Raw genomic sequence first — 81,705 nt, forward strand, 5'->3', positions numbered from 1 at the left:
ATAATGGTGCCTCGAGGCGGAATCGAACCACCGACACGCGGATTTTCAATCCGCTGCTCTACCGACTGAGCTATCGAGGCAAAAGAATGGTGCCGACTACCGGAGTCGAACTGGTGACCTACTGATTACAAGTCAGTTGCTCTACCTACTGAGCTAAGTCGGCACACTAAATTCTTTATGCTTTTGTCCGTGCTGTTACTCCCTGTTAAAGAGTGTTGACACCAACAAATCAAATTGTGGTGCCCGGAGGCGGAATCGAACCACCGACACGAGGATTTTCAATCCTCTGCTCTACCGACTGAGCTATCCGGGCAACGGAGCGCTATTAAACGGATTTTCTGCATAACCGTCAACACCTTTTTTGAAAATAATTAAAAAAAACGTTCGTTAGTTGTTTTTTTATTCAAAAGTGAGGCTTACGTTTTACCTTGGTTAAAATCTTTCTTGAACTTTGTTACTTTTTCTAGGTATCGGCGCGACTCTTTGTTCGGGTGTTTTTTAGTAAGTGCCCAGTAAGCTTGACTCGGTTGCAGTGAGTTTAAGTCACGCATTGCTCGCTTTCTGTCCTTGCTAAAGGTATTGAGTACACCACCAGTGCCACCGTTGTACGCAGAAATCATGCTGTATTCCAATGTTGTGGGGTGTCGCACATCTTTCAAATAGCGATTTTTAAGGATGTAAAAGTACGCGGTGCCGGCATCAATGTTGTTTTCTGGGTTGAATAAGTACTCAGGAGTAGGCTCCCCAGGTTTGTTTTTTACCAGTTTAAATACATCTCGACCTGCTGTTTTCGGCACAACTTGCATCAAGCCGTATGCATTCGCCCAGCTAACCGCATATGGGTTAAAGCTACTTTCTGTCTTGATGATTGCGTAGATTAAGTCTTCTGGGATGTCATAGCGCTTAGATGCACGTCGAACGATATCGGCATATTGGTAACTACGTTGGCTTGCGTGATCGGCCACCATAGGGATTTCAACGTAATAGGCTTTTTTAAAGTCGACTTCTTTGGTTTTGAGGTTGTTGGCAATCAGGTAGTCAGCAAATTTGTTGGCGCGCCATGTCCATTGGATAGGCTTTTTCTCTTGGTCTACAACTTGGTTATAGAGAAAAGGTTTACCTTCTAATTTGATACTTTTTGAAGAGAATAGGTCGACATGTGCTGGATCATCCGGTGTCAACAGCGTTGTCATAATTGCATTTTTGAGGTGTTTTTTAGGCTCTGTTGAGGAAACTGTTTCTACCGTTATCAGGCCCTCGCTAAAGTTTACTTCTGATCGGCTCAAGTAATTATCTATGTATTTCACATAGTTACTCTTACCTGCCATCTTGATTTCGTTGCTACCCCAGCGCTTTTGGATATTGCCAGAAAAGCTATTGATCAAAGCGTCTAATGCGCCTGTATCTTTTTCAAATTGACCGGGTAACTCCGCTAAGTTATTTACGAATCGGTTGGTTGGCTCGTAATTCACATCATAAATGCTCTCAACGAACTCACGACTGCAACCAGTAAGTAGCATGGCGGTTAGGAAGTAACTGAGCTTTTTCATAGTTCCTCATACAAAAATGACATCGCAGCGCTAACCATGATGTCATTAAAATTTGCTTAAATAAATGTCTTATTCGCTTGGTGGAGTGTAGCCATCAATTACGACATCTTTACCTTCGAAAAGGAAGTTAACCATCTCAGTTTCAAGAAGTTTACGATGTTCAGGATCCATCATATTTAGCTTCTTTTCATTGATAAGCATGGTTTGTTTGCTTTGCCATTGTCCCCAAGCTTCTTTAGAGATGTTGTCAAAGATACGCTTACCTAAGTCACCTGGGTAAAGTTGAAATTCTAAGCCTTCAGCGTCTTTCTGGAGGCGAGCACAAAATACAGTGCGGCTCATAGTGGTTCCTCTTATCGCGTTCGTTGATTCAAACGTCGTCATTCAGTTCAAAGGGTAGGCTTTCAATAAGCTGCTTTACAGGAGCGGCTAGGCCAATTTCTTCTGGTTTTGATAAGTTATACCAGAGACCTTTAGTCCCTTCCATTATCAAATCTGGTTGTTTATCTAATTTTACTAATACTGGTGTGATATCTAAGTGGTAGTGGCTGAAAGTATGCCTAAACGCAATCATGGTCTTGATTGAATCTGTGTTTGTGATTGAACGAAGATCCAATTGGTGTTCGATTTCTGCGTTCTCATTTTGAGGGAAACAGAATAAGCCTCCCCAGATACCTGATTGAGGGCGCTGCTCAAGCCATACTTGGTTATCGTGATACAGGATTACAAACCATGTCTCTTTTACTGGTTTCTCTTTCTTTGGCTTTTTGCCAGGGAAGTCGAGTTGTCTATCGAGTTTTTTAGCTTCACACATGCTTTCAATTGGGCACAGAGTACATTTAGGCTTGCTACGAGTACAAACCATTGCTCCCATATCCATCATAGCTTGATTGTACTTATCGACATCTTGCTTTGGTGTGTGTGCCTCTGCGTGTTCCCAGAGTTGGTTTTCAACCTTCTTTTGTCCAGGCCAACCCTCGACAGCAAAGCTTCTTGCAAGCGTTCGCTTCACGTTACCATCAAGGATCGCATGAGGGAGCTTGTAAACAGAGGACAGAACAGCTGCCGCTGTTGAGCGACCAATGCCTGGAAGCGCATTCATTTCTTCGAGAGAAAGTGGAAACTCCCCACCATATTGCTCTGCGACGATCTTGGCAGCTTTGTGTAGGTTACGAGCTCGTGCGTAGTAACCAAGCCCTGTCCATAGATGGAGCACTTCATCTTGCTCGGCGTTTGCTAGATCGATAACTGTTGGAAAACGTTCCAGGAAGCGTTGGTAGTATGGAATCACCGTGGTGACCTGAGTCTGCTGAAGCATTATTTCAGATAGCCAAACGGTGTAGGCGGTTTTGTTTTGTTGCCAAGGTAATTCTTTACGCCCGTAGGCGTCATACCACTTTAATATGGCGGTTGCGAAAGGAGTCACGACATGCTCTATGCTTTGCTATTATTAGAAGCGAAATTGCACCACACTTAACGTTGGATGTAAAACAGACAAATTGTGTGGGAATTTATCCACGGAAAGACTTGCACCGAAGGCAATTCTTTGGATAATCCCCGCTTTGATTAATCAATGTGCAGGCAAAAATCAATGAGTGAAGTGACCACTAACGAATATACTGAAGACGGCAAACTGGTTCGTAAGATCCGTAGTTTTGTTCGCCGCGAAGGCCGCTTAACAAAAGGCCAAGAGAACGCGATGAATGAATGTTGGCCAACAATGGGTATCGACTACAACCCAGAGCTTCTTAACTGGAAAGAAGTATTTGGCAACGATAACCCAGTTGTACTAGAGATTGGCTTCGGTATGGGTGCATCACTGGTTGAAATGGCAAAGAACGCACCTGAGAAGAACTTCTTAGGTATTGAAGTTCACAGCCCAGGTGTTGGTGCTTGTTTGGGTACTGCGCGCGATGCTGGCGTAACTAACCTACGTGTAATGTGTCACGATGCTGTTGAAGTATTTGAACACATGATTCCAGATAGCAGCCTGCATACACTGCAACTGTTTTTCCCTGACCCATGGCACAAAGCTCGTCACCACAAGCGTCGTATCGTTAAAGCTGAATTCGCTGAAATGGTTCGTGCTAAGCTACACCTTGAAACTGGTATTTTCCACATGGCAACTGACTGGGAAAACTACGCAGAGCACATGATTGAAGTAATGAACGTTGCTCCAGGTTTTGAGAATATCGCTGAAGATGGTGATTACATTCCTCGCCCGGATGAGCGTCCACTGACTAAATTTGAAGCTCGTGGCCACCGTTTAGGTCACGGCGTTTGGGATATTAAGTACAAGCGTACTCAGTAATTCTGAACATCAACAAATATAAGGTGAGATTTGATTAGGATCTTAACCTTACACTTTGTGGGATTGATAAAAGCCAACATTATTGTAGTGTTGGCTTTTTTGTCCTTAGGCTTTTATTTCAGTAAAGGCTTAACGACAGAAAGTAGTATCAATCACAGTAAGTAAGTGAGCAGAAATAGCGTAGGAAAAAGGCTTGAGAACAAGGCCGCATTTTTCGATAAGTAGTTACTCTACAATCAAAAATTCTCACGCAGTTATCGAGCGCTTTAACAAGCTAGAGTGAGCCGTTATTTACTACGATTGGTATATGTTACATCCCTACAAAAATAACAATATAGAAGTAAGCACACATGAAACCAACTCAAGCTATTTTGGCCGAGATCTTAGAAGAAGTTCGCCCTTTAATTGGTCAGGGAAAGGTCGCTGATTATATTCCTGCATTAGCGCGTGTATCGAACCAGAAACTGGCGATTGCGGTGTACACCAATGAAGGAGAAGTGATTCAAGCTGGTGATGCAGAGGAAGCCTTCTCTGTACAATCTATCTCTAAGGCTTTGAGTTTGACGTTAGCAATGGTGCTCTATAAGCCGGAAGAGATTTGGCAGCGTGTAGGTAAAGAGCCTTCAGGGCAAGCCTTTAACTCGATGATTCAGCTTGAGATGGAACATGGGATTCCTCGTAACCCGTTCATCAATGCTGGTGCAATTGTTGTTGCAGACCTACTACAAAGCCGCTTGTCAGCGCCAAGACAGCGTTTATTAGAGTTTGTGCGTCAGTTATCGGGCGATACGCATATCGTGTACGACAAGGTTGTAGCTGCTTCAGAAATGATGCACAGCGACCGCAACGCGGCTATCGCGTACTTGATGCGCTCGTTTGGTAATTTCGAGAACGATGTTATCCCTGTACTCAATAATTACTTCCATGCTTGTGCACTTAAGATGACTTGTGTGGATTTGGCGAAAACCTTTAGCTATTTAGCGAACAAAGGTGTATCAGTTCAGACTAAGAAAGAGATCATCACGCCGGTACAGACTAAGCAGTTGAATGCTTTGCTTGCGACTTGTGGTTTGTACGATGGAGCCGGTGAGTTTGCTTATCGCGTTGGTATGCCGGGTAAATCGGGAGTAGGTGGCGGTATTATCGCTATCGTACCGGGTGAGATGACGATTGCAGTGTGGTCTCCAGAGCTGGATCCTTCTGGTAACTCACTGGCTGGCACTAAGGCTCTCGAGCTGCTTTCAGAACGTATTGGTCGTTCTATTTTCTAAGAGAAAGATACGAGATTCGAGCACGGACGTTGTCCTATAGAACGCTTCGCTCCGAGACAGGGCTATAAAACAAAAAGGGTTGACCCTAAAGCCAACCCTTACGCAATGCTTCTCGAATCTCGAACTATTCGTCTTCTTCAGCCATGAAGGCTTCTAGCAAATCGTTGAGGAACAGCTTTCCTTTTTCTGTGATCTGCCAATGAGTGTCGGTTTCGCTCAAGTAACCTAGCTCTTTTGCCCACTCAATTGTTGGCTGAACAGCGTCAAAACCAAGCCCTGTCGTATCAATGAAATCTTGCTTAGGGCATGCTTCCATCAGCCTGAAACGGTTCATGAAAAACTCGAAAGGGCGATCTTCGTTTGCTACTTCAAATTCATCCGAAATATAAGGCTTCACCATATTCTGGTAAGCCGCCAAATAGCCTCTAGGGTGTTTAACCTTAGTCGTTCGAATGATTCGTCCATCAGCAAAACTCAGCTTGCCATGAGAGCCGCAGCCAATACCCAAGTAGTCACCGAAACGCCAGTAGTTGAGGTTGTGTTGACACTGGTAGCCCGGCTTGCTGTAGCCTGATATTTCGTACTGCACATACCCTGCATCAGCGAGCTTTTTGTGGCCCAATTCGAAGATGTCCCAGAGATCATCGTCATCAGGTAGGGTGGGCGTTTTGTAATAGAACATGGTGTTAGGTTCTATTGTTAGCTGGTACCAAGATAAATGCGGGGGATCTAACTCGATCGCTTTATCTAGATCCGCCAACGCTTGCTCGATGCTTTGATCCGGTAAGCCATGCATAAGATCGAGGTTAAAGCTGTTTAGACCGATTTTATGTGCAAGGTGAGCTGCGTTGACTGCTTCATCTTGACCATGGATACGCCCAAGCCTTTCTAGCTTCTCTTGCTCAAAGCTTTGTACACCAACCGAGATACGGGTAATCCCCGCTTTTTGGTAACCAGCAAAACGCTCCGCTTCAATGGTGCCGGGGTTGGCTTCCATGGTAATTTCAATTTCAGGTTTGAATGGGATGCGTTGCTCAATGCCTTGAAGCAGTCGACCGATACCTTCTGGAGAGAACAGGCTTGGAGTACCACCACCAATAAAGATCGAATGCAGCGGACGAGGCATGCCATTTAGCTGATATTTTTCGATATCAGTATCAAGATCTTCTAGCAGTGCATCGATGTACTCTTTTTCTGGGATCTCGGTTTTCAACGCGTGTGAGTTGAAATCACAATACGGACACTTTTGTACACACCACGGGATGTGTACATAAAGGCTAAGAGCTGGTGGAACGAGTGCTGCATTGTGCATTACTGATCTTGCTCTTTGAGTGCTTTGAATAGTGACGCAAGGGCTTTACCACGGTGTGATAGTTGCTTTTTGCGTGAAGGGTCAAGCTCGGCAGATGCACAGTTCTCTTCTGGAACAAAGAATACAGGATCGTAGCCAAAGCCATTTTCGCCGTGTTCTTCAGTCAGAATTTGTCCTTCCCACTTACCATGACATACCAATGGTGTTGGATCATTTTCGTGACGCATTAGCACCAATACACAGTGGAAACGAGCAGTACGCTTTGCTACCTCAACACCTTGCATGGCATCAAGCAGCTTTTCGATGTTCTGCTTATCGGTAGCACCTTCACCTGAGTAACGTGCAGAGTAGATACCTGGCGCGCCCTTAAGGAAGTCAACCTCTAAACCGGAGTCGTCAGCAATGGCTGGCAGCCCTGTCTCTTTGGCAGCATGGCGAGCTTTGATGATGGCATTTTCAATGAAAGTTGTTCCTGTCTCAGCGACTTCTGAAACGTTAAACTCACTTTGTGCGACAACGTCAAAACCAAACTCAGACAGAATACCTGCCATCTCGCGAACTTTACCTTGGTTGCCTGTGGCTAAAACAATCTTACTCATGGGGATGTTGCTCTAATAAGTTGGTGAACAGAAAAGTGAAGGCTGAACCTACTCTTCTATATAGAATTTTTGTGTGAATCGCAGTGGGCCTGTGCCTTTCAAACCTGCGTTAACATCAATATCAAAAGTGATGTTTTCTTCGTGTGTTACAGGGAACTCAGCTAGGTAATAAATCGCATCACCTTCCTTTATCTCGCGGAAGTTAAGTGTGCGAGTATTGCCCACAAGGTTCTTGGCTGTTCCCGTGACTTTAGCGGTTGTTGCTGGTTTGCCAAGGGAAGCTTTGTCTAGCACGCTGATGTTCAGAATCGCTGAGTAGCCATTTCGCTTAAGTTTATATTGCTTAGCGACTTGAGCCGTTAAAAATGTTGAGTTAAAAGCTGAGTAGTGAACCTCGACATCCTTAATGTTTTTAAATTGTCCTGCTGAGCTTGGTAGGGCAACAAGAGCTGTAAGTAGTGCTGTAATCCATAGACGCATAATGACTCCAATAAATAGCAAAAAGCCATCATAGGATGGCTTTGACTTCAGTGGGGATTTGGCTTGGCGAGCATATTCGAACTTGCTTATGCCGACCGAGCTCTCCCTTTTCTATCTTAATTTGCCCTTTAGCGACCTTAAACTGTTTCGCTAGGTATTTCGCTAAGTGGACATTGGCTTTGCCATCTACCGGGGGAGCGGTGATGGCAATTTTGAGTTCCTCACCATGCAAGCCAACAATTTTGTCTCGGCTTGCTTTGGGTTGGATATAGAGTCTAAGAAGAATATCGTCTCCCTCGACCCAAACCGCTTTTGGCATCGTCAAAGTACCTGATGTTCGTACTTGAATTATAGCTGATACCAAATAGGACCAATCATGTCACCCATTAGGAAGTTCGCAAACTGAAGAACAATGAACAGAACCAGAACGCTTAAGTCGAAGCCACCCATATCCGGTAGGATACGGCGGATAGGCATTAGCATTGGCTCAGTCAGTTGATGGAACACATACTCGATTGGGCTGCGACCTTGACTAACCCAGCTTAGGATTGCACGGATTAGTAGTACCCAGAAAATCAAACCACCCGCCGCTTTAATCAGAGATAGTCCGCCAAAGATTAGGAAGCTGATGTCGAACACAGCCGCGCCGCCAGAGATAATTAAGTTGAGAGCGACGAACTTGAGTACACATAGCACATAAGCGAAAACAACCGTTGCCAGATCTAGGCTGCCGATTGATGGAATAACTCGGCGTAGTGGAGCTACCACTGGTTGTGTCGCTTTTACGATGAATTGTGAGAACGGATTGTAGAAATCTGCACGTGATGCTTGTAGCCAGATACGCAAGATCACAACCATGATGTAAAGATCAAAAACGGTCGAGATCAGAAAGCTCATCGAGTTCATATTGTTTCCTTTTTCGGATTTACTTGCCGCTTAGATATCACATGAGCGACGCAAGGCTTTTGTACCTTGATTGGTACTAAAACAGTTTTTCCATCTCTTCAGCTCGAGCAACTGCCGCTTGCATGGCTTTGGCTACGATGTCTGATAGTTGATGTTCATTAAACGTGCGCAGTGCTTCGGCGGTAGTACCACCTTTTGAAGTCACTTGCTCACGTAGTGTAGATAATTCTGTATCTGGATTCGCGACCACCATCTCTGCCGCGCCTAATGCCGATTGCTGCACTAGCTTGCGGGCCGTCTCTTGGTCGAAACCTTGATTGACTGCTTCCGCTTGCATCGCTTCCATAAACAGGAAGAAGTAAGCCGGAGCGCTGCCTGCCGCTGCAATAATGTTGTTGATACCAGATTCTTGTTCTACCCAGCTCACTTCACCTACAGCTTGCATTAGCTGTGATGCGAAATCTTTATCTGCTTGGCTAACGGTTGAATCAGCATAAAGCCCACTCATGCCTTTACCAAGCAATGATGGCGTGTTTGGCATTACACGAACCAGGTTCAGTTGGCAGTCTAACATCTCATTGAGTCGATTCGCATTAATACCTGCGGCAATTGAGATTACCAGTTTGTTGCTAAAGTCGATGCTTTGTAAGGGTTTACATACATCGGCCATCATTTGTGGTTTCACCGATAATACAACAACGTCTGCTTGCTTAGCTGCGGCAATATTATCGCTGGTGGTATTGATGCCGTATTCTTGCTCTAACGGCACTCTTCTCGTGTCAGAAGGCGCTGTCGCTGTAATCTTATGCGCTGGGTAACCACTCGCTACTAAGCCCGCTACAATTGAGCGCACCATGTTTCCCGCCCCGATAAAGGCGATGTTCTTATGTTCCATATATCAAATCCTGAGCGTATCGCTGCGCGGCAAAAGCGGAGCGGTATCAATACTTATACTTTTTTAGGTTGTTAGGTGTCGCTATTTCGCGTAATCACGAGCACCAAAAATCGCGGTTCCAATGCGAACCATGGTGCTGCCAGCCTCGACTGCTGCGTCCATATCACCACTCATGCCCATCGAAAGGGTATCAATATCAGGATATTTTGCAGCTAGCTTATCTTTTAGCTCTGCCAGTTGAGAGAAAGCGTTAAGCTGTGATTGATAGTCAGAGACGTTTGCAGGAATCGACATCAACCCTCTTAAAGTGAGGTTGGGCAGTGAGGAAATCAACTCTGCCAGTGCAAAAACTGACTCTTCAGATGTGCCAGACTTGGACGCTTCACCACTGGTGTTTACTTGAATTAACACTTGCAAAGGTGGAAGCTCGCTTGGACGTTGGTCATTCAGTCTCTGAGCGATCTTATCGCGATCGATGGAGTGTACCCATGCGAAGCTTTCTGCAATAGGGCGAGTTTTATTTGACTGGATTGGACCAATAAAGTGCCATTCCAAATTTAGGTTAGAATGTTGTTCTGAAAAGTGTTTTACTTTATCGACACCTTCTTGAACATAGTTTTCACCAAAGGCAATTTGGCCTCCGAGTGCGGCTTCTAGAATCGCATCAATAGGTTTAGTTTTGCTGACGGCTAAAAGTTGCACGGACTCTGGAGCTCGTCCGCACTTTTGCTCAGCACTACGAATCTGTGAGGTGATTTGTTCGATATTTTGTTGAATACTACTCATAGCTGACTTTACTTAAGGGAAAATAAATGGATATCACTGAGTTACTAGATTTTAGTGTAAAGCATAACGCGTCAGATCTACATCTTTCTGCGGGTGTATCTCCAATGGTACGTATAGATGGTGAAGTAAGGAAGCTTGGAATACCAGCTTTGAGTCATGCTGATGTGCACCGTTTGGTTTTTGAGATCATGAGCGACTCGCAGCGCGGTGAATTTGAGGAAAAACTGGAAGTCGACTTCTCTTTTGAATTACCCAATGTCGGTCGTTTCCGTGTTAACGCTTTTAACCAAGCCCGTGGCTGCTCAGCTGTCTTTCGAACTATCCCTGTCGAGATTCCGACGTTAGAACAGTTAGGCGCTCCTGATATCTTTGAAAAGATTGCTAATTTCGAAAAGGGTCTAGTGTTAGTTACAGGCCCAACTGGTTCTGGTAAATCGACTACTCTTGCGGCGATGGTGGATTACGTTAACCGTAACCATAATAAGCATATTCTCACCATAGAAGACCCGATTGAATTTGTTCACACCAACAATAAGTGCCTAGTGAACCAGCGTGAGGTTCATCGTGATACTCATAGCTTTAAAGCGGCGCTGCGCAGTGCGTTACGTGAAGACCCTGACGTTATCCTTGTTGGTGAGCTTCGTGACCAAGAGACGATCAGCTTAGCACTAACGGCTGCAGAAACTGGTCACTTGGTTTTTGGTACGTTGCATACCAGTTCAGCGGCAAAAACGATTGACCGTATCATTGATGTTTTCCCTGGTAGCGATAAAGACATGGTTCGCTCAATGTTGTCTGAATCATTACGCTCGGTGATTGCCCAGAAGTTGCTAAAACGTGTTGGTGGTGGTCGTGTGGCTTGTCATGAAATCATGATGGCGACACCAGCGATCAGAAACTTGATTCGTGAAGATAAAGTCGCTCAGATGTATTCGATCATTCAAACAGGCGCAGCACATGGAATGCAAACCATGGAGCAAAATGCGAAGCAGCTGATGGCTCAAGGCTTAGTTGACTCGGAAGAGGTCGAGAAAAAGATCGAAATTGAAACCTCAATGTTTTAATCAAGGTGTACATAATGGAATTGAATCAAATCCTTGAGGGAATGCTTTCTCAAAAAGCGTCCGATCTTTATATCACCGTTGATGCGCCTGTTTTGTTCCGTGTCGATGGTGAGCTGCGACCGCAAGGCGAGAAGCTGAATTCGGCGCAGGTCGCTCAGCTACTTGATGCGATGATGGATCAAGAACGACGTGATGAATATCAGCAAACGCGTGAGGCTAACTTTGCCATTGTACGTGATTTTGGTCGCTTTCGTGTTAGTGCGTTCTTTCAGCGAGAGCTGCCTGGAGCAGTGATTCGACGCATCGAGACGAACATCCCAACCTTTGAGCAATTAAAGCTTCCTGATGTATTACAAGACCTCTCAATTGCCAAGCGTGGGCTTGTGCTGGTGGTTGGGGCTACGGGTTCTGGTAAATCGACCTCGATGGCGGCGATGACAGGCTACCGCAATACCAATCGTTCTGGGCATATATTGACGGTTGAAGACCCGATTGAATTCGTCCACGAACATAAGAAATGCATAGTCACTCAGCGTGAAGTAGGGCTCGACACCGAGAGCTATGAAGTCGCCCTTAAAAACTCGTTGCGCCAAGCGCCAGATATGATTTTGATTGGCGAAATCCGTAGCCGCGAAACCATGGAATATGCGATGACCTTTGCTGAGACGGGTCACTTGTGTATGGCAACTTTGCACGCGAATAATGCCAACCAAGCGTTAGAGCGTATTCTTCATTTGGTGCCTAAAGAGCAGAAAGAACAGTTCCTGTTTGATCTGTCGATGAATCTGCGTGGTGTGATTGCTCAGCAGTTAATTCGAGATAAGAATGGCAGCGGGCGTCATGGTGTATTTGAGATTCTACTCAACAGCCCACGAGTGTCTGACTTGATTCGTCGTGGTGAATTGCACGAGCTAAAAGCAACAATGGCAAAATCAAAAGAAGTTGGCATGCAGACTTTTGACCAAGCTTTGTTTGATTTAGTTGTAGCGGGAAAGATTAGCGAAGAAGATGCGTTTCATAGTGCCGATTCGGCTAATGACTTACGTTTGATGCTAAAAACCAGACGAGGTGATGATGACTATGGAACTGGAGCATTATCTGGCGTGAAAATTGATATGGGTTAGATTGAAAAATAAAAAGCCAGAGCTCTTTTGACGGAGAGATCTGGCTTACCATTGTTGTTCTAGTTGCTGTTCAACGAGCCATGACTTCTTCGACTGTCGTCGTAGTACATATTGCCACTATTGAATCCTGAATTGGTTTTGCCATCATTCATGTAACTAGCGCTACTAGACCCTGTTGAGCTGCACGCAGAAATGGTTAGAGCGGCGAAGATTGCTAGAAAAATTTTCATGTGAACTCCCACTTACCTATTGATGAATTGCATCGTCTTTACGGCGAGAAATTCGTGCGGGATCACAAATCGGGTTGCTTTTTGCTCACTTAATTTTCGTTAAGAATATTGTGCTTCAAACCAGCTTTCGAGAATGACAACTGCGGACTGGTTATCAACATTTCCTTTACTTAATGCTTTGTAGCCACCCATGTCAAAGAGGTCGGCTCTTGCTTCTGCGGTCGATAATCTTTCGTCATGCAGCTCAACATCAACACCAAAACGACCTTTTAAGCGGTTAGCAAATTTCTTTGCTCTTGGTGTGATGGTCTCTAGATCACGACCGTGAAGATCGGTAGGTAGCCCGACGACGATAAGATTTGGTTGCCACTCTTTAATCTGTTTTTCGATATCGTCCCAGTTCGGGATACCGTCTTTAGCTTTAAACGCTTTTAAAGGGCTCGCTGTGCCAGTGATTTCTTGTCCAATCGCGCTGCCGATACTTTTTGTACCGTAATCAAATGCCATAATTGTTCGTGACATGGGGTTTCCAAATTTATCTGTGTTTGAGAGTGTCTGTTTATTTTATTTAGCTGATTTGAGCTAGGCGTGACCAGCGTCTGCTGAAAGCTGAGCGGCATTAATACCTAACATTTGTACCGCAACTTTCCAGCGATCTGAAATTGGCGTATCGAAGATGACTTTAGGGTCGGCCTCAACGGTTAACCATGAGTTCTCGGTCAGTTCGGTTTCCAGTTGTCCCGGTTCCCATCCTGCATACCCAAGTGCGACTAAATAATTCATCGGCTCATCTTCTGTGCCCAACACCATCAAGATATCTTTTGAGGTTGTTACTGAGATTTGGTCAGTCATGTTGATGCTGGATTGATAGCTGCCTTTAGGTTTGTGCAAAATAAACCCGCGGTCTTCTGCTACAGGTCCACCATTTAATACCGGCTTATCAAGGCTGGCTTGATTCGCTTTTGGTTGTTCAGACTCAACCTCAACTTGTTTGAGCATACTACCGACAGTGACATCGATGGGAGCGTTAATCATTAACCCCATCGCACCTTCCTCGTTGTGTTCACAGAGGTAGATTACCGAGTTTTGAAAATACGGATCTTTCATCCCGGGCATAGCGACCAAAAAGTGGTTCGTTAGGTTCATAGAGCCTCCTGCCAGTGTGTTCCCAATAAAGGAAAAGAGCGGCGTAAAGCCGCTCATTCTATCCCTAAGACGTATGTGTGAAGCGCTAGGGCTTTCTTTTAGCTTAGGTTATTTTGCGTTAACGCGACGCTCAATTGCATCCATTAACTTGCCCGTTACCGAGATATCGAAAGCGGCTTCGATTTCGCGGATACATGTAGGGCTCGTTACGTTGATTTCAGTTAGCTTATCACCGATGACGTCTAGGCCAACGAAGATTAGACCTTTTTCTTTTAGTGCAGGAGCAACCGCTCTTGCGATCGCCCAATCTGTGTCACTTAGAGGACGTGCTTCACCAGTACCGCCAGCTGCAAGGTTACCTCGAGTTTCGCCTTTAGCAGGGATTCGAGCTAGGCAGTAAGGCATTGGCTCACCGTCAACTACAAGAATACGCTTATCACCGTTGCTGATGTCAGGAACGAAAGTCTGTGCCATCGCGTAGTTTTGACCGTGGTTAGTCAGTGTTTCTATGATCACTGATACGTTTGGATCGCCTTCTTTCACACGGAAGATCGATGCACCACCCATACCATCAAGTGGTTTAAGGATTACGTCGCCATGCTTCTCGCGGAATTCTTTGATTTTCTCCGCTTTGCGAGTCACGATGGTGGTTGGTGTTAGTGCAGGGAACCATGCTGTGAACAGCTTCTCGTTACAGTCACGTAGGCTTTGTGGTTTGTTTACGATCAGTGCGCCATTCTCTTCAGCACGCTCAAGAATGTAGGTTGCGTAGATGTACTCAGTATCAAACGGAGGATCTTTACGCATCAGTACAGCATCTAAATCAGATAGCGCGATAGTCTGTTCTGACTTGAATTCATACCAACCATTTGGATCTTCTTTGAGCTCAACGACCTTAGTGTCTGCAATCGCTACGCCTTGATCTAAGTGTAGATCATTCATTTCCATGTAATGGATTTCGTAACCACGACGCTGAGCTTCAAGCATCATGGCAAAGCTAGAGTCTTTTTTGATGTTAATGGATGAAATTGGATCCATTACGATGCCAAGTTTGATCATTTTTTTCTCCTAGCCTAGATCGCCAAAACGGACTTGTAAGGCAGTAATTGCGGTTAGAGCTGCTGTTTCGGTACGAAGTACACGTGGGCCGAGTAGCGTCTCTTCAAATTTGTATTGTTCTGTCATGCCGATTTCTTCAGCCGACAAGCCACCTTCAGGGCCGATCAATAGGCGTACCTTACTGATAGGTTCTGGAAGGGTATTAATTGAGTATTTTGCACGAGGATGTAAGTTCAGCTTTAATGCTTCACTCGGTTCGCTACACCATTCTTCAAGTTGCATGATAGGGCGAATCACTGGAACTGTATTTCGACCGCACTGCTCACACGCTGCGATCGCAATTTTCTGCCACTGAGCGAGTTTTTTCTCGAAGCGTTTAGCATCTAGTTTAACGCCGCAGCGTTCTGAAATCAGAGGAGTAATGGTATTCACACCAAGCTCTACTGATTTTTGGATTGTGAACTCCATTTTGTCACCACGTGAGATCACTTGCCCCAAATGTAAGTCTAATGGAGATTCACTGCTGCGCTCGATTCGCTCAGTAACATTAACCGTCACATTCTTCTTTGATACTTCAGCAATTGTCGCTGGAAATTCAGCACCACTGCCATCAAAAAGAAGCACTTCTTGACCTTCTTTCATACGAAGGACACGACCAACATGACCCGCGGCATCTTCGCCTAAAGCGAGTGAACCTAACTGATGAATGCGTTCTGGGTGATGGATACGAGGGATTCTCATGCTGGTAAACCTATAAATATGATCATTTGGGTATTTTGTCTCTGCCTAACATGGATGCTTTTAGTTGAAAAAACAAGGGTAGAGCAAGAGTTTCAGGGGCAATTCTGAAACTCTTGTTTGAGACGGCTAGGAATGTGGGTTACGCGAGTGGCGTTATTTACAAGCTGGATAAACAAATGGGTTGTGATTCCCTTGGATGGCATAGATACGCTCATCACGAGTACATTCCCACTCATCGACAGGGAACTGCTTGTTCCACGCCATCATCAGATTGGTTTGCTGTTTAGATAGCTTGAAACCATACTCTTGGCTCATGTAAAGATAAGTTCGAGCGATAGATCCTTTTGCTCTGTCTGGCGGCATCACCTTACGTTGCTTGAAGTTGACCTGCATTTCACACTGACCATAGCTTACTCCATCCATCCCATTCCACTGACTGAAATTGTAGTTGGAGCGATCCCCGTTAACCTCACCAATCGCCGGCGTTAAGTTGTGAAGGTCGGCTTCCATGGATTTGAATATTTTGTCATTGCGGGTGCAGTTCTTGCGTCCACCGTCTTGCCAGCATTGTCGCTGGTGGCCAAATTGCCAAGCGGGAACCACGTGTTCCCACTCAATTCGACTGGCCCGCTTTTGTTGCTTTCGCACTTGATAACCACAGCCTGCAAGATCTGGAATGCCTTTCTTTTTGTCTTTCCAAGTAATGTCACAGCCACAATAGAATGAAGTCGGGTGATCAAGGTAAATCTTCACGGCTTCTTTTTTTGCTTTGGAGAATGAGCTTGGTGGAGCGGCGAAAACGCTTTGGGTTACCAGTAGGCCAAATACTATCGATAAGTAAAAAGACACCGATAGGCCAAATGCTTTTGGAGTGGTTTTATACATAGAAAAAGACTGATAAAAGTATGATAAACATCAGTCTAGCACCCAAAGGATGGATTTCTCCATTACATTTCTATCATGAATTCCATTGAGTGCAGTTTTCTAAATTGGCGAGGGGCGCGATAAAATAAAGCTGGCGCCGAGTCGGGGAGTTAGCTGAGTTGCGTGCCTGTAAAGGCTAAGGTTTGATTACACTGCTGGCAGCGGTAGCTTGACTGGTTACGTAACACCTTGTTGTGACGTCTGATAGAAAGTGGATAAACCGTGCAGGCACAGCGATACTCAAAGGTCTTCCCTTGCACTGAGGATATCTCAAAGCTATGGGTCGTTTTAGCTGGCACGTTGAATACCTTTTCCATCACGTATTTCCATTCATTCCCGTGAGGTCTCACTCGTCCAAAGACTTGATGTGTGATCAGATGTGCCAGTTCATGAGGCACCACCTCGTTAATGAAGGCATCCTCATTCTCGGCGAAGAGTACATGGTTAAGCTTAATTTCATTGAGCTGAAGGTAGGCCTTTCCTGCCGCTTTACCTCTTAACTTGTAAGTCATGGTCGGGCATGGGAATTCACGAGAAAAATGTTGATTAGCGATAGCTAGGCACTCGGCCAATTTCTTATTTGCTCGATGTTGTTGCGGGGTGTAAGACAAACGTTGTTAACTCCAAAAAAGGCCTCAGCGTTTAAGCTAAGGCCTCATCATAACATTGCTCGTTATTCTGGCGATAATTTATAGGTGGTGATTCTTCTTGATGATTTCGTGGTAGGCATGCCATGTACCATAACCAAGTAGCGGCATGGTGACGATCATACCAATGCCGTAGGTTGCAAAGCCCACCAGAATACCGGCACAAATAATACTTGCCCACACCACCATTGCAGGGATGTTGGATTTCACGGCATTGAAGCTGGTGAAGATTGCGCTCATCACATCCACGCGTCTCTCCATCATCAATGGAATAGAAAATGCCGAGATGCTGAAGATTAGGCTGGCGATAACAAATCCAATCACAGAACCCGTGATCAAGAAGGGCGCAAACTCTGCTAATGGTGCGCCTTGTACTGATGGATACAAAGCGTGCAATAGAGCGGCGATACGCATCCAGAATATCATCGCGACCATTAATACAATCGCAAAGGCCCACTGGTGAGTCGAGTTGCGAGTAATGGCTTTCATTGAATGGAATAGGCTGGCGTTGTGCCCTTTTTCTCTTTCCCAGGCTGCGTCATACAAGCCCAGAGCAAGAAAAGGTCCTATCAGCATGTACACAATCAAGCTTGGCATCACCACCAAGTGTGTTCCTTGCCATTGGACAAGTTGAACAATGGCGATTGCCGCTCCCATAAAGCATAAACCGTAAAATGCGCTGATTAATGGCATTCTTACTAAGTCATGCAGAGCAAGCGACAACCAATGAAAGGGTGCGGAAATACTGATTTGGTTGCAAGGAATGGTGCGAGCGTAATCCTTATCGCTGACCTTGTGTTTTTTATCGTTCAGTTCGGATGGGTGCGCGGTACGAGGCATAGATCCCCCTAGTTAAATAACGTCCTAGTTATAATTCCATAAGACTCATCGGTGTGGCTTGTGTGAGAGTTATGGTGTTGAGCTAAATTGCTCTTTGTCATCCCAGTTTTTGTTCTAGCGTGCATTTAACGAGCGTTATCAGACTGAATTAATTTAAGTTAAATGTGAGCTTGATCGCCTAGGAGTTACCTTAACTATTGTCAGTAGTGTTAGAAAACACAAATTATCAGCGGCTTTTTATACTTAGTGGTTATCGGTAAAGAAGGGCGTTAGAGAAAGAAGTAGCCAGTGAAGGTTCGGTAAGTACATAAAAATAAAGCCCTTACTAAGCAGTAAGGGCTTTAAAGAAACAAATCGCAGTGGCTAAATTATTTTAGGCCAGCGAAGTCAGCAAGGATTGCTGCTTTGTCAGTCGCTTCCCAAGGGAACTCTTCACGACCGAAGTGACCATATGCTGCAGTCTGCTTGTAGATAGGCTGAAGAAGGTTCAGCATCTCTTGAAGACCGTATGGACGTAGGTCGAAGTTTTGACGAACTGCTTCAATGATGATTTCGTGCGCTACTTTCTCAGTACCGAACGTTTCAACCATGATTGATGTTGGATCAGCAACACCGATAGCGTAAGACAGTTGAATCTCACAACGGTCAGCCATACCAGCTGCAACGATGTTTTTCGCAACGTAACGTGCTGCGTAAGCTGCAGAACGGTCAACCTTTGATGGATCTTTACCAGAGAATGCACCGCCACCGTGACGAGCTGCGCCGCCGTAGGTATCAACGATGATCTTACGACCAGTTAGACCACAGTCACCCATTGGGCCACCGATTACGAAACGGCCTGTTGGGTTGATGAAGAAGTTAGTGTCTTTGTTGATCCACTCTGAAGGAAGTACTGGCTTGATGATCTCTTCCATTACCGCTTCACGTAGGTCAGGTGTTGTTACCGAATCACAGTGTTGAGTAGAAAGAACAACAGCATCGATACCAACGATCTTACCTTGGTCGTACTGGAAAGTAACTTGAGATTTCGCATCTGGGCGAAGGAAGTCTAGCTTGCCGCTCTTACGTACTTCAGCTTGCTTTTTAACAAGAAGGTGAGAGTAAGTGATTGGAGCTGGCATTAGGATTTCAGTTTCGTTAGTCGCGTAACCAAACATGATGCCTTGGTCGCCTGCGCCTTGCTCTTTCGGGTCTGCTTTATCAACACCTTGGTTGATGTCTGGAGACTGCTTACCAATTGTGTTTAGAACGGCACAAGAGTCAGCGTCAAAGCCCATATCAGAGTGAACGTAACCAATTTCACGAACTGTTTCACGAGTGATCTCTTCGATATCAACCCATGCAGAAGTTGTTACTTCACCGCCAACCATAACCATGCCGGTTTTTACGTAAGTCTCACAAGCAACACGTGCTTTTGGATCTTGTTCTAAGATGGCATCAAGAACAGCATCAGAGATTTGGTCTGCAATTTTATCTGGATGACCTTCTGAAACAGATTCAGAAGTGAATAGGTGCTTAGCCATGAGAGCTCCACTTTTAGTTTTTGGTGTAAATAGTTCATGGCGTCGCAAGCTAGGAAGCGCCGCCATTAAATACAGTATATTTTGTAGGTGTTTCTACATCTAGACGTCTATTCTAAATTCCAGCGGTCGAATTACAAGCTCTTTTTTATGATATGCCATAACTAAACGTTTGCGTGTTGGTTGAGATAAGCGGCTGACAAGTGATGTAAATGTTCGAAAATTGCGAAAAATGACCGTTAAAATGCCAGTAAAACGTTTGCAGTCGCAATAGTCGTTTGAGAGAATACCCGCGCTAATTAAAATGAAAACATTAGCACTATCTCTTTTTTAAATCGCTTATGTATCCAGGAGCAGACATGCCTTCTCGTAAAGATCTAGCCAATGCAATCCGCGCACTTAGCATGGACGGTGTTCAACAAGCAAATTCAGGCCACCCAGGCGCACCTATGGGTATGGCTGACATCGCTGAAGTTCTTTGGCGTGGCCACTTGAACCACAACCCAGCAAACCCAGAGTGGGCTGACCGCGACCGTTTTATCCTGTCTAACGGCCATGGTTCAATGTTGATTTACTCTCTGCTTCACCTTGCAGGCTACGAGCTTTCAATTGAAGATCTGAAAAACTTCCGTCAACTACACTCTAAGACTCCTGGTCACCCAGAGTACGGTTACGCTCCTGGTATCGAGACAACGACGGGTCCACTAGGTCAAGGCATCACTAACGCTGTTGGTATGGCAATGGCAGAGAAAGCACTGGCTGCACAGTTCAACAAAGAAGGTCACGACATCGTAGACCACTACACTTATGCATTCATGGGTGATGGCTGTCTGATGGAAGGTATCTCTCACGAAGCATGTTCACTAGCTGGTACGCTAGGTCTTGGTAAGCTGGTTGCTTTCTGGGATGACAACGGTATCTCTATCGATGGTGAAGTGGAAGGTTGGTTCTCTGACGATACTCCTAAGCGTTTTGAAGCATACGGCTGGCACGTAATTCCAGCAGTAGACGGTCACGATCCTGAAGCAATCAATGCAGCTATCGAAGCAGCTAAAGCAGACCCTCGTCCAACGCTTATCTGTACTAAAACTATCATCGGTTTTGGTTCTCCAAACAAAGCAGGTACGCACGACTGCCACGGCGCTCCACTAGGTGCTGATGAAATCACAGCAACTAAAGCAGCGCTTGGCTGGGAACACGGTCCTTTCGAAATCCCAGCAGATATCGCAGCTGAGTGGAATGCGAAAGAAGCGGGCGCAGCAAAAGAAGCGGCGTGGAACGCGAAGTTTGACGCTTACGCAGCGGCTTACCCAGAGCTAGCAGCAGAATTCAAACGTCGTACTAACGGTGAACTTCCAGCACAGTGGGAAGAGAAAGCAAACGCAATCATTGCTGATCTTCAAGCTAACCCTGCAAACATTGCTTCACGTAAAGCATCTCAAAATGCTCTAGAAGCGTTTGGTCAAATGCTTCCAGAATTCATGGGCGGCTCTGCTGACCTAGCGCCTTCGAACCTAACTATGTGGTCCGGCTCTAAGTCTCTAGAAGCAAATGACTTCTCTGGTAACTACATCCACTACGGTGTACGTGAATTCGGTATGACTGCGATCATGAACGGTATCGCTCTGCACGGTGGTTTCGTACCATACGGCGCGACATTCCTAATGTTCATGGAATACGCTCGTAACGCAATGCGTATGGCTGCTCTGATGAAAGTTCAGAACATCCAAGTTTACACGCATGACTCTATCGGTCTTGGCGAAGATGGCCCAACTCACCAACCAGTTGAGCAAATGGCTTCTCTACGTCTGACTCCAAACATGAGCACATGGCGTCCATGTGACCAAGTTGAGTCTGCAGTCGCTTGGAAACTGGCTATCGAACGTAAAGACGGTCCAACGTCTCTAATCTTCTCTCGTCAAAACCTTGCGCAGCAAGAGCGTAGCGAAGAGCAAGTAGCTAACATCGCGAAGGGTGGTTACATCCTGAAAGATTGTGAAGGTAAGCCAGAGCTGATCCTTATCGCTACAGGTTCTGAAGTTGAGCTAGCGGTTAACGCTGCGGCTGAACTAACAGCTGAAGGTAAGAAGGTACGCGTAGTATCTATGCCTGCAACTGACGCATTCGACAAGCAAGACGCTGAGTACCGTGAATCTGTACTTCCATCTGACGTAACAGCTCGTATCGCTATCGAAGCTGGCATCGCTGACTTCTGGTACAAGTATGTTGGTTTTGGTGGCAAGATCATCGGTATGACAACGTTTGGCGAATCTGCACCTGCAGGTGAGCTATTCAAGATGTTCGGTTTCACTACTGAAAACGTAGTAAACACAGCAAAAGAGCTTCTTGCTTAATCATTGCTTGTTAGCCTCGTGCTAACAAGCAATGAAAGAAAAACCGAGCTATCAGGCTCGGTTTTTTAGTAATATACAAATTTTAGGCTATTCGAATTCATTACCCCAATTGTCCAGCTCTTTAGTGCAACATACTTTACATGTCACGTACCTATCCATGCTGTAGTAGTGGCCGCCATTGATAATTGAGTTAGCAAAAAGCTTAATTCTACCGAGTAAACTTTTGTCGGTATCATAACTGCTTGTCTGGCGAACAAGAATTTCACTATGTGGTGTGTCTTTATTGCATGTCTTGCAAAAATGAGTCGCTGGGTATCCAGACATAACCTTTTCCTTTGGTTGAGAAAACTGGGTTAGAAACAGCCGTAGAACTAGGTAAGACTCATCACTTGAATAACTACATTAATCAAGACTGATAATCAATGCTAATAGATTGCTTTTGTCTAGTTAGACAACTCAACTAATGCCTTTTGGGTAGGATTCAGTTATTATCTGTTGCACGAAATTTTGGTTAGATGTACGGAACTATGCTAAAAGTCGCGATAAACGGATTTGGACGAATAGGGCGTAACGTATTACGCGCTGTTTATGAAAGTGGCAAAAGCCAACAAATCAAAGTAGTAGCTGTCAATGAGCTTGCTCAGCCTGACGCTATGGCTCACCTATTACAGTACGATACCAGTCACGGTCGCTTCGGTAAGAAGATCTCCAACGACCAAGAACACATCTATGTCCATCATGGCATCGGCGTGGAAGATAAAGGTGAGTTCGATACGATTCGTATTCTACACCTTGCTGATATCGAGTTGCTGCCATGGCGTGACCTAGAAGTGGACATCGTTCTTGATTGCACTGGTGTTTACGGTTGCCGTGCAGACGGCCTAGCGCACATTGCTGCTGGCGCGAAGAAGGTATTGTTCTCACACCCGGGCGCTAATGACCTAGACAACACCATTATCTACGGTGTGAATCACGATACTATCGAAGCCGACCACAGAATCGTTTCTAACGGTTCATGCACCACCAACTGTATCGTTCCTATTATTAAGGTTCTTGATGAAGCCTTTGGCATCGAGTCAGGCACCATCACGACCATTCACTCTTCGATGAATGATCAGCAAGTAATTGATGCGTACCACAGCGACCTTCGTCGTACTCGAGCTGCAAGCCAATCCATTATTCCCGTCGATACTAAGCTGCATAAAGGTATTGAAAGAATCTTCCCGAAATTTTCTAACAAGTTTGAAGCTATTTCTGTGCGAGTGCCGACGGTTAATGTTACGGCTATGGATTTAAGTGTCACAATTAATACGAATGTGAAAGTTAATGACGTAAATCAAACCATTGTTAACGCATCTCAGTGTACATTACACAACATCGTTGACTATACTGAAGCGCCGCTCGTATCCATTGACTTTAATCATGATCCCCATAGCGCGATTGTTGATGGTTCACAAACTCGAGTGAGCAATGGCCACTTAGTGAAAATGCTAGTGTGGTGTGATAATGAATGGGGCTTTGCGAACCGAATGCTGGATACGGTTCTTGCAATGCAAGCTTCAGAAGGCAAGAAGTAAGACCTAGAAGCAAATGTGCGGATTATTTATTTTTTAGCTTGAAATAAATGCGAAGTGTCCACATATTATGAGTAGCTAAAGTATTACCAGTTGAATAATTTATAGGCTTAGCAGGGTTGCTGAGTTTCCAAAACTTTATTTTTATTTAAATTTGAGAGGACAAATCATGTCTGTGATCAAGATGACTGACCTGGAACTTGCAGGTAAACGCGTATTTATCCGTGCTGACCTAAACGTACCAGTAAAAGACGGTAAAGTAACTTCAGATGCACGTATCCTAGCATCTCTACCAACTATCAAGCTTTGCCTAGAAGCTGGTGCAAAAGTAATGGTTACTTCTCACCTTGGTCGTCCTACTGAAGGCGAATACAACGAAGAGTTCTCTCTAGCTCCTGTAGTTAACTACCTAAACGACGCACTAGATTGCGAAGTTAAACTAGCTAAAGATTACCTAAACGGCCTAGAGCTAAACGCTGGTGAGCTTGTTGTTCTAGAAAACGTTCGCTTCAACAAAGGCGAGAAGAAAAACGAAGAAGAGCTATCTAAAGCATACGCATCTCTATGTGACATCTTCGTAATGGATGCATTCGGTACGGCTCACCGTGCACAAGCATCTACTCACGGTGTTGGTACTCACGCTCCTGTAGCATGTGCTGGTCCTCTTCTTGCTGCTGAGCTAGAAGCACTAGGTAAAGCAATGGATAACCCAGAGCGTCCACTAGTTGCTATCGTTGGTGGTTCTAAAGTTTCTACTAAACTGACTGTTCTTGAGTCTCTATCTAAAGTTGCAGACCAACTTGTTGTTGGTGGTGGTATCGCAAACACCTTCATCGCTGCTGAAGGCCACAACGTAGGTAAGTCTCTATACGAAGCAGACCTAGTTGACACTGCTAAGAAGCTAATGAAAGAGTGTGCTATTCCAGTAGCGACTGACGTTGCATGTGCTAAAGCATTCGACGAGAACGCAGAAGCTGAAATCAAGCACGTTTCTGAAGTTGCAGACGACGACATGATCTTCGACCTAGGTCCAGATTCAACTGCTGCTCTAGCTGAAATCATCGGCAACGCGAAAACTATCCTTTGGAACGGCCCTGTAGGCGTATTCGAATTCAAGAACTTCGAAGCGGGTACAGCAGGTATCTCTAAAGCAATCGCTGAGTCTGCAGGTTTCTCTGTAGCAGGTGGTGGTGACACGCTAGCAGCTATCGATAAATTCGGTATCAAAGCTGACGTTTCTTACATCTCTACTGGCGGCGGCGCTTTCCTTGAGTTCGTTGAAGGTAAAGTACTTCCTGCAGTAGCAATGCTTGAAGAGCGTGCTAAAGCATAATTGATTTAGAAAGGCGAGATGCGAATCTCGCCTTTTAACGTTTGCTGCATATCACACTTTTTTGCTAGAATGGCATAAGTTGTGAGCAAACGATTGCAAGTTTTTAAACTTAAGTTTTTTAATCTTAAAACGATAGAATAAATAGGACTATTTCCATGTCTAAGATCTTCGATTTTGTAAAACCTGGTGTGATTTCTGGCGATGACGTACAGAAAGTATTTGAAGTAGCAAAAGAAAACAAATTTGCTCTTCCTGCTGTAAACGTTGTTGGTACTGACTCTGTAAACGCAGTACTAGAAGCAGCTGCTAAAGTTAAATCTCCAGTAGTTGTTCAGTTCTCTAACGGTGGCGCTGCATTCTTCGCAGGTAAAGGCGTTAAACTTGAAGGTCAAGGTGCACAAATCCTTGGTGCTGTAGCTGGTGCTAAATACGTACACGCTGTAGCTGAAGCTTACGGCGTTCCAGTTATTCTACACACTGACCACGCTGCTAAGAAACTACTTCCATGGATCGACGGTCTACTAGACGCTGGTGAAGAGTTCTTCGCACAAACTGGTAAGCCTCTATTCTCTTCTCACATGCTAGACCTTTCTGAAGAGTCTCTAGAAGAGAACATCGAAACATGTGCTAAGTACCTAGAGCGCATGGCTAAAATGAACATGACAATCGAAATTGAACTTGGTTGTACTGGTGGTGAAGAAGACGGCGTTGATAACTCTGACATGGACGCATCTGAGCTTTACACTTCTCCAGAAGACGTAGCATACGCATACGAGAAACTAATGGCTGTTAGCCCACGTTTCACTATCGCTGCTTCTTTCGGTAACGTACACGGTGTTTACCAAGCTGGTAACGTTGTACTTACTCCAACTATCCTACGTGATTCTCAAGCATACTGTGCAGAGAAGTTCGGTATCGCACCTAACGCTCTAAACTTCGTATTCCACGGTGGTTCTGGTTCTTCTGAAGAAGAAATCCAAGAGTCTATCGGCTACGGTGTTATCAAAATGAACATCGATACTGATACACAGTGGGCAACTTGGGATGGTATCCGTCAGTACTCTGCTGATAACTTCGATTTCCTACAAGGTCAAATCGGTAACCCAACTGGCGAAGCTGCGCCAAACAAGAAGTACTACGATCCACGCGTATGGCTACGTGCTGGTCAAGCTTCTATGGTTACTCGTCTTGAGAAAGCATTCGCTGACCTTAACGCTGTAGACGTACTATAATTCTTTGAATTAAGTACTCTTTAAGTTTTAAAAACCCGCTCATCGAGCGGGTTTTTTTGTGTCTGATAAAAAATTGTATTATTTATGTGAAAAACCTAGCGTACGGTGAATAAATTTCGTAGTCTTTTAATTATCGGTATTTGTGTTTATGCGTAAGCTTCCTTTATTCAAAGGCTTACATAAATATGACTTTGCAATCTGTCAAAGATAGGATATCGTGCCGAAAAACAGGGGATAGACACTCTGTTTCGTAAAAAGGACTTAGCAAGTTTTTACGTTAACGTTATGATTTAATTATACAAATTAAAGGTGGCGGTTAAATAGTAAGGCTTGGTTTAAGGCAGTTTAGCTCATAGCATATTACATAGAGGATGCACATTATGGCTGAGAGTTCTACAACGATTGAGACCCCGCTTGTGGATGGTCTTTCAAACGCAGAACAGTGGTTAACGAATAACTCAGATTTGTTTATTCAGTACGGTGTAAACATTATATCTGCACTGGTTATTCTGTTTATTGGTAACCTAATCGTAAAGGCTGTAGCGAACAGCGTAGCTAAGGTTCTTCAGAAGAAGAAGATGGACCGAGCGGTTGTTGAGTTCATCCATGGTTTAGTTCGTTACTTGTTGTTTGTTATCGTTCTGATTGCAGCTCTTGGTCGCCTTGGTGTTCAAACTGCATCTGTTGTTGCGGTAATTGGTGCGGCTGGTCTAGCGGTTGGTCTTGCTCTGCAAGGCTCACTATCGAACTTCGCTGCAGGTGTACTGATTGTTGCATTCCGTCCATTTAAATCTGGTGATTACGTAGAAATTGGCGGTGTTGCAGGTTCAGTTGATTCGATTCAAATCTTCCAAACGGTTCTAACAACGCCTGATAACAAAATGGTTGTAGTACCAAACGGCAGCGTTATCGGTAGCCCAATCACTAACTACTCTCGTCATGCGACACGTCGTATCGACCTAATGATCGGTGTTTCTTACGGTGCAGATCTACAAAAGACCAAAGAGCTTTTGACTCAGATATGTGAATCTGACGAGCGTGTATTGAAAGAACCAGGTGTTCAAGTTGGTGTCCACACGCTAGCTGACTCTTCAGTTAACTTCGTGGTTCGCCCATGGGTTAGCACTGCTGAGTACTGGAATGTTTACTTCGACCTAATGCAAGCAATCAAAGAAGGCTTGGATAAAGAAGGTATCGAAATCCCATTCCCACAAATGGATGTTCACATGAACAAAGTTGAGGGCTAATAAAGCTTCGACACGTTGAACAAAAAAAGGCGGATAACTTAGGTTATCCGCCTTTTTTCTTGGAGCTATATTTTCAAACGACTTCTACCAATACTGCTCAATAAGTCCATTGGCGAGTACCGCTGCGATAGCAAACATCATGGTCGCAACAGCGATATCAATGCCTTTCTTAACACTTGGTTTAGACAGCGTTGGGCCAAGCTTTGCTGCTCCCAGTGAGAGCGAGTAAAACCAAACGAACGAAGCCAATATGGTTCCCATAGCAAAAGCAATTCTGTCGTTACCTTCAAACTGTCCGCCAATCGAACCAAGAATCACAACTGTATCCAAATAGAGGTGTGGGTTTAATACTGTAACTGCCAACGCTCCTAGGATGACGGTACGTTTACCACGAGCCAATATTTCACCTTTTGATTCCTTGTCTGAAGGCGCTTTAAAAGCACTACGCAGCGACAACAAACCATAGACAGTTAGGAAAGCGATCCCCCCCAGCGTCACTGAAGTGAGCAGTACTTCATTTTGCGACAAGATAGCGCCACCACCAAAGATGCCTAACGAGATAAATAGGGTGTCGAGCAAGCTACAAATCGTTGCTGTGGTTAAATGGTGATTGCGCTTTATCCCTTGATTCAGGACGTACGCATTTTGTGCGCCAATAGGGATAATCATGCTTGCCCCTAGACCAAAACCTTGTAATAAAACCCAAAAACTCATTTTAACCTCCCATTAAATTAACGACATACGCTGGTGATAAAGGGAAGATACTCCGCTCCTCATGATAAGTATAATTAATGATTTTAATATATTATTAGAGTTGCTAATGTGGTGTAAGTTCTGATTAAAAAGGAAGCAAAGCAATGCGTGGTTTGGATTATAAATGGATAGAAGCGCTGGATGCCGTGGTTAAACAACGCAGTTTTGAAAGGGCGGCAGAGCAGTTATATATCTCTCAATCTGCGGTGTCACAGCGCATTAAACAGCTAGAAAAGTGGCTCGCTCAACCTGCATTGGTAAGGGAAAACCCACCCAGACCAACCCCGGCCGGTAAAAAGTTACTAGGGTTATATCGTCGAGTCCGTTTGCTGGAGCATGAACTGGTTCCCGAACTCATGAATGAAGATGGTAATCAGCCCTTATCAATATCCATTGCGACCAACGCGGATAGCTTAGCCACTTGGTTACTGCCTGCTTTGTCGGGTGTGATGAAGTCGCGCCAAGTGGAATTGAATCTTGCTATTCATGGCGAATCGAGAACCATAGAGAAAATCAAAAGTGGTGAAGTGGCAGGTGCTATTAGTTTGGAGTCTCAAGCGATTCCTGGCTGTAGTGCCGACTACCTTGGTCGCATGGATTATGTGTGTGTGGCGAGCCCTGACTTTCATCAACGTTATTTTTCTGAAGGGGTTAATTACACCACATTGAGAAAAGCCCCTGCAGTGTCTTATGATCAATATGACGACCTACATAAGAAGTTTTTGCATGATCATTTTAATGTGCCTAGAGACAGTGTGATCAATCACACGGTCGGTAGCTCAGAAGCATTTGTACGTTTAGCATTGTCGGGCGTTGCCTACTGTTTGATTCCGAGGTTACAGATCATCGAGGAGCTAGAATCGGGTTCGTTGATTGATATTACCCCCGGTTTTTTATTGTCTTATCGGATTTATTGGCACCATTGGCAGCTTGAAAGTGGGGTACTTAAAGAGATCTCGCAAGCGATCTTGAGTTTTGCTCACGAACATCTACCACAGTAAGTTGGTGGTTTTTTCAGCGTCAAAGTTCTGTTAGAAGTGTTGCATCTGGATTGGATAAGCGACAAATTACTCTATGATGAAAAGACATTTGTTTAGCATAGGTCTCCCCCCATGAAGTTTGTACCAAAGATGTTAGCAACCTCTCTTGCCCTTACTGCTGCCTTGAGCGCTGTGAGCTTTTCTGCATTGGCTAACTCGCCATCTTTTCCGCATATTTCTACCACCGGTTATGGCGAAGTAATCGCGACGCCCGATATGGCGACGTTTTCGGTCAGAGTTGTAGAGTCAACGATGACGGCAGAACAAGCAAAAATCACCGTTGATAAAGTGGTAACCGGTTTTCTTAACAAGCTGCACCAAGCCGGTGTTGATGAGGCGAGTGTACACAGCTCTAACCTGTACCTAGCACCTCAATATCACTATCCAAAAGACGGCAAGCCAGAGTTGGTCGGTTACCGAGCTTCACGTAATGTGACGGTCGAAGTGAAGGAGTTATCGAATCTCAATGAGTATATGGATATTGCTATTGCTCAAGGGATTAACCAGATCGATAACATCCAATTGCAAGTGCGTGATCAGGCGAAATACCAAGAACAAGCGCGTTTAGAAGCCATCAAAGACGCAAGAGCGAAAGCGAAATCGTTAGCGACGGGTTTTGAGCGTGAGCTTGGTGATGTTTGGCGTGTGGATTACAACGCACAGTCTTCTCAGCCGGTATTAATGCGTTCTATGGCAATGGATGCGAGAACAGAATCTAACTCTTATGAAGACTCAACGATCACTATTCGTGATCGTGTCAATGTGATCTATCAGCTTGAAGAGTAATTAGATCATCATGATCTAATTGCCTACCATAGGCCAAATACTAAAAAGGCCCTCGTAATGAGAGCCTTTTTGTTTTTCTAGTATCGAGTTCGATGATTAGTGAAGTAGACGAGCACGGATGGTGCCTTCGATCTCTTTCAGTTTAAGCAACGCTTCTTCTGAACGGTCCGCTTCTACATCGATAACTACATAACCCATATCAGCCGCAGTCTGTAGGTACTGACCCGCGATGTTGATGCCTTCTTCAGCGAAGATGGTGTTGATCTGAGTTAGGATACCAGGGCGGTTTTCGTGAATGTGCAGTAAACGAGACGTGCCTGTATGTAGTGGCAATGATACTTCTGGGAAGTTAACACTTGATAGAGTAGAGCCGTTATCAGAGTATTTCGCTAGCTTGCCAGCCACTTCAACACCGATGTTCTCTTGCGCTTCTTGAGTAGAACCACCTACGTGAGGTGTAAGAATCACGTTATCGAACTGCATCAATGGAGACTCAAATGGGTCAGCATTGGTTTTTGGTTCGGTTGGGAATACATCGATAGCTGCACCAGCAAGGTGACCAGAATCTAGAGCACCACACAGAGCAGGAATATCGACTACAGTGCCACGCGCTGCATTGATAAAGATAGAGCCTGGCTTCATACGCTCGAACTCTTCTTTACCCATCATGTTCTTGGTTTCGTTAGTTTCTGGAACGTGCAAAGAGATCACATCACACTTGTTCAACAGTTCTGTCATGGTGTGAACTTGCGTTGCGTTACCCAAAGACAGCTTGTTTTCAATATCGTAGAAGTAAACACGCATACCAAGGTTTTCCGCAATAATACCTAGCTGAGTACCTATATGGCCGTAACCGATAATACCTAAACGCTTACCACGAGCTTCGTAAGAGTTGTCTGCACTCTTTTTCCAGATGCCACGGTGCGCAAGAGCGTTCTTTTCTGGGATGCCACGCAGTAGTAGTAGAACCTGACCAAGAACCAGTTCCGCAACGCTTCGCGTATTTGAGAATGGTGCGTTGAAGACAGGTACGCCACGTTTTGCAGCCGCTTCAAGGTTTACTTGGTTAGTACCGATACAGAAACAACCGATAGCAACCAATTTTTCAGCAGCATCAATCACTTCTTGGGAAAGGTTTGTGCGAGAACGAATACCGATGAAGTGAGCATCTTTAACTGCTTCAAGTAGTTCATCTTCAGGTAGTGAGCCTTTGTGGTACTCAATATTTGTGTAACCAGCGGCTTGAAGTACTTCTACTGAAGAAGGGTGAAGACCTTCTAGAAGTAGAATTTTTATTTTTTCTTTTTCCAGTGAAACTTTGGCCATTGTTCTCGTCCTTAAAATGGAAAGGTTGGGCAAATGCGGCGCACGTGCTACAAAATGGCTGAAAGGGGAACAAACTCACCACTTTGTTAGGAGACAAACGTTTTCCCTGTGCGTCTTCTGAACAATAAAGTAACAAAAAAAAAATGTTTTGGGTAAGAAAATTACGGAATAAGACATAATTTTACAGGTACAAAGCAAAAAAAACGGCGCCCTTGGGCACCGTATGTAATGAAGTAACAGAAAAACTCAATCTTCTATTATTTATTCTTCGATTTTTGCACCTTCAGGGGTACCTGTGATAACCACATCTGCACCACGGTGTGCGAATAGGCCAACCGTTACCACACCAGCAATACCATTGATGATGTCTTCTAGCTGTTTCGGGTTTTCAATAGCCATGCCGTAAACATCTAGGATCACGTTGCCGTTATCCGTTGTACAGCCTTCACGGTAAACCGGGTCACCACCAAGCTTAACTAGCTCACGCGCAACGTATGAACGCGCCATTGGGATAACTTCTACCGGTAGAGGGAATTTACCCAGTACATCAACAGCTTTCGTGCCATCAACAATACATACAAATTTATCAGAGATAGCCGCTACGATTTTTTCACGAGTTAGAGCTGCACCGCCGCCCTTGATCATGTCGCGAGTTGGGTTGATCTCGTCTGCGCCATCAACATAGATGTCTAGCTTAGCAACATCATTACACTCATACACTTTGATCTCTAGCTCTTCTAGGCGTTGCGTTGAAGCAACAGAGCTTGAAACTGCACCTTTGATTTTGTCTTTCATTGTGCCCAGTGCGTCGATGAAGTGATTTACTGTAGAGCCAGTACCAACACCTACAATGCTGCCTTCTTCAACATATTTAAGTGCTGCCCAGCCCGCTGCTTTTTTCATTTCATCTTGAGTCATGCCATTCTCCTGAATAAGATCTTGCGCTTTGAATTAGTCGTTCGCGTATTGAAGTTAACGTTTGTATATCAAGGTTAACGTTTGCGGCGGGATTATAGCGCTTTAATGGTTACTTTCCCATTGCCAAGTTTTACTCGGAGTCACGATTTTAGGTAACGGAATGTCCCATTCCTCAATCGGTAGAGTATCGACATGTTGGCAATCGTGAGCCAAACCAATTGGAGTTGCACCTTCGCCGGTCGCAAACCACTTCGCTAGGGTGCGATCGTAATATCCGCCGCCCATACCTAAGCGGTGACCATGAGAGTCAAAGCCGACAAGGGGCGTCAGGATGAGGTCGAGTTGCTGACAAGGTTTCACCAACGTTTGATTAAGCTGGGGTTCTACAATGCCGTACTTATTTAAAACAGTGGGTGTGGTTGGAGAGTAGTGCAGAAACAACAGGTGTCCGTCAGAGAACGGGTGTAATACAGGTAAATAAGTTTGCTTACCTTGCGACCATAACCACTCGATTAAAGGTTGGGTATCAAGTTCACCATCGATCGAGATATAAAGTGCGATATGTTGAGCAGACCGAATGTCATCGAGTTGAGCGCACTGCTTAACTAAGTCTAAACCGGATTGAGCTTGTTGTTCGTTAGATAGGGAGTTGCGTTTAATGCGGATCTGTTTGCGAAATTCGCTGCGTGTGAGCGTCTTCATAAGAAGGGATACCCCAAAGTGCCGTTGAGAATAGATGGCCCTTGAACCAGCGAGTTCAAGGCGGATCAGCAATGATTACCGTAGGCTTCTCGGTCGGGCCGAGCATGCTCAATAGCACTCAAGTACTAACCCTTAGGGATTGCTTATCGGCTCGGGGACGTGAATCCTCTGACAAACACTCCAGGGTAAATTTTGTGTACGCTATTGCTGTCCGTGCTTAACCTTACTGAGAACATCTGAAAGTGATGTTGTGAGCTGTTCCATTCGCTCGGTCAGTGCGTTTTGTTCGTCATTTGCTTCAAATTTCTTAGTTTGTAATTCATAGCAAATGTTCAGAGCTGCGATAGTCAGCAGCTTCACTTCATTGGTTACCTTAGTACGTTCAGCCATCTCTTTCAATCGATTATCAAGATCGGCCGCCGCTGCAATCAATGACTCTTCTTGCCCTGGTGGACAATTCACTCGAGTCAGTTTTCCTAATATTTCAACGTCTACCGCTTGATTACTCATGATGGATGAACTCTTTAACGCGCTATTTTAAGGCTGTTGCTCTTCGTTATTTTCTTGAAACAAAAAGTGCAAGTACCGATGAGGAAGCAATCTCCTCTGAGGGAGAAACTATAGGTAAACCGCTATTAAGATTCAAGCTTTTCAGAGTGACTGTTTGTAAATGAGAGCTTGAGCACACAGTAATTCAGCAAATTGAACAATTGGTAGTCAGTCATTCTTTAATTGCTAGGGATCGATGCTTACCAGAATTGGGGTGAAGTGGTACGATTATACTATCGATATAAAGAATAACTGAGCGAGCTATCTGATGAGCGAAACTACTTTACCTGATTACCTAACGGTTGCGACTGAACTTCAATCGGCAAGTCTAGCCGTAACCCCTGCTGAGATGCATGGTTTATTGACGGGTATGTTAAGCGGAGGCTTAAGCCTAGCAGATAAGAGCTGGCAGCCACTGATCTTTGATTACACCAACGAAGGTATGGGTTGGCCGGATCGCGCATTAACGTTAGCGGAAGCGACATTGAAAGTAACCACTAGTGAGATTACGGGTTCAGGCATGGAATTGTCTATGCTACTGCCTGATGAAGACGCAAGTGCGAGCCTGTTTGATTTAGCTGACGGTGTGTCTGATTGGATCAACCACTTCATCTCTGGTTTAGGACTAGTTGGCGCTCAGTTAAATAAGGCGTCGGAAGGCACTAAAGAAGCTCTGGCTGATCTTGAAGAGATGGCAAAGCTAGGTATTGATGAAGATGATGACCTAGAAGAGCAAGCGCAACTTCTAGAGCACGTTATTGAGCACGTAAAAGCCTGTGCATTAACCATTCATGCTGAGTTTGGTGCACGCCCATCTGAAGATGTAGCTCCAACCATTCACTAATCGTTTGCCAGTTTGAGGTTATGATGGCTCAGTATGATGTTGTAATTGCTGGTGGTGCGATGGCAGGGGCGACTTTAGCTCTGGCTTTGAATCACCTAAGCCAAGGTTCGCTGTCGATTGCGGTAGTGGAACCTTATCAGGTTGATCATCAAGCTCATCCTGGGTTTGATTCTCGTTCTATTGCTTTGTCTTACGGCACAGTACAGATCCTCGATTCATTGCAGTTGTGGCAATCGATCGCTCCTGTCGCTACCCCGATTAAAGATATTCATGTCTCGGATCGTGGGCATGCAGGGATGACCGATATTTACAGCGAAGATCTTGCGGTTGATGCGCTTGGTTATGTGGTCGAGTTGGCGGATGTCGGTCGAATCTATCAGCAAAAGCTGGAGTCAGAAGAGGCAATTACGATGCTGTGCCCTGACTCAGTAGCGAAAATTGAGCGCAGTGATTTACTGACGACCATTGACCTTAACAGCGGGCAAACTATTACTACTAGGTTGTTGGTTGCAGCTGACGGAGCGATCTCTACCTGCTGCCAACAACTGAATATTTCGTTGAGCGAGCATGACTTTGAGCAAGTGGCTGTCATTGCCAATATTGTGGCGAGCGAGCCGCATCAAGGTCGCGCTTTTGAGCGTTTTACTCATCATGGGCCAGTTGCTTTATTACCGATGACGGACAACCGCCTATCGCTAGTTTGGTGCTTACCGCCAGAACAAGCTGATAAAGTCATGACTTTAAACGACAGCCAGTTCCTTGAACAGTTGCAGATCGACTTTGGTTGGCGACTAGGCCGTTTAGAGAAGGTGGGCAAGCGTGCGAGCTATCCTCTGATTCTTCGTCACCGACAACAAAATATCTCTCATCGATTTGCGATTGTCGGCAATGCCGCTCAAACTCTTCACCCGATCGCGGGTCAGGGTTTTAACCTTGGTATTCGTGATGTGGCTTCTTTAGCCGAAGAGTTGTGTACTCAGTTGGATGATGTTGGCCGATACACTGGTCTTGTTAACTTTAGAAAACGTAGAGAACAGGACAGAGGGGCGACGATTACACTGACATCGAGCCTTGTACACCTATTCTCAAATGATTTTTTAACCGCTCGTCTCGGGCGCAACCTTGGGTTAGCTGTTATGGATAACCTTCCACCACTTAAAGGTCCACTTTTGCGTCATACGCTTGGCCTAGTAGAAAGATAAGGTAGATAAATAATGATGCAAAGTGTTGATATCGCGATTGTTGGTGGAGGCATGGTTGGGCTTGCACTTGCGGCTGCTTTAAAAGACAGCGACCTGAGAATCGCTGTGATTGAAGGCAGAGCGCCTAGTGAAGGGCTGAATGAACTGCCAGACGTACGAGTTTCTGCATTGAGCCGTTCTAGTGAAGTGATTTTGCGTAATCTAGGTGCGTGGCAGGGAATTGAGCAAAGACGTGCAGCCCCTTATCAAGCGATGGAAGTATGGGAACAAGATAGCTTCGCACGTATTGAATTTGATTCAACGCGTTTAGCGCAACCGAACCTCGGTCATATTGTTGAGAACCGTGTGATTCAATTAGCCTTGCTTGAGCAAGTGAAGAAGCAAGACAATGTGAGCCTGTACATGCCTGCAACGTGCAAAACAATGGCAATTGGTGAAAGTGAAGCATGGCTGACTTTAGATAACGGTCAAGCACTAACGGCTAAACTCGTTGTGGGTGCGGATGGAGCTAACTCTTGGGTTCGCAAGCAGCAAGATATTCCGCTCACGCATTGGGATTATGGACACAGTGCAATTGTTGCTAATGTTAAAACCGCAGAACCGCATCATAGTGTGGCTCGTCAAATATTTACGCCACAGGGTCCGTTGGCATTCTTACCAATGCAACCGAGCAACATGAGCTCGATTGTTTGGTCTACTGAGCCTAATCGTGCCGAGAACCTCGTATCAATGTCGGATGCTGAATTCAATAAGCAGTTAACAGCTGAGTTCGATGCAAAGCTTGGCTTATGTGAAGTGGTTGGTGAGCGTTTTGCTTTCCCATTACGCATGCGATATGCGCGTGACTTCGCAGTAGAACGCGTAGCTTTGGTGGGTGATGCAGCCCATACCATTCACCCGCTTGCAGGGCAGGGCGTTAACCTTGGTTTGTTAGATGCAGCCAGCCTAGCACAAGAGCTATTAAAGCTTTGGGCAGCAGGTGAAGACATTGGTACCAAGCGTAACTTACGTGGTTATGAGCGCTGGAGAAAAGCAGAAGCGGCGAAGATGATTGCTTCGATGCAGGGCTTTAAAGATCTGTTTGAAGGCGATAACCCAGCTAAGAAGCTGATTCGTGGCATAGGTATGAAGCTTGCGGGTCAGTTGCCTGGTGCAAAAGATGAAATTATGAAGCGAGCTCTGGGTCTTGCGGGTAATCTTCCTGATCTGGCAAAGCGCCCTGTGATTCATCGATAACGTCTGAATGTACCTATTATTCGTAGAGTCATTAATACGAAAAAAGGGTTGGCAATAAGCCAACCCTTTTTGTTTGGAATCTTCTAGATAATCAGATTATGCGTAAGCACAGCGCAGCTTCATAATTTCACTATTTATTTCTTTCACTGTTTGAAAGTGGCGTTGCTCTGCTCGATCTGGCAGGACTAACTTGCCGTTATCAAACTCAAATTTCCCTACGCCGTAAATGTAGATTCGTCCTTTGAAAAGTCGACTTACATGTTTAGCAATCATACTCGGTGTATAGCGCTTAAACAGTCTCATTCTTAATTATCCTTATATTTACCTAGCCTGCACATTATAGAAAAACTCCGGAAAAATAATTGTGATAAGCATGGAGTAATATGCAGTAGCGTTGACGTTAATTAGATATTTGTGCTGTTCTAAGCACTTTCTACAGTAAATATCTATTTTTACGTGAGCTCCTCCCCAAAATAATACTGAGTAGTGAACTGCCGTGAACTTTCCTGTTCGGTATTAAGCAGTGTTAATGTGACAAGTATAAGAATAGGCGGGATTTTTTTGTTTGTGTAATCAAATTGTAAAATTAAGACAAAAAAAAGCCCGTCTAAAACGGGCGAATAGTCACAGATGCATTACACAAAAGTGGATACTGATGTTACTCAGTGGATTCACTTGTACTGATTTGCCTAGGGGCTAGTCAGTAAATCCACAATAACGCAGTTTTTCACTTGTGACTACTTATGCTTTAATTTTGATTAAATATTTAACCTTAATCTATTTATCTTATGACGAACTTCACAATAAATATGTATCTAGTGAAAACTGGAATGTGACTTTGCGATCAGTTACTGCTTTGATCTGATCATCGGCTGATCTCTGTAATGATAGGCGCGCATAGGGCTATGAGATCATCGGGATCCAGAGCAATACCTGCCATTCGATCCCCAGAGCTGATGGTCACCGTCGAATTGTTTTGAATCGAAGGATCAAAGATGATCGGCATGTGCCTCTTTAATGCAAGAGGGCCAACACAACCTATCTTAAAACCAGTGATGGACTCTACATCGCTTAGCGGAACACAAGTCATTCGGCGGCAATTTAAAATTGAGCGCACTTTCTTTGGGTCGACCGAGCGATCACCAGCCGTACAGGCTAAGGCGTATTGATTGCCCATGTCTTTGAGTAGAATGCATTTCACCATTTGAGAGGGGGCGATGCCTCGCTCTTGTGCGGTTTCTTCGATGCTGGTGGTTGGCTTGCTTTGCAGCAGCAGGCGATAGTTTACCTGCTGCTGATCGAGCCATTGTGTAATCACTGTTTTCACGTAATTACTCGTCGTCAACACTGTAAGGCAGTGGCAGGATATTCCAGATTTGATCAGGTTGTGCTGTCAAACGCAGTTGAACATCGTCATCCAGGTTGTTCGGCAGAACCATTAGACCAATCGCTTGGTTGTCAGCAAATTGATATACGTTGATCAGTCGACCTGCACCACGCCAGTTTTCACCCACGCTACGCTCTAGCTCAATAGGGCTCTCTAGTGTTAGCACTTCCGCAGTCGAACCAGAAACAATGCGCATTTCACGTTTGTTCATGCCACGATATTTAGCGCGAGCTACTGTTTCTTGCCCCGTGTAACAGCCCTTGGTGAAGCTAATGCCACCAATCGCTTGCAGGTTAAGTGCCTGAGGGATGTGTTCATTTTGCTCTGCTTTGGTTAGGTGAGGCTGAGCATCGATAATTTCATGATACTGCCATAGCGCCTCTGAGACTTTCTCCGCAGAACTGCTAGTGACCAAAGCTTCTGCAGCTTGTTCTGTTACAAGCAGAGCCCAGCGGTTTTCTGCGACTTGAACAGCTGTACCGCCTGAAATCGCACGAACTTTACCTTGGCTCTCTGAAATTGAGTCGATGTATTGATCCGCAGCTGCGCCCATCACACCGATAATCACATCGTTGGTTTGCTCAATATCGACTTTAGAGAAGACCGCGTATTTTTTGATTTCTACGAGCTCAACTTCAATCGCAGACTTAGGCTGCATAAGCGCATAACCACCGTTGTGGTGGAATAGGCGGAAGATACTCCATACCTTTCCTTTTGCATCACAGTGGGCGCCTAATGTGGATTCATCATTAGGAAGAGTCACGACGTCGCACGTTACTTGACCTTGTAGGTACGATTTTTTGTCATCGCCTACCATGGTAATTGCACTCCAGTCTGACACATGTGTCATCATCAGTTCTGGAAGCGAATCATTTTGCGTATGAGCGTGCGGCTGAAAGGTGTTTTTCCAATCCATTTTATCTTTCCTAAGAATTTTATTTGGCTCTATGTTAATCCTGTTCTGTTTCTTTGTCAGCCTAGGTTTTTTTGTGAGCTGAGATAGGGACTGTGACCCACATAGTAGTTGCAGAGCGTATGACTTGTTACACTCCAAGAAAGAAAAATTATAGGTGAGGATAGCCAATGTACACTGCAGAGCAGAAAGCACGAATTAAATGGGGTTGCCGTCGAGGCATGTTAGAACTTGATGTAGTCATCATGCCATTTTTCGAAGAGTGTTTTGATTCATTGCAAGAGCAGGAACAGCGCGAGTTTGTTTCTTTACTAGAGTGTGATGATCCAGACCTGTTTACCTGGGTGATGGGCCACGGCCGTAGTGAAAACCTGGGTCATGCATCAATGGTTGATAAAATTGTCGCACACAACCTCAGCAAGGTTCGTTAAGCTCCAGCTTAACCCTTCGTATTTCGCATTATTAACAAAAGGCACTGTTTTCGGGTGCCTTTTGTTTTTTATCGTTGTCTCTTCTATTCCGCTGGCAGTCAGCCTTTATTGTCTCTATTTAACCTTCAATCTGTTTCGTGCCAATCACATGCTTATCACCAGCGCTCAAGGGGGTCTTGATTATAAGGATGATGGTGAAGTGCGTTTGAATGGCTGTACATACAGTTTAAAGTCGGTCGATCAGATTTGGGCTCAATTCTTCGTAAAATTACAATTTGAATGTGGTCACTCGGTACTACTATGGCGAGACAGTTGCCAAGAGCAAGAATATCGGCACTTTTTGGCGAACTTACAACGAATACGTTCGCTAACTTAAAGTAATCAATAAGCCTTGAGACAAAAGAAAAGGGAGTACTAGGCTCCCTTTCGTTTGATTACTTTTCGTGACTGACGAATGCGCCAAGTTACGATTGACGTTTCTCTGGTGTCAGAATCGTTGGGCCACTGTCTTCAGCTAGCTCTGGGTAATCCAATGTGTAGTGCAGGCCGCGGCTCTCTTTGCGTTGCATTGCACAGCGAACCATTAGCTCAGCGACTTGAAGCAGGTTACGCAGCTCTAAAAGGTTGTTCGACACCTTAAAGTTACTGTAATACTCGTGAGTCTCTTGCTGCAACATCTGAATACGACGCATTGCGCGCTCAAGACGTTTGTCTGTACGTACGATACCCATGTAATCCCACATGAATAGACGAAGTTCATGCCAGTTGTGCTGGATAATAACTTCTTCATCACTGTTAGTGACTTGGCTTTCATCCCATGCTGGAAGTTCAGCACACAATTGAGACTGTTCAATGTTCTCAACGATATGTTTTGCTGCCGACCACGCGTAAACCACACATTCTAGTAGTGAGTTTGATGCCATACGGTTCGCACCGTGCAGTCCAGTGTAGCTAACCTCACCAATCGCGTAGAGGTTTTGCAGATCCGTTTGACCATCTTTATTGACCATTACACCACCACAGGTGTAGTGCGCAGCCGGTACAATTGGGATTGGCTCTTTGGTCATATCGATACCCAAGTCCATCAAACGAGTATGGATCATTGGGAAGTGCGCGGTGATGAACTCTTCAGGTTTGTGGCTGATGTCGACGTACATGCAGTCTGCACCTAATCGCTTCATTTCGAAGTCGATTGCGCGAGCAACCACATCACGAGGCGCCAATTCACCACGCTCATCGAAGTCCTTCATGAAGCGTGTACCATCCGGGCGACGCAGGTATGCGCCTTCGCCACGTAGTGCTTCCGTTAGTAGGAAGTTGCGCGCTTCTGGGTGGAACAAGCAGGTTGGGTGGAATTGGTTGAACTCTAGGTTTGCTACACGACAACCTGCACGCCAAGCAATCGCAATACCATCACCAGAAGATACATCTGGGTTAGACGTGTATTGGTACACTTTGGATGCGCCGCCAGTAGCAAGCACAACAAATTTAGCGCGTACCGTTTCTACGTGTTCTTGGTTGCGGTTCCAGATGTAGGCACCGATCACCTTGTCTTTCGATCCACCAATCTTATCTTCAGTGATCAGGTCCAGCGCGTTGTGGCGCTCGAAGATCTCGATGTTCGGGTGATTCTTGACGTTGTCTTGCAGTGAGGTTTGCATCGCCATGCCAGTTGCATCGGCAGCGTGCAGGATTCTGCGGTGGCTGTGTCCACCTTCACGAGTTAGGTGATACTTAGGTTGACCATCGGTGCTGTTCTCATCTTTATCAAATGGAACACCGCCATCAATCAGCCATTGCACACACTCTTTAGCATTCTCAGCAATGAATTGAACTGTATCTTCTTCACATAACCCAGCCCCGGCAATTTGAGTATCTTCAACGTGAGACTCAATACTGTCAGACTCATCGAACACCGCAGCGATACCGCCTTGTGCGTAATACGTCGATCCTTCGCTGCGTGGTCCTTTGCTTAATACAATTACTTTTGCATGTTCTGCTACGCGTAAGGCTAATGACAAGCCTGCCGCACCACTTCCTACCACTAATACATCACACTGATGTTCACGGTTTGCGTTCATAAAACTTATTAAATCCCGGGCTATAGTCGAGTTGTCCACTCTCAATTGACTTTGTCTTGTTTTAGGAGTTGCGGTAAGACTGTTATAATCTCCCCAGAGTCGTCCTAAAACGCTATGCAAAATCAAGATATAGACAGCTATCTAGAAATATTTAATTGCTCAATACCATTGCTTTTGCTCAAGTTTCCCCAAATTGATAGGGATAGCTATTTTTATTACATCACATTGTGAAACAATAATGGCAAATAATTTTAAGAAAGTTGGAACTTTCGGTATTTGGCTTAGTCACAATAGTGCTCTTGTAGACGGTGGTGTCAATACTACATTTCGCATAATTAGTACCCATATCTGTGAAGGTGAGGGTTATAACAATAGGAGTACCCGCTCGAATGAACGAGCAGCTAACCGATCAAGTGTTGATTGAGCGAGTTCAGAGTGGAGATAAGCAAGCATTTAACTTACTAGTGGTTAAGTATCAAAACAAAGTTTGTAATCTTATCTCTCGATACGTGAATAATTCCGGTGATGTACCTGATGTAGCACAAGAAGCTTTTATTAAAGCTTACCGCGCGATACCTAATTTTCGTGGCGAGAGTGCCTTCTATACATGGTTGTACCGAATTGCCGTGAACACCGCTAAGAATCATATCGTTGCCCAGAGCCGTAGGCCTCCCGCAACGGATGTAGATGCAGAAGATGCTGAATATTACGAAACAGGCAGCGCGTTAAAAGAAATATCGAACCCTGAGAACTTAACGCTGTCAAAAGAATTGAAACAAGTTGTTTTTGGTGCGATTGAAGCGCTACCAGAAGACTTAAAAACTGCAATGACGCTGCGTGAGCTTGAAGGTTTGAGCTACGAAGAGATTGCAGAAGTAATGGATTGCCCTGTAGGAACCGTACGTTCGCGTATTTTCCGAGCTCGTGAAGCGGTGGAAAAGAAAATTAAACCTCTTTTACAACGCTAGAACTTGTAATAATTATGGTGAAAATAATGGCTGATAAAGAAAAGCTTTCGGCACTCATGGATGGTGAAACGATCGATAAAGCTCTCATTGTAGACCTAGAATCTGATCAAGAAAGCATGAATACCTGGCAGAGTTACCACTTAATTGGTGACGTTATGCGTGGGGATGCGCCAGAAACTAAAAATTGGAACATTGCTGATAGTGTGGCAGCAGCGCTTGAAGATGAGCCTGCACACAGTGCAATGCCAAACCTGCACCAAGTGAATGTTGAACCTACTGTTGCTCCAATTGAAGAGCAACCAAAGCCTCAGCAAGCGAAGCGTCAGCTTCCTGCGTGGTTACAACAGTTTGGACAAGTTGCTGTGGCAGCGTGTGTTTCATTAGCAGTTGTATTAGGTGTTCAACAATATGGTGGCAGCGACCCAGCGGCACCAGAACAGTTACCTGTACTTCAGACGATTCCATTTGCAGGATCGGCTGAGCCAGTGAGCTTAACGCGTGACTCTGTAGAGAGACCGGCTTCTGAAGCAAACTTGCAAGAGCAGCGCAAACGCGTTCATGCAATGCTAGAAGATTATGAGCTACAACTAAGATTAAACAGTGATGCGTCGCCTATGGAAGATGCACATCTAGAATCGGACATTGAATGAAGAAAATCCTGGTCAGTGCACTGACACTGTTCAGCTTGATGTCTCCAACAGCCTTTGCAGAGGAAACAACTGCAAAGGCGTTGTTGCATCAAATGAACGAGGCCAGTCAGCATCTAAATTACGAACTCTCTTACATACTGATCAAGAAGAGCAGTATTGAACCTCTTGTTTATCGCCATGCGGTTAACGACGACCAACAACTCGCACACCTTGTTTACCTGAGTGGCCCTGTTCGTGAAGTGATTCGTCGCGGTAATGAAGTGAGCTACATCGAACCGGGAACAGAGCCGTTTACGATCCAGTCAGGCAGTATGGTTGCTCCTGTTATTCCGATGATCAATCGAGATATCGAATCCCTGAATCAGTACTACGACTTTGTAAAAGTTGGGCGTTCTCGTGAAGCGGGCAGCACTACTCAAGTGTTACGCGTAGTGCCAAAAGATGGCCTTCGTTACTCTTACGTGGTTTGGGTAGACGAGAAAACCAGTCTTCCTTTACGTGCCGACTTATTAGATCGTGATGGTGAAATACTGGAACAGTACCGAACTATCTCTTATGTCGTGAATGATAAAATCGCTGAAGCCATGGGCGGCTTAAACCAAGCGCAACTGCCGAAGGTTTTATCATTACCTGAAGGTTTGGTGAGTGAGACCGACTGGCAAGCTTCATGGGTGCCAGAAGGGTTTAAGTCAAAAGAATTGAGCCGTTACCAAATGGCTGCGACCGATAAAATGGTCGAGAGTCAGCTTTTCAGCGATGGGTTATTTAGTTTTTCGGTATACATCGCCGACAAAGACGAACACTCATTGAAAGGCCAGTTGGTACGTCAAGGACGCAGAACCTTGCACAGCTTAGTGATTGGCGACAGAGAGGTATCTGTCGTGGGTGATATCCCGCCAGCGACAGCTAAGCGTATCGCTCAATCTGTGACTTTCAATAATCAGGTATCAGCGCAATGATGACCGCGCTGGCTACCGTTAGCTCAGTTGAACAAAAAGGTAAGCAATACTTTGTTCAACTGAGCTGCGAACAACAAACCAGTTGCAGCAGCTGCTCTTCACAAAAAAGCTGCGGCACTGGTATTGTCACCAAAGCGGTTGGCAACAAATCCTTGTTTTGGCAATTAAAAACCAAAAGCCTTGTGAAAGCGGGTCAGATTGTAGAAATCGGCTTTCCTGAAAAAAGCCTACTTCAGTCTGCAGCTATTGTTTATCTCATCCCACTTTTCATGTTGATGATTGGTGCTGGCATTGGACAACTCTTGTTACAACCCTTACTTCAAGGGGGCGAGGGGATTGTTATACTGAGCGCAGCCCTATTTACAGCTGGTGGTATTGCTTTAGCGAAGCGACTCGCTAAACCGATGGAAGACAAATCCAAGCAAGAAGTCGTATTGATTCGAATCCTAGGTGAGCCACTCGTCTAATTTATGATGCGTCTTGCTGCTAAATTGGGTAGAATCTGCCAACTTGATTGAAATGCCGCCACCGTTAGCTATTTTTAAATAGTTTTGCGGCTTTCTTACCGTCCTAATTTAAAGAGTTTGTCACACCAAATTATGAAGCACATTCGTAACTTTTCGATTATCGCCCACATCGACCATGGTAAGTCGACCCTATCTGACCGTCTAATCCAAGTTTGTGGAGGATTAAGCGATCGTGAAATGGCTGCACAAGTCCTTGATTCGATGGATCTTGAGCGTGAACGTGGCATCACCATCAAATCTCAGAGTGTGACACTAAACTACACCGCAAAAGATGGTGAAACTTACCAACTTAACTTCATCGATACTCCGGGACACGTTGACTTCGCATACGAAGTATCACGTTCTCTTGCGGCTTGTGAAGGCGCACTATTGGTTGTCGATGCTGGTCAAGGTGTAGAAGCTCAGACTCTAGCAAACTGTTACACAGCGATCGAAATGGATCTGGAAGTAGTGCCAATCCTCAACAAGATTGACCTTCCAGCAGCTGATCCAGAGCGCGTATCTGAAGAGATCGAAGAGATCGTAGGTATCGACGCGATGGAAGCAACGCGCTGTTCTGCGAAAACAGGTATCGGTGTTGACGATGTTCTAGAAAACATTGTTTCAGCAATTCCTGCTCCAGAAGGCGATCCTGAAGCGCCGCTGCAAGCGCTGATCATCGATTCTTGGTTCGATAACTACCTTGGTGTTGTTTCTCTTGTTCGTATCAAGAACGGTTCTCTGAAGAAGAACGACAAGATCAAAGTAATGAGCACAGGCCAAGTTTGGGGTGTAGACCGTCTAGGTATCTTCACACCGAAACAGGTAGATACTACTGAACTAAATACTGGTGAAGTAGGTTGGGTTGTTTGTGGTATCAAAGACATCCTAGGTGCACCGGTTGGTGATACGCTAACACTGGCTAAAAACGGCTGTGAAAAAGCGCTACCAGGCTTTAAAAAAGTAAAACCACAGGTATACGCGGGTCTGTTCCCAGTATCATCTGATGATTACGAAAACTTCCGTGATGCGCTAGGTAAACTAAGCTTGAACGATGCTTCTCTATTCTACGAGCCAGAGAACTCAGCAGCACTTGGTTTTGGTTTCCGTTGTGGTTTCTTGGGTATGCTTCACATGGAGATCATCCAAGAACGTCTAGAGCGTGAATACGATCTAGACCTAATTACAACTGCGCCAACCGTAGTATACGAAGTTGAAAAAACAGACGGCACTCAACTGTATGTTGATAGCCCAGCTAAGCTGCCTGCTATCAATGATATCAACGAGATTCGCGAGCCGATTGCACGCTGTAATATCTTAGTACCTTCTGACTACCTAGGTAACGTAATCACACTGTGTGTTGAGAAGCGTGGTGTTCAGGTTGATATGATTTATCACGGCAACCAAGTAGCGGTTGTATACGATATTCCAATGGCTGAGGTAGTACTGGACTTCTTCGACCGTCTGAAATCAACGTCTCGTGGTTACGCATCACTGGATTACAACTTCCAACGCTTTGAAGCATCAAGCATGGTTCGTGTAGACGTACTTCTAAACGGTGACACGGTTGATGCACTTGCGATGATTACACACAAAGATCAATCGCAAACTCGTGGTCGTCAGCTTGTGGAGAAGATGAAAGAGTTCATCCCTCGTCAAATGTTTGATATCGCGATTCAAGCGGCTATCGGTAACCACATCATCGCTCGTTCTACAGTTAAACAACTGCGTAAGAACGTAATCGCGAAATGTTACGGTGGTGACGTGAGTCGTAAGAAGAAGCTTCTGAAGAAACAGAAAGAAGGTAAGAAGCGTATGAAGCAGATCGGTAACGTAGAGCTGCCTCAAGAAGCATTCTTAGCAATTCTTCACGTTGGCAAAGACTAATATCAATCGTACTAACTAACTGTTAAATATTACTGGTTAAAATCGCTTATTTCTTTGTTGCAAAGTTTTGTAATTAGGCCCACTAGTCACTGCACTTTACGCCTCGAACTAAGCGATTTTTCCTGCGTAATCTTTTAAGCATCTAGTCAGTGTGATTGATAAAAATTAGAAATATTAAGCAGAGTGAAAGAGTTATACTCTTTCACTTTCGTTATTTTTAAAGAAATGAAATTTAAGGGATATCAATGGCTAATACATTTTCGCTTATCTTAGTGATCGTAACTCTAGTGACCGGCATTGTATGGGCATTGGAAAAGTTTGTGTGGGCGAAGAAGCGCCAGCAGAAGCTTGCTGATGTGGAAGCACAAACGAATGGCCTAGACGCTGAAACCAGCGCAAAAGTTACGGCTCAGCCTTGGTGGGTTGAGAACAGTGTGTCCATTTTCCCGGTAATTGCATTTGTTTTGATCTTGCGTTCGTTCATCTACGAACCGTTTCAAATCCCATCTGGCTCGATGATGCCAACGCTTTTGGTTGGTGATTTCATCTTGGTAGAGAAGTACGCGTACGGTCTTAAAGACCCAGTATGGCGCACTCAATTGGTAGAAACAGGCAAGCCAGAACGTGGTGATTCAATCGTATTTAAGTACCCGCCTCAGCCAAACATTGACTACATCAAGCGTGTTGTCGGTTTGCCAGGTGATACTATTCGTTACAGCAGTCGTAAAGAGATCTGTATCCAGGCGAAAGGTACAAGTAGCTGTAAACCAGTGAAATTAAGTAATGTTGAAGAAAGCCAATTTATTCAAGATGGTGTGCCTCTGATTCAACTGAATGAACAGCTTGGAGATGTAGAGCACCAAATCTTAGTTAACCCATTGCGTCGTAATCGTGTGCAATCGTATCAGCCTCGTCCTGGTGTTAACGAATGGGTCGTTCCAGAAGGCCAATACTTTGTGATGGGTGATAACCGTGACAACAGTGCTGATAGCCGTTACTGGGGCTTTGTCCCTGAAGCAAACCTTGTTGGTAAGGCTGTTGCTATTTGGATCAGTTTCGAATTCGAACGTGGTTCAGACAGTGTACTTCCAACATGGATTCCTACTGGTGTGCGTTTTAATCGCATCGGTGGGATTCATTAATCGATCAATTAACACATCGAGAGAGCATGAATTCTCCAATTGATAAACTAGAGAGAAAGATTGGCTATCAGTTTAATGATGCCGATCTTATCCACTTGGCGCTGACTCACCGCAGCGCCGCAGGTAAACATAACGAACGTCTTGAGTTTCTGGGCGATTCAATTTTAAGTTTTGTTATCGCTGATGATCTATACCACCGTTTTCCTAAGGTAAACGAAGGTGATATGAGCCGCATGCGCGCAACATTAGTACGTGGTCATACATTGGCAGAACTAGGTCGTGAATTCGAACTAGGAGATTACTTAAAATTAGGTCCAGGTGAGTTGAAGAGTGGCGGTTTCCGTCGTGATTCTATTCTAGCGGATGCTGTTGAAGCGATCATCGGTGCTATCTATTTGGATAGTGATACCGAGACGGTTCGCGGCATTATTTTAAGCTGGTACCAATCTCGCCTAGAAGCTATTCAGCCAGGAGTATCTCAAAAAGACCCGAAGACTCGTCTTCAAGAGTTCTTACAAGGTCGAAGAAATCCTCTACCTGTCTACACAGTGACTAATATTAAAGGTGAAGCACACAACCAAGAGTTTACGGTTGAGTGTGAAGTGGCAGGTGTGGATAAACCTGTTATCGGTAAAGGCACTAGCCGCCGCAAGGCAGAACAAGCGGCTGCTGAAACAGCATTAGAGCAACTAAGCAATGTCTGATAACAACCAAGAATTCGATATCGATGCATTCTTTTCATCTGATAGCAAACAACCTAGCCTACCGGAAAACCAACACTGTGGCTTCATCGCTATTGTAGGTCGCCCAAACGTAGGTAAGTCGACGCTTCTGAACCATATTCTGGGACAGAAGATTTCTATTACATCACGTAAACCACAGACCACACGTCACCGTATTATGGGCGTGGAAACTGAGGGTGATTACCAAGCGATTTTTGTGGATACTCCTGGACTTCATATTGAAGAAAAGCGTGCCATCAACCGCTTGATGAACCGTGCAGCAAATAGCTCACTGAGTGATGTGAACCTAGTATTCTTCCTTGTCGATGGTACCCACTGGACCGAAGACGATGAGATGGTTCTGAACAAGCTGAAGAAGACTGACTTCCCAGTTGTACTTTGCATCAACAAAGTAGATAACGTTCAAGACCGTACTAACGTGATGCAGCACATGATGGAAGTCTCCAAGAAGATGGACTTCATTGATGTTGTGCCAATCTCGGCGAAGCAAGGTAAGAACATTGATGTACTGCGTAAGCACGTACGTGAACACTTACCTAAAGCGACACACCACTTCCCTGAAGAGTACGTGACTGATCGCTCGCAACGCTTTATGGCATCTGAAATTATCCGTGAAAAGCTGATGCGCTTTACGGGTGATGAGCTGCCTTACTCGGTAACGGTTGAGATCGAACGTTTCGACTACAACCCAGATAACGATGGCTTCCACATCAACGCACTGATTCTTGTTGAACGTACTGGTCAGAAGAAAATGGTGATTGGTAAAGCGGGCGAGAAGATCAAAACGATTGGTCGCGAAGCACGTATCGACATGGAAGAGCTATTCGGTCGTAAGGTTTACCTAGAGACTTGGGTTAAGGTTAAATCTGGTTGGGCTGATGATGAACGTGCACTTCGTTCACTAGGCTACATCGACGATCTATAATCTAGTTTGAACTTCACTTTCCTCTACTGGATGTGAAAGTCAAAATAGTGAGTTTAAGAGAGAGTGCGAACTCTCTCTTTTTGTATCTGTAAGAAGGATAAATCATTGAGCGAAGGGTTACAGCGATGCTTTGTATTGCACCGTAGGCCATATAGCGAGTCGAGCTTGATACTGGATATTTTCAGCGAAGAGTTTGGTCGTGTAACGTTGATGTCGAAAGGTGCTCGTAGCAAGCGTTCCAATTTAAAAGGAGCATTGCAGCCTTTTACGCCTCTACTACTCAAGTGGTCGGGGAACAGCTCAATGAAAACACTGCGCCAAGCTGAGCCTATCAGTTTAGGTTTGCCTCTCTCTGGCATTAACCTCTACTCCGCAATGTATGTGAATGAGTTGATTGGCCGAGTGCTGATGGCTGAAGTGCCAATGCCTGCTCTTTTTCACGACTATCTTCATGCTTTAACAGAGCTGGCACATAATGAAAATCCAGAGCCAGCACTGCGTCGCTTTGAGTTGGCACTGCTATCTGCCATGGGTTATGGCGTCGACTTTTTACACTGTGCGGGTACCGGCGAACCGATTGCTCCAACAATGACTTATCGCTATCGAGAGCAGAAAGGTTTCATTGCTTCAGTGCGACGAGACAACCTGACTTTTATGGGCGATGAACTTATTGCGATCAGTGAACGTAGGTTTATCACTAAAGAGCAGTTAAAAGCGGCAAAACGCTTTACACGCATAGCCTTAAAGCCGTATCTTGGCGGCAAACCATTAAAAAGTAGAGAACTGTTTTTGCCAAGAGCAGGTCTTTCTAGAGCACGGAGTATTGGAAAATGAGCTCAATCCTTTTAGGCGTTAATATCGACCATATTGCAACACTACGTAATGCACGTGGTACTAAATACCCAGATCCAGTACACGCAGCTGAAATCGCTGAGCGCGCTGGTGCTGACGGCATCACTATTCACCTGCGTGAAGACCGCCGCCACATCGTAGATCGCGATGTACGTATTCTGGCTGAAACTATCCAAACTCGCATGAACTTAGAAATGGCAGTGACGGATGAGATGGTTCAGATTGCACTTGATACTAAGCCTGAATTTGTTTGTCTTGTTCCTGAAAAGCGTGAAGAGCTAACCACTGAAGGTGGCTTGGATGTGGTTGGTCAACTAGATAAGATCAAAGCAGCAACGCAAAAGCTGTCAGAAGCAGGCATTAAGGTATCTCTATTTATCGATGCTGACCGCGAGCAGATCGACGCAGCAAAAGCGTGTGGTGCACCGTTCATTGAGCTTCATACTGGTCACTACGCTGACGCGAAAACAGAAGAAGACCAACAAGATGAGCTGAAAAAGATTGCGGCTGGCGCAAGCTACGCAGACGATCTTGGTATTACGGTGAATGCGGGTCACGGCCTGACTTACCATAACGTAGCACCAATTGCGGCGCTTCCAGAAATCTATGAGCTTAACATCGGTCACTCAATCATGGGACGTGCAGTCTTTGATGGCTTGAACAAAGCCGTAGCTGACATGAAAGCCGTAATGGAAACCGCTCGTAACAACATTTAGTTTGTTAAGTATTAGCTTATTAAATATCTAGTTTGATAAGTAGCATCATCAATAAGTAGTTAAAGGGTAATCATGGCTGTTGTCGGGCTTGGGACAGATATCGCGGAAATTGAACGCGTTGAAAAAGCATTATCACGAAGTGGTGAGGCATTTGCTCAGCGTATTCTTACGGAATCTGAGTTTGAAGTGTTTCAGCAGCTCAAGCAAAAAGGTCGCTATCTTGCTAAACGTTTTGCTGCCAAAGAAGCAGCATCAAAAGCGCTGGGCACGGGTATTGCTATGGGTGTCACCTTCCATGATTTTGAAATATCAAATGATGAGCATGGTAAGCCGGTGCTGAGCTTGCACAATAAAGCTTTAGAGATTGCACAAGCGAGTGGCACAACATCGATTCACCTGACTATTTCAGATGAGCGTCATTACGCCGTGGCGACGGTACTCTTTGAGTCGTAATCGCTACTCATCCTGATGTTCATTAACTACTGAGTAAATAGAACAAACAAAAAAGCAGAGCTTATTACGCTCTGCTTTTTATTTCCTTGAAATTGAGGCTAAGCCGCTCTAATCACTGGTTGGTTTTAAGTAGTGAACAGCGGTCGCTTGTACTTTATCGAGCTCGTCTTGAAGCTCAAATAATTCTGGCTCGATATCTTCAATCGAAGTACCTGAGCGTAGCTCTTTCTCTATCGTGGCACAGACTGATTTAAGCCTTGGTACCCCGCTGTATGAGCTGCTGCCATGCATTTTGTGGATGATGTGTATCAGCTGTTCAACAGGGTAGTCCGTGTCTTCTATCGCTTTTTCCGCCGCGTCATACACCTCAGGGATAAAGTCGACCAGCATTTGCAGCATATCGCGTGCGAGGTCTTCTTTATTGGCGGCTTGCTTCATCGCAGCTTGCCAATCAATGATGATGTTTTTGTGCTCGCTAGAGTTACTTTCAGATACTGGATTGTTATCGACCTCTGCAGACACTGCTGGATGGTCTGGATTTATCTTCTCGATGTGCTCAACCTCAGAGGTTGGGCTCCAATGAATCAATACTTGCTGTAATACATGCTCTTCAATTGGTTTGGTCAGGTAGTCATCCATACCTGCATCTAGCAGTCTATCGCGCTCGCCTGTCATGGCGTGTGCGGTAACAGCAATCACCGGCGTGTTGGCGTTGTTGGCGAGCTTCTTGATGTTCTGACAAGCCGTCACACCATCCATTTGCGGCATCTGAATGTCCATGAAGATGATATCAAACTGAGTCTCAGTAGCTTTGTCGATCGCCTGCTGACCACTGGTACAGCTGATAACGGTTTCCACGCGTTCTTTGAGTAGCGCGGTGATAAGTTTCAGGTTGGCTGGGTTATCATCAACAGCCATCACAGTCAGTGGTAGTTTCTCTTCTGAATGGGTTTCAATCGCTGGTGCAATCAAGGTTGGCGCTTGGTTCGACACCAGAGTTTGCAGTAGCTTCTTACGTGAAAGAGGTTTAGTGATGCATTGAACATCGACTTCTTTCATCAATTGTTCGCCAAGTGCGAGCTCGGTACTCGGTGTACCAATGATCACGTTCTGAGCAATCTTCTTCGCGCCAATCGCCCAGCCGCTTACCGTATCAAACTGGTAGTCTTGGTTGGCTGCGAGGTTCAGCAGTACGTAGTCGTACGAAGTTGACTCGTCAGGCATCACCGAACGATAGGTAACGACTAAGCCTTCTTGGGTCAGGATTTGTTGAGTAATCGAAGCGGCTTGCATGTTTGGTTCGATAAGCAGTAGTTGCTTGTCTTGCAGACATTGAGTCTCAATTAGCTCTGTCATCGGCATATCAGTGGTTGATAGCCTTAGCGTAAACCAGAAAGTGGAACCTTGGTGTAGGCGACTGGTTAGGCTGATCTCACCGCCCATTTGGCTCACAAGTTTCTGGGTGATAACCAGACCTAGGCCTGTACCACCATAGCGACGAGATATACTTGCATCAGCTTGGCTGAAGGCTTGGAATAGTTGGGCTTGCTGACGCTCAGAGATACCAATACCCGTATCACGAACCATGAACTGTAGTTCGATGTTGTCTTCGCTTTGTGAACGTAATTCAACGCTAATATCAATGTTACCACGCTCGGTAAACTTGATTGAGTTACCGACTAGGTTGGTCAGGATTTGTTGGATACGCAGTGGATCGCCAACAACGCCTGCTGGTACTTTAGGATCGATCTTAAGGGTAAGCTCTAGACCTTTCTCATGAGCGTTGGTCGCTTGAAGGTTCACTACTTCTTCTAAGCTTGCTTGGAACTCAAATGGGATGTTTTCTAGCGCCAGTTTACCGGCTTCAAGTTTCGAGAAGTCCAAGATATCGTTGATGATACTGAGGAGGTTGTTCGCAGAGCGTTCAATGGTCTGTAGATAATCTGTCTGACTGTTCGACAGGTGAGTTTTAAGCATCTGGCGAGTAAAGCCAATCACACCGTTAAGTGGTGTTCTTAGCTCGTGAGACATATTTGCCAAGAACTCTGACTTAACACGTGCCGCTTCTTGTGCACGTTTTTTCGCGATGTCTAACTCAACGTTTTGAATCTCTAGCTGCTCAAGAGTTTCACGCAGATCCGAAGTAGCTTGGTCGATACTGTGCTGCATCTCGACGTGATATTCCGACAGCGATACCGCCATCGCGTTGATACCGTTTTTCAGCGAGTCCAACTCACCGTGCATTTTGCCTTCGATACGGACATCCAAGTGACCACGGCGAATTCGGTCAACCATGTTCTTCATGTGCGTGATCGGTTGAGTTACATCGTGCATCAAGCGGAAAGCGAATACACCAGAAAGACCCAACCCAAGAATCAGCACTAAGAAGGCTGAGAAGACTTCTTGATATTGCTGCAAACGAAGTGAAGAAAGGTCTAACTCAATAGCAATATAACCAATCGCTTGGTTGGCTTGAGACTGACCATTAGCCGAGTTGATGTACTGGCCTTCTGCAATAATCGGGGTGCGAAGAATCAGTGTGTTATCGAGTAAGTCAGAAGAGCTTAAATGAGGAATCGGTTTGTCTTTTGGATAAGTCAGGCTTTCGAAATCAGGGTGAAAGTTTGAGGTTACAAACAATTCATGACGATCATCGAACACCGCGATACTACGTACCAGCTTAGAGTTCTTTCGATGTGCATAGCTGATTAGCTGACGAACAGACTCTCGACTTTCGAGTTGCATGCCAGATTCACTCGCAATTGCCAGTGGCTCAATGATGCTAGTACCTGTGTTCACCACCTGACCTTCAAGGTCTTGATAGCGGTTAAATGAGAAAAATGCACTCAATAGCAGCCCAATAATCAGGGTTGGAGCTAGAGTTAAGGTAATTACACGGGCTCTTAAGCCATATCTGGTCATGTTCTTTAATTACATCGAGGTCTGGATATGGGAAAATAACGCACACAATGGCGGTTAAGTGAACGGTAAGCTTAATCAAAGCCGTGACGTTCGACAATGATTCCAAGACAGAATAGTGAGTCCTGGATACCAATTACTTATTAAAAGATACATTAGGCACAAGCAATGGCACGTTTTTTCCAACCAAAAAAGAAAACTCAACTCGAGACCAAGCATCAATCGGTTTTGGTTGAACGAATGGATCACAATGGCGCTGGCATCGCTTATCAGAAAAACAAACCGGTTTTCATTGACGGCGCATTGCCTGGTGAGCTGGTGGTTATTCAGCTTACTGAAAGTAAAAGTAAGTTTGCACGCGCGAAACTCATCAAATTACTGAAGCCAAGCGAGCAACGTTTAAAGCCTTTTTGTAAACACTTTAATCAGTGTGGCGGTTGTCATCTTCAGCACCTTGGTTACCAATCTCAGGTAGAACACAAGGCACAATCTCTTACGCATTTGATGAACCAATATAAGACAGATGAGACAGATATGGCTCAACCGATTGTGGGTGATGAAACGGGTTATCGTCGTCGTGCACGTATCAGCCTGTTTGTTGATAAGAAAACGCATAAGCTTCAGTTCGGTTTTCGCAAGAAGCAGAGCAAGCAGATAGAAAACATTACAGATTGTGCCGTGCTTGATCCTCGCCTAAATGTATTGCTGCCAAAGGTGAAAAATTTACTCAACACTTTCAGCAACCTTACGTCTTTAGGACACGTTGAATTGGTATTGGGTGATACTGGCCCGGTAATGGTGTTACGCCACCTTAAGCCTTTGATTGAAAAAGATGAGCAAGCATTGATTGCGTTGGCGAAAGAAGAAGGCGCGATACTGTACTCAATGCCAGAGACCGACAAGTTGGTCCGCCTGGTTGGTGATGCGCCTAGCTACAGCGAAACAGGTGTTACCTTACCTTTTGAGCCAAACCACTTCATTCAGGTGAACCAGAAGGTCAACCAGCAGATGGTGGCTCAAGCGATTGAATGGTTAGAACCTAAAGCGGATGAGCGAGTGTTGGATCTGTTTTGTGGCTTAGGTAACTTCAGTCTACCTATCGCTCAACAATCGGCGTTTGTGGTTGGTGTTGAAGGTGTCGATGAGATGGTTCAGCAAGCCACATCGAATGCCCAATTGAACCAGTTGAGTAACACCGAGTTTTACCAAGCGAACCTTGAAGAAGACTTATCTGCACAAGCTTGGGCAAAAGAGAAATTTGATAAAATCTTACTGGACCCAGCTCGTGCTGGAGCGAGTGGTGTTGTTGATCAAATTTCAGCGTTAGGAGCGAAGCGTGTGGTTTATGTTTCGTGTAATCCTGCTACTCTAGCTAGAGATTCAGAGAGCTTAGAAAAGCAAGGCTACCAATTAGCCAAACTTGGTATGTTGGATATGTTCCCACACACCAGCCATTTAGAATCGATGGCTCTCTTTATCAAGGCTTAAAGCCCGTAAATAAGGCTTAAAAATGAATGACAAAGGCGCAGGGACATCTGCGCTGATATCAATATGGTCGAACTAACTTGGAACCAGTTAGTCATATTGAATTGGGTATAAAACAGAATAACTAGGAAGGCACGATGGTTGCGGTACGAAGCGCACATTTAAACCCAAGCGAACAGTTTGAGCTAGAAAGTTGGATTGCGTCATTAAAGCAAGACGCAAAAACCTCGAATAAACTGAACAAAGTTTATCGTCACTGTGAAGAGCTATTAAAAGATCACGAGCAAGCATCACTCTTGCTATGGCGTGGACGCGAGATGATTGAAATCTTGGTCACGCTGTCGATGGATCGTGCAACATTAGTCGCAGCACAACTCTTCCCTGTGGTATCAAGTGGCGTTTTTGAGCGCGAAGCCTTCGAAGAAAGCTACGGCAAAGAAATCGTTAAGCTGATTGACGGCGTTGAAGAAATGGCGGCCTTGGGCCAACTAAACGTAACCCTTGAAGGCAGTGCTGCCTCGGGTCAAGTTGATAACGTTCGACGCATGCTATTGGCCATGGTTGATGATTTCCGCTGCGTAGTTATCAAACTTGCGGAGCGAATCTGTAACCTTATCGAGGTGAAAAAAGCGCCTGATGCTGTGCGCCGAGCGGCAGCAAAAGAGTGTTCTAACATCTATGCCCCACTGGCAAACCGTTTAGGTATCGGCCAACTTAAGTGGGAAATCGAAGATTACGCATTCCGCTACCAACAACCAGATACCTACAAGCAAATTGCAAAACAGCTGTCTGAGCGTCGTATAGTTCGTGAACAATACATCACAGATTTCGTTGATGATTTAACGGCAGAAATGCAGCGTTCAAACATCAATGCTGAAGTGAGCGGCCGACCAAAACACATCTACAGCATCTGGCGCAAAATGCAGAAGAAAGGCTTAGCCTTCGATGAGCTTTTTGACGTACGAGCAGTACGTATTATCGCTGACCAGCTCCAAGACTGTTATGCAGGTCTAGGTGTCGTTCATACCAAATACAAACACCTACCAAGTGAATTTGACGACTACGTGGCGAACCCTAAGCCAAATGGTTACCAGTCGATTCATACCGTAGTACTTGGCCCTGAAGGCAAGACTATTGAGATTCAGATCCGTACTAAGCAAATGCACGAAGACTCTGAGCTTGGTGTGGCGGCGCACTGGAAGTACAAAGAAGGGGCTTCAAGCGGCCGTAGTGGCTACGATGAGAAAATCACGTGGTTGCGTAAACTTATCGACTGGCAAGAAGAGATGTCGGACTCTGGCGAGATGCTGGATGAAGTACGTAGCCAAGTCTTCGATGACCGTGTATACGCATTTACTCCACGTGGTGACGTGGTCGACTTACCAATGGGCGCAACCCCGTTGGACTTCGCTTACCACATCCACTCGATGGTCGGACACCGCTGTATCGGTGCCAAAGTAGCGGGACGTATCGTACCGTTCACTCATAAACTATCGATGGGCGACCAAGTTGAGATCATCACGCAGAAAGAGCCGAACCCATCTCGTGACTGGTTAAACCCAACCACAGGCTTCGTTCACTCTGGACGTGCTCGAGCGAAAATCAATGCATGGTTCCGCGCACAAAGCCGTGAGAAAAACCTAGAAGCGGGTCGTGACATCCTGGAAGTAGAGCTAGCGAAAGTGGGCGCAACCCTAAAAGATGCTGATCAATACGCACTAAGACGCTTTAACGTGAATACGCCAGACGAACTCTATGCCGGTATTGGTAGTGGCGACTTGCGTATTAACCAAGTGGTTAATCACATCAATGCGCTAGTGAATAAGCCAACGGCGGAAGAAGAAGACAAGAAAGCGCTAGAGAAACTGCTTGAGTCGGAAAACAAGCCGGCACAACAGAGTCGTCCTAAGAAAGATGCAGTTGTTGTTGAAGGCGTAGATAACCTAATGACGCACCTAGCGCGCTGTTGTCAGCCGATTCCAGGTGATGTGATTAAAGGTTACATCACCCAAGGTCGCGGTATCTCTGTTCACCGTGCTGATTGTGAGCAATTGAGTGAGCTAAGCCTACACGCACCAGAGCGTATTATTGATACCGTTTGGGGCAATGGCTTTGTCGGTTCTTACATCCTAACGCTGCGCGTTGAAGCATTAGAGCGTAATGGCTTGTTGAAAGACATCACCTCACTGTTCTCGAATGAGAAGATCAGTGTGACGACAATGAAGAGCCGCATTGACTACAAGCGTCAGCTATCGGTAATGGATTTCGATTTGGAAGTGACCAATATTGAGATTCTGAGTCGAGTGACAAGTCGAGTAGAACAGATCAAAGATGTCATGAGCGTCAAGAGATTAGGATAGTTTTTACGTCGTACTTAGCTTTCTAACGGCGTTAGTTTCACTTATTTCCGGAATGCCGGCCCAGGCTCATCACATAGGCAAGTTATGCTCAGGAGCCTCATAAGTTTAATGCCTTGTTAGAAGAACTAATTACTTAGTAAAAAAATATAGTTGTCATTCCCTACAGTGAGGGACGAACGTGATAGGGAATCTCGCTATGCGGTTAGAGATCCCCAACTCGCTCATTCTTCACTCTTGGAGATGACAAATAAAGACAAAGGTGAGTGGTTTTGGCTGCTCACCTTTTTTAGTTTTAGAAGACGTTATAAATTTAAAAATCAAAGACAGTAATAGGAAGAAAATGATGAATCATCCGATTGAACAACTTGAACAGATCATGACTAAGCTGCGCGATCCAGAAGGTGGCTGTCCTTGGGATTTAAAACAAAATTTTGAAACAATTGTCCCTCATACTATCGAAGAGACTTATGAGGTGGTGGATGCAATTCACAACAAAGACTGGTCGAATCTGCAAGAAGAGCTTGGCGATCTACTGTTTCAGGTGATTTTTTACAGTCAGTTGGCGAAAGAACAGGGGTTGTTTGAGTTTTCGGATGTGGTTGATGGCATCAATGAGAAGTTAACACGCCGTCACCCTCATGTGTTCTCGGATGCCGAGTTTGCTAGCGACGAAGAAATTAACGCGAACTGGGAAGCGGAAAAAGCCAAAGAAAAGGCACAAGCAGGCAAAACTCAAGAAAGTATTCTAGACTCAATACCAAACTCTCTACCTGCGCTTTCACGTGCTACAAAGATTCAAAAGCAGGTAGCGAAATATGGCTTCGATTGGGACTCAATTGGCCCAGTTGCCAACAAGGTAATAGAGGAAGTGGACGAGGTGCTGGAAGAGGCGCTTCAAGTGACGCCAAACGAAGATTTGGTTGAAGAAGAGTTGGGTGATTTGCTGTTTGCAACGGTGAATTTGGTGCGACATTTAGGCAAAAACCCTGAATCGGCGCTCAATAAGGCCAACTTGAAGTTTTCACGTCGCTTTAAAGGGGTGGAAGAAAAAGTGCGTCAACAAGATAAAAGTCTGACCGATTTTTCACTACAACAGCTTGATTCCATGTGGGATGAGGTAAAAGTAGCGGAGAAAAGATAACCAAAGCTTTTATCATGAATTGATTTGAAGCAAAAAATAAAAAATAGCAGTGTGATAGATTTCACGTTGTGGCGATAAGGGGCTTCTGGTATATTTTCATCCCGTCCAGAAGTAGTCCATTTCCCTCATTCAACCAATTTCAGGTTAAACATGACGACAAATTACATTTTTGTTACTGGCGGGGTTGTATCCTCTCTAGGTAAAGGTATTGCTGCAGCATCTCTTGCGGCTATTTTAGAAGCTCGTGGTCTTAAAGTGACTATGATGAAGCTTGACCCTTACATCAACGTTGATCCAGGCACTATGAGCCCGACTCAGCACGGTGAAGTGTTCGTTACGGAAGATGGCGCTGAAACAGACCTTGACCTTGGTCACTACGAGCGATTCATTCGCACCAAGATGACTAAGCGTAACAACTTCACTGCAGGTCGTGTTTACTCAGACGTACTAGCAAAAGAGCGTCGCGGTGATTACCTAGGTGCAACTATTCAGGTTATCCCACACATCACTAACTCTATCAAAGAGCGTGTTATTTCTGGCGCTGAAGGCCACGATATCGCGATCGTTGAAGTTGGTGGTACGGTTGGTGATATCGAATCTCTACCATTCATGGAAGCGATTCGTCAGCTAGCAGTAGAACTAGGCCGTGAACGCGCAATGTTCATGCACCTAACGCTAGTACCTTACCTAGCAGCTGCGGGCGAAGTGAAAACTAAGCCGACTCAGCACTCTGTAAAAGAGCTACTGTCTATTGGTATTCAGCCTGACATCCTAGTTTGTCGTTCTGACCGCAACATTCCTTCGAATGAGCGTAAGAAAATTGCTCTGTTCTGTAATGTGCAAGAAAATGCAGTTATTTCAATGCGCGATGTTGACTCTATCTACAAGATCCCTCAGCTTATTAAAGCTCAAGGCACTGATGAACTTGTATGTAAGCGTTTCGGCATTACAGCTCCAGAAGCAGATCTGTCTGAATGGGAACAAGTAATTTACGAAGAAGCTAACCCAACGGGTGAAGTGACGATTGGTATGGTTGGTAAGTACATTGAACTACCAGACGCATACAAATCAGTAAATGAAGCGCTAAAACACGCAGGCTTGAAAAACCGCCTAAGCGTTAATATTAAATACGTAGATTCACAAGACGTTGAGTCTCGTGGCGTAGAAATTCTAGAAGGCCTAGACGCAATTCTAGTACCAGGTGGCTTCGGTGACCGTGGTGTTGAAGGTAAGATTCTTGCTGCTCAATACGCACGTGAAAACAAAGTACCATACCTAGGTATCTGTCTAGGCATGCAAGTAGCACTTATCGAGTACGCTCGTAATGTTGCGAAAATGGAAGGTGCACACTCTTCTGAGTTCTGTTCTGAAACTAAATACCCTGTTGTTGGCCTAATCACTGAGTGGGTAGACGGCGAAGGTAAAGTTGAAGAGCGTACAGAGACATCTGATCTAGGCGGCACAATGCGTCTAGGTTCACAGCTTTGTCACCTAGCGAAAGGTACTAAAGCTTACGAACTATACGGTAGCGCGACGATCCATGAACGTCACCGTCACCGTTACGAAGTGAACAATAATCTTCGTCCACAAATTGAAAAAGCGGGCCTAAAAGTATCGGGTCTATCTGCGGACAAGAAACTGGTTGAAGTTATTGAGAACCCGAACCACCCATGGTTCGTTGCAGCTCAATTCCACCCAGAGTTCACTTCAACACCTCGCGATGGTCACCCATTGTTTGCAGGTTTCGTTAAAGCGGCTGGTGAGTTCCAGCGCGGCGAGTTAGAGAAGTAAAAGGAATACAGGTAGCAGCGTAAGTTGTGCTGCTACCTTTAAATTTGACATTTATATATTCAACGAGAAGGAAACATTCAATGTCTAAGATCGTTAAAGTTCTAGGTCGTGAAATCATCGATTCACGTGGTAACCCAACTGTAGAAGCTGAAGTACACCTAGAAGGCGGTTTCGTAGGTATGGCTGCTGCTCCATCTGGCGCATCTACTGGTTCTCGCGAAGCTCTTGAGCTACGTGACGGCGACAAATCACGTTTCCTAGGTAAAGGTGTTCTTAAAGCAATTGAAGCTGTAAACGGCCCAATCGCTGAAGCTCTAGTTGGTAAAGACGCTAAAGCTCAAGCTGACGTTGACCAAGTTATGATCGACCTTGACGGTACTGAGAACAAATCTCAGTTCGGCGCGAACGCTATCCTAGCTGTTTCTCTAGCGAACGCTAAAGCTGCTGCTGCAGCTAAAGGCATGCCTCTATACGAGCACATCGCTGAGCTAAACGGTACTGCTGGTCAGTTCTCTATGCCTCTACCAATGATGAACATCATCAACGGTGGTGAGCACGCTGATAACAACGTTGACATCCAAGAGTTCATGATCCAACCAGTTGGTGCTAAGACTCTTAAAGAAGGTCTACGTATCGGTGCTGAAGTATTCCACAACCTAGCTAAAGTTCTTAAGTCTAAAGGCTACAGCACTGCAGTTGGTGACGAAGGTGGTTTCGCTCCTAACCTTAAGTCTAACGCTGAAGCTCTAGAAGTTATCGCAGAAGCTGTTGCAGCTGCTGGTTACGAACTAGGTAAAGACGTTACTCTAGCTATGGACTGTGCTGCATCTGAGTTCTTCGACAAAGAAGCTGGCATCTACAACATGAAAGGCGAAGGTAAGACTTTCTCTTCTGAAGAGTTCAACCACTACCTAGCTGAGCTAGCTAACCAATTCCCAATCGTTTCTATCGAAGATGGTCTAGACGAGTCTGATTGGGCTGGCTTCAAGCACCAAACTGAACTACTAGGTGACAAGCTTCAACTAGTAGGTGACGATCTATTCGTTACTAACACTAAGATTCTTGCTGAAGGTATCGAGAAAGGCGTTGCTAACTCTATCCTTATCAAGTTCAACCAAATCGGTTCTCTAACTGAGACTCTAGCTGCAATCAAGATGGCTAAAGACGCAGGTTACACAGCTGTAATCTCTCACCGTTCTGGCGAAACTGAAGACGCAACTATCGCTGACCTAGCGGTAGGTACTGCTGCAGGTCAAATCAAGACTGGTTCTATGAGCCGTTCTGACCGTGTTGCTAAGTACAACCAACTTATCCGTATCGAAGAAGCTCTAGGTTCTAAAGCTCCTTTCAACGGTCTTAAAGAAGTTAAAGGTCAATAATTCCTAGCGAATTGTTAATCTAAGCTTTTTAAATGCCTCGCTTATGCGGGGCATTTTTTTGTCTGCAGAAAGGTAGAGTAAACAACCCCTAGGTTCTAAAGCTCCTCCTGTTACATATAAAGTTCGTCATTCCCTAGACTGACGAAGGAAGGAGCAGGGAATCTCATCACAGGTTCCTAACGACAATAATTCCCCGACTTATTGATTCCCTGACACCACATATCTCGCACCAATAAGCTCATTATGGTATATATGTGCCTTATTCTAGTTCCTTCTTTTTCAACCGGCGAAAGGTGTTATGCGAATTTTTGCTTTAGTACTGCTCATAGTGTTTGGCTGGCTACAACACACACTGTGGCTCGGTAAAAATGGTATCTCTGATTACTACGGTGTGAACAACGAAATCCAAGTTCAGCAGCAAGTAAATGAAAAATTAAAAATTCGAAATGATGAGATGTTTGCAGAAATCGACGATCTACGCCAAGGCTTAGACGCGATTGAAGAGCGCGCGCGTCATGAGCTTGGAATGGTTAAAGAAGGCGAAACGTTTTATCGCATCATTGGTGAGGAATCCCATTAATGTTGACTCAACCTCAAAGCGTGATTGCCGTTGTCCCTGCTGCGGGCGTGGGTAGCCGAATGAAGGCTGACCGTCCGAAGCAATACCTTAAGATCAATGGCAAAACGATTTTAGAGCATACTGTTGAGAAGCTATTGGCTCACCCTCAAGTCTCTCAAATTGTCGTCGCAATCAGTGATGATGACCCATACTACCCAGAGCTACCCCTTACTCAGAATCCACAAGTGATTCGAGTCGCTGGTGGAAGTGAAAGAGCGGATTCAGTTCTTTCTGCTTTAGATTATATCGAGAAGCAACAGCTCGGTGATTGGGTGATGGTGCATGACGCCGCAAGACCTTGTGTTCAGCTAAGTGACATCGACAAGTTGATTTCTACAGCGATGAACCATGATGTCGGGGCGATATTAGCCGCTCCAGTTCGAGACACGATGAAGCGAGGTGCTCAAGGGCAAATCGAGCATACTGTTGAACGAGCCGATTTATGGCATGCACTTACACCACAGATGTTCAGAGCGGAACCTCTGTGGAATGTATTGAGCGAAGCGCTTAAACAAGGCGTTTCGATTACCGACGAAGCCTCTGCTTTTGAATGGAAAGGCTTCTCGCCCGCTTTAGTCGCCGGGCGTTCAGATAATTTTAAGATTACTCAGCCAGAAGACTTAGCGCTTGCTGAGTTCTATTTAAGTCAGAATAAGGAATAATGATGATTCGTATTGGCCATGGCTTTGATGTACATAAGTTTGGTGGTGAAGGTCCGGTAATTATTGGTGGCGTGAGCATCCCTTACGAACAAGGTCTTATCGCACATTCAGATGGTGACGTTGCCCTTCACGCGTTGTGTGACGCTCTGTTAGGTGCGATCGCCGCGGGCGATATTGGTCGTCATTTCCCAGACACTGACGATGAATGGAAAGGCGCAGACAGCCGTGAGCTATTGAAAGATGTGTACCGTCGAGTAAAAGAACAGGGCTACGTGATTGGTAATGCCGATATTACTATCATGGCGCAAGCGCCAAAAATGGCACCTCATATAGACTCTATGTGCCAAGCTATTGCACAAGATTTAGAAACCAGCATCAGTAATGTGAACGTAAAAGCAACGACAACAGAGCGTTTAGGCTTTACGGGTCGCAAAGAGGGCATCGCATGTGAAGCGGTGGTCCTAATTACCAAAAGTGCGTAAGCACCAACACGAAAAGAACAGCATGTCAGATATTTTATCTTCATTGGCTTATCTAAACGGTAAACCAACTGCGAAAGCAAAACTAAAAGCGAAAGCTGAACACTTTGTCGTTAATGAAGACTTGGGGTTTGAATTTACCGGTGAAGGCGAACATCTCATGGTTCGTATCCGTAAAACGGGTGAGAACACCAGCTTCGTGGCAAATGAGTTGGCTAAAGCTTGTGGTGTTAAGTCGAAAGACGTGAGCTGGGCGGGTTTAAAAGACCGTCACGCAGTAACAGAGCAGTGGTTGAGCGTCCACCTACCGAAAGGCGAGCCTGACTTTTCAGCGTTCTTAGCACAGTACCCAAGCATCGAAATTCTAGCGACAGCACGACATAATAAAAAGTTACGCCCGGGTGATTTAGTTGGCAACCAATTTGAGTTGACCTTGTCTGAAGTAACGGATTGCGATGATGTCGTAAAGCGTTTAGAAAAAGTTGCTCAAGTGGGCGTGCCAAACTACTTTGGTGCTCAGCGTTTTGGTAACGAAGGTAACAACCTGTCGGAAGCTCGTCGTTGGGGCCGTGATAACGTTCGTACTCGTAATCAGAACAAACGTAGCTTGTACCTTTCTGCGGCTCGCTCGTGGATTTACAACCTAATCCTTTCTGACCGTATTGAGCAAGATGTATTTGCCTCGGCATTGGTTGGCGATATCGTAGTTAAAGACAGTGCTCAGCTAACGGTAACGGCTGAAAACCTTGAATCAGTAAAGCAAGATATCGCGAATGGTACTGCATTGGTGACTGTAGCGTTGGCCGGTGATAACGCTTTGCCAACAACAGATGAATCTCAAGTCTTAGAGCAGAAACACCTTGATGCTGAACCGGATTTGATGGCTCTGATTCGTGGTAACCGTATGCGTCACGACCGCCGTGAAGCGTCGCTGAAACCTACTGATCTAACGTGGGAAGTAAGTGAAGATAATGTCACTCTGAAGTTCTCTCTTGATGCAGGCTGCTTTGCGACGGCTATCGTTCGTGAATTGGTTGAAGAAGTACACGTAGAGAGAAGCTACGAGCAGTAATGATTCTGCTTGGCACTAAGTGACTTAATATTGGAATTTAAGTCACTTGGCATTGGAATATGAAGAAAGGATACAGAATGAAGATTTTACTCAGCAACGATGATGGTGTGCATGCTCAAGGTATTCATGAGCTAGCAGATGAATTACGTGATCTTGCTGAAGTTATCATTGTGGCACCTGACCGTAATCGTTCAGGCGCTTCAAATTCATTAACTTTAGAGCAGCCTTTACGTGTTCAAGAGATTGCTGAAAATACTTATTCGGTACAGGGAACACCGACCGATTGTGTGCATTTCGCATTAAATGAACTGTTAAAGGATGATATGCCTGACCTAGTGTTAACGGGCATTAACCATGGTGCAAACTTGGGTGATGACGTGTTGTACTCAGGTACAGTCGCAGCAGCAATGGAAGGACACTTTCTAGGTGTTCAATCGGTGGCATTTTCTCTGGTTGGTAAAAAACATTTTAAGACAGCGGCAGCGATTGCTCGTCGTATTGTCGAACAACATTTAGCAAAACCAATCCCAACCAACCGCTTGTTAAACGTCAATGTGCCGGATCTCGCTATAGAACAGCTATCAGGGACTCAGGTTACTCGCCTTGGCGCACGTCATCATGCTGAAGATATGATTAAGCAAAAAGACCCGCGTGGTCATGATATCTATTGGCTTGGTCCTCCGGGTAAAGAGCAAGATGCTGGAGAAGGGACTGACTTCTATGCGATTGAGCATGGTTATGTATCAGTAACACCATTGCAGGTTGATCTGACGGCGCACGAATCTTTGGGCGCTATGACAACATGGCTAGGGGAGAAGTAAGTGAGTAACCCACAAGCAGAACGCTTAATTACTTTTCTGATTGAAAATGGCATCCGAGACCAAAAAGTACTGGATGCGATTTACCAACTGCCAAGAGAGAGTTTTTTGTCTCAGGCTATGTATCATCAGGCTTATGACAATAATGCGCTGCCTATAGGGCAAGGGCAGACCATCTCACAGCCGTATATTGTTGCTAAAATGACAGAGTTGCTTGAGCTGCAACAAGATAGCCGAGTTTTGGAAATCGGAACCGGTTCTGGCTACCAAACTGCTGTTTTAGCTCAACTTGTTGATCATGTTTATTCGGTTGAAAGAATAAAGTCGCTACAATGGGACGCTAAGCGTCGGCTAAAACAGCTCGATTTTTATAATATTTCAACTAAGCACGGTGATGGTTGGCAAGGGTGGTCTTCTAAAGGGCCTTTTGATGCGATCATCGTAACCGCTGCTGCAGAGTCTATTCCTCAAGCACTTTTGCAACAGCTCAAAGATGGCGGTCGTCTATTGATTCCGGTTGGTGATGACGAACAACAGTTATTGAAGATCGTGCGTCATGGTGATGAGTTTTTGTCGAGTGTCATCGAGATGGTGCGATTTGTACCTCTGGTGCCTGGTGAGCTAGCTTAATAAAAGACTGATGGTGTAGGTGGATAGAGAGTCGATGCGTTCGAAGTTGTTAAAAGGAAGTTCCTTGCTGCTTAGCTGTGCCCTTGTCGGGTGTGCAGCGAATTCGCCTGCGCCAGTTTCAAGCCTAAGTAAAAACTACTCATCGGTGGATCGCGGTAGCTACCGTGGCAGTTACTACGAAGTGAAAAAAGGCGATACGCTTTATTTCATCGCGTATGTCACCAATAAAGATGTACAAGACCTGATTAGCTATAACAAACTTGCGGCCCCTTATACCATCCACCCGGGGCAGAAGCTTAAGTTGTGGCGTCCTAGCTATAACGCGCCAGCCTATGGTAAATCAACGGTTGTAGCCGCAGCAGTCGCTGCTCCTGTTGCCGCGTCCACAGCATCATCGACGGCAAGTAAACCTAAAGTCACCCCGCAACAGAGTAAAAACTCTAAACCTGCGCCAGCTCAAACTACCACCAAAGTGGCGAAAAAAGATCCACCAAAGAAGGTTGAACAATCCAAATCAAAGGAGTATGTTGGGTCTAAAGGTAAACAGAATGTTACACCGTCCACCAAACCAACAAGTGATAAAGTATCCAAATGGTTATGGCCAACAAAGGGGAGAGTAATTAAGAATTTCTCTGTAGGCGAACAAGGAAATAAAGGCATAGACATAGCAGGACAGCGAGGTCAGCCAATAGTATCTACTGCAGGGGGAACGGTTGTTTATTCGGGTAATGCATTACGAGGCTACGGCAATCTAGTGATTGTGAAGCATAATGATAATTACTTAAGTGCATACGCGCATAACGACCGACTATTAGTATCTGAAGGGCAAAGTGTGAAACCAGGGCAGAAGATTGCAACAATGGGAAGCTCTGGAGCCAGCAGTGTTAGGCTGCACTTTGAGATTCGTTACCAAGGTAAATCCGTCAATCCAAAACGATATTTACCTTAAATACAATACCAACTAATCACGTATTGTATTAAGTGACATAGTCATTTAGCGACATATGAAGTTGTAATGTCATGCTAATTTCGCCAGGGGGAGGCGTTATGAGTATAAGCAATGCAGTAACCAAAGAAGAGTTCGATCTTGACCAAGTAACCACGGAATCGGAAATACTTGAGCAAGGGAAGCGAACAGCTACTAAGAAAGCCGAAGTTAAAGAAGAAACTGAAGTTACTTCTAAGAGTTTAGATGCGACGCAACTGTATCTAGGCGAAATCGGTTTCTCACCACTACTAACCGCTGAAGAAGAGGTGCTTTACGCACGTCGAGCTCTACGCGGTGATGAAGCAGCACGCAAACGCATGATCGAAAGTAACCTGCGTTTGGTAGTGAAAATTTCCCGTCGTTATAGCAACCGTGGCTTGGCACTTCTCGATCTAATCGAAGAAGGCAACCTAGGTTTGATTCGCGCCGTAGAGAAATTTGACCCAGAGCGTGGCTTCCGTTTTTCTACTTACGCGACATGGTGGATTCGTCAGACCATAGAGCGTGCCCTGATGAATCAGACTCGCACTATCCGTTTGCCTATTCATGTTGTGAAAGAGCTGAACATCTACCTACGTACTGCAAGAGAACTATCACAAAAGCTTGACCACGAACCAACAGCTGAAGAGATCGCTTCTAAGCTAGATAAGCCGGTTGGTGATGTGAGTAAGATGCTTCGTCTAAACGAAAGAGTGAGCTCTGTAGATACGCCAATTGGTGGTGATGGTGAGAAAGCACTGTTGGATATTATTCCAGACATCAACAATTCTGACCCTGAGGTTTCAACTCAAGACAGTGATATCAAAAACTCACTGATCTTCTGGCTTGATGAACTGAATCCTAAGCAGAAAGAAGTGCTTGCACGTCGATTTGGACTACTAGGTTATGAACCGTCAACGCTAGAAGAAGTTGGCCGTGAAATCAGCCTGACTCGTGAGCGAGTTCGTCAAATCCAAGTTGAAGGTCTGCGTCGCCTACGTGAGATCCTAATCAAGCAAGGTCTGAACATGGAAAACCTGTTCAACGTTGAAAACGACTAAACGATATTTATTGATATCAAAAAAAACGCTGACTTAATGTCAGCGTTTTTAGTTTCTGGTGTCTTAAGTTTCTTAATTTACTAGCCTATGAGCTAGACCACTTTTGACTACAGTAGCTTCTTCAAGCGGTATAACTCTTCTAGTGCCTGGCGTGGTGTTAGATCATCAGGATCCACGTTCGCTAATGCTTGTTCTACTTCACTTGGCTCAGGGATAAGGCTCAGTTGGTTTGCTATATCAACGCCGCTTGGCTTCGATGTAGGAGATTCAATACTCAATGCTTCAAGTTGTGTCAGCTTCGCACGAGCGTTCTTGATCACGGCCTTTGGTACACCAGCTAATCCTGCAACTGCTAAGCCGTAAGATTTACTCGCTGCGCCTTCTTGAACTGCGTGCATAAAGGCGATGCTGTCACCGTGCTCTACTGCGTCTAAGTGAACGTTGGCTAGAGTTGGTATCTGGTTTGGTAGTTCGGTTAGCTCAAAGTAGTGTGTGGCAAACAGTGTCATCGCATTAATTTGATTCGCCAGCCACTCTGCACTTGCCCAAGCTAGAGATAGACCATCGTAAGTACTGGTACCACGGCCGATTTCATCCATCAGCACTAGGCTGTTTGGTGTTGCATTGTGCAGGATATTAGCCGTTTCCGTCATCTCAACCATGAAGGTTGAACGCCCAGACGCTAGATCATCCGATGCACCAATTCGAGTAAAGATACGGTCGATAGAGCCAATGGTTGCGCTTTCAGCTGGTACATAACAACCGATATGCGCCATTAGCGCGATAAGTGCTGTTTGACGCATGTAAGTCGATTTACCACCCATGTTTGGACCTGTGATGATCAGCATCTTACGCTTATCGTTAAGGTCAATTGGGTTAGCAATGAATGGTTCGTCCATCACTTGCTCAACCACTGGGTGACGGCCTGCTTGGATTTGGACGCCAGCGGATTCCGTCATAGTCGGGCGGCAATAATCGAGAGTGTCTGCACGTTCGGCTAAGTTCTGTAAGACATCAAGCTGAGACACAGAAGAGGCGATGTTTTGTAGTCGCTCTAAATGTGGCAGTAGCAAATCAAACAGCTCTTCCCATAACTGCTTCTCGATAGCCAGAGCTTTCGACTTAGAGTTTAGAACTTTGTCTTCGTGCTCTTTTAGCTCGGGAATGATGTAGCGCTCAGCGTTCTTTAGTGTTTGACGACGTACATAGTGTGGCGGCACAAGGTGGCTTTGCCCGCGGCTTACCTGAATAAAGAAACCGTGTACGTTGTTGTAACCCACTTTTAGTGTGTCGATACCATGACGTTCACGCTCTTCTTGTTCGAGTTGGTCAAGGAATTCGGTTGCACCAGCGGCTAGGTTACGCCACTCGTCTAGTTCAGCATTGTAGCCTTCTGCGATTACACCGCCATCGCGGATAACCACGGGCGGGTTCTCTTTGATGGCGCGCTCTAATAGCTCTGAGACCTCATCTAAAGGAGAAGCATACTGAGCTAACTGAGTGAGGTATGGGTGCTTAAGCTGGGTTAGCGTTTCTGCAAGTTCTGGTAGGTATTCCATCGCTTGACGAAGTCGCGCCATATCACGAGGGCGAGCCGAGCGAAGTGCTAATCGAGCCAAAATACGCTCAATGTCACCGATCTGTTTCAGGGTTGGCTGTAGTTCAGTAAATAGCGCTAAATCTTTCATTTCACCAATCGCGTCTAGGCGCTGATCGAGTGCCGAGATATTACGCATTGGTTGATGTAACCAACGCTTAAGCATACGACTACCCATTGCGGTTGCAGTGTGGTCCAGCACTTCAGCAAGGGTGTTGTCTGTTCCACCGCTAAGGTTTTGTGTGATCTCTAGGTTGCGGCGAGTTGCAGCATCAAGGATCACCGAGTGATCTTGCTTGTCCATGGTCAGTGAACGGATATGTGGCAGCGCTGTGCGTTGGGTATCTTTCACATACTGAATAAGACAGCCGGCTGCACACAAGCCAAGCTTCGCGCCTTCAACCCCAAAACCAACAAGGTCACGAGTACCAAACTGTTGGTTCAACTGCTGCTTAGCGGTATCTAGTTCAAATTCCCAGACTGGGCGGCGACGATTACCAGTACGGCTTGCCATTAATTCAACGGGTTCGAAATCTTCAGGGAACAACAACTCACGCGGAGAGGTTCTCTGCAGTTCTGCTGCCATTGCTTCTTCGGTTTCAGGCTCACACAGTTGGAATCGGCCTGAGGTAATGTCTAGCGTCGCGTAACCAAACTTGCCATTGTGGTGGTAGATAGCGGCAATCAAATTGTCGACGCGTTCAGAAAGCAGTGCTTCGTCAGTTACGGTACCTGGTGTCACGATACGCACAACCGCACGTTCTACAGGGCCTTTTGAAAGTGCTGGATTACCAATCTGTTCACAAATTGCTACGGATTCCCCGAGTTGCACTAACTTAGCTAGATACCCCTCAACGGCATGGTATGGGACGCCGGCCATTGGGATTGGCTCACCATTTGAAGAGCCGCGTTTGGTCAGTGAAATATCGAGGAGTTGAGACGCTTTTTTGGCGTCATCGTAGAAAAGCTCGTAGAAATCGCCCATGCGGTAGAACAGCAGAATTTCTGGGTTTTCTGCTTTCAGTTTTAGGTACTGCTGCATCATGGGGGTATGTTTTTGATCGGCTTTCACAGTTAACTTCTTTCGTTTATTTCTATTGCGGCTTAGGATACGTGAAAGCGTTTCGTGCGAAAAGCGGCTGAAGCGAAAAGATGCGTATCCAAATGTTCTAATGGTAAATAAAGGGAAGCTGATAATGCAGATGACTCAAGATCTTAGTGAAAAACTCGGACTGTTGCTTGCAGAGCACAATCAGGTGTTGGTCACCGCCGAGTCTTGTACTGGTGGCGGTGTAGCAAGTGCGGTAACGGATATCGCGGGCAGCTCTGCTTGGTTTGATCGCGCTTTTGTCACGTATAGCAATGAAGCAAAGCAAGAGATGATTGGCGTACAGCTAGAAACCTTAGTGGAATTTGGTGCGGTCAGTGAACCTGTCGTCATAGAAATGGCTAAAGGAGCGCTAGAGCATTCGAACGGAACCATCGCGGTGTCAATTAGTGGTATTGCAGGTCCTGGTGGCGGTACAAAAGAGAAGCCCGTTGGTACGGTATGCTTTGCTTGGAAGGCGCTAAGTGGTTGGAATAAAGTGGAAACGCATGTATTTGCCGGTGACAGATCACAAGTACGCCAACAAGCCACGCACCATGCCCTGCAAGTTATTTATGATTACCTATCAATGGAAGACAAGTAACATTTGTACAAATTATTTTCATACAGGTATAGACACTGTATGAATCAACAGTATAATAAAAGCCAATTAGTCACCCCTATGTGGGTTCGAAATAGATTCTAAATCGCTTGTTTCACGACAACCGATTATCTGGAGATAGTAATGGACGAGAATAAACAAAAAGCGTTAGCCGCAGCCCTTGGTCAGATTGAAAAACAATTTGGTAAAGGCTCTATCATGCGTCTTGGTGACAACCGCACAATGGATGTAGAAACAATTTCTACTGGTTCTCTATCTCTAGATATCGCACTAGGTGCTGGTGGTCTACCGATGGGGCGTATCGTTGAAATCTATGGTCCAGAATCTTCAGGTAAAACAACGCTAACCCTTGAGCTGATTGCTGCAGCACAAAAAGTAGGTAAAACTTGTGCTTTCGTTGATGCTGAGCACGCACTAGACCCAATCTACGCTCAAAAGCTTGGTGTTGATATCGATGCACTTCTTGTTTCTCAACCAGATACTGGTGAACAAGCTCTAGAAATCTGTGATGCGCTAGCGCGTTCTGGTGCTATCGACGTATTGGTTGTCGACTCAGTAGCAGCACTAACACCAAAAGCTGAAATCGAAGGCGAAATGGGCGACAGCCACATGGGTCTTCAAGCTCGTATGCTTTCTCAAGCAATGCGTAAGCTGACTGGTAACCTTAAGCAGTCTAACTGTATGTGTATCTTCATTAACCAAATCCGTATGAAGATTGGTGTAATGTTTGGTAACCCAGAAACAACAACGGGTGGTAACGCACTTAAGTTCTACGCATCTGTTCGTCTTGATATTCGCCGTACTGGCTCTATCAAAGAAGGTGACGAGATCGTTGGTAACGAAACGCGCATTAAGGTTGTTAAGAACAAGATTGCTGCACCGTTTAAACAAGCTGAAACTCAAATCCTATACGGCCAAGGCTTTAACCGCGAAGGTGAGCTGATTGACCTAGGTGTTAAGAACAAGCTAGTTGATAAAGCAGGCGCTTGGTACAGCTACAAAGGCGATAAGATCGGTCAGGGTAAATCGAACTCTTGTAAGTTCCTACGTGAAAACCCAGAGATCGCTCTAGAGCTAGATACTAAACTTCGTGACTTGCTACTGACTCCTGCTGTTTTAGAAGAGAAAGAAGCAGAAAAAGAAGAAGAGAACGAAGAGTTTTAATCTAAATCGTTACTCTTAGCTAAGAACTTGAAGCCTCGCATTGTATGCGGGGCTTTTTTATTGGCTGACACATTCACCGCACTTCTTCAGTTTCTCATTTCGGCGTTCGCTATCTGCAACCCCCTCAAAGCTAAGCCAGTGATTTTTGAGCGACAAGATCATTTATTGCTGTGGTTTGCCTTTGCAGTAAAAGGACTCTAGTAAGGGGTTAATAATGGATGGGTAAATATTGAGGCCGTCTAGCTTCTGTTTGAAGATATTTTGACTCTTTCGATTGTTGGTAAAAACAAAAGCATACATTGAAATGATGTTGTCTCGGAAAGCTGAATTAGTGATACGAATGTAGATATTTTTTACATTGCACTGCGATAGCTCGAGGTGATTGATGTATGAGGTCATTTCGGGGGCAGTGATTGTATTTGATTGGTCATGAACATAAAGCGTGGCACTACCAAACGAATAGGACTGGTAGTTGTCTTTATCTAAAAATGGCGCTCGTTCTTTGTTGTAATGAATGGAGTAGTAGGCGACCAATATGATGCCAAACCACAGGGCACATAAATTTAACGTAAATTGACGAGGAAACTTGGTTTTCGTTTTTTGATTACTGACTGGTTGCTGTAAATCTGGGCTTATCTTTGCGTCATCAATGTTAGTGTCTGCATTTGCCAATTCAAGTTGCACTTCAGCCTCAGCGAACGGCTTAATTTCTTCAATTTGCAGAGCTTGTTGCTTTGGTGAAATCACCAATAAGTAACCTTGCTTACTGATTGTTTTGAGCTCGAGCTCGTTAGTGTCTAATTTTTTGAATACTTTACGAATATAACTAATGGTGTTGGTTAGAGATTGATCGGTAACCAATACACCTTGCCAACACTCTTCAAATAACTCCTCTCGCGAAACGCATCTATCTTGGTGCTTTAACAAGTACAACAGAACCTTGAATGGTAGAGGGCGCATGCTGACCGTGATATCCACTGGATGGTGAGTCAGCGTCCTTATCTCAGTATCAATAGTGACGGAATCGGTGATATTACGCGTTTGATTCATGGGCTCAGTAATTTAAATGGAGTTCATTTTGGCGGGCGGTACTTTAAGCATAGGAGTGCTGTCTGTAACTGTAAAATCTCATTGGTTATATAAAGATTACATTTAGCTATGTGGTTATGTTTTTGTTTGGCAATGGTTTGTGGTGGAAGCGATGGCTGGTTGCTAACGTAATGCCGCCTCGAGCTTGGGTGATAGCTTGACTTCTAATCGTTGTTTTAAAGGTAATTAGGATGCCAGAAATTAAACAGAAAAACTCTCAATCGGTGAATCAGCTGTTGCAAGAGTATAAGGACGCCACTTCCATAGAGTCCTTTCAACTGGATGTCGTTCAGTCTCTTACTAAGATTTTTGCCGATAAAGATAAGAGTATTGAACACTGCGACAAGGTGACCTTACTAAAGGTTGCTCAGCAGCATATTGATCAAGAAATTGATTTCTCTCTTTCTGTTGGTTTCGACGATGCGGTTCCTATCCTCAATCAAATACGAAAAGTAATCGAAGCTGCCTAAGCGTTGAATTTGCGCCCGAGGGTTAATAAACGTTTTTACTGACTGCGCAGGTGCAAATTATGAATGACATATAGATAAGAGATGTTCGATTTGAATGTCTTTAGATAATAGCAACACAGTCAGCTAGAACAGCCATTTTAAGAATTACATTGAAAGGAATAAACATGAACACAGTGACATTTATGGGCGATAAAATCGCACTAGCAGGTGACTTCCCACAAAAAGGTGAAGTACTTACTACACCAGCAATGACATCGGTATCGCTAGCACCACTAACGATTTCAGAAAAACAAGCTGATTTTAAACTGATCTACTTGTTCCCAAGCGTTGATACACCAGTATGTTCAAGCAGTACTAAGGTGATCTCTGAACTAGCAGAGCTAAAATCAGAGTCAGTAGATGTATACACGGTTTCAACCGATCTGCCATTTGCGCTTGCTCGTTACCAAGAGAGCGAAGGTGTGGAAGGTGTGGAGCAGCTATCGGTATTCAAAAATCCAGAGCTATTAAAAGCATTCGGTACACAGTTTGAAGAGCATGCACTATCTGGCTTGTCAGCTCGTGCCGTTATTCTACTAGATGCGAACAACGTAGTGTTGCACAGCGAACTGGTTTCGGAAGTGACTGAAGAGCCAAACTACAACGCTATTGTTGAAGCTCTAAAAGCTTAATCATAGCGAGAGGCCTTGGTGAATTTTGGGCACCAAGGCTTGACCGTTAATTACGCGAAACTTTATTGATTACAATATTTTGCTGAACCTTAGCAGGTTTCAGTCTACGCTTATAATTCCGATGCTTGCTGTGGATGATAGGCAAGTAAGTAAAGAATAGAATTAAATAAGATACAAGGTGTCACGCATTGATAAAATCTAAGCCTGCAATTTTTGTCATGATTTCAGCGTTAGGTGCATTGATTCTGGCAATTGTATTACTCATTCAACCTATCTCTTTAAGAGGTAGCCAGTGGGCGTGTAACCTCAAACATTTGGGCTTTGTTACGCCGTCGTATGCGCGGTACTCTGAGTTGAATGAATTTATGCTGTACTCATTTAGTTCTGACGAAGATTTTTTTGTCAGCGATAGGATTCAAACCGTGAATCAGCAGGGGGCAGTCGAAACGGCAGAGGTAGTGTTTGTCGGAAAATACACATTGCAAGATAATCATTTAGAGATGGTATTTAATGAAGTGAACTTCAGACATAAACACCCGAATGACATGATCAATCGTAATCAGGCGCTGTATAAGGGTTTTACGATTCAATATGATATTGAATTGGAAGATGATTTTCTTTATCTGTTCTCTGCCAATAATAGTGAAGAGTTCAATCATATCTGCACTAAGCGCTAGCCTTCCATAATCAGTAATACCCAGTGCGTTCTCTTACTTATCAGAGTTGATTGAAGCCTCCTCCATAAACATTCATCACACCGGTTTTCTTCATATCTACTTGGTACAACCTAGTGGAATATTCTTCATTTTCGCTAATTCCAACTAAAATCCTACCCAAGGGCGTCTTTTCTACAAGAAAACTAGTCGAAGCCTTAACCATGATCTACAATACGGCAAAATTCTAACTCGACTATTTTCAGGAAGAGCTGCATGTACATGAGCACTGATGAGGTTCGCAACGCGTTCCTTAAGTTCTTTGAGAGCAAAGGACACCAAATCGTAGACAGTTCATCGTTAGTTCCACATAACGATCCAACCCTGCTATTCACTAACGCAGGTATGAACCAATTCAAAGATTGTTTCTTAGGCGCCGAGAAGCGTGCCTACACTCGAGCGACTACGGCTCAACGTTGTGTACGTGCTGGCGGTAAACACAATGACCTTGAAAACGTAGGTTTCACGGCTCGTCACCACACATTCTTTGAAATGCTTGGTAACTTCAGCTTTGGTGACTACTTCAAAGAGGACGCGATTGCGTTTGCTTGGGAATTCCTAACAGAAACTCTACAACTGCCAAAAGATCGTCTATTGGTAACGGTATACGAGACAGATGACGAAGCATTCGATATCTGGAACAAGAAAGTAGGTGTACCTGCTGACCGTATCGTTCGCATTGGCGACAAAGAAGGCGGTAAACAGTTCGAGTCTGACAACTTCTGGACAATGGGTGACACAGGTCCTTGTGGTCCATGTACTGAGATTTTCTACGATCACGGTGAACACATTTGGGGCGGCCGTCCAGGCACTCCTGAAGAAGATGGTGACCGTTTCATCGAGATCTGGAACAACGTATTCATGCAGTTCAACCGTCACGCAGACGGCACAATGGAACCGCTACCTAAGCCTGCTGTTGATACAGGTATGGGTATTGAGCGTATCTCTGCAATCATGCAAGGCGTACACTCAAACTACGAAATCGATGTATTCCAAAAGCTAATCAAAGCAACGGCTGAAACGATCGGTTACGAAGACCTATCAAACCAGTCGCTACGCGTTATCGCTGACCACATCCGTTCTTGTTCATTCCTGATCGCTGATGGCGTTATGCCTTCAAACGAAGGTCGTGGTTACGTTCTACGTCGTATTATCCGTCGTGCAGTTCGTCACGGTAACAAGCTAGGTGCACAAGGCGTATTCTTCCACAAACTTGTGGGTGTACTAGCTGAAGTGATGGGTTCTGCAGCAGACGAGCTGAAGACGCAACAAGAGCTTGTTGAAAAAGTACTTCGTATCGAAGAAGAGAACTTTGGTCGCACACTAGAGCGCGGCATGGTTATCCTGAACGAAGCACTAGACGCTCTTGAAGGCAAAGAGCTAGACGGTGAAACAGTATTCAAACTTTACGATACCTACGGCTTCCCAGCTGATTTAACTAACGACGTAGCTCGTGAGCGTGACTTCACCATTGATGAAGAAGGCTTCGAGAAGGCGATGGAAGTTCAGCGTCAGCGTGCACGTGAAGCAGGCCAATTCGGTACTGACTACAACGCGACGATTAAAGTGGAAACTAACACTGAGTTCTGTGGCTACACAGGTACAGAAGGTGCTGGTGAGATCTCTGCACTGTTCGTTGAAGGCGAAGAGGTTGCTTCTCTGTCTGCGGGCGATAAAGCAATCATCATCCTTGAGGAAACCCCATTCTACGCGGAATCAGGCGGTCAATGTGGTGATACCGGTACGCTAAAAACTGCGTCTGGTCTTTTCAAAGTTGAAGACACTCAAAAGCTAGGTAACGCATTTGCACACCACGGTGAGCTAGTTGAAGGTGTGTTCGCGAAAGGCGATAAAGTAGAAGCAACAGTAGACGCTGAGCGTCGTGCTGCTATCTCACTAAACCACTCTGCAACTCACTTACTTCATGCTGCACTGCGCGAAGTGCTTGGTGAGCACGTTGCTCAGAAAGGTTCTTTGGTTAAGCCAGACAACCTACGTTTTGATTTCTCTAACCTTGAAGCGGTAACACCGGCACAGATTAAAGAAGTAGAGCGTTTGGTTAACGCACAAGTTCGTAAGAACCATGCAATTGAAACCAACATCATGGACATCGAGTCAGCGAAAGAAAAAGGTGCAATGGCACTGTTTGGCGAGAAGTACGATGATGAAGTTCGCGTTCTGTCTATGGGCGATTTCTCTACTGAGCTTTGTGGTGGTATTCACGCTTCAAACACAGGTGATATTGGTCTATTCAAGATCACTTCTGAAGGTGGTATCGCAGCGGGTATTCGTCGTATCGAAGCGGTAACGGGTGAAGCTGCACTAGATGCAGTAGAAGCTCAAGCTAACGCTTACGAAGAGAAACTGGCTGAGTCAGCTAAGAAAGCGAAATCTCTAGAGAAAGAAATCCAACTACTTAAAGAAAAGATGGCTGCAGCAGAAAGTGCAAACATCATGGGCAAAGTAGAAGAGATCTCTGGTACTAAGGTACTGGTTGCTGCTATTGAAGGTGCAGACAACAAGAACCTACGTACTATGGTTGATAATGCTAAAAACCAAGTGGGTAGCGGCATCATCCTGATCGCTAACGTAGCAGACGGTAAAGTTGGCTTGATTGCTGGTGTAACTAAAGACCTTATCGGCAAAGTAAAAGCTGGTGATCTCGTTAAGATGGTTGCTGAGCAAGTTGGCGGTAAAGGTGGCGGTCGTCCAGATATGGCTCAAGCGGGCGGTACTGACGTTGAAGCACTACCTGAAGCGCTTAAATCTGTACGTACTTGGCTAGAAGAGCGTCTTTAAGCTTAAGTAATTGACACAAAGATGCCCAATCAGTTGATTGGGCATCTTTTATTTTGCCTATTGGAAGAGTGTCTCAACCAGGTTTGATTGAGATTAACCAAGAAGTTTAATGTCAGCGTTACACTTCTTGGTTAATTTTTTATTGCTTCGCCATGACGCGGAGCGTGTGTTTTTTTGTCATATATAGACATTGGTCTTGGGAAGGTGAGGACGGGTGAAAATGCCTCTTATCGTGCAGAAGTTTGGCGGAACGTCGGTGGGTTCAATAGAAAGAATCCAACATGTAGCAGAGAAAATCATTGAAGCGAAAAATGAAGGCAATCAGGTTGTGGTTGTGGTCTCTGCTATGTCAGGTGAAACGAATCGGTTGGTTAACTTAGCCACTCAAATTGATAGCGTACCAAATGCTAGAGAATTGGATGTGTTGTTAACGGCTGGAGAACAAGTTTCCATGGCACTGTTGGCGATGACGCTGCACAAGTTAGGTTATGAAGCGACATCGATGACGGGCTATCAAGCTGGGATTCACACCGATTCTAATCATAACAATGCGACGATCGAGCGTATTGATACTACTCCTATTCAAACCTTGTTAGACGACAATCAGATTGTGATTGTGGCTGGCTTTCAAGGTATGAACGCTAAAGGCGACATTACGACATTAGGCCGTGGTGGTTCCGATACCACAGCGGTTGCGTTAGCTGGCGCCCTTCAAGCTAAAGAGTGCCAGATCTATACTGATGTCGATGGCGTTTACTCGTGTGATCCTCGCGTTGTGAAACATTCGAAGAAGTTAGATACCTTAGACTTTCCATCGATGGAAGAGATGGCTCGTTGTGGTGCTAAGGTATTGCACCTTCCGTGCGTGCAGTACGCGTGGCAACACAATGTGCCATTGCGAGTACTTTCAAGCTTTGAAGAAGGCGAGGGTACATTGATTGCTGGCGACCAGTGTTTGAATGATATTTCTGGCCTCGCTATACAAAGAGATATGGTGCGTATCGAGTGTTTGAATGAGGACCTAGATTCTTTCTTATCGCATTGCCAACTGTTAGGAATTGAAGTCTGTAGTGTGATCGAGGGAACAGAACGGGCAGCACTCATTATTAAACAAGACATAAGTGCCAAATTAAAACTAGTTTTTGATGAGAAAATCCGTAATAGTGAACAGGTTAGTTTGTTAACTGTGGTAGGAAGCCGAACACAAGAAATTGTGGTCAGTTCACATGGATTGTTGTCTGAAGGCGAAATTGATGTACAGCATCACTTATTGCAGCAGCAGTCTTTAACTTTGGTGATATCACCAACGCAAGTCGATACGGCTGCTAACATATTACATAATGCATACATCGTAGCGCGTGAAAAGCAGGGTTATCCCCAAAAAGAAGTGCATTTTGGTTAAATAAACTCAATCGATAGTTTACGAAAATATAACTTTTGTTGGATAATGCTCTCGTAGCTAGATAAATTTAGAGATTACTCAAGGAGCAAAGAATGCTAATTTTGACTCGCCGCGTTGGCGAAACACTGATGATTGGTGATGAAGTAACAGTTACTGTACTAGGTGTTAAAGGTAACCAAGTACGTATTGGTGTTAACGCACCTAAAGAAGTATCTGTTCACCGTGAAGAGATCTACATGCGCATTCAAGCTGAAAAAGGTAATGGTAACGTTGCATCTGGCAACTACTAATACTTTGCGTAGAGAAGAGGCTAGCATTACTGCTAGCCTTTTTTGATCTTGAGGAATGGTAATTCGATGTCGAAATATTGGTTCATCGGATAACGTGTTTGTTTTGATTTTACAGAATGAATACTTCACCAAGTTAGATGCTATTGGTAATTGCTGGGTGTGATAGCGGACGGTGAAATTTCTTTGCCACACTTCAAGATTTATTGGCTTCCCCTATAGCGCAAATACGCATCCCGTAGTATTGTTCATCCAGCGGTAGCACTTGCTGCTGGAGAAATCAGATAATTGTTTTTAGCGGTTTATTATTGCCAATCTTTCGCCTTAATTTTTAAGGGAAAAAGCGCGCTTTTGATGTTATAAGTTCAAATTGCAAGCGCTTTGATTAAATAGCAAACGGTTGAGTGTTTTTGTCCAATTTTTTTCAATAAAGTGTTTGACATATTTTCGGTAAAACGTAATATGTGCCTCCGCAAGACGGTGAGGTGGCCGAGAGGCCGAAGGCGCTCCCCTGCTAAGGGAGTATGTGGTTTGTAGCTGCATCGAGGGTTCGAATCCCTCCCTCACCGCCATTTCTTGCGAGTCTAAAGTTAGCAGCTTAGACAATGTAAATGTGCGTCCTTAGCTCAGCTGGATAGAGTACCTGGCTACGAACCAGGCGGTCGGAGGTTCGAATCCTCCAGGACGCGCCATTCTCTCTTCTCTTACTTGTAAGTGATGTGAGAATAATGAATTAGGTGAGGTGGCCGAGTGGCCGAAGGCGCTCCCCTGCTAAGGGAGTATGTGGTTTGTAGCTGCATCGAGGGTTCGAATCCCTCCCTCACCGCCATTCATTACAGGCCGATGGCCTTTTTTTTTCTTCGTAGCAAGAAGAATGTGATATATTTCACAACTTCATTCTTAATGAATGAACACCGTGCGTCCTTAGCTCAGCTGGATAGAGTACCTGGCTACGAACCAGGCGGTCGGAGGTTCGAATCCTCCAGGACGCGCCACTATTTAAGGGTCTGTTGATCCTTGTATTGACTAAGTTGATACTAAAACCGTGCGCTCTTAGCTCAGCTGGATAGAGTACCTGGCTACGAACCAGGCGGTCGGAGGTTCGAATCCTCCAGAGCGCGCCACTATTTAGGGTTTAGTTCTGATAAGAATGTGAATCCTGATATTGATAAATCGTTCATCGAGAATTAATATCAAAACCGTGCGTCCTTAGCTCAGCTGGATAGAGTACCTGGCTACGAACCAGGCGGTCGGAGGTTCGAATCCTCCAGGACGCGCCACTATTTAGGGTTTCCTTGTGAACTCCT

At 45.0% G+C, this 81,705-nt stretch carries 80 protein-coding genes, 9 tRNA genes and 1 other RNA gene; 54 read left to right on the top strand and 36 right to left on the bottom strand.

The window, feature by feature from the left end:
• Nucleotides 1–4 precede the first annotated feature (4 nt).
• From F0232_RS20935 to mutY, 6 genes are all read right to left on the bottom strand, one after another.
• Nucleotides 5–80 (bottom strand) — tRNA-Phe (locus tag F0232_RS20935).
• 7 nt (nt 81–87) lie between these two features.
• Nucleotides 88–163 (bottom strand) — tRNA-Thr (locus tag F0232_RS20940).
• Between the two features lie 74 nt (nt 164–237).
• Nucleotides 238–313: transfer RNA gene (locus tag F0232_RS20945), tRNA-Phe, on the bottom strand.
• Nucleotides 314–416: 103 nt separating this feature from the next.
• Nucleotides 417–1,550, bottom strand: a complete 1,134-nt coding sequence (gene mltC, locus F0232_RS20950) for a membrane-bound lytic murein transglycosylase MltC (RefSeq protein WP_061032406.1) — start codon at nt 1,548–1,550, stop codon at nt 417–419.
• A 69-nt stretch (nt 1,551–1,619) separates the two neighbouring features.
• Nucleotides 1,620–1,892, bottom strand: a complete 273-nt coding sequence (locus F0232_RS20955) for an oxidative damage protection protein (RefSeq protein ID WP_004738952.1) — start codon at nt 1,890–1,892, stop codon at nt 1,620–1,622.
• Nucleotides 1,893–1,920: 28 nt separating this feature from the next.
• On the bottom strand, nt 1,921–2,976 hold the full coding sequence (gene mutY, locus F0232_RS20960) for an A/G-specific adenine glycosylase (protein ID WP_061032407.1): 1,056 nt from the start codon (nt 2,974–2,976) through the stop codon (nt 1,921–1,923).
• A gap of 165 nt (nt 2,977–3,141) precedes the next feature.
• Here mutY and trmB point away from each other — a divergent pair, with 165 nt between their 5' ends.
• Both trmB and glsB read left to right on the top strand, forming a co-directional pair.
• A complete protein-coding gene (gene trmB / locus F0232_RS20965) occupies nt 3,142–3,861 on the top strand; it encodes a tRNA (guanosine(46)-N7)-methyltransferase TrmB (RefSeq protein ID WP_061032408.1) in 720 nt (239 codons plus the stop codon).
• Nucleotides 3,862–4,211: 350 nt separating this feature from the next.
• On the top strand, nt 4,212–5,132 hold the full coding sequence (gene glsB, locus F0232_RS20970) for a glutaminase B (RefSeq protein WP_008223607.1): 921 nt from the start codon (nt 4,212–4,214) through the stop codon (nt 5,130–5,132).
• Nucleotides 5,133–5,256: 124 nt separating this feature from the next.
• Here the strand turns inward: glsB and hemW are convergent, their stop codons facing one another.
• From hemW to F0232_RS21005, 7 genes are all read right to left on the bottom strand, one after another.
• Nucleotides 5,257–6,444 (bottom strand): radical SAM family heme chaperone HemW, encoded by a 1,188-nt coding sequence (hemW, locus tag F0232_RS20975; protein ID WP_105057607.1) that lies wholly within the window; start codon nt 6,442–6,444, stop codon nt 5,257–5,259.
• Nucleotides 6,444–7,043 carry an XTP/dITP diphosphatase gene (locus F0232_RS20980; RefSeq protein ID WP_061032410.1) on the bottom strand — a complete coding sequence of 200 codons (600 nt, stop codon included), beginning with the start codon at nt 7,041–7,043 and terminating at the stop codon, nt 6,444–6,446. The genes hemW and F0232_RS20980 overlap by 1 nt, the downstream gene beginning before the upstream one ends.
• Before the next feature lie 48 nt (nt 7,044–7,091).
• On the bottom strand, nt 7,092–7,523 hold the full coding sequence (locus F0232_RS20985) for a DUF4426 domain-containing protein (protein WP_061032411.1): 432 nt from the start codon (nt 7,521–7,523) through the stop codon (nt 7,092–7,094).
• Nucleotides 7,524–7,551: 28 nt separating this feature from the next.
• Nucleotides 7,552–7,842, bottom strand: coding sequence for a DUF167 family protein YggU (yggU, locus tag F0232_RS20990; RefSeq protein ID WP_061032412.1), 291 nt, complete (start codon nt 7,840–7,842; stop codon nt 7,552–7,554).
• A 29-nt stretch (nt 7,843–7,871) separates the two neighbouring features.
• Nucleotides 7,872–8,429, bottom strand: a complete 558-nt coding sequence (locus F0232_RS20995; RefSeq protein WP_017069592.1) for a YggT family protein — start codon at nt 8,427–8,429, stop codon at nt 7,872–7,874.
• Nucleotides 8,430–8,505: 76 nt separating this feature from the next.
• The gene (gene proC / locus F0232_RS21000) at nt 8,506–9,324 is read right to left on the bottom strand and encodes a pyrroline-5-carboxylate reductase (protein ID WP_061032413.1); all 819 of its coding nucleotides are present in this window, start codon (nt 9,322–9,324) and stop codon (nt 8,506–8,508) included.
• Nucleotides 9,325–9,405: 81 nt separating this feature from the next.
• The gene (locus tag F0232_RS21005; protein WP_061032414.1) at nt 9,406–10,110 is read right to left on the bottom strand and encodes a YggS family pyridoxal phosphate-dependent enzyme; all 705 of its coding nucleotides are present in this window, start codon (nt 10,108–10,110) and stop codon (nt 9,406–9,408) included.
• Between the two features lie 26 nt (nt 10,111–10,136).
• Between F0232_RS21005 and F0232_RS21010 the strand changes: the two genes are divergently transcribed.
• Nucleotides 10,137–11,174 carry a type IV pilus twitching motility protein PilT gene (locus F0232_RS21010; protein WP_061032415.1) on the top strand — a complete coding sequence of 346 codons (1,038 nt, stop codon included), beginning with the start codon at nt 10,137–10,139 and terminating at the stop codon, nt 11,172–11,174.
• 14 nt (nt 11,175–11,188) lie between these two features.
• Nucleotides 11,189–12,298, top strand: a complete 1,110-nt coding sequence (locus tag F0232_RS21015; protein WP_061032416.1) for a PilT/PilU family type 4a pilus ATPase — start codon at nt 11,189–11,191, stop codon at nt 12,296–12,298.
• A 59-nt stretch (nt 12,299–12,357) separates the two neighbouring features.
• Here the strand turns inward: F0232_RS21015 and F0232_RS21020 are convergent, their stop codons facing one another.
• The 9 genes from F0232_RS21020 to metK all read right to left on the bottom strand — a co-directional run bounded on the left by F0232_RS21020 (nt 12,358) and on the right by metK (nt 19,408).
• Entirely contained in the window at nt 12,358–12,528 is a 171-nt protein-coding gene (locus F0232_RS21020) for a hypothetical protein (protein WP_155647308.1), read from the bottom strand.
• 99 nt (nt 12,529–12,627) lie between these two features.
• Entirely contained in the window at nt 12,628–13,050 is a 423-nt protein-coding gene (gene ruvX / locus F0232_RS21025; protein WP_004738973.1) for a Holliday junction resolvase RuvX, read from the bottom strand.
• A gap of 60 nt (nt 13,051–13,110) precedes the next feature.
• Entirely contained in the window at nt 13,111–13,674 is a 564-nt protein-coding gene (locus tag F0232_RS21030) for a YqgE/AlgH family protein (protein WP_032498752.1), read from the bottom strand.
• Between the two features lie 108 nt (nt 13,675–13,782).
• Nucleotides 13,783–14,733, bottom strand: coding sequence for a glutathione synthase (gene gshB, locus F0232_RS21035; RefSeq protein ID WP_105057606.1), 951 nt, complete (start codon nt 14,731–14,733; stop codon nt 13,783–13,785).
• Between the two features lie 9 nt (nt 14,734–14,742).
• Complete coding sequence (gene rsmE / locus F0232_RS21040) at nt 14,743–15,474, bottom strand: 16S rRNA (uracil(1498)-N(3))-methyltransferase (RefSeq protein ID WP_061032418.1); 732 nt, start codon at nt 15,472–15,474, stop codon at nt 14,743–14,745.
• A 153-nt stretch (nt 15,475–15,627) separates the two neighbouring features.
• Complete coding sequence (locus tag F0232_RS21045; RefSeq protein ID WP_008223584.1) at nt 15,628–16,359, bottom strand: endonuclease; 732 nt, start codon at nt 16,357–16,359, stop codon at nt 15,628–15,630.
• A gap of 149 nt (nt 16,360–16,508) precedes the next feature.
• On the bottom strand, nt 16,509–17,009 hold the full coding sequence (locus F0232_RS21050; protein ID WP_061032419.1) for a SprT family zinc-dependent metalloprotease: 501 nt from the start codon (nt 17,007–17,009) through the stop codon (nt 16,509–16,511).
• 78 nt (nt 17,010–17,087) lie between these two features.
• Nucleotides 17,088–17,885 (bottom strand): DUF2189 domain-containing protein, encoded by a 798-nt coding sequence (locus F0232_RS21055; protein WP_008223581.1) that lies wholly within the window; start codon nt 17,883–17,885, stop codon nt 17,088–17,090.
• Nucleotides 17,886–18,253: 368 nt separating this feature from the next.
• Nucleotides 18,254–19,408, bottom strand: a complete 1,155-nt coding sequence (gene metK / locus F0232_RS21060) for a methionine adenosyltransferase (RefSeq protein WP_004738986.1) — start codon at nt 19,406–19,408, stop codon at nt 18,254–18,256.
• Nucleotides 19,409–19,764: 356 nt separating this feature from the next.
• Here metK and tkt point away from each other — a divergent pair, with 356 nt between their 5' ends.
• Nucleotides 19,765–21,759, top strand: a complete 1,995-nt coding sequence (gene tkt / locus F0232_RS21065; protein WP_061032420.1) for a transketolase — start codon at nt 19,765–19,767, stop codon at nt 21,757–21,759.
• Between the two features lie 87 nt (nt 21,760–21,846).
• Here tkt and F0232_RS21070 read toward each other — a convergent pair whose 3' ends face one another.
• On the bottom strand, nt 21,847–22,083 hold the full coding sequence (locus tag F0232_RS21070) for a hypothetical protein (protein WP_061032421.1): 237 nt from the start codon (nt 22,081–22,083) through the stop codon (nt 21,847–21,849).
• Between the two features lie 203 nt (nt 22,084–22,286).
• Between F0232_RS21070 and epd the strand changes: the two genes are divergently transcribed.
• From epd to mscS, 4 genes are all read left to right on the top strand, one after another.
• Nucleotides 22,287–23,336, top strand: coding sequence for an erythrose-4-phosphate dehydrogenase (gene epd, locus F0232_RS21075; RefSeq protein WP_008223573.1), 1,050 nt, complete (start codon nt 22,287–22,289; stop codon nt 23,334–23,336).
• A gap of 166 nt (nt 23,337–23,502) precedes the next feature.
• A complete protein-coding gene (locus F0232_RS21080; RefSeq protein WP_061032422.1) occupies nt 23,503–24,666 on the top strand; it encodes a phosphoglycerate kinase in 1,164 nt (387 codons plus the stop codon).
• Between the two features lie 155 nt (nt 24,667–24,821).
• Nucleotides 24,822–25,898, top strand: coding sequence for a class II fructose-bisphosphate aldolase (gene fbaA / locus F0232_RS21085; RefSeq protein WP_061032423.1), 1,077 nt, complete (start codon nt 24,822–24,824; stop codon nt 25,896–25,898).
• 380 nt (nt 25,899–26,278) lie between these two features.
• Nucleotides 26,279–27,145, top strand: a complete 867-nt coding sequence (gene mscS, locus F0232_RS21090) for a small-conductance mechanosensitive channel MscS (RefSeq protein WP_061032424.1) — start codon at nt 26,279–26,281, stop codon at nt 27,143–27,145.
• Between the two features lie 84 nt (nt 27,146–27,229).
• Here mscS and F0232_RS21095 read toward each other — a convergent pair whose 3' ends face one another.
• A complete protein-coding gene (locus F0232_RS21095; RefSeq protein ID WP_105057605.1) occupies nt 27,230–27,859 on the bottom strand; it encodes a LysE/ArgO family amino acid transporter in 630 nt (209 codons plus the stop codon).
• Nucleotides 27,860–28,002: 143 nt separating this feature from the next.
• Here F0232_RS21095 and F0232_RS21100 point away from each other — a divergent pair, with 143 nt between their 5' ends.
• Together F0232_RS21100 and F0232_RS21105 are read left to right on the top strand one after the other, a co-directional pair.
• Entirely contained in the window at nt 28,003–28,899 is an 897-nt protein-coding gene (locus F0232_RS21100) for a LysR family transcriptional regulator ArgP (protein WP_105057604.1), read from the top strand.
• A 111-nt stretch (nt 28,900–29,010) separates the two neighbouring features.
• Nucleotides 29,011–29,724, top strand: coding sequence for an oxidative stress defense protein (locus tag F0232_RS21105; protein ID WP_061032427.1), 714 nt, complete (start codon nt 29,011–29,013; stop codon nt 29,722–29,724).
• A 96-nt stretch (nt 29,725–29,820) separates the two neighbouring features.
• Here F0232_RS21105 and serA read toward each other — a convergent pair whose 3' ends face one another.
• The 5 genes from serA to zapA form a co-directional block, all read right to left on the bottom strand.
• Nucleotides 29,821–31,050 (bottom strand): phosphoglycerate dehydrogenase, encoded by a 1,230-nt coding sequence (gene serA, locus F0232_RS21110; protein WP_061032428.1) that lies wholly within the window; start codon nt 31,048–31,050, stop codon nt 29,821–29,823.
• Between the two features lie 261 nt (nt 31,051–31,311).
• Nucleotides 31,312–31,968, bottom strand: a complete 657-nt coding sequence (gene rpiA, locus F0232_RS21115) for a ribose-5-phosphate isomerase RpiA (protein ID WP_004739007.1) — start codon at nt 31,966–31,968, stop codon at nt 31,312–31,314.
• A gap of 102 nt (nt 31,969–32,070) precedes the next feature.
• Nucleotides 32,071–32,670, bottom strand: coding sequence for a 5-formyltetrahydrofolate cyclo-ligase (locus F0232_RS21120; protein WP_105057603.1), 600 nt, complete (start codon nt 32,668–32,670; stop codon nt 32,071–32,073).
• 6 nt (nt 32,671–32,676) lie between these two features.
• A non-coding RNA gene (gene ssrS, locus F0232_RS21125) (6S RNA) lies at nt 32,677–32,860 on the bottom strand.
• A gap of 11 nt (nt 32,861–32,871) precedes the next feature.
• Nucleotides 32,872–33,180, bottom strand: a complete 309-nt coding sequence (gene zapA, locus F0232_RS21130) for a cell division protein ZapA (protein WP_004735366.1) — start codon at nt 33,178–33,180, stop codon at nt 32,872–32,874.
• Between the two features lie 307 nt (nt 33,181–33,487).
• Here zapA and F0232_RS21135 point away from each other — a divergent pair, with 307 nt between their 5' ends.
• The 3 genes from F0232_RS21135 to F0232_RS21145 are packed head-to-tail and all read left to right on the top strand — an operon-like array spanning nt 33,488 to nt 36,501.
• On the top strand, nt 33,488–34,063 hold the full coding sequence (locus F0232_RS21135) for a YecA family protein (protein WP_004739012.1): 576 nt from the start codon (nt 33,488–33,490) through the stop codon (nt 34,061–34,063).
• 23 nt (nt 34,064–34,086) lie between these two features.
• On the top strand, nt 34,087–35,265 hold the full coding sequence (gene ubiH, locus F0232_RS21140; protein ID WP_105057602.1) for a 2-octaprenyl-6-methoxyphenyl hydroxylase: 1,179 nt from the start codon (nt 34,087–34,089) through the stop codon (nt 35,263–35,265).
• 12 nt (nt 35,266–35,277) lie between these two features.
• A complete protein-coding gene (locus F0232_RS21145) occupies nt 35,278–36,501 on the top strand; it encodes an FAD-dependent 2-octaprenylphenol hydroxylase (RefSeq protein WP_105057601.1) in 1,224 nt (407 codons plus the stop codon).
• 96 nt (nt 36,502–36,597) lie between these two features.
• Here the strand turns inward: F0232_RS21145 and F0232_RS21150 are convergent, their stop codons facing one another.
• The 3 genes from F0232_RS21150 to ygfZ all read right to left on the bottom strand — a co-directional run bounded on the left by F0232_RS21150 (nt 36,598) and on the right by ygfZ (nt 38,804).
• On the bottom strand, nt 36,598–36,804 hold the full coding sequence (locus F0232_RS21150; RefSeq protein WP_008223967.1) for a DUF1107 domain-containing protein: 207 nt from the start codon (nt 36,802–36,804) through the stop codon (nt 36,598–36,600).
• A gap of 562 nt (nt 36,805–37,366) precedes the next feature.
• Complete coding sequence (locus F0232_RS21155) at nt 37,367–37,828, bottom strand: aminoacyl-tRNA deacylase (RefSeq protein WP_105057864.1); 462 nt, start codon at nt 37,826–37,828, stop codon at nt 37,367–37,369.
• A 4-nt stretch (nt 37,829–37,832) separates the two neighbouring features.
• Entirely contained in the window at nt 37,833–38,804 is a 972-nt protein-coding gene (gene ygfZ / locus F0232_RS21160; RefSeq protein WP_105057600.1) for a tRNA-modifying protein YgfZ, read from the bottom strand.
• Nucleotides 38,805–38,971: 167 nt separating this feature from the next.
• Here ygfZ and F0232_RS21165 point away from each other — a divergent pair, with 167 nt between their 5' ends.
• Entirely contained in the window at nt 38,972–39,232 is a 261-nt protein-coding gene (locus tag F0232_RS21165; protein ID WP_004735374.1) for a succinate dehydrogenase assembly factor 2, read from the top strand.
• Entirely contained in the window at nt 39,180–39,608 is a 429-nt protein-coding gene (locus tag F0232_RS25265) for a protein YgfX (protein WP_105057599.1), read from the top strand. Before F0232_RS21165 ends, F0232_RS25265 begins: the two co-directional genes overlap by 53 nt.
• Nucleotides 39,609–39,696: 88 nt before the next feature.
• Here F0232_RS25265 and nadB read toward each other — a convergent pair whose 3' ends face one another.
• Nucleotides 39,697–41,313, bottom strand: coding sequence for an L-aspartate oxidase (gene nadB, locus F0232_RS21170; RefSeq protein WP_008223964.1), 1,617 nt, complete (start codon nt 41,311–41,313; stop codon nt 39,697–39,699).
• A gap of 389 nt (nt 41,314–41,702) precedes the next feature.
• On the opposite strand from nadB, the gene rpoE reads away from it, so the two are divergent.
• From rpoE to acpS, 11 genes are all read left to right on the top strand, one after another.
• Entirely contained in the window at nt 41,703–42,281 is a 579-nt protein-coding gene (gene rpoE, locus F0232_RS21175; RefSeq protein WP_008223963.1) for an RNA polymerase sigma factor RpoE, read from the top strand.
• Between the two features lie 26 nt (nt 42,282–42,307).
• Nucleotides 42,308–42,931 carry an RseA family anti-sigma factor gene (locus tag F0232_RS21180; protein ID WP_032498782.1) on the top strand — a complete coding sequence of 208 codons (624 nt, stop codon included), beginning with the start codon at nt 42,308–42,310 and terminating at the stop codon, nt 42,929–42,931.
• Nucleotides 42,928–43,890, top strand: a complete 963-nt coding sequence (rseB, locus tag F0232_RS21185; RefSeq protein ID WP_061032435.1) for a sigma-E factor regulatory protein RseB — start codon at nt 42,928–42,930, stop codon at nt 43,888–43,890. Before F0232_RS21180 ends, rseB begins: the two co-directional genes overlap by 4 nt.
• Complete coding sequence (locus F0232_RS21190) at nt 43,887–44,357, top strand: SoxR reducing system RseC family protein (protein ID WP_004739029.1); 471 nt, start codon at nt 43,887–43,889, stop codon at nt 44,355–44,357. The genes rseB and F0232_RS21190 overlap by 4 nt, the downstream gene beginning before the upstream one ends.
• A gap of 132 nt (nt 44,358–44,489) precedes the next feature.
• The gene (lepA, locus tag F0232_RS21195) at nt 44,490–46,283 is read left to right on the top strand and encodes a translation elongation factor 4 (protein WP_008223960.1); all 1,794 of its coding nucleotides are present in this window, start codon (nt 44,490–44,492) and stop codon (nt 46,281–46,283) included.
• A gap of 245 nt (nt 46,284–46,528) precedes the next feature.
• The gene (gene lepB, locus F0232_RS21200; protein WP_019826295.1) at nt 46,529–47,425 is read left to right on the top strand and encodes a signal peptidase I; all 897 of its coding nucleotides are present in this window, start codon (nt 46,529–46,531) and stop codon (nt 47,423–47,425) included.
• Nucleotides 47,426–47,451: 26 nt separating this feature from the next.
• A complete protein-coding gene (gene rnc, locus F0232_RS21205) occupies nt 47,452–48,129 on the top strand; it encodes a ribonuclease III (RefSeq protein ID WP_004739034.1) in 678 nt (225 codons plus the stop codon).
• Entirely contained in the window at nt 48,122–49,093 is a 972-nt protein-coding gene (gene era, locus F0232_RS21210; RefSeq protein WP_008224485.1) for a GTPase Era, read from the top strand. Before rnc ends, era begins: the two co-directional genes overlap by 8 nt.
• A gap of 105 nt (nt 49,094–49,198) precedes the next feature.
• Nucleotides 49,199–49,927, top strand: coding sequence for a DNA repair protein RecO (gene recO, locus F0232_RS21215; protein ID WP_105057598.1), 729 nt, complete (start codon nt 49,199–49,201; stop codon nt 49,925–49,927).
• Nucleotides 49,924–50,661, top strand: coding sequence for a pyridoxine 5'-phosphate synthase (pdxJ, locus tag F0232_RS21220; protein WP_008224482.1), 738 nt, complete (start codon nt 49,924–49,926; stop codon nt 50,659–50,661). Before recO ends, pdxJ begins: the two co-directional genes overlap by 4 nt.
• A 72-nt stretch (nt 50,662–50,733) precedes the next feature.
• Nucleotides 50,734–51,114, top strand: coding sequence for a holo-ACP synthase (gene acpS / locus F0232_RS21225; RefSeq protein WP_061032440.1), 381 nt, complete (start codon nt 50,734–50,736; stop codon nt 51,112–51,114).
• Nucleotides 51,115–51,222: 108 nt separating this feature from the next.
• On the opposite strand, the gene barA is transcribed toward acpS, so the two are convergent.
• The gene (barA, locus tag F0232_RS21230) at nt 51,223–54,036 is read right to left on the bottom strand and encodes a two-component sensor histidine kinase BarA (RefSeq protein WP_061032441.1); all 2,814 of its coding nucleotides are present in this window, start codon (nt 54,034–54,036) and stop codon (nt 51,223–51,225) included.
• 165 nt (nt 54,037–54,201) lie between these two features.
• Here barA and rlmD point away from each other — a divergent pair, with 165 nt between their 5' ends.
• The 13 genes from rlmD to rpoS all read left to right on the top strand — a co-directional run bounded on the left by rlmD (nt 54,202) and on the right by rpoS (nt 68,497).
• A complete protein-coding gene (rlmD, locus tag F0232_RS21235; RefSeq protein WP_105057597.1) occupies nt 54,202–55,521 on the top strand; it encodes a 23S rRNA (uracil(1939)-C(5))-methyltransferase RlmD in 1,320 nt (439 codons plus the stop codon).
• Between the two features lie 134 nt (nt 55,522–55,655).
• Entirely contained in the window at nt 55,656–57,878 is a 2,223-nt protein-coding gene (gene relA / locus F0232_RS21240; RefSeq protein ID WP_008224477.1) for a GTP diphosphokinase, read from the top strand.
• Between the two features lie 343 nt (nt 57,879–58,221).
• Nucleotides 58,222–59,019 carry a nucleoside triphosphate pyrophosphohydrolase gene (gene mazG, locus F0232_RS21245; RefSeq protein WP_061032443.1) on the top strand — a complete coding sequence of 266 codons (798 nt, stop codon included), beginning with the start codon at nt 58,222–58,224 and terminating at the stop codon, nt 59,017–59,019.
• Nucleotides 59,020–59,169: 150 nt separating this feature from the next.
• A complete protein-coding gene (locus tag F0232_RS21250) occupies nt 59,170–60,810 on the top strand; it encodes a CTP synthase (RefSeq protein WP_061032444.1) in 1,641 nt (546 codons plus the stop codon).
• Between the two features lie 80 nt (nt 60,811–60,890).
• A complete protein-coding gene (gene eno / locus F0232_RS21255) occupies nt 60,891–62,189 on the top strand; it encodes a phosphopyruvate hydratase (RefSeq protein WP_061032445.1) in 1,299 nt (432 codons plus the stop codon).
• Between the two features lie 298 nt (nt 62,190–62,487).
• Entirely contained in the window at nt 62,488–62,769 is a 282-nt protein-coding gene (ftsB, locus tag F0232_RS21260) for a cell division protein FtsB (RefSeq protein WP_008221147.1), read from the top strand.
• On the top strand, nt 62,769–63,470 hold the full coding sequence (ispD, locus tag F0232_RS21265; RefSeq protein ID WP_061032446.1) for a 2-C-methyl-D-erythritol 4-phosphate cytidylyltransferase: 702 nt from the start codon (nt 62,769–62,771) through the stop codon (nt 63,468–63,470). The genes ftsB and ispD overlap by 1 nt, the downstream gene beginning before the upstream one ends.
• A gap of 2 nt (nt 63,471–63,472) precedes the next feature.
• Entirely contained in the window at nt 63,473–63,952 is a 480-nt protein-coding gene (gene ispF, locus F0232_RS21270; protein ID WP_004739053.1) for a 2-C-methyl-D-erythritol 2,4-cyclodiphosphate synthase, read from the top strand.
• Between the two features lie 22 nt (nt 63,953–63,974).
• Nucleotides 63,975–65,021 carry a tRNA pseudouridine(13) synthase TruD gene (gene truD / locus F0232_RS21275; RefSeq protein WP_105057596.1) on the top strand — a complete coding sequence of 349 codons (1,047 nt, stop codon included), beginning with the start codon at nt 63,975–63,977 and terminating at the stop codon, nt 65,019–65,021.
• A 77-nt stretch (nt 65,022–65,098) separates the two neighbouring features.
• Nucleotides 65,099–65,842, top strand: a complete 744-nt coding sequence (gene surE, locus F0232_RS21280; RefSeq protein WP_105057595.1) for a 5'/3'-nucleotidase SurE — start codon at nt 65,099–65,101, stop codon at nt 65,840–65,842.
• Nucleotides 65,843–66,469 carry a protein-L-isoaspartate(D-aspartate) O-methyltransferase gene (locus F0232_RS21285; protein WP_105025545.1) on the top strand — a complete coding sequence of 209 codons (627 nt, stop codon included), beginning with the start codon at nt 65,843–65,845 and terminating at the stop codon, nt 66,467–66,469.
• A gap of 34 nt (nt 66,470–66,503) precedes the next feature.
• Nucleotides 66,504–67,418, top strand: a complete 915-nt coding sequence (gene nlpD, locus F0232_RS21290) for a murein hydrolase activator NlpD (protein ID WP_105057594.1) — start codon at nt 66,504–66,506, stop codon at nt 67,416–67,418.
• 98 nt (nt 67,419–67,516) lie between these two features.
• A complete protein-coding gene (rpoS, locus tag F0232_RS21295; protein ID WP_008221135.1) occupies nt 67,517–68,497 on the top strand; it encodes an RNA polymerase sigma factor RpoS in 981 nt (326 codons plus the stop codon).
• Between the two features lie 107 nt (nt 68,498–68,604).
• Here rpoS and mutS read toward each other — a convergent pair whose 3' ends face one another.
• Nucleotides 68,605–71,166, bottom strand: a complete 2,562-nt coding sequence (gene mutS, locus F0232_RS21300) for a DNA mismatch repair protein MutS (RefSeq protein WP_105057593.1) — start codon at nt 71,164–71,166, stop codon at nt 68,605–68,607.
• A 124-nt stretch (nt 71,167–71,290) separates the two neighbouring features.
• On the opposite strand from mutS, the gene pncC reads away from it, so the two are divergent.
• Nucleotides 71,291–71,785 carry a nicotinamide-nucleotide amidase gene (gene pncC, locus F0232_RS21305; protein WP_105057592.1) on the top strand — a complete coding sequence of 165 codons (495 nt, stop codon included), beginning with the start codon at nt 71,291–71,293 and terminating at the stop codon, nt 71,783–71,785.
• 141 nt (nt 71,786–71,926) lie between these two features.
• Entirely contained in the window at nt 71,927–72,967 is a 1,041-nt protein-coding gene (gene recA, locus F0232_RS21310) for a recombinase RecA (protein ID WP_061032452.1), read from the top strand.
• Nucleotides 72,968–73,129: 162 nt separating this feature from the next.
• Here the strand turns inward: recA and F0232_RS21315 are convergent, their stop codons facing one another.
• Nucleotides 73,130–74,017, bottom strand: coding sequence for a winged helix-turn-helix domain-containing protein (locus tag F0232_RS21315; protein WP_105057591.1), 888 nt, complete (start codon nt 74,015–74,017; stop codon nt 73,130–73,132).
• A gap of 230 nt (nt 74,018–74,247) precedes the next feature.
• Between F0232_RS21315 and F0232_RS21320 the strand changes: the two genes are divergently transcribed.
• The 12 genes from F0232_RS21320 to F0232_RS21375 all read left to right on the top strand — a co-directional run bounded on the left by F0232_RS21320 (nt 74,248) and on the right by F0232_RS21375 (nt 81,678).
• The gene (locus F0232_RS21320) at nt 74,248–74,526 is read left to right on the top strand and encodes a hypothetical protein (protein WP_105057590.1); all 279 of its coding nucleotides are present in this window, start codon (nt 74,248–74,250) and stop codon (nt 74,524–74,526) included.
• Nucleotides 74,527–74,690: 164 nt separating this feature from the next.
• The gene (tpx, locus tag F0232_RS21325) at nt 74,691–75,197 is read left to right on the top strand and encodes a thiol peroxidase (protein WP_102423635.1); all 507 of its coding nucleotides are present in this window, start codon (nt 74,691–74,693) and stop codon (nt 75,195–75,197) included.
• A 188-nt stretch (nt 75,198–75,385) separates the two neighbouring features.
• Nucleotides 75,386–75,874, top strand: coding sequence for a hypothetical protein (locus F0232_RS21330; protein WP_102423636.1), 489 nt, complete (start codon nt 75,386–75,388; stop codon nt 75,872–75,874).
• Between the two features lie 252 nt (nt 75,875–76,126).
• Complete coding sequence (alaS, locus tag F0232_RS21335) at nt 76,127–78,709, top strand: alanine--tRNA ligase (RefSeq protein WP_105057589.1); 2,583 nt, start codon at nt 76,127–76,129, stop codon at nt 78,707–78,709.
• A 220-nt stretch (nt 78,710–78,929) separates the two neighbouring features.
• Nucleotides 78,930–80,111: an aspartate kinase gene (locus F0232_RS21340; RefSeq protein ID WP_105057588.1), complete on the top strand. Its 1,182-nt coding sequence runs from the start codon at nt 78,930–78,932 to the stop codon at nt 80,109–80,111.
• Nucleotides 80,112–80,203: 92 nt separating this feature from the next.
• A complete protein-coding gene (csrA, locus tag F0232_RS21345; protein ID WP_004415691.1) occupies nt 80,204–80,401 on the top strand; it encodes a carbon storage regulator CsrA in 198 nt (65 codons plus the stop codon).
• Between the two features lie 476 nt (nt 80,402–80,877).
• A tRNA-Ser gene (locus F0232_RS21350) sits at nt 80,878–80,970 on the top strand.
• 43 nt (nt 80,971–81,013) lie between these two features.
• Nucleotides 81,014–81,090: transfer RNA gene (locus tag F0232_RS21355), tRNA-Arg, on the top strand.
• A 44-nt stretch (nt 81,091–81,134) separates the two neighbouring features.
• Nucleotides 81,135–81,227, top strand: a tRNA-Ser gene (locus F0232_RS21360).
• An 89-nt stretch (nt 81,228–81,316) separates the two neighbouring features.
• Nucleotides 81,317–81,393, top strand: a tRNA-Arg gene (locus F0232_RS21365).
• A 52-nt stretch (nt 81,394–81,445) separates the two neighbouring features.
• Nucleotides 81,446–81,522, top strand: a tRNA-Arg gene (locus F0232_RS21370).
• 79 nt (nt 81,523–81,601) lie between these two features.
• Nucleotides 81,602–81,678 (top strand) — tRNA-Arg (locus F0232_RS21375).
• The last annotated feature ends 27 nt before the right edge of the window (nt 81,679–81,705 follow it).

It is taken from the genome of Vibrio sp. T3Y01, from assembly GCF_013114525.1.
GTDB lineage: Bacteria > Pseudomonadota > Gammaproteobacteria > Enterobacterales > Vibrionaceae > Vibrio > Vibrio chagasii_B.

Bases quoted from the DNA above. Each gene is read 5' to 3' on its own strand.
- mltC (WP_061032406.1), bottom strand. From the start codon at position 1,550: ATGAAAAAGCTCAGTTACTTCCTAACCGCCATGCTACTTACTGGTTGC.
- F0232_RS20955 (WP_004738952.1), bottom strand. From the start codon at position 1,892: ATGAGCCGCACTGTATTTTGTGCTCGCCTCCAGAAAGACGCTGAAGGC.
- trmB (WP_061032408.1), top strand. From the start codon at position 3,142: ATGAGTGAAGTGACCACTAACGAATATACTGAAGACGGCAAACTGGTT.
- glsB (WP_008223607.1), top strand. From the start codon at position 4,212: ATGAAACCAACTCAAGCTATTTTGGCCGAGATCTTAGAAGAAGTTCGC.
- hemW (WP_105057607.1), bottom strand. From the start codon at position 6,444: ATGCACAATGCAGCACTCGTTCCACCAGCTCTTAGCCTTTATGTACAC.
- F0232_RS20980 (WP_061032410.1), bottom strand. From the start codon at position 7,043: ATGAGTAAGATTGTTTTAGCCACAGGCAACCAAGGTAAAGTTCGCGAG.
- F0232_RS20985 (WP_061032411.1), bottom strand. From the start codon at position 7,523: ATGCGTCTATGGATTACAGCACTACTTACAGCTCTTGTTGCCCTACCA.
- yggU (WP_061032412.1), bottom strand. From the start codon at position 7,842: ATGCCAAAAGCGGTTTGGGTCGAGGGAGACGATATTCTTCTTAGACTC.
- F0232_RS20995 (WP_017069592.1), bottom strand. From the start codon at position 8,429: ATGAACTCGATGAGCTTTCTGATCTCGACCGTTTTTGATCTTTACATC.
- proC (WP_061032413.1), bottom strand. From the start codon at position 9,324: ATGGAACATAAGAACATCGCCTTTATCGGGGCGGGAAACATGGTGCGC.
- F0232_RS21005 (WP_061032414.1), bottom strand. From the start codon at position 10,110: ATGAGTAGTATTCAACAAAATATCGAACAAATCACCTCACAGATTCGT.
- F0232_RS21010 (WP_061032415.1), top strand. From the start codon at position 10,137: ATGGATATCACTGAGTTACTAGATTTTAGTGTAAAGCATAACGCGTCA.
- F0232_RS21015 (WP_061032416.1), top strand. From the start codon at position 11,189: ATGGAATTGAATCAAATCCTTGAGGGAATGCTTTCTCAAAAAGCGTCC.
- F0232_RS21020 (WP_155647308.1), bottom strand. From the start codon at position 12,528: ATGAAAATTTTTCTAGCAATCTTCGCCGCTCTAACCATTTCTGCGTGC.
- ruvX (WP_004738973.1), bottom strand. From the start codon at position 13,050: ATGTCACGAACAATTATGGCATTTGATTACGGTACAAAAAGTATCGGC.
- F0232_RS21030 (WP_032498752.1), bottom strand. From the start codon at position 13,674: ATGAACCTAACGAACCACTTTTTGGTCGCTATGCCCGGGATGAAAGAT.
- gshB (WP_105057606.1), bottom strand. From the start codon at position 14,733: ATGATCAAACTTGGCATCGTAATGGATCCAATTTCATCCATTAACATC.
- rsmE (WP_061032418.1), bottom strand. From the start codon at position 15,474: ATGAGAATCCCTCGTATCCATCACCCAGAACGCATTCATCAGTTAGGT.
- F0232_RS21045 (WP_008223584.1), bottom strand. From the start codon at position 16,359: ATGTATAAAACCACTCCAAAAGCATTTGGCCTATCGGTGTCTTTTTAC.
- F0232_RS21055 (WP_008223581.1), bottom strand. From the start codon at position 17,885: ATGCCTCGTACCGCGCACCCATCCGAACTGAACGATAAAAAACACAAG.
- metK (WP_004738986.1), bottom strand. From the start codon at position 19,408: ATGGCTAAGCACCTATTCACTTCTGAATCTGTTTCAGAAGGTCATCCA.
- tkt (WP_061032420.1), top strand. From the start codon at position 19,765: ATGCCTTCTCGTAAAGATCTAGCCAATGCAATCCGCGCACTTAGCATG.
- F0232_RS21070 (WP_061032421.1), bottom strand. From the start codon at position 22,083: ATGTCTGGATACCCAGCGACTCATTTTTGCAAGACATGCAATAAAGAC.
- epd (WP_008223573.1), top strand. From the start codon at position 22,287: ATGCTAAAAGTCGCGATAAACGGATTTGGACGAATAGGGCGTAACGTA.
- F0232_RS21080 (WP_061032422.1), top strand. From the start codon at position 23,503: ATGTCTGTGATCAAGATGACTGACCTGGAACTTGCAGGTAAACGCGTA.
- fbaA (WP_061032423.1), top strand. From the start codon at position 24,822: ATGTCTAAGATCTTCGATTTTGTAAAACCTGGTGTGATTTCTGGCGAT.
- mscS (WP_061032424.1), top strand. From the start codon at position 26,279: ATGGCTGAGAGTTCTACAACGATTGAGACCCCGCTTGTGGATGGTCTT.
- F0232_RS21095 (WP_105057605.1), bottom strand. From the start codon at position 27,859: ATGAGTTTTTGGGTTTTATTACAAGGTTTTGGTCTAGGGGCAAGCATG.
- F0232_RS21100 (WP_105057604.1), top strand. From the start codon at position 28,003: ATGCGTGGTTTGGATTATAAATGGATAGAAGCGCTGGATGCCGTGGTT.
- F0232_RS21105 (WP_061032427.1), top strand. From the start codon at position 29,011: ATGAAGTTTGTACCAAAGATGTTAGCAACCTCTCTTGCCCTTACTGCT.
- serA (WP_061032428.1), bottom strand. From the start codon at position 31,050: ATGGCCAAAGTTTCACTGGAAAAAGAAAAAATAAAAATTCTACTTCTA.
- rpiA (WP_004739007.1), bottom strand. From the start codon at position 31,968: ATGACTCAAGATGAAATGAAAAAAGCAGCGGGCTGGGCAGCACTTAAA.
- F0232_RS21120 (WP_105057603.1), bottom strand. From the start codon at position 32,670: ATGAAGACGCTCACACGCAGCGAATTTCGCAAACAGATCCGCATTAAA.
- zapA (WP_004735366.1), bottom strand. From the start codon at position 33,180: ATGAGTAATCAAGCGGTAGACGTTGAAATATTAGGAAAACTGACTCGA.
- F0232_RS21135 (WP_004739012.1), top strand. From the start codon at position 33,488: ATGAGCGAAACTACTTTACCTGATTACCTAACGGTTGCGACTGAACTT.
- ubiH (WP_105057602.1), top strand. From the start codon at position 34,087: ATGGCTCAGTATGATGTTGTAATTGCTGGTGGTGCGATGGCAGGGGCG.
- F0232_RS21145 (WP_105057601.1), top strand. From the start codon at position 35,278: ATGATGCAAAGTGTTGATATCGCGATTGTTGGTGGAGGCATGGTTGGG.
- F0232_RS21150 (WP_008223967.1), bottom strand. From the start codon at position 36,804: ATGAGACTGTTTAAGCGCTATACACCGAGTATGATTGCTAAACATGTA.
- ygfZ (WP_105057600.1), bottom strand. From the start codon at position 38,804: ATGGATTGGAAAAACACCTTTCAGCCGCACGCTCATACGCAAAATGAT.
- F0232_RS21165 (WP_004735374.1), top strand. From the start codon at position 38,972: ATGTACACTGCAGAGCAGAAAGCACGAATTAAATGGGGTTGCCGTCGA.
- F0232_RS25265 (WP_105057599.1), top strand. From the start codon at position 39,180: ATGCATCAATGGTTGATAAAATTGTCGCACACAACCTCAGCAAGGTTC.
- nadB (WP_008223964.1), bottom strand. From the start codon at position 41,313: ATGAACGCAAACCGTGAACATCAGTGTGATGTATTAGTGGTAGGAAGT.
- rpoE (WP_008223963.1), top strand. From the start codon at position 41,703: ATGAACGAGCAGCTAACCGATCAAGTGTTGATTGAGCGAGTTCAGAGT.
- F0232_RS21180 (WP_032498782.1), top strand. From the start codon at position 42,308: ATGGCTGATAAAGAAAAGCTTTCGGCACTCATGGATGGTGAAACGATC.
- rseB (WP_061032435.1), top strand. From the start codon at position 42,928: ATGAAGAAAATCCTGGTCAGTGCACTGACACTGTTCAGCTTGATGTCT.
- F0232_RS21190 (WP_004739029.1), top strand. From the start codon at position 43,887: ATGATGACCGCGCTGGCTACCGTTAGCTCAGTTGAACAAAAAGGTAAG.
- lepA (WP_008223960.1), top strand. From the start codon at position 44,490: ATGAAGCACATTCGTAACTTTTCGATTATCGCCCACATCGACCATGGT.
- lepB (WP_019826295.1), top strand. From the start codon at position 46,529: ATGGCTAATACATTTTCGCTTATCTTAGTGATCGTAACTCTAGTGACC.
- rnc (WP_004739034.1), top strand. From the start codon at position 47,452: ATGAATTCTCCAATTGATAAACTAGAGAGAAAGATTGGCTATCAGTTT.
- era (WP_008224485.1), top strand. From the start codon at position 48,122: ATGTCTGATAACAACCAAGAATTCGATATCGATGCATTCTTTTCATCT.
- pdxJ (WP_008224482.1), top strand. From the start codon at position 49,924: ATGAGCTCAATCCTTTTAGGCGTTAATATCGACCATATTGCAACACTA.
- acpS (WP_061032440.1), top strand. From the start codon at position 50,734: ATGGCTGTTGTCGGGCTTGGGACAGATATCGCGGAAATTGAACGCGTT.
- barA (WP_061032441.1), bottom strand. From the start codon at position 54,036: ATGACCAGATATGGCTTAAGAGCCCGTGTAATTACCTTAACTCTAGCT.
- rlmD (WP_105057597.1), top strand. From the start codon at position 54,202: ATGGCACGTTTTTTCCAACCAAAAAAGAAAACTCAACTCGAGACCAAG.
- relA (WP_008224477.1), top strand. From the start codon at position 55,656: ATGGTTGCGGTACGAAGCGCACATTTAAACCCAAGCGAACAGTTTGAG.
- mazG (WP_061032443.1), top strand. From the start codon at position 58,222: ATGAATCATCCGATTGAACAACTTGAACAGATCATGACTAAGCTGCGC.
- F0232_RS21250 (WP_061032444.1), top strand. From the start codon at position 59,170: ATGACGACAAATTACATTTTTGTTACTGGCGGGGTTGTATCCTCTCTA.
- eno (WP_061032445.1), top strand. From the start codon at position 60,891: ATGTCTAAGATCGTTAAAGTTCTAGGTCGTGAAATCATCGATTCACGT.
- ftsB (WP_008221147.1), top strand. From the start codon at position 62,488: ATGCGAATTTTTGCTTTAGTACTGCTCATAGTGTTTGGCTGGCTACAA.
- ispD (WP_061032446.1), top strand. From the start codon at position 62,769: ATGTTGACTCAACCTCAAAGCGTGATTGCCGTTGTCCCTGCTGCGGGC.
- ispF (WP_004739053.1), top strand. From the start codon at position 63,473: ATGATTCGTATTGGCCATGGCTTTGATGTACATAAGTTTGGTGGTGAA.
- truD (WP_105057596.1), top strand. From the start codon at position 63,975: ATGTCAGATATTTTATCTTCATTGGCTTATCTAAACGGTAAACCAACT.
- surE (WP_105057595.1), top strand. From the start codon at position 65,099: ATGAAGATTTTACTCAGCAACGATGATGGTGTGCATGCTCAAGGTATT.
- nlpD (WP_105057594.1), top strand. From the start codon at position 66,504: ATGCGTTCGAAGTTGTTAAAAGGAAGTTCCTTGCTGCTTAGCTGTGCC.
- rpoS (WP_008221135.1), top strand. From the start codon at position 67,517: ATGAGTATAAGCAATGCAGTAACCAAAGAAGAGTTCGATCTTGACCAA.
- pncC (WP_105057592.1), top strand. From the start codon at position 71,291: ATGCAGATGACTCAAGATCTTAGTGAAAAACTCGGACTGTTGCTTGCA.
- recA (WP_061032452.1), top strand. From the start codon at position 71,927: ATGGACGAGAATAAACAAAAAGCGTTAGCCGCAGCCCTTGGTCAGATT.
- F0232_RS21315 (WP_105057591.1), bottom strand. From the start codon at position 74,017: ATGAATCAAACGCGTAATATCACCGATTCCGTCACTATTGATACTGAG.
- F0232_RS21320 (WP_105057590.1), top strand. From the start codon at position 74,248: ATGCCAGAAATTAAACAGAAAAACTCTCAATCGGTGAATCAGCTGTTG.
- tpx (WP_102423635.1), top strand. From the start codon at position 74,691: ATGAACACAGTGACATTTATGGGCGATAAAATCGCACTAGCAGGTGAC.
- alaS (WP_105057589.1), top strand. From the start codon at position 76,127: ATGTACATGAGCACTGATGAGGTTCGCAACGCGTTCCTTAAGTTCTTT.
- F0232_RS21340 (WP_105057588.1), top strand. From the start codon at position 78,930: ATGCCTCTTATCGTGCAGAAGTTTGGCGGAACGTCGGTGGGTTCAATA.
- csrA (WP_004415691.1), top strand. From the start codon at position 80,204: ATGCTAATTTTGACTCGCCGCGTTGGCGAAACACTGATGATTGGTGAT.